This is a genomic window from Kangiella marina, assembly GCF_039541235.1.
GTDB lineage: Bacteria > Pseudomonadota > Gammaproteobacteria > Enterobacterales > Kangiellaceae > Kangiella > Kangiella marina.
Genome location: NZ_BAABFV010000001.1, coordinates 1,614,655 through 1,729,478 on the forward strand (window position 1 = coordinate 1,614,655; position 114,824 = coordinate 1,729,478).

Here is a 114,824-nt window from a genome sequence, read left to right on the forward strand (position 1 = left end):
GCTTCGGTTTGTCAAAGCTGCGATGGAGCGCTTTGGCGGAAGTGTGTCGGTTGAAAGTGTTCTTGGGGAAGGTTCCTGCTTTATTTTGTCATTTCCGCAGTCTGTGGTGGTCGATGATGACCCCAATGATATTAGCTAAACTAATCAAGCTGATGAAAAAAGATCGTTTTTCTAATCGCAAATAGCCCTCTAAAATAGCTGTTCACTTTATAAACACTTTAAGCGGAGGCAAGACATGTACCAAAACGTTCAGAAACATCTGGCCATGATTGGCTTAGTCTGTGCGATTGTCTTGTGGGCAGCATCATTTGTCGCAATGAAATATGCGATCGCGGAATTTGGGCCGATTTTAACGGTGTTCTTGCGCATGATTTTGGCGGCGGCGGTATTGATCTTTTTCTTACGTCCGATGGCCAAAAAGCAACAATACCAAAAGGGTGACTGGTGGTTACTCTTGTTGTTGGCGTTGTGTGAGCCCTGCCTCTACTTTATCTTTGAAAGCTATGCCCTGACTTACACTACTGCCTCAGAAGCCGGCATGATTACATCGTTGCAGCCTATTATGGTTGCAGTGGCTGCCTATTACTTACTAAAAGAAAAGCTTAACAGTCGATTGATTGTTGGTTGCTTAATGGCCGTTGCTGGTGTGGTGTGGTTAACCTTGAGTGGCGAAAGTAGTGAGCACGCTTCTAATCCTATGTTGGGTAATGCGTTAGAGTTTGGCGCAATTACCGCTGCTGCTGCTTACTGTTTGTTGGCGAGAAAGTTGTCACAACGTTATTCGCCGGTATTTTTAACGCTGCTACAGATGATCATGGGAACCTTATTCTTCCTACCATTTTTATTGGTACAAGATACTGTGATCCCGACGGATGTTTCGGCTGAGGGCGTGATTGCAATTTTATTCCTAGCATTTGGTGTCAATATCTTCGCATTTACCTGCTACAACTTTGCCTTTAAAACCATGCCCGCGAGTAAAGTCGGAAGCATGATGAATTTGTTACCGATAGGGACATTATTTTTTGGATGGCTTATATTGGATGAACAGCTGAACGGCACTCAATACTTGGCCGCAGGCTTGGTTTTACTGGGTGTGATTTGGTCGCAAACTAAACCAAGAAGCACCGTATTTGTCGAGCACTATGTGGTGCGTAAATCCATGCGTGAGAGGGCAAAGCAAAGACTATTAAGAGGGTTTGGCCTGGAAAAGGGTGAGTCCTCAGAGTATCAGCCCCAAGCAAAGGCCGAGCCGAAAGCAGAATCCTAGTCCTTTTGGCTGAGTCCCTCAGTCATTGAAAATAAAAAAAGCCCTGACTGTTCTGAGAGAAGAGTCAGGGCTTTTTTATGAGGGAGTCTAGACGTTAGAGGTTAAAAGCAGCTTTGATGCGCTGCTCAAATTGTTCAGCATTCTCGAAGCCTGTCGCTCGGAAGTTAGGCAGCTCATTACCTTCAAGATCGAAGAACATAATACTCGGCAAACCCAGGACATCGTAAGCCTGCATCAGCTCAATATCATTGGCGTTATTCTCGGTGACATCGGCTTGAAGTAAGATGGTGTTGCTTAGAGCTGAAATTACCTTGGGCTTGGTGAAGACTTGCTCTTCAAACTCGTAGCAAGCTGCGCACCACTCGGCAAAAAAGTCGAGCATGACGGTTTTACCTTGTGCATTCGCCTCGGCAACAGCAGTTTTTAGCTCGGCCAACGATTTCACACGCTGAAAGGTTAAGTGACCGGATTGTTGCTTTTGGTTGCTGGAGGCGACTTCGCTGACTTTGCTCATGTGGCCCAGTGGTTGAAGTAAGTTTTTCTGACCTTGCGCACCGCCAACAAACAGTAAGACGCCATACACCATGGCGGCTAACCCCAGTCCTTTAAAGAGTTTACTCCAGCCAGTTTGTGGCATCTGATTACTGAACAGGTAATAGCCCGGAACCATGGCCAAAATAGCCCAGCCATACATATAAAGATAGCCTGGCAGAAGGTGTTTAACCAAGTACAGCGCAACGCCGAGCATGGCCACGCCGAAAGCGGCTTTAATACCGTCCATCCAGCCGCCTGCTTTAGGCAGGAATTTACCACCGGTAACGCCGATAATGATTAAGGGAATACCCATACCGACGCCTAATCCATACAAGGATACTGCACCCAGCAGAATGTCACCGGATTGTGCAATGACCAGTAGGATGGCAATCAGTGGAACTGTCACGCAAGGCGATACGATCAATGCCGAGATTGCGCCCATGATAGCGGTACCGATATAGCTGCCTTTCTTTTGTTGATTGCTGCGCTTAGACAGTTTTTCCTGAAGCCCTGACGGCAGTTGTAACTCATAGAAGCCAAACATCGACAGTGACAAGATGACAAAAATGACCGCTGCGGTAATCACCACTGCCGGATCTTGAAAGTAACCGGAAATCGACTGGCCTGCTAGTGCGACCACGATACCGAGAATGGTGTAAACAATCGCCATCGCCTGTGTATAAGTCAGCGATAGACCAAAAGCTTTGCGCGTCGTAATGTCTTTACCTTGTCCGGCAATAATCCCCGAAATGATGGGCATCATTGGAAATACGCATGGCGTAAAGGCTAGACCAATCCCGAGCAGTAAGAAATAGAAAAAATTAGAGGCGAGACTTGATTGCAGTAAGTGGTCCGAATGCTGTTGCTGCTCGCTGACATAGCCACTGGCAGCCTGCCCAGAAGCGGAGCTTGGAGCTTGAGCAGCATTGCTGGCGTCTGTCGCCTTGCTTGAATTGGTTGGGTTCTTGCCACCGACCAAATGCGATAATTGCACTTCGGTGGTGGTTGGCGGATAACATAAGCGATCTTCGGCACAGCCTTGATAATCGACCGCTAAAGTAAACTCACCTTGCGCTTCTATGATCGGCGCGGAGGCTTCTAAAAAGGTGTAGTGAACCTGAGTTAAGCCGAGATAGGGATCGTCTTTTTCTTTGCCCTCAGGAATGTTGGCCGGGCCCAATTTAGCGTCAGGACTGGTGATATCAAGCCGCTCTGAGTACATATAGTAGCCTTCGGCAATATCGAACTTGACCAATACTTTGTCATCAACAATATCGACGCTAAGCTTAAAAGCTTCGTCAACTTTGAGTAATTCTTCTTGATCGCCGATGATCTCACTGAGATCAATGGTGTTGGTAGCTTGCGCGCCGACTGAAAAAAGGACAGTCAAAGCCGCGAATAGCTTCATCAGAGTCTTCATATATCGCTTTATCATCATTGGTTAAAAATCCATCGTTATGATACCAGCTTACGCGGCGAAATCTGAGGATTTACAATGACTTTACAAATCAGACAAGTCGTGTAAAGCCGTTTATAAGGCGCCATTGAGCCACTGCAGGTAAGCTGTTGCGGCCTGATCAATGTTGCAGCTGATCAGCTCAAACACTTCATAAGGGTGCTCCTGCTCTAGCAGCTCTTCAAGTTGTCCCATCAGTTCTTCATCGGTTTTTATCACCATCAAAACCTCGGGTTCTTTCTCAATGTCGCCTTGCCACTCGTAAACACTGGTTATTGCTGGAATGATATTGACGCACGCGGCCAGCTTTTGTTTCACCATTTTTTCAGCGAGTGACTCGGCGGTGTCAGAGTCGGGAGCGGTACAGAGTGCAACTTGGAAATTTCGTTCGGTCTGTTTTGCTTTGGAAAAGGCCATAGGAAAACCCGTTGTGAACTTGTGTTAGAGGGAATTGTCCCCATTATAACGGTATCTAAAGCTTTGATAAGCTTTCCATGCATATGACTTCAGCAGAGGCTGAGGGGAAATAACGAGTTTATGTGGTTTCGCAATTTTTTCTTACTATTTATAGCGTTAGCGGTTGCCGAGATTTATATCTTGCTCACTGTTGGCGGTTTAATTGGTGCTTTTCAAACCGTAGGTTTGATTCTGCTAACCGGCATTATTGGCGTTAGCATGCTAAAGCAACAAGGTTTTAGCGTTTTCGCCAGACTGCAAGAAAAGATGCGACAGGGCCAAGCGCCTGCCCAAGAAATGGTCGAAGGGGTTTTGTTGATTATTGCTGGAGCTTTCCTCGTCACGCCGGGCTTTGTCACGGATACTATTGGCTTCCTTTGGCTTATTCCAAAGACGCGAGAATATTTCGCTAACCTACTGATTAGTAAAGGTATATTTAAAGCACAAAGTATGCATGGAGCGGGTTTCAGCCATGGTGCTAACGATCCCTTCGGACAGCAACCACCCCATCAGGATGATAATACCGTCGACGGTGAGTACGAACGTACCGACGATAAAGACCACAAGCGCCTTGATCAGTGATTGCGTTTTAGTGCGTTGATTAACGAAAAAAGTGAAAAATTAGCACTTGATCCCCTTGAGTGCTAAAAAAATGTCCCCATATCTTTCCCAACTGATTTTTCATAGTAAGTAAAACACTTTCTATTAGGAGAAAAAACATGAGCTTACGTCCATTACATGACCGCGTTATTGTGCGTCGTTTAGAAGAAGAAACTACAACTGCTGGTGGCATCGTGATCCCAGACAACGCAAAAGAAAAGCCAAGCCGCGGCGAGATCATCGCTATCGGTAACGGCAAGCCGTTGGATTCTGGTGACGTGCGTGCGCTAGACGTCAAAGTTGGCGATAAAGTTTTATTCGGTAAATTTGCCGGTACAGAAGTCAAAGCCGATGGTGAAGAACTTCTAGTATTGCGCGAAGACGACATCATGGCCGTCATCGAAGGTTAATAAGAATACACTCAACGAATTTTAGAGGAATTTAATCATGGCAAAAGACGTACGTTTTGGAGATGAAGCACGTAAAGGCATGCTAAAAGGCGTAAACACGCTTGCAAATGCAGTTCGTGTCACACTAGGACCTAAAGGTCGTAACGTAGTTTTAGATAAATCATTTGGCGCGCCAACGATCACTAAAGATGGTGTTTCGGTAGCGAAAGAGATCGAGCTAGAAGATAAGTTCGAAAACATGGGCGCACAAATGGTTAAAGAAGTTGCATCACAAACCAACGACATCGCTGGTGACGGTACAACGACTGCAACCGTATTGGCTCAATCCATCGTTAACGAAGGTTTGAAATCAGTTGCGGCTGGCATGAACCCGATGGATCTGAAGCGCGGTATCGATAAAGCGGTTATCGCTGCGGTCGAAGAGCTGAAAAACATTGCGGTTCCATGTGAAGATCAAAAAGCGATTTCACAAGTTGGCACGATTTCGGCTAACTCTGATGAAAACGTGGGCAAAATCATTGCTGAAGCGATGGAAAAAGTGGGTAAAGAAGGCGTTATCACTGTTGAAGAAGGCTCAGGTCTTAACAACGAATTAGACGTTGTTGAAGGCATGCAGTTCGACCGTGGTTACCTTTCTCCATACTTCGTGACAGACACAGAAAGCATGGTTGCCGATCTTGAAAACCCATACTTGTTATTGGTGGATAAGAAAATCTCAAACATCCGTGAATTGCTTCCAACTTTAGAAGCTGTTGCTAAGTCGAGCCGTCCGCTACTAATCGTAGCTGAAGACGTTGAAGGCGAAGCTCTAGCGACTTTAGTCGTGAACAACATGCGTGGCATCGTTAAAGTAGCAGCAGTTAAAGCGCCAGGTTTCGGTGACCGTCGTAAAGCTATGCTAGAAGACATCGCGATTCTTACTGGTGCGACTGTAGTTTCAGAAGACTTAGGCATGAGCCTAGAAAACACTGAGCTAGCGCAACTGGGTGAAGCGAAGCGTGTTCAAATCAGCAAAGACAACACTACTGTGATTGATGGCGCTGGTGATAAAACGCAAATCGAAGGTCGCGTTAAGCAAATTCGTGCGCAAATCGAAGAAACGTCTTCTGATTACGACAAAGAGAAACTTCAAGAGCGTGTGGCTAAGCTAGCTGGCGGTGTTGCGGTCATCAAAGTTGGCGCAGCAACTGAAGTTGAAATGAAAGAGAAGAAAGACCGTGTTGACGATGCATTGCACGCAACTCGCGCAGCCGTCGAAGAAGGCGTTGTTGCGGGTGGTGGTACTGCATTAGTACGCGTACTTTCGCGCCTAGGCGAACTTCGCGGTGATAACGAAGAACAGAACGTTGGTATCAAAATTGCACTACGTGCGATGGAGTCACCATTACGTCAAATCGTTGCCAACGCAGGCGCAGAGCCAGCAGTGGTCGTCGCGAAAGTTAAAGAAGGCGAAGGTAACTTCGGCTATAACGCAGCGACAGGCGAGTTTGGTGATGTGATGGAAATGGGTATTCTTGACCCAGCAAAAGTAACGCGTAGCGCGCTACAAAATGCAGCATCTATCGCAGCATTGATGATCACTACCGAAGCAATGGTTACAGACCTACCGAAGAAAGATGAACCTGCTGCTCCAGATATGGGCGGTATGGGTGGTATGGGTGGCATGCCAGGTATGATGTAATTTAACTTGTTATTTTGCTTCGTAGCTTTGTTGTTGATTGTTCTGCGATGCTCATTTACTCATAGTAAACTGCGCTTCTCGAATCAACCAACGCCTCGCTACAAAGCAAACTAACGGCGTTAAATAATTATAAAAAGCCTCGCAATTGCGGGGCTTTTTTATAGATGAAAAAGCTGATGTTTAATTTTTAAAACCCTAAACTATACCACTTTTTATCGATAAAACAGGTCGGACCACTTGACTCTTTTATTAAATCTAGTTAATATCATAACTGTAGTTACGGTTTTAAAGAAGGTCTTTGAAGCTGAGTAGCTACATAACTCTCTATAAGGAGAATAAAAATGGCAACACAAATTGGCAGAGATGCCAGAACTGGACGTTATATTCCAGTAAGGGAGGCAAAACGACGAAAGTCTACTGCTATAGTTGAAACAATTAAACCAAAGGGAGGCAAAAAGAAGAAATGATAAAGCCGCCTATGTAACGGCTTTATCTAAGTATCGCTTAAGGTTACTAAGGCTTTTCCCTTAGGCACTCAAGGCTAATTGATACCTTTTTTCACACCTAAGGATCTTATCAGTTGGCTTTGAGTTAAGCAAATTTGGCCTTTTCACTGATTGAGCCCTGCTGACGAGCGGGGCTTTGTTTATTGTGGAAAAAAAATACACAGTGGTTAGAATACGGTGCAAAATAAGAGAGGGAATCCCATGAAAATCATTATTCTAATTATAGGAGCTTGTTTAACCACGGCGTGTGTTCAGCTAAAAGCGCCTGAGCGAATCATTTCGGATACTTACCGCACAGGCAAAGAGATCTACCATGATATTTCCAGTTCTGACGGAGAGAAGCATTTCGTGCATGAAATAGTGGTGGCGAAAGGTGCTGAGGTGGCGTTGGAGAAAGAGCGCTGCATTGATGAGTTAGTATCGAAAGCGCGTGAAAAGTATACGATTGATAGCTATGAAGTTAGAAAAATAGTGCACACTGAAGGCACGACCGACACCATCTACTGTGAAGTTAAAGCAACGATGCTACAGGAAAGTTAACCCTAGGCATTGCCTGCTTTGATGGTTGGGCTGAGTAGTTTTATGGTGCTTAGATTCGTGTAAATGATTTCTTAACAAAAGGTTCAAAGGATGAGTGTAAATAGTAAAATTGGTGTTGCCGCTTTGATTGGTGCTGTATTGGGCACTCTAGGGACTTGGTTGTTAGTTGATAAGCCACTTAAGGTGACTAAACCCACTTCCATGGTCGTAGCTGATACAGAGACGGTAAATGACGTTAAAAAAGCTGAAGCTCAATTTCCAGAGCAAGGAATAGACGGCGCCGAAAAACAGTCCCAACAAGATTTAGAGCAGCAAGTGGTTTTGCTAAAGCAACAGCTTCAACAAGTACAGCGAGAGTTAAAAACAGAAGAAGCCACGAAAAATGCTGCCATTAACAAGTTAAAAAGCTATACCGAGAGTGGGCAAGAAAGTAACGTCAAAGATGCTAGTGATCAGAACTCGGAGGCTGATGATTATCTAAAAGAGGTGCCTGACAGTCATCGCAGCTTGATTAGCCCGCCGAAGTCTAAAATCAAAACAACGTTTGACCGACATAAAGACTTTGTGGATGAAGGCGAGGATATTTCTTGGTCTTTAGAGAAAGAGCAACAAATAACCAGCTTTATTCAAAACCATAGACGCAGCTCTGAAATTGGGTTGGAGCTGGTTAAATGCAAGAAAACGATTTGTGAAGTATACGGCTCGACCTACAGTCAGGACGGAGAGGCGATAAGTGAGATTAATGACGGCATGCGCTCCCAGCCTTGGTGGGATTTTGCGGGCTCTAGCACCAGCTCCACCAACAGCGAGGACGGGCAATATGTATTTGTGATTATCTTACATTGATATAATGACAAGATATCGGAGTATGGGTCTAGCGAGTTGAACTGGTAAGCTCTATTGTAAGATAAACAATATGGTATGATAGAGACACGTTTAGAGGGTAATATAGAAAAACATGAGCGACGTAAAAAAACTACTTGAACAAAATCGACAGTGGGCGGCTGAAACTGCTGAGCAACAGCCGGGTTTTTTTGATGACTTGTCAGAGGGGCAGGCGCCAAAGTACTTATGGATTGGCTGCTCTGATAGCCGAGTTCCATCGACTCAGATCACAGGCTTAATGCCGGGTGAGATTTTTGTCCACCGAAATATTGCGAATCAATTTTCAGTCACTGACTTAAGTTGTATGTCGGTGCTGCAGTATGCGGTTGAAGTCTTAAAAGTAGAGCATGTGATTGTCTGCGGACATTACGGTTGTGGCGGTGTTAATGCAGCTATTAGCAACCAGCAGTTTGGTTTGATCGATAATTGGCTGACTAAAATCAAAGACGTTTACATTAAGAATGAAACTAAGTTTACGCCGATTACCAGTGAGCAAGAACGCTCCGACTTAATGTGTGAGCTTAATGTGATTGAGCAAGTGAACAATGTTTGTCAGTCGACGATTGTTCAAAATGCATGGAAAAGTGGCCAGAAACTGAGTGTGCATGGTTGGTGCTACAGTCTGAAGAGTGGGCACATTAAAGATTTGGAAGTAAGCTCCAGTGATGCATCGAATAACCATAGTGTGTATCAGTATCAGGGGTAAATAAAAGGTCAGCGAAAGCTGGCCTTTTTTGTAACAATAACAATTAAAAATTTGAATGTTCTGAAAGTGGGGGAGATATGACGAGTCTGCCAGAAGCTAACGCCAGACCATGGCACTATCGCTTGATGTCATCCATGGGCGTCTATCCGCGGCAAAGTATTGAGGTTGAAAGAGCAGCTTTATGGGTTAAAGATTCGGTCATTAGTCTCTACTTCGACCCTGAAATTCCACATCTCGATGTGTTCTTAAAGATGGCGATTTTAGTCTCCTCACATGAGGCGAGTAGTTCTATTAAGTTTTACCCTTTCCCCTATAGCCACACACTTTCAGAATCAATCGTTGAAGAAACCACTGAAAAAAGTAGCGTTGCCCACATTGTTAGCGATATTCAAGAGAAACATCAGTCTGGCTATACGTGTTCTGGAGAAACGATCCCTGAGTTTGACTGGTATGAGAATGCCAAAGGAGCTTCCTTGCCGCCAATTCTAGGTGGGGCGACTTATAACTTTGTGGATATTGAGATTGATGCTGAGATGGTGGCAGCGTTAGTGGATACGTTGACAAGAAATCCCTGTCCAAAATTAGTAGCCGCTGCTAGAGCTTTAGTCACTAGTAACCAGATCAGCTGTCATAGCCAGTTCAAGGCAGAGGCAGTGGGGCAGTTGCTTGATTGCGTCAGCTTATTACATGAGATAGAAGGACTGCATTTGGATAGCGCCCAACTATCGACTTTGTTGGGCCAGCTGGGCGATAGTACCGACGATTACATTATCTCGCGGCAGCAAATGGCGGATAAAGTCGGCCCAATAGACTTTCATCGGTTGTTTGTTCAAACCAGTTCTCAGCTAAGGAAGTTTCTATTGGGCCTAGGTTAGTGGATAGTTAGCGTCCGACCCAAACTTCCACGCGTTGATTTTTAGCTTTGCCGTTTGCGGTGGCGTTTGAAGCAATGGCGCCACGGCTACCATACCCCTGTGAATAAAATGGCGTTACCCCTTTTGCTTTGAGTTTATCGCTAATCTGGTTCGCTAAATCTTCCGAGAGCTGCTTGTCTTTTTTGAGATCACCACTTTCTGCGCTGAAACCAAATATAAACAAGTCTTGTAAGCGACGATTTTTCACATAATCCACCAGCCTATCAAGATCGCGTTTGCCTTTGTTGTCTAGCTCAAGATTCTGATCGAAGTGAAAAGTGATGGATAAGCGCTTGGACTCACGGATCATGTTTAAGTAGCGGGGAGGATAATTACGGTTAAAGCGCACCGTCGCATCATTGACCTTAAGTGAAATCAAATGATTATCCTCAACCACAGTCTGAGCCTGATTTTCTAGAACAAACTGCATGAAGTCTTTGGCGTGAGGGTTGGGATTGTTGCTTGGGTGATACAAATAGAGACGACGGCTGAGAACGTAATCTTCTGTGCTGACCGTGAATTTATTGGGTTTGAAAGAGAGTGCCACGCCCGCTTCAGCAACGGCGATAGCTTTGGCGTCATTGACGTAAGGTAACGCCACAAAGCCAATAGCGCCAAAGGTTGAGCTGACTTGCTGCGATAACTCGCCAGACGACTCATAGCGCTTGGCGTACTGAGAAAGTTTGACGTTATGTCGCTTTAAAACTAAGGATTTAAAGGTGTCATAAGTTCCTGAGTTATCATCGCGAGCAAATACGCGAATGGGCTGGTTGTCGCCGCCAAGCTGACGCCAGTTAGTGATCTCTCCAGAAAAAACTTGAGCCAGCTGCTGGGTATCGAGCTGTTTAATGCTCAGGCTTGGATGAATAATAACAGCGAGGCCATCCACCGCGATGGTGTATTCATTGTCCATTGTCCGTAAGTCACCATAATCGTCTAACAGTGATTGGCGCTCTTTATCTTTAACACGGCGTGAGGCCATGGCGATATCGGTATCTTTTTCAGCGAGCGCTTCGAATCCGGTTGAAGATCCATGGGCTTTGATATCAATTGCCTGTAAGCTGCCGTCAGCCATAGTCCCAATAACCGTTTTTTCGACCGCATGAGTTTGAATAATTGTGGTGTGATCGGCACCAAGAGTTTCCAGGTATTTTGCCGCTAGTGCTGGAGCGAGTTTTTCACCGATGGTATTCGATCCCTTCATGCTGAAAAGCACGTTAGCGTTTTGTAACTTGGTTAAGTCTTCATCACTAATCTCTATGGTGTTGGCGATGCTCGGTAGGGATATCAATAACAGTAAAGTCGCAAAAAGGCGACGTAAAATAGGTTGGATCATTGCGATAACCTCAGCAAGTTTTAAGGATCATTAATCATTTCTGTGGCAATTATAATGAGTGCTGAGGTGCCGAGTATGACATTTTGATGACAGCTGCCTGAAGCTATGATGATAGGGTAAAAGCTTGCTACAAAGTTCCTTGTAAAAAAGGTTTAATGGGCAACCAGCGCAAAGTTCGCTTGTAGCACAGCTTTTATGACACTGTCTTCAATGACGTTGACAGTGAGGCTAATCCGAGCGCGTTTCTTGCGCTTAAAAGAGCTTACAAAAGTGCTGAGCTTTTCATCATCTTCAACTCGGCACTGCGCCACAATGTCTCCATTGATCGGTTTCTTGTAATGAATTTCAGCTTTAGCCAATACCACAGCCCCGTCAAGTTGATGAGTCGTAGCCAAACTGCTCACTAACGACCAACCGGCAATCGTCGCTACCGTATAAATACTGCCAGCGAAGGCCGTGTTATGAATATTTTTATTGGCATCGAAAGGTGCCATCACTTGAATGCTGTTGGACGTTAATTCTTCGATGCGAATATCAAGAGCTTTGGTGATGGGGATTTCCTGGTGGACCAGTTGTTCGAGCTGCGTGTGATTCATGATTGGACGTGGAGTGAAAGTAGTTGTCGCCACTGTAGCAACTTTTTGAAAAAAGTTAACCCTTTTCAGGTATGACCACGTTTATAGAGGTATATCCAATGAAACTATACTCAGTAAGGAGTCGTCATGAACAGCAAAAAAAGGTTACAACAATTTAAGTACGGTTTAGTTGCAAGCCTCGTTATCGTGGGGTTAGGCGCTTGCCAAAGCTCGAAAGATCAAGAAAGTGATCGTGAGTTGAATGATGCAGTGGCAGCCAAGCAGGCTCAAGCCGAGCGCCAGCAAAATGTTATGCGTAAAGAGGAGCGCAAGACCACGCAGAGGGCCGAGGAAGCCGAAATGATCGTGGTGGCAGGCTCCCGCGTGAAACGGGCCGACATCGCTCGTGTCCATTCACCACAAACAGTAGTGGCGTCTGAAAAAGTAGTGATGCCCGCCCCGCGTTCACCGGATAGGGTGAACCGTGAGCAATACCAAGACATTGAGCCATCAGATGTATTTTCGACACTAGAGCAGCCTGTCTCTACGTTTAGTATTGATGTGGATACCGGCTCTTATTCGAATGTACGACGCATGTTGAATGATGGCTACTTCCCACCGAGCGATGCGGTGCGTTTAGAAGAGTTCGTGAATTACTTTAATTACGACTATCCAGCGCCAGAGACGAAAGAAATGCCATTTTCAGTGTCGACGGAGGTTATGAACGCGCCATGGAATGATAATGCTAAATTGGTGCAAATTGGCATCAAGGGTTATGAGGAAGTATCGAATGAGTTGCCACCATCAAATTTAGTGTTTTTGGTAGATGTCTCAGGTTCGATGCAAAGCGAAGATAAGCTGGGGCTGGTCAAGAAAGCGTTAAAATTGTTGGCTAAGGGCAGCCGTGAGCAAGATTCGATTTCGTTAGTCGTCTACGCTGGAGCATCGGGCGTTGTACTGGAACCAACGGCAGCCAATGATCGGAGCAAAATTGAGCAGGCACTGGACAGTTTAACCGCGGGCGGTTCGACAAACGGTGGTGCTGGAATTGAGTTGGCTTATAAGATGGCGGAGAAAGGATTCATCAAAGGCGGCATCAATCGTGTCATTTTGGCGACCGATGGCGACTTTAACGTGGGAACCGTGAACCGCGAGCAGCTGATTGATATGGTTGAACGCAAGCGCAAAACAGGAGTGAGTTTTAGCGCCTTAGGGTTTGGCAGCGGAAACTATAACGAACACTTGATGGAGCAACTGGCGAACAAGGGTAACGGTAACTACGGGTATATTGATAATTTACTGGAAGCCAAAAAGCTATTGGTTGATCAGCGAGCGGGTACTTTGATGACGATTGCGAAAGACGTCAAGATCCAAGTCGAGTTTAACCCAGCCGTCATTGCAGAATACCGTTTATTGGGTTATCAAAACCGCATGCTAGAGCGCGAAGACTTTAACAACGATAAGGTGGATGCCGGTGAAATTGGCGCTGGTCATACGGTGACAGCTTTGTATGAGGTTGTGTTGCAAGACTCCAATGGTAAACGCATGGAGCCTTTGCGTTATGGCAACTCCACCTTGGTCGAAGAAGCCAAGCTGCATGAGGCGGCGATGATTAGCTTACGTTACAAACACCCTGAGCAAGATAAAAGTACCTTGTATCGAGATTATCTAACGACCGCTCAGATCAAAGCGGCAAAGGGTGGTGACAATATTCGGTTTGCTGCCAGTGTGGCCGGTTTTGCTGAGTTGCTCCGGGGCGGAAAGTTCTTGGGCGACTGGGGCTGGGACGAGGCAAAAGCATTAGCGCAGCAGTCTAAAGGCGATGATAGCAATGGCTATCGCGGCGAACTGATCCAGTTGATCGGCATGGCGCAGTTACTGGATGATAAGTCTGCTGCAACGGGTCGATAAAGACTTGGGTTTCTTCGCTCAATGGCGTTAACAAAGATGCTTGCACAAACCGCAGTCAGCCGTCAGTATAAAGAGGTTAAAATAACCTATCACTATGATGTAAAGGCTGCGGTGTTGAAAGAAAGTGCGAGTTATATTGACTCGAATAAACAGCAAGACCAACCGGCAATCAGCGATGAAGCTTTGATGGCCGGTTTTGCTGCGGGCAATATGCAGGCTTTCGAGACCCTATACAAGCGTCATAAAAATCCACTGCTTCGCTTCTTTTTACGTCAGGTTAGCTCTCGAAGCGAGGCAGAGGAGCTGTTTCAAGACGTGTGGCAGCGTCTAATCAAGCACAGCAAGTCCTATAAAAGCTCTGCGAAGTTTACGACCTATCTTTACCACATTGCCCGAACACGTTTAATTGACCATTATCGTAAACTGGGGCGTCAGCATGAGTTTACTCAGGATCAGGACGGCTGGGAGGATAATACCGCGGAGCAGCATGGCGTGGCACCAGAGGAGCAGCTGGAGTATGAGCGATCGAAGCAGTTGTTAAAAGAGGCCGTCGAGAGGCTCCCAGCGCTTCAGCGAGAAGTGGTGGTGATGAAGCTTGAAACTGATATGACGGTGAATGAGATCGCTGAGATTGTGCAACAAAAGCCAGAAGCCGTAAAAAGTCGGCTGCGATACGGCATGGAAAAGTTACAGCATTACCTGCGTGACCTTGAATTGAGTGTTGAGGCCACCTTATGAGCAACGATATGAATAACGAGCATGATAAAACGTCTGGCCAAGAGCTTGAGCAAAAGCTAAACAAGGCCTATCAAGAGACCAGCGACGAAACGACGTCGTCTAAGCTGGACGCCTCGATATTGGCGATGGCTCAGCAAGAGGTGGATGCTCGTGATAACGCAGAACATAAGCGAAGTTGGTGGGATCGTTTAAAGTTGCCGGTATCTGTGACCGCAGCTTTTGTGGTGACGGTTGGTATTGCGCGCTTTATGGTTGAACTTGGATATTATGATCCAAACTCGATTTCAAATGATGAAAATATGACGCAACGCCTTGAATCTAATAGCACTATAGTCGTTTTAGCAGATGATACGTCCGCTGCAAAACCTGTGGCATCCGCCCCTGTTCCGTCCGAAGCAAGAGTCATGGCGCAAGAGCGCTTGGCGGCGAGACAAAAAGCAGAAAAGCAGGCTGAGTCAATGAACAAAGTGGTCGTGACAGGAGCTCGCATTAAGCGGGCAGAAGCTGAGCGAGCACGGCAACAAGACGTTAATGAGCTTATTGTGATGGAAGAAACCCAGGCCAGCGTGCAGTTTGCTGAGCCTGTAGCTCAGAGTCAGCCAGGCGCGGCTAAGGAAGCAAAAGCAGCGGTAGAGGCGGAGGCTGACAGCACCAACTCAGAGGTTGAGAAGATTGTGGTCACGGGCTCACGCGTGAGAGCTTCAGATAGAGAAGAGATTGGTGATGCTGTAGCAAAAGAGGCTGCTGAGCCACCGTATTTACCGGCAGAAGAATGGATTCTTCAGCTAGAAACCTTATTAGAGGCTCATAATCATGCTGAAGCTAAAGAACAGTGGCTTAAATTTAAGAAAATTTACCCCGGTTATGCCGTTGATAAGCCCTTGTATCAACGCTTAGAGAGCCTTTAGTCGCGACTTTTCTAAATTTAAGTGTTAGGAATTATTACAGATCACCTAGTTTTTCTATGTTTAGTCGAGTAAAATGGCGACCCTAAAATTTTGACCCAAGTCATTGCAAAGCTGTTTCGCGTCAGGGGAACGGGGCTTTTCAGTGTTTGGGACGTTTTGTTTGATAATAAGTTCCGCATTCGCGGGTAAACTGTAGTGGAGAGAAGAGCATGTCATTGTTCCGCAAAATGGCTCTGATTATCGCAGCTATCTCAGTGGTTATTCTGAGTGGTTGTAGTGGTCAAGAGTACAACATGCGTGAAGGTGTGACCGAGATTAGTAGAGAAGTCTACAGCTTGCATATGATCGCTATTTGGGTCTGTGTAGCTATCGGGATTATCACTTTTGGCGCGATGTTTTATTCGATGGTTGCCCATCGTAAAAGCAAACACCCTAACCCAGCTAAGTTTTCTCACAGTACCACTGTTGAGATCATTTGGACGGTTATTCCTTTTATCATCTTGATTGCGCTGTCAATTCCAGCGGTAAGCTTGTTGATCAAAATGGAAGACGCTAGTGATTCTGAGCTGTCGGTTATGGTTAAAGGTTATCAGTGGAAATGGGAATACAAGTACATTGATGGCGACGATAATTTAGGCAATGACGTTAGTTTCTTCTCGAACTTAGACCAAGCTTCTCGTGACCAAGCGAGTAATTCTGGTAAATGGTTCTCTGGAACAGAAATCACTGATGATAACTACCTATTAGAAGTGGACAATCCATTGGTTATTCCTGTGGACACAAAAGTGCGCTTCCTAGTTACGGCTGAAGACGTGATCCACTCGTTCTGGGTACCTGATTTCTCAGTGAAGAAAGACGCGATCCCAGGCTTCATTAACGAAGTGTGGACAAAAGTTGACGAGCCAGGTGTCTACCGTGGCGTCTGTGCGGAGCTTTGTGGTAAAGACCACGGCTTCATGCCAATCGTGGTAAAAGTACTTCCTAAAGAGGAATACAACGCTTGGTACGCAGAAAAAGTTGCTGAAGCGGAAGCTGGCCCAGACTTGAACGAGCGTACTATGAGCCAGTTAATGGCTGAAGGTGAAGTCGCCTATAACAAGTACTGTTCTTCATGTCACATGCCTAACGGTGAAGGTAATGGTCCATTCCCATCACTGGTTGGTACTGAGATGGTGACTGGAGAAGGCTCTATTGGCGAACACATCGACGTGGTATTGAACGGTGTTCCTGGTACTGCAATGCAGGCGTTCGGCAACCAGCTTACAGAAGCTGAGATTGCAGCCATTATCACTTATGAGCGTAATGCTTGGGATAACGACACCGGTGATAAAGTTCAGCCTCAAGAAATTCACGACATTAAAAATGGTGGAGGGGAGTAATCATGGCTGACCATAAACCAAAAGGTATTTCGCGTTGGTTGTTTACGACCAACCACAAGGACATTGGTACGATGTACCTAGTGTTCTCGTTCATCATGTTCTTGATTGGTGGCGCTATGGCAATGGTTATCCGTGCCGAGCTTTTCCAACCAGGTTTACAATTTGTTGAACCAAACTTCTTCAACCAGATGACAACGTTACACGGTCTGATCATGGTCTTTGGTGCCGTGATGCCAGCGACTGTAGGTTTGGCTAACTGGTTGATTCCAATGATGATTGGTGCGCCAGATATGGCTCTACCACGTATGAACAACTGGAGCTTCTGGATTCTTCCAGCAGCGTTCGGCTTGTTACTATCATCATTATTCATGGAAGGCGGTGCGCCTAACTTCGGTTGGACATTCTATGCGCCACTGTCGACAACCTATGGTCCTCCATCGACTGACTTCTTCATCTTTGGTGTCCACTTGATGGGTATCTCATCCATCATGGGTGCGATTAACGTTATCGTAACGGTGTTCAACATGCGTGCACCAGGTATGACGTTAATGAAGATGCCACTGTTCGTATGGACTTGGTTGATTACAGCATTCTTACTAGTGATGGTTATGCCAGTACTAGCCGGTGCGGTAACGATGATGTTGACTGACCGTCACTTCGGCACCTCGTTCTTCGATGCCGCTGGTGGTGGTGACCCAGTATTGTTCCAGCACGTATTCTGGTTCTTCGGTCACCCAGAAGTTTACATCATGATCTTACCAGCGTTCGGTATCGCTTCTGCGATTATCCCAACGTTCGCCCGTAAGAAATTGTTTGGTTATTCTTCAATGGTTTACGCAACTGCGTCAATCGCATTCCTATCGTTCATCGTATGGGCACACCACATGTTTACCGTGGGTATGCCAGTAAAAGGTGAGCTATTCTTTATGATTGCGACCATGCTGATTGCGGTACCGACAGGTGTGAAAGTCTTTAACTGGATTGCGACGATGTGGCAAGGTTCGATCACCTATGAAACACCAATGCTTTATGCTCTGGCATTTGTGATTCTATTTACGATCGGCGGTTTCTCTGGCGTTATGCTAGCGTTAACTCCAGTTGACTGGCAGTATCACGATACATACTTCGTGGTAGCACACTTCCACTACGTTCTATTCCCAGGTGCGATTTTCGGTACCATGGCGGCGGTTTACTACTGGTTGCCGAAGTGGACAGGTCGTATGTATGACGAGAAGTTGGCGAAATGGCACTTCTGGTTATCGATCGTATTCGTTAACTTGACGTTCTTCCCAATGCACTTCTCAGGTCTTGCGGGTATGCAGCGTCGTGTTCCTGACTACGCGATCATGTTCTCAGATTTCAACATGATGTCGAGTATTGGTGCTTTCGGTCTTGGTTTAATGCAATTACTTTTCGCTTGGATTCTAATTAAAGTTTGTATCCTTGAGAAAGGTGAAAAAGCAACTGACCAAGTTTGGGAAGGTGCAGAAGGTCTTGAGTTTACTCACCTACCTTCGCCAGCGCCGTATCACACGTTTGATACGCCACCTAAGGTCGATTAATAGACTTGTTTTAAGATAAAAGTTGCAAAGACGTAACCGAGGTTATAAGCGATGAGCCAAGAGCAAACACAGACTGAAAACAAGGTGATGACTAAAAAGTTATTCGTCGTTGTGATCATCATGGTTGCTTTTGGCTTTGCGATGGTGCCTTTGTACGATGTTTTTTGCCAGATCACCGGGCTTAACGGTAAAGTAACCGGTTTAGCGGTTTACGAAGAGCAGGAGCCGGATACCAGTCGTGAAATTAAGATTCAATTCATGACCATCAACAAGGCGAACATGCCTTGGGATTTCCGTCCAGTGAAAACTGAAGTGGTGGTGAACCCTGGTAAAGAATACGAAGTCCTTTTTGCAGTCAAAAATCGTACTGGAAAAAAAATGGTTGGTCAGGCAATTCCAAGCTTTTCGCCTAATTTAACGGCTCAGTATTTCAATAAAACGGAATGCTTCTGCTTTAATCAGCAGACCCTAGCCGCGGGTGAAAGTGAAGAAATGCCGATGCGCTTCTTTGTCGATAAGGACATTCCTGAGCGTTACGATACAATCACGTTGGCGTATACTTTGCATAACGTCACGCCAGACGACGAACAACTACAAGCCGCGAAATAGCTTAACCGCAAGTGGCGACGTCTTTAACGGAGACATAAACATGAGTGAACAACAAACTACAGAATACGAAAAGTATTATGTACCAGAGCAGAGCAAGCTGCCGTTTATCGGTTCAATTGGTCTGTTACTAACAGCATTCGGTGCTGGCCATATGGTACAAGGCAATTCAAGCTTGTCTTGGATCTTGTATTTAGGTTTAGCGGTATTGGTTTACATGCTATCGACGTGGTGGTCGAGCACCATCCGTGAATCGCACGACGGTCTTTACAGCGCGCAAATGAGCCGTTCATTCCGTCAAGGTATGATTTGGTTCATTACCTCAGAAGTGATGTTCTTCGCAGCCTTCTTCGGCGCATTATTCTATGGTCGTGTATTGGTCATGGAGTGGTTAGGCGGTAGCAGCAACAACGCTGCAACACACGACTTCTTGTACCCTGACTTTGTTCCTGCTTGGCCAATGACGTCAAATCCAGGCGAGTTAAATAATGGCGCTCCTACGACGTGGGAAGCGATGGGAGCATGGGGTTTACCTGCGATTAACACGGCAATCCTATTGTTCTCGTCATTCACTTTGACGATTGCACACCACGCGTTGATCGAAAAGAATCGCCAAACGTTAATTCTTTTCACGTCAATCACAGCATTGTTAGGTGTTATCTTCATGATGCTTCAGGTGGAAGAGTATATCCACGCATATCAAGAGATGGGCTTAACGTTAGGCAGTGGTTTCTACGGTTCGACTTTCTTCTTGCTAACCGGTTTCCACGGCTTACACGTAACGGTCGGTACGATTTTCTTAATCGTGATGGCTTTGCGTTGTGCAAAAGGTCATTTCACACCAAAAGATCACTTCGCGTATGAAGCGGGTGCTTGGTACTGGCACTTTGTTGACGTGGTCTGGGTATTCCTATTTATCTTTGTTTATATTCTATAAACGAAAGATTCATGTGATACTAAAAAAACCGCCTTCGGGCGGTTTTTTATTGGATAATTGAGAAGTTATTCTGCCCAGCGTCTGAGTAAGTTATTATAGCTTTTGCTTAAACGATCATACTGGTAGGTCTTGCCACGTTGTTCAAACTCTTCAGACATGGAGCACTTTAAATCAAACAAGAGCTCTCGCTGTTCAGCACTTCGTACATGACTTTGAACCCAGCCGACCATGGCTAGACGTTCACCAGTACGAACGGCATTGACGCGATGAAGGTAGTGACTTGGATAGACTAATAAGTCGCCTTTGCTAAGTTTCCAGCTGCGCTCGCCGGTTGTATCTTCGATAACCAGTTCGCCGCCCTGATAATCATCGATTGGGCTTAGTCCTAAAGTAAACGAAATGTCAGTTCTGACGTGACCCATCAGCGCATCATCAACGTGCAAACCGTACTCTTGATTGGTTTGATATTGATTGACCATGACGTTAACGAATCGTTTGGCGAAAGTTGCGCCAGAAAACAGAGGGTGCTTTTTGAGATGATTCAGGAGCATGAGCAATGCAGCAGGCTTGTCGTGTTGTAGACGAAGCTGTTTATTGTTTTTGACTTGCTTAGCCGCACGCCCTGCGGTTTCGCTGCCATCGGTGAAGTGCTCGTTGCGCAGTGACTCGATGATAGCCTCCAGCGTTCCCGGCTCTACAGCATTTTCAATATGTAAAATCATGGGGCATCAACTTTTGAATAGTATAGTATTGAGAATTATTCGCATTTATGAAATCATAGCCAGTATATCAACTCTAATGATCAAAGGTAACTCAATGTCTAAAAAACGTTTCGAGAAACGTAAAGTATGGGCTGGCGTGGGCACAGCTTTGTTAGCGACTAGCGCTGCAACTGCGACAGCAGAGCAAAGCGATACTGATGCTTTAACAGCATTATCAAGCTCTGTTGTCAGTTATTCTGCGATGTCTCTCGGTGAGGGAGGAGAAAGCGGCGGAGAAGGCGGCGGAGAAGGTGGCGGAGAAGGTGGCGGAGAAGGTGGCGAAGGCGAGGGTGAAGGTAGCTCAAGCGTTAATTTAGCTACTGACAATGCTGCTTATTTAGCACGTTTAGGCTTAATTCGAGGTCATCTCTGGGTAGGCTTAAAGCTGTATCGTGAAGGTCATATTGCGATGGCAAAGACGCACATGAAGCATCCTGAAGATGAGCTGTATGCCGGGCTACCGCCAGTCTTTAAAGCACGCGGCGTGAGCGGTTTTGCAGAAGAGTTGAGCGCCTTAGCGGATGCGGTCAATAACGAGCAAGGAGATGAAGCGGTTGAAACGGCTTACGAGCAGCTCCTAAAAGCTATCTCTAAGAGCGAAGGGATGTCATCGATGACTGCTAAAGAAACATTAATGAGTATCAGCCAAATGATTCGAACTGCGGCAGAAGAGTACGCCATTGGTGTTAAAAAAGGGGAAGTGGTTAATGTTCATGAGTATCAAGATGCTTACGGCTTTACTGAAATCGCGATTGAGCGTTTGGAGCGTCTAAGTGATGAGCAGAAACAACAAGCGGAAGCTGAAATTGCCCATACTAAAGCGTTGCTGCTTGAATTAAGGACTTTGTGGCCGACAGTGAATCCTCAGGGCGATGTTGAGGGTGATGCTTCACACTTATTTGGAGCTGCAGCACGAATAGAGTTATCCGCACTGAAGTAAGTAAAGATCAAGCTTGTTCATAAATAAAGCCACCTGCGGGTGGCTTTATTTGTAACTTTAAAAGTGCTTGGCTTGGTCGAGAATAAAGTCATCTAACCAGCTACGAAGTTGACGGTTTTTGATGTATCCGCAATGACCGCCATACTCGGTGAGATACTTAGTGATGCAGTCCTTGTTGGGTAATGAGTAAATATCTTGAAACTCAATGATAGGATCATCCTTGCTCATCAAAATCGTCGTGGGTGTGGCGATATTATTTAAGCGATCTCCGCAGATATTATAGCCATCAAAGTAGTCGTTGATAGATTGATAGTCACCATAATACTGAACCAGTTTTTCAGTGAGTTCTCTCATAGAGTCCGTTCGTAAGTCGTCGTCGAGATCATAAATATCCGGGAATAGTTCCTGCTTTTTGCGGATAGAGCGTTTCCATTTCAGCATAAAATACTTAATGTATAGCGAGAGACTGGTTTCAAGCTTGATTAAAATATCCGCGGGATCTAAAGCTGGGCAAATCGCAACAGTTTTATCCAACTTGATTCCAGCTTCAGGCGCTCTATTGGTGACGCGCAGAGCAAAATTACCGCCTAATGAGAAGCCGCAAAGGAGAGTTTTACTTGGTGTAAATTGCTGTTGAATGGCATAAACCGCCTGTACCACTTCATCAATACGATTGGAGTGAAACAGATCTTGGTTCAGATGGTGACTGGTGCCATGATCTCTCAAGTTGAGTCGAACGACATTAAATCCTTGCTCAAAAAGAACATGGGCGGTGGAAAGTTGATAGAGGGATTCATGACTCCCTTCCCAGCCATGAATAAGTATGGCTAGAGGGGGATCGTCTTGATGGCTAGCTCTAGAGACGAAGCTTTGTAATCGAACGCCATCTTCGCAATCAATAATCACTTCTTCGCTACTATTAATGAGCGCGGCAGCTCGTTTCTTTAAACCTTTTCGTCGCAACTTGACCGTGGCTAATAGCGATTGAACATGAGTGTTTTTGGCCCATCGTGGAATTGGGAAGCTTATTTGTTTTACGGTGTGCGCTGTCATGAGTGAAGAGGATGGTTGTAATGTGCTTACTGTAGGTCAAACAGCTTGCGATTACAAACAAAGTCACTAAGAGTTAGTAGTGTTAAGCTGCGCCTTTGATAGCTTGAATAAAGGACTCTAAGTCAAACTCGACTTCATTGTCTGCTAGTGTGTGTAAGATGCGTAATGGCTGTCCAGTGCCGTCTTTAGGTTTTTTCGATAGATCGACAGCTCTTGGTTTAATACGAGTTTTGTCAGATGCCGTAACAAGCTCAATAACAGGTTCTAGTTTGTTATTGACGTTGACCGATAAAACTACAGCAATTTGACCATTATTCAATTCGACCAAACTACCAACGGGATAAACGCCAACCATTTGTATGAATTGCTTAATAAGTTGATCATCATAAAGTTGTCCTTGGCCCTTATAAAGTTGAGCTAAAGCCTTAGATGGCGACATCCCTTTACGATAGCAGCGGTCACTAATCATGGCGTCATAACTGTCTACAATGGCAATTATGCGATCATAAGTGGAGAGTAATTCAGCAGAAACCTCACGAGGATAGCCATGACCATTCATGCGCTCATGATGATTGTAGGCTGCTGTACAGACCTGCTCATCAATACCACCGTGGTTTTTTAAAAAGACATAACCAAGCACAGTATGCTCTTTAACAATTTTATATTCGTCTTTAGTAAGTGGTCCTTCCTTATTCAGAATATGTTGTGGTACTTTCATTTTACCAACATCATGAAGCATGCCGCATAATCCAAGCAGTTCTAATTGATCGCGGGGCAGTTGCAAGTATTTGCCAAAAGCGATGGCGAGAATACCAACGCGAACACAATGTTCAGCGGTGTAGTCATCTTTGTTTTTAATCTTAGATAGCCAGAACATGGCCGTCTCATCACTCAAGATACTGTCAACACATTGAGCAACCAGTTCTTTTGAGCCCTCGATATCAATCTTACTGTCACGCTGAACATCACGCATAAGTGTGTTGATATGAGTATGGGACTTATCAAAGGTTTTTTTCGCTTTGGGTAACTCTTCGCGTAGGCTGACACTCGCTTGTTGTGGGCTGAGATTTGGTTTCTGGTAAATGGGTTTGCGCTTTTTATCAAGTAAATTTGACACATAAACGGTCATGTAAGAATGGTGATCAATAAAAACGTATTGGCAGTATTTTTGCAGCAGTTGAATTTCTTTGTCAGACTTGATGGTGACTTCTTGAAACATCACAGGCACATCTGTCCATGGGCGGTCTAACTCAACAACCGTCATGCCTTTGGTCAGTTTAGAGACGGGGATCTTTTTCTTTTCGACTTTATGAGAGGTAATAGGTTTAGAGGAAGCTTTTTTGGGCGCTTCTTTTTTGGGCTTAAAGCCAAGAAACTTCAAGAGAGAACTGAACATAATCCTTTTTTCTTTTACCTCCTTTACTAATCATAATCAATTCCATGATATTTGCAATATAAAGTGATCCTGTTCACAAAAATAGATTTAAGATAAAGATTACTAGGACTTAAATCCTGTAAATACATAAAACCTGATTGGGCGATGATTGAAGATGGTAAACATCACTAGCCAAAGTAAAAATCTACTGGTAAGGTATTCGTGGTAAATGCCTAAATATTATTGATTTATAACAAGTTAGGGCAAACACTTAGACCTATGATAGAACAATACGCACCCATTCTAGTCTTCATCCTGATAGGCTTACTATTTGGAGGAGGGTTACTGTTGGTTGGTTACTTTGCCAGCCCTACAAATCCTAATGAAGCTAAGAATAAACCTTTTGAGTGTGGCTTCGATGCTTTTGAAGACTCTCGAATGAAGTTTGATGTGCGTTTCTATCTAGTGGCTATTCTCTTCATTATATTTGATCTCGAAATTGCGTTTCTTTTCCCTTGGGCAGTAGTACTTGATGACATTGGTTGGTTTGGCTTAATTTCGATGAGCGTATTCTTACTGTTGTTATTGGTCGGTTTTGCCTATGAGTGGAAGAAAGGCGCTTTAGAGTGGGAGTAATGCATGGGGCTAGAGGAAAAGTTAAATAGCGATGGATTTGTAACCACTAGCATTCAAGATTTGTTGGATTGGGCTAGAACCGGCTCAATGTGGCCTGTGACATTCGGACTGGCTTGCTGTGCGGTAGAGATGATGCATGCCGGAGCTGCGCGTTATGACATGGATCGATTTGGTGTCATCTTCAGACCAAGCCCGCGTCAATCGGATGTGATGATTGTTGCTGGAACCTTAACCAACAAAATGGCACCAGCATTGCGTCGTGTTTACGAGCAAATGCCAGATCCAAAGTGGGTTATTTCGATGGGGTCTTGTGCCAATGGCGGAGGCTATTACCATTATTCATACTCCGTGGTCCGAGGCTGTGACCGTATTATCCCCGTCGATATTTATGTGCCAGGCTGTCCACCAACAGCCGAAGCCCTCCTGTACGGTATCATTCAGCTACAGAATAAAATTAAGCGTCAAACGGTGATCGCTCGACATGAGCGCCAGAGCAAAGATGATAAGACTTCTGAAGCAGACTCTAAAGAGCGAGCGACATCAAGCGAGGTGACGAGTGTCTGAAGCTTTAGTAAAGCAACTCGGAGAGATATTTGAAGATTCGCTGGTTGCTTGCGAAAAAGCACACGGCGAGGTCACCATCGAGGTTAGCAAAGATGATTTGCTGGAAATTTGCCGCACCTTACACAACCATGATGAGCTGGCTTTTGAGCAACTAATCGATGTCACCGTGGTCGACTACCTAACCTATGGTCAAGACGAGTGGGCGACCACTGAAGCTACGGGCGCAGGTTTTAGTCGGGGCCGCGAAGACTACCATCCGGTAAAACAAACATGGCAACGAGAGCGTTTTGCCGTGGTTTACCATTTGTTGTCGATTGCTCATAACCGACGTTTACGCGTGAAATGCTTCCTTAAAGAAAATCGCCCAACCTTGCCTTCAGTACTTGATATCTGGGCCAGTGCTAACTGGTATGAGCGTGAAGCCTTTGATTTATTCGGCATTTTATTTGCAGGTCACCCGGATTTACGTCGCATCATGACCGACTATGGTTTTGTGGGTCATCCATTCCGTAAAGATTTCCCATTGATAGGAAATGTTGAGCTTCGTTTTGATGCGAAACAAAACCGTTGCGTCTATGAGCCAGTGTCAATTGAGCCTAGGGTGTTGGTGCCTCGGGTGATTCGAAAGCACAAAGACGAGACGGTGTATGTCGCGGCTCCTGAGCAGGGAGGGCGCGATGGCTGAAATTCGTAACTACACGGTGAATTTTGGGCCGCAACACCCCGCGGCACATGGTGTTCTGCGCTTAATCTTAGAAATGGATGGTGAAACGGTGGTGCGAGCCGATCCGCATGTGGGGCTGCTGCATCGTGCGACGGAAAAGCTTGCCGAAAGCAAACCCTTTAATCAAAGCATTGGCTACATGGATCGCTTGGATTATGTCTCCATGATGTCCAACGAGCACGCCTATGTTATGGCGATTGAAAAGCTGATGGGGATAACGCCGCCGAAGCGTGCGCAATACATTCGCGTGATGTTTGCTGAAGTCACTCGAATTTTAAATCACTTAATGTGGTTAGGGGCGCATGGCTTGGATATCGGGGCCATGACCGTCTTTCTATATACCTTCCGAGAGCGTGAAACGCTGATGGATGCTTATGAAGCGGTCAGTGGTGCGCGAATGCATGCAACCTATTTTAGACCGGGCGGAGTTTATCGTGATTTGCCGGATAGTATGCCGCAATACAAAGAATCACCCTTCACCAACGCCAAGAAAGCAGAAGCGTTAAACCAGAACCGCCAAGGCAGCTTGCTCGATTATTTGTGGGATTTCACGGAGACTTTCCCGCAGTGTATTGATGATTATGAAAGCCTATTGACGGAAAACCGAATTTGGAAGCAACGTACGGTTGGCGTGGGTATTGTGCAGGCAGAGCGTGCCTTGCAGTTGGGCTTCAGTGGTCCAATGCTCCGTGGCTCGGGCGTTGAGTGGGACTTGCGTAAAAAGCAGCCCTATGAAGTGTACGATGAGTTGGAGTTTGATATTCCGGTGGGCAAGACTGGCGACTGTTATGACCGCTATTTGGTGCGGATGGAAGAAATGCGCCAATCGAATAAGATTGTCCGCCAATGCATCGAGTGGCTACAAAAGAATCCAGGCCCAGTGATGCTGGATAACCATAAGGTTACGCCTCCCAACCGCGAAACCATGAAGCATGATATGGAAGCCTTAATTCACCACTTTAAGTTATTTACCGAAGGTTATTGTGTGCCTGAGGGTGAGGTGTATTCGGCGATTGAACACCCTAAAGGTGAGTTTGGGGTTTACTTGGTGAGCGATGGTGCTAATAAACCGTATCGCGTGAAAATTCGTGCTGCAGGATTTGCCCATTTGTCAGCAATGAATGAGATGGTGAAAGGCCATATGTTAGCCGATGTGGTGGCCATTATCGGCACTCAAGACATTGTCTTTGGCGAAATTGATCGTTAGGTAGATAAGATGACTGACTCAAACTCAACACCCTTATCCGAATTGCTCAGCAGCGAACGTTTAGAGCAAGTCGAGGGTTGGGTCAAAAAATACCCTGAAGAACGAAAGCGAGCAGCGATTATTCCGATCATGAGCATCGTTCAAGAAGAGCATGGTCACCTTACTCAGGCGTTAATGGATGCTGTCGCGGATTATTTAAGCTGTCCTAAAATTGCAGCTTATGAGGTCGCCAGCTTTTACTCAATGTTCCGCTTAAAACCGGCGGGTAAATATGTTATCTCTTTATGTACCAACGTCTCCTGTATGTTGGCAGGTAGCGAAGATATTAAAAAGTGGTTTCGTGATGAGTTGGGAGTTGCCCCGGGCGAAACTACGGAAGATGGCGTTTTTACGCTGAAGGAAGTGGAATGCATGGCAGCTTGTGGTGGCGCGCCGATGCTCGAAGTTAACAAGCAATACCACGAAAATTTAAATATTGATAAGGTCGCGGATCTTATCAAGGAGCTGAAATAAACATGGCCAATGAAGTTTGCTTTAGAACATTAGAGCTAGACAAACCTTGGACTCTGGAGACTTACCAGTCAGCTGGAGGCTATGCCATGTGGCGCAAAATTTTAGCCGAGCAAACGCCACCGGAAGAGATTATTGAAGAGCTGAAGTTGTCAGCACTTCGTGGCCGTGGCGGCGCTGGTTTCCCTACGGGTTTAAAGTGGAGCTTCATGCCAAAACATGCGCCAGGACAAAAGTATGTGGTTTGTAATTCTGACGAAGGTGAGCCGGGCACGTTTAAAGATCGGGATATTTTGCGCTATAACCCGCATCAGTTGATAGAAGGGATGGCGATTGGCGCTTATGTCATGGGTGCTACTGTCGGCTATAACTATATGCGCGGTGAGTTTTATGAACCTATAGAGCGTTTTGAACAAGCTTTAAAAGAAGCTTATGACGCAGGGTTCCTTGGCAAAAATATTTTGCAGTCAGGTGTCGATTTCGATTTACACAGTCATATCGGTGCCGGTGCCTATATTTGCGGTGAAGAAACCGCCTTGTTGGAATCATTAGAGGGCAAAAAAGGTCAGCCGCGATTTAAGCCGCCTTTCCCTGCGAATTACGGTTTGTTTGGGCGTCCGACCAACGTCAACAATACGGAAAGTTATGCCTCTGTGCCTATTATTTTAGAGAAAGGCGGACAGTGGTTTTTAGATCTAGGCAAAGAAAATAATGGTGGCACAAAAGTTTTTTCGGTATCGGGCCATGTCAATAAACCCGGGAATTATGAAATAGGGTTGGGTACGCCGTTTAAAGAATTACTGGAAATGGCGGGCGGTATGAAGGATGGCAAAAAATTGAAAGCGGTCATTCCGGGTGGATCGAGTGCGCCGGTACTGCCTGCTGATGTCATGATGGACATTACCATGGATTATGATGCGCTGGGTAAAGCCGGTTCGATGCTGGGCTCAGGCGCAGTGATTATCATGGACGAAGATACCGATATGGTTGAAGTGCTGGGGCGTATCGCGCACTTTTATTATGAAGAATCATGCGGCCAGTGCACCCCTTGTCGCGAAGGAACTGGCTGGATGTCACGCATGATCCACCGTATATCACGCGGCGAAGGTCATGTGGATGATTTGAAGAAACTTGACGAGATTGCTGGCAATATCATGGGGCGGACAATTTGTGCGCTGGGTGATGCCGCGGCGATGCCGGTGCAAAGTTTTATTAAGTATTTTAAAGACGAGTTTGTGGCAAAAATTGAGCAAGCTCAAACACGCAAAGCAAGCTAGCTTTGTGATCAGTTTTGGAATAACGAGGACAGTATAAGCCAATGGTTTCAGTTGAAATTGATGGTAAAAAAATAGAAGCCGAACAAGGCTCTATGATTATTGAAGTGGCGGATGCTCATGGCATCACCATTCCTCGTTTTTGTTACCACAAAAAACTCTCCATCGCCGCCAACTGCCGGATGTGCTTGGTCGAAGTTGATGGGGTAAAAAAACCGCTTCCAGCATGTGCCACGCCGATTTCTGATGGCATGGTCGTTAAAACACAGTCCGAGTTTGCACAGCAGTCACAAAAGTCGGTGATGGAGTTTCTGTTGATTAACCATCCGCTGGACTGCCCCATTTGCGATCAAGGTGGCGAGTGTGAGTTGCAGGATGTGGCGCTAGAGTACGGCAATGATGTCTCACGCTTTAGCGAAAAGAAGCGAGCGGTGGTGGACGAAGATTTAGGGCCTTTGATCGAAACCGAGATGACGCGCTGTATTCACTGCACGCGCTGTGTGCGTTTTGGTCGTGAGGTTGCCGGGATTCGTGAGCTTGGCGCCGTTGGGCGCGGTGAGCATATGGAGATTAGTACCTTCATTGAGCAGTCCGTGGATTCCGAAGTGTCCGGTAATATCATTGATTTATGCCCAGTCGGTGCTTTAACGGCTAAACCATCGCGCTATCAGGCCCGTTCATGGGAAATGGCGCAGCGCGACTCGGTATCGCCACACGATTGTATCGGTGCCAATTTGCATGTGCATACTTTGCGTAATCGAGTGATTCGAGTGGTGCCTAAGGATAATGAAGCGGTCAACGAAGTCTGGTTGGCCGATCGTGATCGTTACTCTTACGAGGCATTGGAAAAAAGTGAGCGCCTACTCAAGCCAATGATGAAGTATAACGGCGAGTGGAAAGAGGTTGATTGGGAAACGGCTCTAGAGCGCACCGCAAGTAAACTGAATATGATGGTGCAGACCGATGGGGCCGATCAAATCGCTGCAATCGCACACCCCAGCTCAACCACGGAAGAAATGTATTTACTACAGAAAGTGATGCGTGGGCTCGGCTCTAACAACATTGATCACAGACTGCGCACCAGTGATTTTGCTTGGCAAAAATTCGAGCCGCTCCATCCTGAGCTTGGCGTTGAGCTATCCGAATTGGAAAATATCGATGCCTGCTTATTGATTGGGGCGAACCTGCGTAAAGAGCAACCGTTAGCATCATTAAGAGTTAGAAAGGCAACGCGTTACGGTAGCATTGCTTCGATTGGCTTGTACCCGGTGTACCATAACTTTGATATTCAGCATGAAATTATTACTGACCCTGAAACTTGGTTGGGACAATTAGCGGCGATTACAAAATACCTCTATCAGAATCAGGGTGACAGTGCGAAAGAGCAGTGGGCCGATGCCATGGACTTGGAAGGTTTGGAGCAACTGCTCGAACCGGTGAAGGTTCGCGATGAACATCGTGACATTGCAGAAATGCTGCTGCAGGGTGAAAAGTCGAGCGTTATTTTGGGGGCTAGCGCCTTGGAGTTCAGCTACGCAGGTCATATTCGATTGATGGCTAAGGCCGTTGCGAATCTGGCGGGTGCCAGCTACGGCTTCTTGCCGCATGGCGGTAATAGCGTCGGCGCTTACTTGGCTGGAGCGATACCTCATCGCGGCCCAGCAGGAGCGGATGTTGAGCAGGATGGTCAGCATATTAAAGATTTGTTTGAGCTCGGCAAGAAGGGGTATGTTTTATTGAAAACAGAGCCGGGTAAGGAATCCATAATTGCGGATAAAGCGAAAGAAAGTCTCGCGAATGCGGATTTTGTGGTGTCGATGACCTGTCATGCGGATGACGAGGCTTTTGAGTATGCGGATGTCATTTTACCTGTTGCCAGCTTTTTAGAAACGTCCGGTTCTTATGTCAATGTGAATGGCTTGTGGCAAGACTTCGCAGCGGCGGTAAACGCCCCAGCTGAAGCGAAGCCTGCTTGGAAAGTATTACGGGTTTTAGGTAACCTACTGAATTTAAAGAACTTTGATTATGTCTCTGCGGAAGATGTACGGAAAGAAGTCAAAGGGCGTTTAAGCGCGGTAGGGGATCGGATTAAGCCAAAGTGGCAGTGTCCTGAAAACTTGCCGAGGGATGGTTATTCGCCGCGCCCAGTGAATATGTATCAGATTGATGGGTGGTTAAGACGAGCGCCATCGTTACAAGATACTGCGCTGGCGCAAGGTCGAGAAATTTTGAAACGACCACGTTTAAGCCCATTCCACAATATTGTGGGGGGCGTCTGATGCTCGATATCATCATCGAATTTTTCATCATTGGTACAAAGATTGGCTTAATCTTACTGCCGCTCATTTTAGCGGTGGCCTACACCACTTACGCTGAACGTAAGATTATTGGTTACATGCAAATGCGGATTGGGCCTAACCGAGTCGGGCCTAAAGGTTGGTTACAGCCGATCGCCGATGTTATCAAGTTGTTGATGAAAGAGGTGGTGATACCTTCAGGTGCCAATAAAGGATTGTTTTTACTCGCGCCGATTCTATTTATCGCGCCGTCATTTGCCGCTTGGGCAGTTATTCCATTCGATGTTGAGTTAGTGCTAGCTAACAGCGACGTTGGCTTGTTGTATGTATTAGCGATGACCTCGATTGCGGTCTATGGTGTGATTATTGCGGGCTGGGCCTCTAATTCAAAGTACGCCTTGATCGGTTCATTGCGTTCGGCGTCGCAGATTATTTCTTACGAGATCGCAATGGGTTTTGCTTTAGTCGGGGTCTTGATGGCATCGGGTAGCATGAACCTCGGTCAAATCGTCCAAAGTCAAGAGGGTGGCTTTTGGCACTGGTATTGGATCCCACTGTTGCCGTTATTGGTAATTTACTGGATATCTGGCGTGGCTGAAACCAACCGTGCGCCGTTTGATTTACCGGAAGGGGAGTCTGAAATCGTTGCCGGTTTCCATATCGAGTACGCCGGGATTTCCTTCGCGTTATTTTTCCTAGCCGAATACGCCAACATGATTTTAATTTCCGTGTTAACGGCGTTGTTTTTCTTTGGCGGGTGGCTTAACCCTTTCCAAGGAATTCCGTTTATTGAAGCTGCTACCAACTGGGTGCCGGGGATTGCTTGGTTACTGCTGAAAGCCGGATTCTTTTTGTTCTTGATGATCTGGCTTAGGGCAACTTTTCCACGCTATCGCTATGACCAGATAATGCGCCTTGGTTGGAAAGTTTTTATTCCAGTGACCGTGGTTTGGTTGATGATTTTGACCTTTATGATTAAGGCTGGTGTAGGTCCTTGGTTTACCGGAAGAGGTGTTTTCTAATGATGAAACTTAAACACTTTTTCAGAAGTTACACCCTAAAAGATTTACTGACCGGTCTCCGAATTACGGGGAAGCATCTGTGGCGTCGCAAAGTCACGGTGCAGTTTCCTGAGGAGCAAACGCCACAATCGCCTCGCTTTCGTGGGCTTCATGCATTACGTCGCTATCCAAACGGTGAGGAACGTTGTATCGGCTGTAAATTATGTGAGGCGGTGTGTCCTGCGGCGGCGATTACGATCGATGCCGGGCCGCGACAAGACGACGGCACTCGCCGCACGACGCGCTATGAAATCGATATGTTTAAGTGTATTTACTGCGGCTTTTGTGAAGAGTCATGTCCCGTCGATTCGATTGTTGAAACGCGTGTCATGGATTATCACTTCGAGAAACGAGGTGACAACATTTTAACCAAGGCGCAACTATTAGCGATTGGTGATAAGTACGAAGAACAAATTGCTGAGGATCGAAAGCAAGATGCAAAATACCGATAGCAGGACTGACAGTATGAGTAAGGGAAGCCGATGACGGTTGAAGCCATTGTCTTTTATTTCTTTGCAGGACTGACGTTGCTCGGTGCTGTAGGGGTGATCACTATGCGCAATGCGGTGCAGGCCGTTTTATGCTTGGTGCTGACTTTCTTCTCAGCGGCTGTACTCTGGATGTTGCTTGAAGCTGAGTTTCTTGCGGTAACCCTAGTGTTGGTTTATGTCGGTGCCGTGATGGTGCTGTTCTTATTTGTAGTGATGATGCTGGACGTCGATTACGCGCAACTGAAGTCAGGGTTTACCAAGTACTTGCCGTTAGGCATTGTGATGGCATTAGCGTTATTTGGCGCCATCTACTGGGTTATTCGAAACGAAGCGCTCGGAGAGATACCAGAGCCAGCGAAGCATGGTGCTGATTACAGCAATGTCACCGTGCTCGGTAAGTTATTGTACACCGAGTATTTTTACGCCTTTGAGGTGGCTGGGGTGATCTTATTGGTCGCCATTATTGCTGCCATCAGTCTAACCTTTCGTGGACGTCGTGATCGACGTGGCCAGAGCGTACCAACGCAGCATCAAACCAGTCGTGAAGAACGGTTAAGAGTGGTGAGCATGGAGTCAGGCCCACGCCAAGATGCGCATTTGCAAAAAGACACTCAAGGCAAAAAGAAGCGCCGAAGGAAAACCAAGAAGAAAGGGGATGAGGCATGAGTTTAACCCATTACCTAATTGTTAGCGCCTTACTGTTTTCTATCAGTGTGGTCGGGATCATTATTAACCGCAAGAATGTGATTACTTTACTGATGTGCATTGAGTTAATGCTACTCGCAGTGAACACTAACTTTATTGCTTTTTCACGCTACTTGAATGATGAGGTCGGTCAGATTTTTGTGTTCTTTATTCTTACGGTAGCTGCTGCTGAGGCCGCTATTGGCCTTGCTATTTTGGTGGTTTTGTTCCGTACCAATAAGAAAATCGATGTGGCTGAGTTGAGGGAGTTAAAAGGCTAATGACGATTCAAGCTCAATTATTAATTGCGGTATTAGCGCCTTTAATCGGCGCTATATTGGCGGGATTATTGGGCAAAAAGTTAGGCAAGGTCATGACGCACCGCATCACTATTATAGGTGTGCTGATTGCTTTTCTCTTCTCAGTGAAATGGTTTTTCGGATTCTTATGGGGCGATGCTGTCGCGGTCGATGTCACCGTTTATGAGTGGGCTCGATTTGGTGAGGTATCGATTCAGATCGGTTTTCTGCTGGATAGTTTAACCTCCATCATGATGCTGGTTGTGACGTTTGTCAGCTTAATGGTGCATATTTATTCGATTGGGTATATGCATGATGACAAAGGGTATCAGCGCTTCTTCAGTTATATTTCACTATTTACTTTTTCAATGTTGATGCTGGTTATGTCGAATAACTTCTTACAGTTGTTTTTCGGCTGGGAAGCGGTTGGGGTTGTCTCCTATTTGTTAATCGGCTTCTGGTATCAAAAAGACAGTGCAATTTTTGCCAACATGAAAGCTTTCTTGGTTAACCGAGTGGGTGACTTTGGATTCTTGCTCGGAATTGGTGGCATATTCTTACTCTTCGGGACGTTTGACTATGCCCCGATTTTTAAAACCATGGGGCAGGCAGAAGAGTTGGTGTCTTTAGGTGGACAGCAACAAGTCAATGCTTTGGCGCTGGTTGGATTGGATCAGACTTTTCCAGTCTGGGGTGAGCTTGAGTGGTCAGCGATCAGCTTTATTTGTATTAGTTTGTTTATTGGTGCTATGGGTAAGTCCGCGCAAGTGCCATTGCACGTGTGGTTGCCCGATTCGATGGAAGGCCCGACGCCGATTTCAGCATTAATTCATGCCGCGACCATGGTGACTGCCGGTGTCTTTATGGTCGCTCGAATGTCGCCATTGTTTGAATTTTCCGATACAGCATTAGCCATGGTAACTTTAATTGGCGCCATGACGGCATTATTTATGGGGCTGGTCGCGATCGTGCAAAATGATATCAAGCGTATCATTGCTTACTCAACATTGTCACAGCTCGGCTACATGGTGGTGGCATTAGGCGTATCGGCCTACTCAGCCGCTATTTTCCACCTATTCACTCATGCGTTCTTTAAAGCATTACTGTTTTTGGGGGCTGGCTCGGTAATCGTGGCTTTGCATCATGAGCAGGATATTCGGAAGATGGGCGGTCTCTATAAAAAGCTACCGATAACTTACTGGTGCACGCTGATCGGAACCTTGGCGTTGATCGGCACGCCGCTATTCTCTGGCTTTTATTCCAAGGACACGATTATTTCAGCGGTTGCCGCTGCAGAGGGTGGCTTCAGTGGCTTCGCCTACTTCTCCGTGCTAGCTGGAGTTTTAGTGACAGCCATTTACAGCATTCGCTTACTGCTATTAGTCTTCCACGGTAAGCCTCGGATGAAACAAGAACAATTCGATCATTTAGCAGAGTCACCGCGAGTGATAACGTGGCCATTGATTGCGTTAGCGATTCCATCGTTATTGGCTGGTTTTGTCTTTGCCAAAGAGCTGTTATTTCGTTCGTTTTTCCGAGATTCGATTACAGTGCTCGAGCACCATGATGTGTTAAAAGCAGTTGAGCTACACTTTAGCGATGCTTTGAGTTTTGCTCTGCACGGTTTGATGAGCCCGGTATTCCTAATGCTAATATCGGGTGTGGTTATCGCGGTGGTGGTTTACGGCTGGGCGCCACGCTTTATAACGATGTGGGCAGTGTTCTTAAAGCCCTTTAAAAAGTTGTTAGAGAAAAAATTCTTTTTTGATGAGTTCAATCAAAAAGTTTTCGCGCAAGGCAGTCACTGGCTGGGTCAGGTTTTCTGGCGCTATGGTGATAAAGCCATCATCGATGAGGGAATTATTGATGGAGGGGCTAGTGCCCTAAAAAGCATTGCGCTGAAACTGCGTAAGTTACAAACCGGATATTTATTTCACTATGCTCTATTCATGCTAATAGGGTTAGTTGGTTTCTTGGCTTGGCTGCTATTTAGAGGTTAGGTACGGGGATGGATACTAAAAAACTATGTTAGAACAGCTACCCGTTTTAAGTCTATTAATTTGGATTCCACTGCTTAGTGGAATCATGGTGTTGTTGAGCCCAGGCGATAAGATGTTGGTTTGGAGCCAGCGCTTTGGTGTTGGGGTTTCGTTCGCCGTGCTTGTACTGAGTGTATGGTTACTAGTCGCTTTCGATCCTGCCACTGCTGAGTTTCAGTTTACTGAGCGAGCCGACTGGATCCCGTCCTTAAATATTGCCTATGAACTGGGTGTCGATGGCATTGCATTACCCCTAGTGGTGCTAACCAGTTTAATTAACCTGCTAGTGCTATTTGGCTCAACCAGTTCGATTCAGTTTCGTCAGACGCAGTTTGTCGCCGCCGTGTTGCTACTGACGGGGGCTATGAATGGGGTATTTCTGGCTCAGGACAGTATTTTATTTTACGTCTTTTGGGAGGCCATGCTGATCCCCATGTTTTTGATGATCGGTATTTGGGGCGGCCCTAACCGGATTTACGCGACCATTAAATTCTTCCTATACACCTTTTTCGGCTCGATTTTCATGCTCGTGGCGTTAATTTATATGGGACGTGATGCGGACGACTTTTCGATTGCTGCCATGCAGCAGATGCCATTAACCGGCACGGAGCAAAGCTGGATATTTTGGGCCTTTTTAATCGCCTTCGCAGTCAAGATTCCTATGGTTCCAGTGCATACTTGGCTACCCGATGCTCACGTTGAAGCACCGACCGGTGGCTCGGTGATCTTAGCGGCTATTATGCTGAAAATGGGGGGGTACGGTTTCCTTCGTTTTAGTTTGCCGATCACTCCAGACGCGACCGAAGCTTATGCCAATATTTTGATTGTGCTGTCGCTGTTGGCGATTGTTTATATTGGTTTCGTTGCTTTGGCGCAGAAAGACATGAAAAAGCTAATTGCCTATTCATCAATCGCGCACATGGGCTTTGTGACGTTGGGTACCTTCGTTGTTGTGCAGCTGACCAGCGCTGATACCCAATCTATGGCGGTGCAAGGCGCGATGGTGCAAATGATTTCTCATGGTTTAGTTTCTGGTGCCTTGTTTTTCTCCATTGGAGTGCTTTACGACCGGCTGCATACAAGGGAAATCAACGACTTTGGTGGGGTTGTAAATAGCATGCCAATCTTTGCGACCTTGCTAATGTTGTTTATTCTGGCCAATGCGGGACTGCCGGGAACTTCGGGTTTTGTCGGCGAGTTCTTTGTCATTATTTCATCATTCCAAGCAGACTGGCGCATTGCCATGTTTGCAGCTTTGACGCTTATTTTGGGAGCGGCCTATAGCTTATGGTTTTACAAGCGTGTCATCTTCGGCAAGGCCGCCAGTGAAAAGATTGAGAGGCTGGATGATATTAATATTCGTGAAAAAACCGTGTTGATTGTATTGGCTGTATTGATTATTGCGCTTGGTGTCTATCCGCAGTTTTTAATCAACATTATGCAGCCCAGTATTGAACAATTACTGCAACTCACCAGCAACAGTAAGTTAGGAGGCTAAGATGACTCACAACCTGATGCACTTATTGCCTGAAATTTTCTTACTAACGGCTGCTTGTATTATTTTGTTGATCGATGTGTTTTCCAAGGATTTGGATCGAAATCTAACGTATCGATTGTCACAGTTGGCACTGCTTGGAACGGCAATTATCTGCATGGTACAGTTCCCGGATGTGCAGTATCACCTGTACGACAGACACTTCATTCTTGATCCCATGGCCGGCATTATCAAAATCAGTGTGCTGTTGCTCGCTATGGTCGCACTGCTGTTTGCCCGTCCCTACATTTTGCCGAGACGAATATTAAGAGGGGAGTATTACTTACTGCACCTCTTTGCGGTGCTCGGAATGATGGTCATGGTCAGTGGCGGTAGTTTGTTGACGTTATATCTTGGATTAGAGCTGCTATCTTTATCACTCTATGCCTTGGTAGCCATGCACCGGCATGCTTACCAGTCGGCGGAAGCTGCGGTGAAATACTTTGTGATGGGCGCTATTGCCAGTGGATTTTTACTGTATGGTATGTCGCTGGTGTATGGCGTCACGCAAGAAATCCATTTGACGGACATTGCGGCCTTTATCGCTGACAATGACCCAAGCCTAACGTTGCGCTTCGGCCTGGTGTTCATTGTGGTTGCTATTGCTTTTAAGTTTGGGGCGGTGCCGTTCCAAATGTGGGTGCCGGATGTGTATGATGGCGCGCCAACGGCAACCACGGCATTTATATCCTCTGCACCAAAAGTCGCCGCCTTCGGTTTAGCGGTACGAATTTTTGGTTATGGTTTCATTGGCGTTATTGTTGATTGGCAAGGCTTATTGATAATTCTCGCCTGCTTATCGATGCTGGTCGGGAATATCGTGGCGTTAGCCCAAACCAATATTAAGCGCTTACTGGCTTATTCAGCGATAGCTCATATTGGGTATTTCTTGCTTGGGATCTTAACCGGCACAGCAGAAGGCTTCTCTTCTTCCTTCTTTTATATCTTGGCCTACGCCATTATGTCGCTTGGAGGCTTTGGCTGCTTAATCTATTTAGGTAAGGGCGTAGAAGATGTTAACACCATTGATGAGTTAAAAGGACTCGGCCGAAAGAACCCTTGGGGTGGACTTTTGATTAGCGTCCTATTCTTATCCATGGCTGGATTACCGCCTTTCGTCGGTTTCTGGGCAAAGTTGGAAGTGTTTTTAGCGGTGCTGAACGCTGGACTGGTTTGGTTGGCTGTGTTCGCTGCAGTAATGTCCATTATCGGATTGTTTTATTACCTTAAAGTGGTCAAAGTGATTTTCTTCGATGAGCCGGAGAGTGAGCAAAAAATTGTTGCTGTCCGAGGGTTACGTTTAGGCTTGGGGTTAACCAGTTTGACAGTTGTTGCCTTGGGGATTTTCCCGGGGAAATTGATGGAGTTATGTGAGCAAGCATTTCAGTATTTATAGTGAGTGAATTATTATTGAAATTATTATGTCAGACCACTTGTCAAAGTCATTTAAGTGAGTATAATGCCTCTCGTCGATGCGGGGTGGAGCAGCCTGGTAGCTCGTCGGGCTCATAACCCGAAGGTCGTCAGTTCAAATCTGGCCCCCGCTACCACATTTAAAAGTCAGCATTTTTAATACAGAATTGACTGGCTTTGTATTATGTTTATAATAATAAGGCCCCTTTATAGGGGCTTTATTGTTTGTAGTAAAAGTTAAACTACAAACGGCGTGGGTAAACGGGGTTAATTCCTTTGGATGATCCTAAGCCCATCATACAAACCTTTGAAAAATAAGGTTTATCAGATCAATGAATGATGGGGCCGTATGGGCCTTTTTTTGTATTTGGCTTTTGTTGAGCCTGAGTCGTAAACGTTTATAGAGAGTGCAATGAGTAAACAGTCACAACTGGAACAAATTATTCGTCCAGCCGTCGAAGCCGCGGGCTTCGAGTTTTGGGGCTTAGAGTATATATCGCAAGGTAAACACTCGATTTTAAGAGTGTTTATTGAGCATGAAGATGGTATCAGTGTGGATGATTGTGCTGAAGTAAGTCACCAGGTGAGTGGTGTGCTGGATGTGGAAGACCCTATTAATGGTTTTTACAATCTAGAAATCTCGTCACCCGGTATGGATAGACCTTTATTTACGGAGCAACACTTCGCTATGTATGTCGGTGAAGATGCCGAGTTACGGTTATCGTTCCCGATAAATGGTCGCCGTAAGTTTAAAGGTACGATTGAAAGTGTAAACAATGGCAAAATTAACCTGGTCGTTGATGGTGAAGTTCATGAAATCGATGTGCCTCAGGTTGAAAAAGCCCAATTGATCGCAAAGTATTAGTTTATAAAAGATTAGTCTCGAACGGATTAGTGAAATAATCACGAGTTTTATTGAAGGTTAACACGTATGAGCAATAAAGAAATTTTGTTAGTGGTTGAGGCCGTTTCCAATGAAAAGGACGTCAATCCAGAAGTGATTTTTGGAGCAATAGAAGCTGCGTTAGCTACGGCTACTAAGAAAAAGCATGGCGTTGATATTGATGTGCGTGTTGATATCGACCGAGAAACTGGTGAGTACGATACGTACCGTCGTTGGACGGTGGTTGATGATGAAGGTGTTGAAGATCCTTTAACGGAAACAACCTTGTCTGCGGCGCAGGTCGAAGAGCCAGAAATTGAGCTAGGCGACTATGTTGAAGAGCAAATTGATTCCATTGAATTTGGACGAATTGCCGCGCAAACAGCCAAACAAGTTATTGTGCAAAAAGTACGTGAAGCTGAGCGTGCTAAGACCGTAGAAGCGTTTCGTGATCGCGTTGGCGACTTAATCACTGGTGTGGTAAAGAAAATTACTCGTGATTTTATTTATTTAGATTTGGGTAATAACGCTGAAGCGGTGATTCAACGTGACGAAATGATGCCACGTGAAACCGTACGTGCAGGCGACCGTGTTCGTGGTTTGTTATACAACATTAACGATGAGAATCGTGGTCCACAATTATTCGTTAGCCGTACTCGTCCTGAAATGCTGGAAGAGTTATTCCGCATTGAAGTGCCTGAAATAGGTGAGCAAGTTATTGAAATTAAAGGTGCTGCACGTGATCCAGGTTCGCGCGCTAAAGTAGCCGTTAAAACGAATGATAAGCGCATTGACCCAGTTGGTGCTTGTGTTGGTATGCGTGGTGCACGTGTTCAAGCGGTTACTGGCGAGTTAAATGGTGAGCGTATTGACATCGTTTTGTATGATGATAATCCTGCACAGTTTGTGATTAACGCGATGGCGCCAGCAGAAGTTGTCTCTATCGTTGTTGACGAAGATTCTCGCAGCATGGATATCGCTGTGGATGAAGACCAGTTGGCACAAGCGATTGGTCGGAATGGTCAAAACATTCGTCTTGCTAGTGAGTTAACTGGCTGGGAATTAAATGTCATGACGGAAGAAGACTTTGCTCAGAAGAATCAGACAGAGTCAGAAGCAATTGTTCAGCTGTTTACTGATGAGCTTGGCGTGGATGAAGATTTAGCGGACATTTTAGTACAGGAAGGCTTCACCACACTTGAAGAAGTGGCGTACGTTCCTCAGTCTGAAATGCTTGAGATTGAAGGCTTTGATGAAGACTTGATTGACGCGCTGAAGGCGAGAGCAAAAGATTTGTTATTGACCAAAGCCATCGCCTCTGAAGAGCAGCTGGAGAAAAATGAGCCGGCAGAAGATTTATTAAATATGGACGGTATGGACCGCCACTTGGCATACGTTTTAGCAAGCCGTGGCGTGATTACTATGGAAGATTTAGCGGAACAGTCAGTGGATGATCTAACCGATATTGAAGAATTGGATGATGAGCGTGCTGCTCAATTAATTATGACCGCGCGTGCCCCTTGGTTTGAAGATCAAGAGTAACCTGGGAGCAAGAATAACTTTGAGCGGGGAGACTAAATGTCAGATACTACAGTAAAACAATTTGCCGATACTCTTAACACTCCAGTAGAAAAACTACTGGAGCAGTTGGATGCGGCTGGTTCAAAAATAAAAAGTGCCGATGACACCATAACTGAAGAGCAGAAAAAGTCTTTATTGGCTTATTTGCAAAAGTCGCATGGTGGCGATGAGTCTACTGGCCCGAGAAAAATCACCCTAAGCCGTACTAAGAAAAGTACCTTGAGCGTGACTTCGTCGGAAGGTAAGAAAAAATCCGTTCAAGTAGCGGTAAAGAAAAAGCGCACATACGTTAAGCGCTCTAGTGAAGAAATTAAGCAACTTGCTGAGGAAGAAGAAGCTAAAGCAAGAGAAGCTGAAGAAGCGAAGCGTCAGGCTGAAGAAGCTGAGCGTAAAGCGAAAGAAGAAGCTGAACGCAAGGCGAAAGAAGAAGCCGAGCGTAAAGAGAAAGAAGCTGCAGAAGCAAAACGTAAAGCTGAGGAAGAGGCGAAGCGTAATACTGAAGGCAAAGGCAAGGCTGAGAAAGTAGAGAAGCCTAAAGAAGCAAAGAGTAAGCCTAAGAAAGAAGAAAAATCTGCAGATAAAGTTCAGAAGAAAATCGAAAAGCAGCTCGAAGAGAAGCAAGAACCAGAAGAGAAAGTGGTTAAAGCGAATCCTGAGAAGCCTGCTAAGCCAATGTCTATCCGTGACTTTGAAGAGAAGTCGAGTCGCGGCAGAAAGAAGAAGAAGAAAGGCAAAAAGAAATCGTCCGATGCTGATTTAGTAGCTAATGCTTTTGATGATAAGTACAAGCGCGGACAAAACCAAAAGAAAAAAGTATATCAGGCTCCTGACAATATGAAAAAACACGGTTTTAAAAAGCCAACGGACACAATCGTTCACGATGTGGAAATTCCTGAAGCGATTACCGTGGGTGATCTCGCTAAAGCGATGGCGGTTAAAGCGCCAGAGTTAATGAAGGCGATGATGAAGGTAGGAGTTATGGCTACGGTAAATCAATCCATCGATCAAGAAACTGCAAGTTTGATCGTTGAGGAGATGGGCCATAAACCTGTACTGGTCAATGAAAATGCGATGGAAGAGGCGGCTCTTTCAGAAGCGATGACTGAAGATGGTGAAGGTAAGCCACGCGCGCCAGTAGTCACTATCATGGGTCACGTTGACCACGGTAAAACATCGTTACTGGACTATATCCGAGCAAGCCATGTTGCGACCGGCGAAGCTGGCGGTATCACGCAGCACATCGGTGCTTATCATGTTGAGACCGAGCGCGGGATGGTGACGTTCCTCGATACTCCAGGCCACGCAGCCTTTACGTCGATGCGTGCACGTGGTGCAGAAGTAACGGATATTGTTATTCTGATCGTCGCTGCGGACGATGGCGTTATGCCACAAACGGTTGAGGCCGTTCAGCACGCGAAGGCGGCTGGCGTACCTATGATCGTTGCAGTGAATAAAATTGATAAGCCAGAGGCTGATCCTGATCGCGTTAAAAACGAATTATCGCAGCACGATGTTATCCCTGAAGATTGGGGTGGTGATGTGCAGTTTGTACACGTCTCAGCGAAATCTGGTGAAGGTATTGATGACTTATTAGAGTCAATTCTTCTACAGTCTGAAGTACTTGAGTTAACAGCGGTTGACGAAGGTGCTGCCAAAGGTTTCGTGATTGAAGCGCGATTGGATAAAGGTCGAGGTGCAATTGCATCAGTCTTAGTCCAAAAAGGTCAGTTAAATCAAGGTGACATCCTGCTAGCAGGTACTCACTATGGCCGTGTACGTGCTTTATTGGATGAGAACGGACAAACAATTGACTCAGCAGGCCCATCTATTCCTGTGGAAGTTCTTGGTTTGTCGGGTGTTCCTGTTGCTGGTGATGAAGCAACCGTTGTTGCTGATGAGCGTACAGCTCGCGAAATTGCGGAGCGTCGTGGAACGAAGCAGCGCGAAGAATTCCAAGCACGCCAGCAAAAAGCCAAGCTTGAAAATATGTTTGCAAACATGGGCAGCAGTGATGAGTTGCAGCAGTTGAATGTGATTATCAAAGCTGACGTACAAGGCTCGGTAGAAGCATTAAGCAAATCATTAACGGACTTCGCGACTGAAGAAGTTGAAGTTAAAGTGATTTCGAGTGGTGTTGGCGGAATTAAAGAAACAGACGTGTCGTTAGCGGCTGCGTCGAATGCCATCATTATCGGCTTCAACGTGCGTGCTGACGCTACCGCTCGAAAAGTGGCTGAGCGCGACGCGGTAGAAATTCGTTACTACAGTGTCATCTACGAAGCGATTGAAGAAGTGAAGGCCGCATTGAGTGGTATGTTATCGCCTGAGTCGCGTCAAGAGATTATCGGCCTGGCAGAAGTTCGTGACGTCTTTAAATCACCAAAACTCGGCGCAATCGCTGGTTGTATGGTGACAGAAGGTGTTGTTAAGCGTAGTAACCCAATCCGTGTATTACGCGATAATGTGGTTATTTATGAAGGTGAACTTGAGTCACTGCGTCGTTTTAAAGATGACGTACAGGAAGTTCGAAAAGATATGGAATGTGGTATCGGCGTTAAGAATTACAACGATGTTAAACCTGGTGATCAGATCGAGGTGTTCCAAATCGTTGAAGTTAAACGTAGCCTTTAAACCATGATGTATCCACTAGTGGCGAGAGATTAAATGTCGCAAGCAAGAGCTAATCGAGTTGCCGATCAGATCCAGCGTGAGCTGGCTCTGGTCTTTCAACGCGAAATGAAAGATCCCCGTCTGGGGTTAGCGACCGTTTCGGCGGTTGAGGTTTCTAGCGATCTTCAGAATGCTAAAGTCTTTGTGACCTTTTTGGGCAAAGATGAGAAAGAAGAAGTCGAAGAAGCTTTAGAAGTCGTGCGTGGTGCAGCAGGCTTTTTGCGTTCAAAATTAGCAAAAGAAATGCGTATGCGTAGTGTACCTGCATTACGATTTTTCTTTGATAAATCAATTCAGGAAGGCCAACGGATGACTAGCCTGATTGAGAAAGCCCGGTCGGAAGATAAAAAAGCGGCTGGCAAGCAAGACACGTCTGATAAAGACGATCATTCCTAAGCTTTTCCTGTAGTTCCGGAGTAACCAATGGCAAGACGACGTAAGCGCGGTCGCGATATTACAGGTATTTTATTATTAGATAAACCCACCGATATGACGTCAAACAAGGCTTTGCAACAAGCAAAGTTTTTGTACTTCGCTCAGAAAGCTGGCCATACAGGTGCTTTGGATCCGATTGCTACGGGTGTTTTGCCGATTTGTTTTGGCGAAGCAACTAAGTTTTCTCACTTCTTGCTCAATGCCGATAAGAAATATCGAGTTATTGCTAAGTTAGGCCAAAAAACCACCACTGCCGATCGTGAAGGTGAAGTGGTTGAAGAAAAACCGGTAAATGTCACTGAAGAAGAACTTGTAAAGGTAGTGCAACAATTCAAAGGTACTATCAGCCAGGTTCCTTCGATGTATTCGGCCTTAAAGAAAGATGGCGTGCCTTTGTACAAGCTGGCACGCCAAGGTATCGAGGTTGAGAGGGAGGCACGCGAAGTGACTATTCACTCCATTGATATCTTACGTCTTGAAGGCGATGAGTTTGAGCTGGATGTGCATTGTTCCAAGGGAACTTATATCCGGAATCTGGTCGAAGATATGGGGGATGAGTTAGGTTGTGGTGCACATGTACAGGAATTACGCCGTACCGCCGTGAGCCATTTGCAGTTGGATGATTGCGTTAGCCTGACTCAGCTAGAAACGATGAAGCAAGCGGATGAAAAGCTTGCCATGGATGAATTATTAATGCCTTTAGAGAAGGCGCTGCACCACTTGCCAATTGTTGAATTAGATGCTGACCAAGCTTACTACATTAGGCTTGGACAGTCGGTACAGTTAAGTGGCGCACCACTAGAAGATGAGTTTATCCTTAGGGAATCTGAAGGCTTTCTAGGGATCGGTTTTGTGGACGATGATGGCAAGGTTGCTCCTCGTCGACTGATCAAACAAACAAGCTAGGAATCGTATGAACCCAGTTGTAAAACCTTTAGTAATATTTTCGCACGGCAAAGTATCGGGCCCGAAAGGAAATCGTATCCAAGCGTTGTCGAAAATATGTGAGAAAAACGGTTTTGACGTTGAGTCTCTAGACTACCGTCGATTACCCACAAACGAGCGCGTGACTAAGCTCAATAATTATTTATTAAACTTGTCTCGACCTTATATTTTAGTCGGTACCAGCATGGGCGGTTATGTGTCAGCAGTCGCTGGCTTAAATAATGAGCCAATGGGGCTCTTTTTGATTTCACCGGCAGTGTATATGGATGGTTATGCTGAGGCAGAGCTGGAGCAAATTGATTGTCCGGTTACCGTAGTACATGGCTGGCAGGATGACATTGTTCCTGTCGATAACGTCATTCGTTTTGCCAGTGCGGCAAAAGCCGATTTACACGTCTTCGAAGGCGGCCACCGTTTACGAGAAAAGTTGACTGAAACAGAAGCCTGTTTTCAGCAGTTTTTGGATAATTGCCGCGAGCAAAATCCACGACTTCGTCTACGATCGGTGGCGAATCAGTAAACCGAGTCATTTTTCGCGCAACACCCCCTAATTTCAAGCGTTTCAGCTGGATTTTACTTGCTGTTGGGGTTTGAATTGAGGTACAATCGCGCATTCATTGAACCGGCTGAATTAGTGATTGGCTGGTTCGTACGTAAACACCGAGTGAACTCACTCGAAATTGGAGACACAAAATATGTCACTAAGTGCAGAAAAGAAAGCAGAAATTGTTGAAGAGCATGGTCGCGGTGAAGGCGATACAGGTTCTCCAGAAGTTCAGGTTGCATTGCTATCAGCGCAAATCAACCACTTGCAAGACCACTTCAAAGCACACAAGCATGACCACCACTCACGTCGTGGTTTACTTCGCATGGTAAGCCAGCGTCGTAAATTGCTTGATTACTTGAAGCGTAAAGATCATAGCCGTTACTCAGGCTTGATTCAAAAGCTGGGTCTACGTCGCTAAGAAAATTAAGGGGCCTCCAAGGCCCCTTTTTTGTTTGCTTTCAGACGATGTGGGTTCTGAGGGCAAGAGGGTAAACAAGCCCAAGTAACTAAAATAGGAAAACATTGTGGATTATACAAAAAAATCTTTTCAATACGGTGGCCGTGAAGTCACTATCGAAACTGGTCGCGTTGCTCGTCAGGCATCTGGTGCAGTAATCGTTGACGTCGAAGGAACTACCGCGTTTGTATCGGTAGTCGGTAAGAAGGAAGCGAAAGAAGGACAGGGTTTCTTCCCGCTAACCGTAAACTACCAAGAGAAAACATACGCTGCGGGTAAAATCCCAGGCGGTTTCTTGAAGCGTGAAGGTCGTCCATCAGACGAAGAAACGCTAACGGCTCGTTTAATCGATCGCCCGTTGCGTCCGCTCTTCCCAGAAGGCTTTTTGAACGAAGTACAAGTTGTTATTACTATCGTTTCAATCAACCCAGAAGTTGATCCAGCAGTACCATCAATGATCGGTGCATCTGCGGCATTAGCAATTTCTGGCATTCCATTCGCTGGCCCGATTGGTGCAGCGCGTGTTGGTTATATTGATGGTGAGTATGCATTAAACCCATCGACGACTGATATGGAAAACTCAAAATTAGACTTGATGGTTGCCGGTACTGATAAAGCCGTATTGATGGTTGAGTCAGAAGCTGACGAACTACCTGAAAACGTCATGCTTGGTGCTGTTATGTTCGGTCACCAAGAATTACAGGTCGCGATTCAAGCGATTAAAGAATTACAAGCCGAAGCGGGTAAGCCTGCTTGGGATTGGACTGCTCCAGAGAAAAACACTGCTCTATATGATGCAGTAAAAGAGAAAATGCACGGTGCTATCGTCGAAGCGTATCAAATCGCGGACAAAGCGGAACGTTATGACAAAATTAACGAGCTTTCTGCTGAAGCTGTCGAAGCATTAGCGGGTGAAGAAGAAGGTCAGCCTGCTGCTGAAGACGTTAAAGAAGTTTTCCACGACATCGAAAAAGAAGTGGTTCGTACTCGAATCGTATCTGGTGAACCACGTATTGATGGCCGTGAACCTGACATGGTTCGTGCGTTGGATATTCGCACAGGCGTTCTTCCGCGTACTCACGGTTCTGCAATCTTTACTCGCGGTGAAACTCAGGCCTTAGTTGTTGCAACGTTAGGTACTGAGCGTGATGCACAGATTAAAGACAGCATTATGGGCGACGCAAAAGATCACTTCATGATGCACTATAACTTCCCTCCATACTGTGTGGGCGAAACGGGCTTCATGGGCTCACCAAAGCGTCGTGAAATCGGTCATGGCCGTTTAGCGAAGCGTGGTGTTCTTGCGATGGTTCCTACTATTGCTGAATTCCCATACACATTGCGGGTAGTGTCTGAGATCACTGAATCAAACGGCTCTAGCTCAATGGCGTCTGTCTGTGGTACTTCATTAGCGTTAATGGATGCTGGTGTACCAATGAAAGCGCCAGTTGCGGGTATCGCGATGGGCTTGGTTAAAGAAGGCGACAACTTTGTTGTTCTTTCTGACATCTTAGGCGATGAAGATCACTTAGGTGATATGGACTTTAAAGTAGCGGGTACTTCTGACGGTATTACTGCACTTCAAATGGACATTAAGATTGATGGCATTACTCAAGAAATTATGGAAAAAGCACTTCACCAAGCACAAGGTGGCCGCTTACATATCTTGAACGTCATGAACCAAGCAATTGATAAGCCGCGTGAAGATATTTCTGAGCATGCTCCACGTATCACTGCGATCAAGATCCCAGTCGATAAAATTTCAGAAGTTATTGGTAAAGGTGGTTCTACTATCCGCGCCTTGACTGAAGAAACTGGCGCTACGATTGAAATCGAAGACGACGGTACGGTAAAGGTTGCGTCAAGCGACTCAGAAGGTGCAGCAGAAGCTGTGCGTCGTATCGAAATGATTACTATGGAAATCACTGCGGGTATGGAGTTTGAAGGTAAGGTTGTTCGTTTAGCGGACTTCGGTGCATTCGTTCAAATTACTCCTGGAAAAGATGGTCTTGTTCACATTTCACAAATCGCTCATGAGCGCGTGAATAAGGTAACTGACTACTTGAAAGAAGGTGATATTGTTAAAGTTAAAGTACTAGAAGTTGACCGCCAAGGTCGTATTCGTCTTAGTATGAAAGCTTTGATTGACCCACCAGCGCAAGAAGAAGCGCCAGCTGGTCAAGAGTAATTCGTTACTCGTTAAGTTGTGAAAAGGGAGCTTCGGCTCCCTTTTTTGTTAAATGTGTAAAGGACTTAAACCTGTTATTGCTTGTTATATTGTGATGAGAATTTTAAAAATAGAATCACCACAAGCGGTAATAGTAGTGGGATAATGAGGTTGATAAATAGAGCGGACCAACCATCAATACTTTCAGTGGTAAGAGCAGGGTTAGTGAGTAATAGCTGTTCACCAACGGGGCCCTTAGAAAAAACTAAAATGTTAAAGATATTCCAGCCGAGATGGAGCCCAATCGGTAATATAATCGATCGAGTCTTTAAAAACGCGTAACTGAACATAAACCCTGGTATCGCCGTCAGGATAAACACATAACCCATGGCGACAGGGTTGCCGATAACTTCATAGGTGAACCAGTGATATACCCCGAATGCCACAGCAGAGACAATACAGGCTGCTTTAGGTCCCAGATAGTGAATTGCCTTATATAGAAGATATCCCCTGAATAATAACTCTTCGTAAAGAACTGAATTGAGAATCCAGCGAAGAGAGTCTAAGGCGGTGTTAAAGGAGTATTGGGGGTTAAGTTCCCAACTGAAATTTCCAGCTAAAGCTAACAACCCATTCTGAGCAAAACAAAATAATGCGGCAAGAATCAGACCGACGATAAACTCAATACTTCGTTGTGTTGGTTTATTTAGACCAATTTCATTAAGTCCTTTATGTTCAAGTCGTAACAGTAACCAAGTGATAGCGAGTAAAATTATTCCAATCATAGCTGTGTGAAGTTCCTTTTGTTTGATGTTTTATATCACAACTGTGTATCCCTTGGAAAAGACTATCGTACTCCCTGAAGAGAACTTGTGTTGTTAACTGAATCAACATATAAAGGGGGTACTAACTCACACAGGGAATACGATTATGCGTTATCTGATTGTTTTGATGTTACTAACGACAGGCCTACAAGCAAGTGAAATGGATAAGCAACCACCGTGTTCAGCTACTGAATACCGTCAATTTGATTTTTGGATTGGAGAGTGGGAAGTCTTTAGCCCAAAAGGGCAAAAGGTGGGTGAGAATACCATTGAGAAGATTTTAGGTGGTTGTAGCTTACAAGAGAGTTGGCGTGGGGCTAGTGGAAACATAGGACACAGTTATAATATTTATGATCAGACTAAGAGTCAGTGGCATCAAACTTGGGTCGATAACGGCGGGACTTTGCTAAAACTTAATGGTGGCATGGAAGGGGATTCGATGGTGATGTCTGGAGTGACGCAAGGAAAAAGTGGTGCCGTCATGAATAAAATTAGCTGGACTCCTGAAGAGGGGAATGTCAGGCAGGTATGGCAAGTATCGACCGATGAGGGCAAAACGTGGCAAACGGTTTTTGATGGGTTATATAAGAAAAAAGCGGGGGAGTCATAATGGGGAAGCAAATATTAGCGGTGATTGTGGGTGTGATTGTTGGGGGCTTAACCATTTATGGTATTGAGTCAATCAATATGATGCGTTTTCCATGGCCTGAAAATTTAAGCATGGACGATAAAAGTGCTTTCGAAGAATACGTTTCGTCGTTGCCAGTTGATGCGTTTATAACCGTTATTATTGCTCACCTGGTTGGTTCATTTATTGCAGGTTTTGTGTGCAGCAAAATAACCCCAGCTAGGAAATTATTACTTGGTACCTTTTGTGGCGTTTTCTTTCTTGCTGGCGGCATTATGAACCTCGTGATGATTCCGCACCCGCTATGGTTCATGGTTGTTGATCTTCTTGTCTTTGTACCATTTGCTTGGTTAGGCGCAAAGCTAGCAAAATAGACATTTGACTATAGTGTTTCAAGTAGGGTTATGAACATTTTGGCTGGAAGAGTTCTGTTCAGCCATAATAGATTCGGCAAGTTGCTCATCGCCATCTTCTTTGTCTACACCAGATTGATGGGGGGCTTTTTGCGGTTCAAGGCTGAGTTGAGTGTAAAGAGCAAAATGGTCTGAACCATAAGATGGCAACCGCGTAATGTTATCAAGCGTAAAGTGTTCACTATGGAACAAGTGATCAAGCGGCCAGCGCATACACCAAACTTTAGCATGGAAGGTATTGAACATGCCGCGGCCAATTCTAGGATCAAGTAAGCGACTGATTTTGCGGAATAATCGTGTGGTTCGAGACCAAGCTACGTCATTCATATCGCCTGTGACAATAATCGGCTGCTCATAACTACGGGTCTCCTCTATATTTTTTGCCACCATCACCAGTTCAGCATCTCTTTCCGTTGACTCTTCATTTTCCGTTGGGCTTGGTGGTGCTGGATGGAGGAAGTGAACGCGAACCGTGTCGCCGTTTTCAAGCACTGCTTTAGCGTGCATTGATGGTATGTCATCTTCTACTAGGAACTGTGTCATTGCATCTTCTAATGGTAGCCGAGAGTAAACATGCATCCCGTAGAGGTTATCCAGTGGGCACTTGATGGTGTGAGGATACTCATCTTCAAGTTTATCAAGATGAGACTGCCACCACTCATTGGTTTCCAAAGTCACTAAAATATCAGGGCTGTATTCACGAACAAGCCGTATTAACTCGCGTGCATTACGGTTAGTCATTAGAACGTTTGCCGTAACAATACTAATGGTCGAGTGCTGATTCTTGCTTGAAGGCTTAACTTCTGGCTTTGACAGCCTAGTATAGGGGTAAATCCACCACGATTGGTAAGTAAAGCAGGCCAGTGTGCAGAACAGAAGTAACCAGCTACTGGTAGCGCTAAAATCGAGAAAAATGAGCTCAAGAAAAAGCAGTGCCAAACTGAATATCGCCAACTGTAGACGCGGAAAGTCAAAGGCGCGGATCCACCACTTTGAATTGTAGGATAGTGGAACGATGGTGAATAACACCATAATCGAAACGCAGATGCTCAAAATAACGAACATGGTCTTGAGGAAGCCTTTTATAAGTAATCATTATTATGACTATGCTAAGGTATTCAGCTCAAATTTTCTGTAAAAAGTTATCAAAAAATTAGAATAAAAAAAGCGCACGTCCTTGTGCGCAACTACTGTGGAGCTTTGTGGAGTACTACTTTTTATTGTGGCGTTGCGGTTACAGAAAGAGTGACCCCAGACGCTGCATTGTAGCCTCTTAATCCGATGTGCCAGGTGCTAGACTGCGGCGCACTGATGGTGCAGGTTTCTTCGTTGCCCCATTTGTAAGGACGACAGTCGTAGCTAGACGTGGTTGGCTGAGAGCCGTGGCGAACATACAAGTCAGCGTCACCAGAGCCACCCGTGATAGTCACGGTCAACGAACTGTAATCGCCGTTTAAGTCTTGGCTATAACGTGCCCATGCACCTTGAGCAACGGAAATATTGCTATAGGTTTCATCGATAGGTGGCGTACCTGGGTCGGGTTCAGGTGCAGTCTCGTCGTCATAGCTACCGACTAGGGTTAGCCCAGAGAAGCTTGAGTAGGCTTTAACGCGCACATAGTAAGTGCCTTCACCACTGCCTGAGCAGCTTTCATTGTTACCATTTTTATACGGACGGCAGTCGTAGGTCGAGTCCGTTGGAGCCGCGCCTTTACGAACGTATAAGTCTGCGTCACCGGTTCCGCCGCTGATGTCGAAGCTGATGTCGCTTGCGCCCGCTGGAACTTCCATGGTGTACATAATGTCGTTGCCCTGAGAGGCTGATAGGCCTGTTTCAGCAACACCATTCTCTAGTGCGTTGTCACCTGGAGGGTCCGGATCAGGATCAGGGTTTGGGCCAGTGCCACCTTTTGCTAACTCAGCTAAATAAGTCACGGATAGTTTAGCGAAGTTCACGGAGTGACTGGCATCGAAATGATCATCCCGTGAGGTGTGAATATCACCATTGTGCTGCCCCATGTAGGCTTCGAATGGCATCGAGGCTGCGTAGCCTTGATTATGCCACGAAGCATGATCTGAGCAGCCGTAACCACATTGATCGTAATCGTAGTCGATACTCGGCAGGTAAGTATCAATCAGATCTGCCATAAACTGATTTTGACCTGAGTTGGTGTAGTCAGTCATGAACACAATATCTTTGTTACTTCCTCTGTAACCAGACATATCAAATTGAACCACGCCAATCACGTTGGCGTTATTACTTTTGTGCTGGCTAGCAATCTCGTTCGAGCCGCGCAGACCAACTTCTTCAGCAGCATAGCCAATCAGTTTAATGGTACGCTCGGGTTTGAAACCAGTCTCAACAATGGCGCGCAATGATTCGGTCGCCACAGCGATACCGGAAGCATTGTCGTCTGAGCCGGGAGCTCGTCCTGACGTATTTGAACTATTTATGGAGTCTAAATGGCCGCCAACGATAACAATTTCATCAGGGGTGGTTGTGCCTGTGATCGTTGCGATAACCGATGGTTGGCTCCAGTTGCTATGATTGTATTGCTGCACGTCAATATCATTACGCCCATTGGCAATTGACTGCCATTCGTCCTTAATCCAGTTAGCAGCATCAACACCAGTGCTGCTGGTGTAATAACGATTATTGTAATTACTTAAGGTATTAACAGTTGAGGTCAAATTACTGCTAGAGATTTGGCCTAGCAAAGCATTAACTGCGTCAGGGTTATCGATGGTGTAATTGACCGCTGCAAACTCTTGAGTTTGGTTAATGCTATGAGCATATTCTTGAGCCTCCTGCTGCGAGCTGTGGTAGAAAAAACCACCGCAACGTTTGTGCTCATCATGCATCATTTTGCTGAGCTCAATAATTTTTGACTCAGGAATCTGCGCAATAGCCACTTGGTCATTTTGCTTCTGCTCAATAACTCCAGACAGCTTCATTGGAATCGTAGACTGATATTTAGCTTGGATCGTTTCTACGGCATCGCCGCCAAGCGTGATCCATACGTCTTGTTCACTTGTTGATTGTTCGGTTACTGGCGCTGATGGTTTCTCAGCGGCTGCACTTTGTGCGAGGACAAGTGATCCAGCAACCACTCCTGATAGCAGGAGACCGGTTGATAGACATTTCATAATGTGTACCTACAAATTAGGAATTTAGGGAAGGAGGGACGATGGTCCCTCCTTTGGTTGGTAAGATTATTGAGGAGTTGCAGAGATGTTTAATGTAACACCTGAAGCTGCGCTATAGCCTCTTAATCCGATGTGCCAGGTGCCAGACTGCGGCGCACTGATGGTGCAGGTTTCTTCGTTGCCCCATTTGTAGGGACGGCAGTCGTAGCTAGACGTGGTTGGTTGAGAGCCGTGGCGAACATATAAGTCAGCGTCACCAGAGCCACCCGTGATAGTCACGGTCAACGAACTGTAATCGCCGTTTAAGTCTTGGCTATAACGCTCCCATGCACCTTGAGCCACTGAAACATTACTATAAGTTTCATCGATAGGCGGCGTACCTGGGTCTGTTCCATCGTTGTAGCTACCGACAAGGCTAACACCTGAGAAGCTTGAGTAGGCTTTAACGCGCACATAGTAAGTGCCTGCGCCATTACCTGAGCAGCTTTCGTTGTTGCCGTTTCGGTATGGGCGGCAGTCGTAGGTTGAGTCCGTTGGAGCCGCGCCTTTACGGACATACAAGTCTGCGTCACCGGTTCCGCCGCTGATGCTGAAGCTGATGTCGCTTGCACCAGTTGGCACTTCCATGGTGTAAACAATGTCTTCACCTTGTGAGGCAGACAGACCAGTTACAGGAACGCCGTTTTGTAGTTCGTTGCCTGGCTCTGGATCCGGACCGGGATCTTGTCCACAGTCGCGTCCTGGACTGACGTTACTGCTGATACCAACAGCTTGCAAGGTCGCATTGACATCATCAACGCTATAACCTAAGTCACATGCTGAATCTAAAACACCGTCACCAGCATCATCCCAGTTAGTTCGTGCTGTCCAATAGTTTTGGTTAGCGCGGGTGTAAACTTCAAAGGCTTTTTTCGTATCCCAGCCAGCAGTTGTTGCTAGTAGATAGAAGGCTTTATTGTAAACACCTGAACTGTGGTGAACGTCCATACCTGAGTAGTAATCGCTTTGGTGGCCAATAGAGTTACCGTCTTGAGTTGGGTCGTCCATGTAGCGAAGTGCGCCGTTACTCTTGAAGATTTGTTCACCGACTAAGAAGTCGTTTGAGCCATTCATGTAGAACTCAGCCGCTTCACCAGACATATCGGAGTAAGACTCGTTCAAGCCGCCTGATTTACCACTGTATACCAAACCTGAGTTTTGCTCAGTGAAACCGTGGCTTACTTCGTGTGCCATCACGTCTAGCGAGACTAGTGGGTAAAAACGGTTAGCACCGTCACCAAACGTCATTTGCTGACCATCCCAAAAAGCGTTCTCATAGTTGTTACCGTAGTGAACACGGACACGTAGCTTCTGCGTTAATGGCGCTGTGTTGAACCAATCGCCGAACATGTTGAATACAACACCGCCGAAGAAGTGGCCGTCGTTTAATGGCGAGTAAGCACCATTAATTTCTTTGACCGTATTCTCTGGGCACGTAAAGCTATGGATGCTGCCGCCACTTTGCGAGTTGTTCATGTTGATAGTATCAACATTGCTATTGCTCATAGTACAAGTGTTACCAGACTGGGCCACATTCATTGGATCGAAGTCTGTACCATAAACATAACGTCCGGTTTTTTGGTTACCACCAGGGCCAGTACCGTCAGCCGTTTGTAGATTCTCATAAGAATGTAAAACATCACCGGTTTTAGCGTCGACAAACATTTGTGGACGAGATGGCTTGTCGCCATGCGAAACGTAGCTTACCGAGTAAACGAGCTTTGCAACGCCATCGTTACTTTGCCAAATAACAAGATCTGACTGTTCGTTTTCGAAGTGAGTCGGCGCGCGGCTGGTTTTGCCTTGTGCGTTAAATTGCTGAGTGTTCTTAGCAATGGAAAGTGCTTCTGCCGATGTGATGCTTGGTTTGACGTTAGGAACATCTTGCTCGATGTCGCTTAGCACTGCGCCGTGCGCAAAGCTAAAAGCACCGCTAGCGCTGCGAGTAATAATAACATCGTCGCCAACCACTGGAATGCCTTTGTAGAATTGCTGATAACGCTTAGTCACATTACCGTTGTTGCTGTAGCTCTTGCGAACTTGTAGCGAGTCGCTGTTACCGCTTAAGCCAGCGATTTGCTTAGCATTCATGGATACTGAACCAGGTAACGCTTGTTGCTCAGCTATCAGGTTATTCACGGTAGGATTATCACGTAGCGACTGTCTCTCGGCTGCGTGACCAACGGCGGTCAACATGCACAGCGATACAGTGCTTAGCATGAACTTTGAACGAGTGTTCATAAACTTCTCCTTCTCATAGTGAGATAGACATATCTCTTATCAATTTTAGTGCTGAAGTCTTTTACCCATGCCTCCTTAGTTCTATGTCAATTAAGGCCTATCAGACAGTGATAAAAGTACCCCCTTCAGCTTTTTTGTGCTTTAGATTTACTTTAAATATTTCTTCAGCACGTCCAGTAACCTATCAGCGAAATTAGGGCTGTTCAATTATTAAACTGTATCGGATTGTATTGTTATGTACCTTTGTGACGCAGGCGTAAATAAGGTTGTGCGTCAATACCTCATTTAGTGTGAAGTCACGCTTGGAACGAAGCGTTGACGCATTATTTATCTCAAATATGACTTATTGAAAATAAAAAAATGGGCGCTAAGCGCCCAACATGTAGAGGAGGTTTTGTAATGAGTGTGACATCCTTGTCTTGGAGTCGTCCTATGCTCTGGGGGATATAGGCTGTTTCAGTTAGGACTAGTTTTGTGCAATGGCATTTTGCGTTAATTGCTCGCTAAAGCTGGAGTCTTCAGTTTGGTGGAAGCCAACCAGCAAGTTTGAGTTAAGTTCGTAGCGCACTGTATAGGTGATACTCTCACCATTGCTTAGTTCCAATTTTTGCGGGTCATTAAGCTGGTTGCCGACTTTATTAGAACTAATGTCATAATTAATCAAGGCACCAGGGTTCGGTAGCGGAATATGGTAATAACCTTCCACATCGTGACCGGTTTGGTTAGTAAAGGTTTGCGAGAGCGTTAAAACTGTCAACCCTTCAGAGCGTTGTTCAGTAATGCTGCTCGCGGTCGGCTGGATTGAGCGTAGCTGGCTGTCTTGCCCCAATGCATTAACCACACCAAAAAGTTTAATATTTTCTAGCGGTTCTGTCGGTTGATCGGCTTTTAAGTTAGCGCTAAGTCCGAGAGCGGCCATAGCGATGATTGCAAAAGTGGCTTGTTTAAATTTTGTTGATACGTTCATGTGTTGCTCCTTAAATTGCTGTGGCTGTGTGCCGTTAGCTATTTCGTTGTTCGATAGTGTTATTAAACCGAACCTTTATGGAGCAGGTATGTGGACAAAGTGATGGAAACTTTATGGAATCGGGCAGAAAAATGGCGGCCCATAAAAGCCGCCATATGCAGTAGGTTAGCTTAGTTAGCTATTCAGTCATTACTTTTTAGGCGTCAATGAGATTGAAAAGGTCACTGGAACCTCATCACTAATACTTTGTAAGCCAGCAATCTCTTGAAGCTTGTTAATGCCTTCGCTTATGCCTAACGCTTTAACGGACAGGGCAATGGGTTGCTTGGTGCTAACGGTTAATCCTTGCTTGCTTGGCGTAACGTCAACCGTTGCCGTGAACTCGGTGATCTTACCCGCCATAGAAAGGGTTCCGTTGATGGTTTGAGTGGCTGCTTTCTTGGTCGTTAGTAATTCAGGATCGATATCGGCTTTAACGACTGCTGTTTGTTTCGCTGTGGAATTAAAGACATGCTTCTGCATTCGTTCATCGCGAATCTCGATATTGGTGTTAACACTATTAAGATCGATGGCAATGCGCGCTTCACCGTTCGCTTTGACTGTGCCCGATAATGATTCAAAACTGTGTGTTTCAGTAATGTCACCATTTTTGGTGCTACTGAAGTTGAGCTCTGATTGAGCAGACTCAATACTCCAGTCGGTGGTTTTTTGATTAGTGGACTCACTACTACAAGCGGCGAGCACCAGCGGTAGGGCTGCGACGGACAGTACTTTTAGCAATGTGATTCTGAACATTGTTAACTCCTATTAATTGATTGAGTCGAGTGTAACAAATCTAACGTGAAAAAAAATCTGGTGTTTTGGCGAAAAAAGGATTAATTTTCGCTTTTTAAACTGCTTGGAATCGCTTTTGATGAATGCTGTGGTTCTGGGGGTTACCCTCTTTGTAATTGCTCAGCTGATGGTTGGGCTTTGGGCGTCTCGCAAACCAAAAAGTGAGACAGACTTTTTACTGGCTGGGCGTCAGCTGAAACCGAGTTTGGCGGTGTTTACCATTTTCGCCACCTGGTTTGGTGCCGAAACCTGTATTGGCGCGGCGTCCTCGATTTATGACAATGGCCTTTCCGGCGGCACGGCTGATCCGTTCGGCTTTGCACTCTGCTTGTTTGTCATGGGCTTTGTTTTCGCCATGCCGTTGTGGAAGCGCAAGTTTGTGACCTTTGCTGATTTGTTCCGCCAACGTTACTCACCCAGCATTGAGAAGTTAGTGGTGCTTATATTAGTGCCTGCGTCAATGCTTTGGGCGGCTGCTCAAATTCGTGCGTTCGGCCAGGTGTTGTCGTCACTGACGGGCTTGCAGGTTGAGATGACCATCACTATCGCTGCGGCGGTGGTGATTATCTACACCATGCTTGGCGGCTTATTGGCGGTGGCGGTAACGGACGTTATTCAGGCCAGCTTTTTAATTTTAGGTTTGGTCTTACTGGGTATTTTTGTCTTTACCAGCGGCGATCCTAATGCCAGCTTGAGTTCCGTTGATGCGGCGCGCTTTAGTTTTGTTTCGGAAGACTCAACCTTGCTCCAGAAATTTGAAGCTTGGGCTATTCCGATCTTCGGCTCGGTTCTGACACAGGAGTTGATCACCCGTGTCTTGGCTTGTCGCAGCGCTGAAGAAGCGAGACGTTCGACCCTTCGAGGGGCAAGCCTTTACCTCGTGATTGGCCTGATACCCGTTTATCTGGGTTTAGTGGGGCTAAACTTAATGCCTAACTTGGCTGACTCAGAGCAATTATTGCCGCAGTTGGCGAAAGAGTACCTACCGACGTTCTTGTACATTTTATTTGCTGGGGCTTTGGTCTCAGCGATTTTATCGACTGTGGATTCCGTGTTGTTAGCGGCCAGCTCCTTGATTTCGCACAATATCGTAGTGCCTTTTAGAAAGAAGCAACAAACTGTGTCGGAGCGACAAAAGGTCTTGTTCGCGCGGGTAGGAATTGTCGTCTTGGGTTCTATCGCCTATTACTTAGCGTTACATGCCAAAGGGGTTTATGACTTAGTTGTTACTGCATCTGCTTTCGGGAGTGCTGGTGTTTTTGTGGTTGGTACCTTCGGCCTATTTACGCGTTTCGGAGGCCAGTACACAGCGGCCATCACATTAATTACCGCAGCAACTATCTGGTTGCTGGGTGAGTTTGTGTTTGCATGGTCAACCCCTTTCTTTATCTCGTTGATCACCGCCTTGGGCGTTTACCTTGTGGTCGGCTGGATTGAGGGGAGGTTTACTGGGCCATTAACAGCAGAAAAACCTTTGTAGGTCTGCTTAAAAAATAGCCAATGAAGGCTGGCTTAGGGTAGGGTGCTGATGGTATAATTCGCGCCCTTTTTTGAACAAATCGGCTAATTTTAGCTAAATTGTGAAGCGTCAGGAGCAAGTAAGGTCACATGAGCAAGAAATTATTTATCAAAACCTGGGGTTGTCAGATGAATGAATACGATTCGTCTCGTATGTCAGATCTGTTGAACAAAACTCATGGTTTAGAAGCGGCGGCATCGGCGGAAGAGGCTGATGTGGTGCTGCTGAACACTTGCTCGATCCGCGAAAAAGCTCAAGAAAAAGTGTTTTCGCAACTGGGTCAGTGGAAGAACTTAAAAAAAGACAATCCTGATTTAATTATTGGGGTTGGTGGTTGCGTGGCGTCGCAAGAAGGCGAAGCAATTCGTCAGCGTGCGCCGTATGTGGACGTGATTTTTGGTCCACAAACGCTACACCGCTTGCCTGAAATGATTAAAGAGGCCAGTGGCGAAGGTACCACCAAAAAAGCGGTGGTTGATATTACGTTTCCTGAAATCGAGAAGTTTGACCGCTTGCCAGAACCGCGTGCTGAAGGCCCGACGGCCTTTGTGTCGATTATGGAAGGGTGCTCGAAATACTGCTCTTTCTGTGTCGTGCCTTATACCCGCGGTGAAGAAGTCAGCCGTCCGTTTGATGATGTGCTTGCTGAGTGTGCACAGTTGGCAGCGCAAGGTGTCCGTGAAATTAATTTGTTGGGGCAGAACGTGAATGCGTACCGTGGCCCTACCCACGAAGGTCACACCGCTGATTTGGCGGAACTGATTACTTATGTCGCCGCTGTTGATGGCATCGATCGCATTCGTTTTACGACATCACACCCAGTGGAATTCTCCGATCGCTTGATTGAGGTGTATGAAGACGTGCCTGAGCTAGTCAGTCACTTACACTTGCCGGTGCAAAGCGGTTCCGATCGTGTGTTAGCACTAATGAAGCGCGGTCATACCGCTCTTGAGTACAAGTCGAAAATTCGCCGCCTACGCAAAATTCGCCCAAACATGTCAATGTCGTCGGACTTTATCATTGGCTTCCCTGGCGAAAGCGAAGCGGATTTTGAAGATACCATGAAGCTGATTGGCGAGATTGGTTATGATCATTCGTTTAGCTTTATTTACAGCGCGCGCCCGGGCACGCCAGCATCAGATATCGTTGATGACACTCCGATGGAAGTGAAAAAGCAACGCTTGTCGATTTTACAGCAGCGTATCAACCAGCAGGCATTTTCAATCAGCCGTAATATGGTTGGCAACAAAGAGAAAATCTTGGTTGAAGGGCCGTCTAAGAAAGATCCAATGGAGCTTCGTGGTCGTACTGAAAACAATCGCATCGTGAACTTTGTAGGGCCGCACAGTTTGATCGGCAAGTTCGCGGAAGTGACGATCACCGATGCTTTCCCAAATTCATTGCGTGGTGAGTTTGAGCCTGATGGCTTGGTTCACTAAGTTAATTATTGTCATAGGATAATTCTTGTCTCAATTATCAAACGAAACCTTTGAACTGCTTCCGGCTGATAATAATCGTTTATCAGCTTTGTGTGGCTACCTTGATGAACATTTAAAACATATCGAGCGACGTTTGGGCGTTGAAGTCAATGTTCGTGGAAACTCGGTGAGCTTGATCGGCGAAGGTATCAATATCGCCGCCGCGCGTCAGGTGGTTGAAGGCTTATACGCCGATACCGCTAAGAAGAAAGTGTTAGATAGCGCCGATGTGCATTTAGCGATCCAAGAAATTTCTACGGAGTTAGAGTCGGCAAAACCTAAAGGTCATGTTGACGATAACGTGACCTTAGTGACAAAGCGTGGCCTGATTAAGCCGCGTAGCCCTAACCAGAAACAATATCTGCAAAATATTATTCACCATGACATCAGTTTTGGTATTGGCCCTGCGGGTACGGGTAAAACCTACCTTGCCGTGGCGAATGCCGTTGATGCGTGGGAAAAGCAGCAGGTTCGCCGTATCTTGCTAACGCGCCCAGCGGTCGAGGCGGGCGAGCGACTGGGTTTCTTGCCTGGCGATTTAGCACAGAAAGTCGATCCCTACTTACGTCCTTTATATGATGCCTTGTATGAAATGTTTGGCTTTGAAAAAGTGGCTAAACTGATGGAACGTAATGTGATTGAGGTTGCGCCGTTGGCTTATATGCGTGGTCGAACCCTCAATGATGCTTTTATTATTCTGGACGAAAGTCAAAATACCACGGTTGAACAAATGAAAATGTTCTTAACCCGTATTGGCTTTAGTTCAAAAGCAGTGGTCACTGGTGACATTACACAGGTCGATTTACCGCGTGGCCAAAAATCTGGTTTGCGTCACGTCATCGATGTTTTGAAAGATGTTGACGGCATCAGCTTTACCTTCTTTCAGTCGAAAGATGTGGTGCGCCATCCAGTGGTACAGCGTATCGTCCAGGCTTATGAAGATGCCGATGTGGCAGAGGCGAGGCGTGCGGCCGATACGGCTAATGATGCGGCAAAAAAATTGTAATGAGTATCATTGATCTCGCATTAGAAGTCGCTGTCGCTAACCCGAAAATTCCTGAACAAAAACAGTTTCTCGCTTGGGCGCAGGTCGCTGTCTCTATAGTTTTGGATAGTGAACAACCAGCATCTTTGTCGATCCGAGTGGTTTCCAGTGAAGAGAGCCAGCAGCTCAACTTCCAATATCGTGGAAAAGACCGTCCGACCAATGTCTTATCATTCCCTTTTGAGTTACCGCCAGGTTTGCCGCAGGACTTACTTCCTGAAGAGCAAATTTTAGGCGATCTAGCGATTTGTGCGGACATTGTTGAGCTGGAAGCAAAAGAGCAGCAGAAACAAATCGAGCATCACTGGGCGCACATGGTCGTGCACGGGTGCTTGCATTTGTTAGGCTACGATCATATAAAAGATGAAGAGGCTGAAATCATGGAGGCGCTAGAAGCTGAGGTTTTGGCTGGACTTGGCATAGGAAATCCCTATGTCATTGAAGAATAACGTGTTTATACTAGTGTGTTTGGCAATTAGAGGACAAGATAAAGCGCCATGAGCGATGACAAACCTCCGTCGAGGAGCTTCCTTCAACGAATTTTCGATATATTCCATTCTGAACCCCAAGACCGCCAGCAGCTGGTGGAAGTTCTGCGGGTGGCAAAAGACGATAAACTGATCAAAACCGATTCCTTGGCGATGATGGAAGGTGTTTTGCAGGTTGCAGAAATGCAGGTGCGAGACATTATGATTCCACGGTCGCAAATGAATGTGATTCATGAAAACGCGACGCTGCAAGAGATTCTACCGATTGTCAGCGAAACAAGACACTCGCGCTATCCCGTGGTCGGTGAAAATCGTGATGATATCGAAGGCATCATGTTGGCCAAAGAGTTGTTGAGCTATGCTTTTGACGAAGATGGGCGCGAAAACTTTGATATTAAAGATGTTTTACGTCCAGCCTACATTATTCCAGAGAGTAAACGCCTAGATATCTTGCTGACCGAATTCCGCTCAAAGCGTAATCACATGGCGATTGTGGTCGATGAATATGGTTGTGTTTCAGGTCTGGTCACGATTGAGGATGTGTTGGAGCAGATTGTCGGTGATATTGAAGATGAGTTTGATATTGATGAAGAAGAAAGCAATATTAAGTTGCACTCCAATGGCGAATACATCATTAAAGCCCAAACCGATATTGAAGACTTCAATGAGCGCTTAGGCTCGGACTTCTCGGATCAAGAGTTTGATACCATTGGCGGTTTGTTGGTCAATAAGTTCGGACACATGCCTGAGCGTGAAGAAACCATTAAGATGGGTGACTTCAAGTTTACCGTGTTAAATGCCGATCAGCGTCGGGTTCACTTATTACGAGTAAAACCGTTGGTGCAAGAGCAGAGCTCATAGCTTTCTTGGCTGGAACCCTAGCAATGTGATTCCTGCGAAGGTGACCGAAGAAAAAGTGTGTGGTGCGGGTATCATGTAATGTATGTTTTAAATGTTCATTTTCTTTGCTTGTCCAAAGAAAACGAACCAAAAGAAAAGACACCCCAAAAGTTAGGCCTAAAGGGCAACCCTCAGGGTTAAAAATTATTAACGCGCCGCAAAACGAAACATCCTTGTTTCGTTTTTGCTAAATTGGGCTTTCCTTGCCCAATTTGCCCTAAAATTTTGAATCCTGAGGCTAACTTTTAAGGGGGAGTAGGCGCTAACTGTTAGATTCCTGCTTAAGAATAACGTATGCAGTTAATCGTTTTATTTAATGTTTTATGAGTTTGGAATTAACTGCCTGATTTCAATATAAATGTAATTAATCAAAATAGTTTAGAGAGTCAACGATGACAGAAAAATTTGCCAGTCCAAACGGCTGGCTGGCATTTTTTATTGCCCTTATTTCAGGAGCCGTCTATCCCTTAGCGTTTGCCCCTTTGAATTGGTGGCCATTAGCGCTCGTTTCGATTGCGGCCTTGTGGTGGTTGCTTACTGATAAAACGGCGAAACAAGCTTTCCGACTCGGTTGGGGTTATGGTTTTGGTGTATTCCTGGCTGGTGTGTCGTGGGTTTATGTTTCCATTAATACCTTTGGCAACGCCTCGTCACCGCTTGCGGTTATTCTGACCATTCTGTTCGCAGCTATTCTCGCTCTGTTTTATGGGCTTTTAGGTTGGCTGATGCAAAAGTACTTTAGTCGGTACTCACTGGTTTCAAGAGTTATTCTGTTTAGTATTATTTGGGTCGGGCTTAACATCGCCCAAGGTTCTTGGTTCGTCAGCTTTCCATGGCTATACGCAGGTTACAGTCAAACCGAAGCTTTGATGCAGGGGCTCGCTGGGTTTTTAGGCGTACACGGTGTTACGCTATTTGTCGTTATCTTGAGTTGTTTACTGTCAGAGGTGGTGTCGACGAAAGGTTACGCCCAGCAACGACGATTTATTGTCCCAATTTTAATGGTTGTAGTGATTCCGTTTATCGCGACACTGCACATGTATTCAAAGTCACCGAGTAAAGAGCAAACCTTAACGGTAGCTTTGGTGCAACCGAATATCGATCAGCACATCAAGTGGGACCCTCAGTATTTCAACGCGATTATGTCTGGTCTTTTCGAGCAGACTGAGCCTTACTGGGGCGCGGATCTGGTGGTGTGGCCAGAGGGCGGTATTCCATCATTTGAGAATCGTGTGCCAGGATTGATGGCCGAACTGGAGCAAAAAGCTCAAGACAGTGGTACTCAATTCATTACCGGCATCCCGATGTATGAGCCTGAGAATCGTAAGATTTACTATTCGGGCATTCGCATGTTGGGTAACCATAATCAGGCCTATCACAAGCAGCAGCTGGTCCCTTTTGGCGAATACATACCTTTTACTGAACTTTTGCGCGGCGCAATCGACTTTTTTGATTTACCCATGTCGAGCTTCACGCCAGGCGATGCAGCTCAAGAACCGTTGCGAACTGAGAAAGCAGCACTGGTCCCTGCAATTTGCTATGAAATTGCCTTTTCAGGTTTGATTCAAGGCCTCGGAAAGCAATCACAAGATCAATTCACCGCGATTTTAACCATCAGCAACGATACTTGGTTTGGCGACAGCTGGGGGCCATTGCAACACTTCCAGATCGCTCAAATGCGTGCCATCGAAACCGGGTTACCCGTGATTCGTGGCACTAATAATGGCCTAACAGCCGTCATCGCCTCAAACGGCCGCGTGATGGAACAAATCCCACGCTTTGAACGCAAAGTTCTTGCCGGCGCTTATCTTCTTGATAACAAACCTACTTGGTTCTTACAGTATGGGTACTGGACGTTATTGGTGTTAGTGATTGGTTTGTTGGGCGTAGCGTTTGGCTTGAGAAAATACACTTAACCATATAGGTTGGGATAGTCGTTAGACGTAACCCAACAAGCTTTTCGATGGGTTGCGCAGGCTAACCATCCTATTTGAGGTGTTCGGTTTATATTATTTAGAGGAGTATATGAGGGAATATGATTTATGGTTAAGTTATTAGGCTTTACATTGCTACTAGCCGTTTCAATAACTAGTTTAGAGGCTGCTGAAAAAAATGTCCCTATTGAAGTTGTCGATCAACAGTTTAAAACATTAATTATAGAGTCTTTAAAAAATAACAATATTGACCATGATGTGTATGGCGATCATATCTGGATAAAAAACTCTGACTTAAATGCATTTGATAAAATAAGTTCAGACATTGAGCATGAGTACGCTCCTCCGTCGGAGCGTACTGTTAGTATTCATTCTATATACTTGCAGCGGTTTAAAGAACGACTGCAGGAGTCGGATATTAAATATACGATAGTTGAGTGGAATGGCTCTAACAATATTGTTTTAGAGAATAAGGAAGACATTTCTGAGGTTAGAGTTATAAAGTTCGAAGTGATGAACGAAACTAGGTCTAACCTTCGGGAAGACTTAGAGAAGAAAAGTTTGCCTATATTTCGATAGTTATGTAAGTTGAAATAGTATTTATATGCAAGCCAAAACTCAAGGCTAACACCAATCCCCCCTTTAAAAGTTAGCCTCTTCATTTGAAATTATAGGGCAAATTGGGCAGGACAGCCCAATTTAGCAAAGACGAAACAAGGCAAGCAGTGCTCCCGGCATTGCAACCGCATTCCCCACGTCCCTGTGGGTCAGAGTTTCGTTTTGTGGCACGTCAATAATTTTGAATGATAAGAGAAGCCGTTAGGCCTAACTTTTGGGGCGAGTTTTTTTTGTTCGTTTTCCCTAAAGGGACTTCCTTTGGTCGTTTGCTCGATCAAAAAATGAACTACTTTGTGTTAAGTTTAGTGATTAAGCATAAGTACATTTCCCCTATCTAAAGATCCCCGCCTTCGCGGGGATGACGTCGAATGATGAAAGTTATAACTTTAGTTAGGCCACAAACCCTGAAAACCCTAACAATTAACCTTGTTGCTCTCCCCCCTGTCAGGTAACATTAACGGTTTGTAGTTTGAGGCTGTGCGGGGCTTTTAGCCTGTTTCCTCTTTATCCTATTTTATAAACAAAGATTTTCAGACAATGCAACTAACTGAGCACTACCAACCTTCTGAAATTGAAGGGAAAATTCAAGAAAAGTGGCAAAAAAATCAAACCTTTAAGGCGGTCGAGGATGCTTCGAAAGAGAAGTTTTACTGCCTGAGCATGTTCCCGTATCCGAGTGGTCGATTACACATGGGCCACGTTCGTAACTATACGATCGGTGATGTGGTGTCGCGTTTCCAGCGTATGCAGGGTAAAAATGTGATGCAGCCGTTTGGTTGGGATGCGTTTGGTTTGCCTGCTGAAAATGCGGCGGTGAAGAATAATGCGTCGCCTGCACCTTGGACTTACGAAAATATCGAATACATGAAAGGTCAGTTGCAGACGTTAGGTTTTGCTTTTGACTGGGACCGTGAGTTTGCGACCTGCCAGCCTGAATATTACCGCTGGGAGCAGTGGTTCTTCACTAAGTTGTACGAAAAAGGCTTAGTCTATAAAAAGACTTCATCGGTTAACTGGTGCCCGAATGACCAAACGGTATTGGCTAACGAGCAAGTTATCGATGGCACTTGCTGGCGCTGTGATACACCAGTTGAGCAGAAAGAAATTCCGCAGTGGTTTATTAAAATCACGGACTATGCGGAAGAGCTGTTAGACGATATCGAGAAGCTCGAAGGTTGGCCTGACATGGTGAAAACCATGCAGAAGAACTGGATTGGCCGCTCAGAGGGCGTTGAAGTTGAATTCGATTTTTCTGAAGGTGATAACCTTCGCGTTTATACCACACGCCCAGATACATTGTATGGCGTTACTTATCTTGCGGTTGCGGCGGGACATCCAATTGCGGCGATGGCAGCTGAGAAGAATGATGAGCTTGCTGATTTCGTACACGAATGCAAAAACAGTAAGGTGTCGGAAGCCGACATGGCGACCATGGAAAAGAAAGGTATGGCGACCGGCTTGTACGCCAAGCATCCGCTAACCGGCAAAGACGTACCGATTTGGGTGGCGAACTTTGTCTTGATGGATTATGGCACGGGCGCGGTAATGGCGGTTCCTGCTCATGATCAGCGTGATTATGAATTTGCAACAAAGTACGGCATTGATAAAGCCGAGGTGGTGAAGCCCGCTGATGGCTCTGAGCTAGATATTAGTGAAGCGGCTTATACCGAAAAAGGTATCGTGATTAATTCGGGCGAATTTTCGGAAATGCCTTTCGATAAAGCCTTTGATGCGATTGCAGAAAAATTAGAATCGATTGGTAAGGGTAATAAAACAGTAAATTATCGTCTGCGTGACTGGGGCGTGTCGCGCCAGCGTTATTGGGGAGCACCAATCCCGATGGTGAATATGCCAGACGGCTCAGTGGTTCCTGCACCAGAAGACCAGTTACCAGTGCGCCTACCAGAAGATGTAAAGATGGACGGCGTGACCAGTCCGCTCAACACGGACGACGAGTGGAAAAAAGCGGTGATTGATGGTGTTGAGGGTATTCGAGAAACCGACACTTTTGATACCTTTATGGAGTCGAGCTGGTACTACGCGCGTTTTACTTGCCCGAATTATGAAGACGGTATGCTCGACCCTGAGAAAGCGAATCATTGGCTTCCAGTCGATCAGTATATTGGCGGTATTGAACATGCCACCATGCACTTGTTGTATTTCCGCTTCTTCCACAAGCTATTGCGTGACATGGGCTTAGTCAATTCTGACGAGCCTGCGAAAAAACTATTGTGTCAGGGCATGGTTTTGGCTGACGCTTACTACTATGTGGATGACAAAGGTGCGCGTCATTGGGTGTCGCCGCTAGAAGTCGAAGTGGTCGAGCGTGATGATAAAGGTCATATTGTTAATGCCGTCGATAAAGACGGTAATTCAGTGACTCATGCTGGTATGACCAAAATGTCGAAGTCGAAAAATAACGGTATCGATCCGCAGTCGATGGTCGAACAGTATGGCGCAGACACCATGCGTTTATACACTATGTTCGCGTCGCCGCCGGATCAGTCATTGGAGTGGCAAGACTCTGCGGTAGAAGGTTCGCTGCGTTTCTTACGCCGTTTGTGGAAGATGGTGCAGTCGCATCAGCAAAAAGGCGCGGTCAGTGAGCTAGACGTATCGAACTTGAATAGCGATCAAAAAGCTTTGCGTCGCAAAACACATGAAACTATCGCTAAAGTCACGGACGATTATGATCGTCGCTTTACCTTTAATACAGCGATTGCAGCGGTGATGGAGTTGTTGAATCATGCTGCGAAAGCCGAGGAAATGTCAGAGCAAGATCGAGCGGTGCTGCATGAAGCATTAGAGACAGCGGTTCTGTTATTAGCGCCAATCGTGCCGCACGTGTGTTCTGAGTTGTGGACGGCGTTGGGTGAGTTGGTTAATGATAGTGACCGTGTTGATGTGGTTGATGCCCAGTGGCCGACAGCCGATAAATCTGCCATGGTGCAAGATGAAAAGCTGATCGTGGTTCAGGTCAACGGCAAGGTTCGTGCCAAAATTACTGTGTCAGCCAGTGCGTCGAAAGAAGAAATTGAAGCTTTGGCAATTGAGGATGAACATGTGGTGAAGTTCACTGAAGGTAATACCATTCGCAAAGTGATTGTGGTTCCGGGTAAACTGGTCAATATCGTTGCTAATTAATGGTAACTGTACTAATGGTAACTATAGAAAGTTAAACGCGAATATTAGGATGTTAATGAAAACACGTTTATTACTGATAGTGATTGTCTTGAGTGGTTTGTTAACGGCTTGCGGCTTTCACCTGCGTGGCGCTGGAACCGATCTGGATGGAGCCAATGTTTGGTTATTGAGTAAAACGCCTAATGCGGATTTTGAGCGAACGTTGAAACAACGCTTGGCCTATCAAGGGGCTAACCTGGTGGAGGCTGCTGAAGATTCACAGATGCAGTTGGCGATTGTGGGTTACAGTACTGAGAAACGTACCGTTGCTCGTGATAGTTTTGGGCGCGCCAGTGAGTTGGAATTGATTTTTACGCTGCAATATCAACTGCTAACACCACACATGGTGACAGAGGGGGAGCCGGAAACGCAAACTCTTAACAGTCGTCGTGAATTTGCTTATCAGAGAACGCTGGAGTCAGGGCAAGTGAATGAGCAGCAACGCTTAATCGACGATATGCATCAAGGTGTGATCAATCGCCTGTTATTACAGATGGCAACAACGCATCACCTTACGCCAAATTAACGAGATCATTTGTGAAGGTTTATCCTGAAAAATTACAGCAAACATTAAATCAACAGGGGCTTGATAAAAGAGTCTCAGTGTACTTGGTTGCTGGTGATGAGCCTTGGCAGCAAATGGAAGCGGCGGATCAGATCCGAGGCCATTGCAAAAAACAGGGTGTACTGGAACGCCAAATCATTGAAGATTCTAACGCGGCTAACCCACTGACGGATCAGGCTGGAACCATGTCTCTGTTCGCCGAGAGTCGTTTGCTTGAGTGGCGATTTGATAAGTCCATAAAAAAAGCTCAAGGCGAAGCGATTCAAAGCTTTATCAATAGTCAGCCAAGTGATGTTTTATTAATTACGGCGCCAAAGCTCTCCAACGAAAAGCGTACCTCATGGTTTAAAACGCTAGAGCAAGCGGGCATCGTGGTCGAGGTATGGCCGATCCCTGCGGAGCGGTTAGGCGGTTGGTTACGTCAGCGTGCGACGAATCTGAATGTGCAGCTCGATAACGACGCTGTACAAGTCTTAATCGAGCGCTGTGAGGGGAATCTACTAGCGGCGCATCAAGACTTGCAGATGTTATCGTTGCTAGCTGAAGGTAACGTGATCACTGGCGACAATATTCGCCAGTATGTCGGCGAAAACGCGCGCTACTCGACGTTTGAGCTGGGCGATGCCTGTTTAGCGGGCCAAGCCGATCGTGCCTTGCGTATGCTGGCCAGTATTGAAGCCGAAGGAACTTATCCTTTGCCCATCGTTAACCAGTTATTGCGCGAATGCCAAAGTCTTGCCAAATGGTCAGAAGACATTGCAGCAGGCAGTTCGATTCCAGAGATTTTCAAGGCTAACCGTGTCTGGCCCAAAAAACAGAAAGTGTTACAGGTGGCTCTAAGCAAGGGCAGCGTCAAAAAATGGTATGCGATGATTCAGCGCTTAACCATGATCGATAAAGGGGTTAAAGGCCAAGCGGATATTGATGTGTGGCAAGAATTATCTTATGTGGTTTGCTTAATTGCTGGCGTTAATCCTTTCCGAGCCACAGTAAAGCCCTCTAAACAAAAGCCTTCGCAGGCGGCTACTGAAGGTTTGAGCGATCTTAAAAAAGCCTTTGGTATGTCGTGAGTCGTGACAGATGAGTAAGTCCACCTCTATAGATAAGCCAATCCATATCATCCTCGGTGGAACCTTTGATCCTGTGCATTTTGGGCATCTGCGCATGACACAGGAAATGTTGAACCGCTTCCCAACGGCAAAAGTCTCATTAATGCCCGCCGCCTATCCGCCGCATCGTCCACAGCCTGGGGCGACGCCACAGCAGCGTATTGAAATGCTGCAGTTGGTGCTCGGAAAATATCCCCAGCTATCGGTTGATACGCGCGAACTAGAGCGCGATGAGCCGAGTTACAGCGTGGTGACTTTGCGCAATATTCGGCAGGAGGTGGGTGATGCTTGTTTGGTCTTTTTGATGGGGACGGATGCCTTTGAAAAGCTCAACGAGTGGTATGAGTGGAAGGCGTTGATGAAGTTGACTAACATTTTGGTCGTGGGTCGCCCGAGCAGTCAGTTACCAACTACTGGAGAGGTCGCTGATTTTTATCATGAACATTCGATTGAGTCGCTGGATGAGCTTCCGCAGCACCGCTTTGGCAAAGTTGGTTTTTGCCAAATGCCACAGCTGGATATTTCGTCGACCTACATTCGAGAGCAAATAAATCAAGGCTTTTCACCCCGATTCCTATTACCTGATGGTATACTAGACTACATGAATCAGCATGGCCTATATGGCTTAAACCCTAAGAGTTAAGGTAATCAATGCAAGTCGAGCAATTAAAGAACGTTGTTGTTGAACAGTTAGAAGATTTAAAAGCTAAAGAAATCAGCGTGTTAGACGTGACCGGCCTGAGTACAGTAACCGATTATATGGTTGTTGCCAGCGGTACATCGAATCGTCATGTTAAATCAGTCGCGCACAATTTAGTGAGCGAAATGAAGGATCAGGGCGTACAACCACTGGGTGTCGAAGGCGATGATGTTGCTGAATGGGTACTGGTGGATTTAGGCGATGTGGTGGTTCACATCATGCTAGCTCAAACCCGAGACTTTTATCAGTTAGAAAAGCTGTGGGATCCCAACTGGAAAGAAGCTCGTTCACAGTAATCTCGTTGGTGTGACGCCATGCAGCTACGCTTAATCACCGTCGGTCAAAAAATGCCAAGCTGGGTTGAACAAGGCTACGACGAATATGCCCGACGATTCCCCAGAGATTTTCAGTTGGAACTGATCGAAGTTCCGGCGGTCAAACGCGGAAAGAATGCGGATATCGCACGCTTGACCGACAAAGAGGGCGAGGCCATGTTGTCCCATGTTTCGAGTGGAGACTGGGTTATCGCTTTGGATGTAAAAGGTAAGCAACTGTCGACACCACAACTTGCGCAGCAAATTGAACACTGGCAACAGCATCATCCCAATGTCGTCTTATTTGTCGGTGGCCCGGAAGGTCTAGCGCCAGCTTGTTTAGATAGAGCAAACCAAAAAATCTCTTTATCGAATTTAACGTTTCCGCATCCTCTGGTTCGGATCATTGTTGCGGAGTCCTTATATCGAGCCTGGTCGGTGACGGTGAATCATCCATATCATCGAGAATAATGTTCAATTACAGATGTGAAACAGAAACCTCAGCAATGGTTTAATCATCCTCTATGTTAAAACAACGCGAAGCCATTAAAGACGTCGGTCGAGAAACTTCAATGTTTTTCGTGCGTTGTGTGATCGCTCTGATCATCGTTTTTGGGTTGATGATTTTTCTCTTAGTTCGTGAGTTTAAGCTACAAGTCATTGAACACAATAAGTTCCAAACTCAATCTGAAAACAACCGTATTCGAGTTCAACCTGTCGCCCCTGTTCGCGGTCTCATATACGACCAGTCGGGCAAGCTTCTGGCGCAAAACCGCTCAATTTTTGCGTTGGAAATCGTTCCCGAGCAAGTTAATGATATGCAGGATACGATTGCTCGACTGCGCGAGATGTTTGATATTTCCGATGAGCAAGTTGCGAAATTTTTAGAGCAGGTCAAGTTCCGCCCTAAATTTAACTCTTACGCCATAAAAACCAATCTTGACGAAAGAGAGGTCGCTGTATTTTCGACCAGTCAGCACTTTTTCCCCGGGGTTAGTGTCGAAGCAAGGTTAGAGCGCTATTACCCTTATGCCGCCAGTCTTGTCCATGTTTTAGGAAGAATGGGCGCTATCACTCAAGACGATCTGATCAGGATGGATGAAAAGGATGTGCAACAAAGCAAGGAAATCGGCACGACCCGTCAGCGGTATGCTGCGACCAGTAAAATGGGTAAGTTAGGGCTGGAACGATATTATGAGAATGAGTTGCACGGAGAAGTAGGCAGCGAGAAAGTGGAAACCGATGTTCGTGGTCGGGTGGTTCGCGTCTTGGAGCGGGAAGAGCCGAAAGCGGGTAAAGATATCCACCTTTATTTGCACTTAGGCTTGCAGCGGAAAATAACCCAGTTGATGAAAGAAAAGGGCGTACGGGGTGCAGTGGTTGCAGTCGAGCCTTCTACTGGTGGGGTGTTAGCCATGGTTAGTCAGCCAGCTTATGACCCCAATATGTTTACTGGGGGAATTTCCAGCAAAGAATATGCCAAGTTATTAACACCAGAGCGTCCGCTCTACAATCGAGCAGTACAAGGAACTTACCCACCAGCATCAACCATTAAGCCACACTTGGCATTCTTGGGCCTCAAGGATGGTGTTATTACACCCAATACACGTGTCGCTGATCCCGGCTGGTTTTCTTTACCCAATAATGATCATCGATACCGTGACTGGAAGGCCTGGGGCCATGGTGCGACAGTCGGTGTGATGCAGGCCATCGTCGAGTCGTGTGATACCTTTTTCTATGATCTTTCAGTACGCCTCGGGATTAACAATATCCATGAAGGCATGACGCAGTTTGGGTTTGGCCAGAAAACAGGCATTGATATTGTCGAAGAAAAGGTCGGTATCATGCCGTCGCGGGAGTGGAAAAAATCAGCGCGTGGCGAACCGTGGTATAACGGCGATACGGTAAATATTGGTATCGGGCAGGGCTTCTGGACGGTTACTCCCCTTCAATTGGCTAATGCAACGGCGGTACTGGCGAATGATGGTATTCGCTATAACCTTCAGTTGGCGAAAGAGTTTGCTCAAGACAATGTTTATGAGGCCAACACGCCTGTGATGGCTTATCATCAGATTGATACCAGCGATGGTAGCTGGCTCGATCTGGTTAAAGATAGCATGAAGCGAGTGACCGAGCCCCCAAAAGGTACAGCGAAGACGGCGTTTGCTGATGCAGAATATGTTGCTGCGGGTAAAACCGGGACGGCACAAGTGCGAAGTATTGCTCAAGACGAGGAATACGATGCCACAAAAATAGCAGAAAAATTCCATGATAATGCCCTATTTATCGGTTACGCTCCTTTTGAGCAGCCAAAAATAGCGCTTGCCGTAATGATGGAAAATGCTGGCGGTGGTGGCTCGAATGCAGCACCAATAGCGCGCGAAATTTTAGATTATTATTTGTTAGAAGTGTTAACCATCAACCAAGCTGAGACCGCTGAGAATCAAGAGGAGACCGCCAATGGCGCTGCGAACTAGTGCGGCCAATACTCATAAAGCGCGCCGAAGTTTACTGTGGCGGTTGCATATCGACGTGCCGCTTTTAGTCGGTTTATTGGCATTGATGGTGTTTAGTTTGTTGGTGGTTTACAGCGCAGGTGGTGAAAGTTTGGCCTTGGTTAAACGCCAGCTCATTCGATTTGGTGCTGGCTTAACCGTCATGCTGTTATTGGCCCAAGTGGCACCGAGAACATTGAAAGAGTGGGCGCCCTTGTTTTTTGTTGTCGGGATTGGGTTCTTGTTGGCCGTGCTGTTTTTTGGTGAATCGAGCAAAGGGGCGCAACGTTGGATTGACATTGGAGTAAGATTCCAGCCCTCAGAAATTATGAAGTTAGCGGTGCCGATTATGGTGGCGGCTTACCTTGCTGATAAAGCTTTACCACCAACTTTTAAGCACTTATTAGTGAGTTTGGTGTTGGTGATTATGCCGACAGTGTTGATTATGATTCAGCCTGATCTTGGGACGTCACTGTTGATCGCAGCCTCGGGTTTCTTTGTCATCTTCTTTGCTGGATTACGTTGGCGCTACATTTTAGGAGCGCTGGGTGTTGGTCTGATATTGGCGCCGATTATGTGGTACTTCACGATGGAAGAGTATCAAAAAGGGCGAGTACTGACCTTTTTGAATCCAGAAAGCGATCCATTGGGCTCGGGCTATCATATTATTCAATCGCAGATTGCGATTGGTTCCGGTGGTATTTATGGAAAGGGTTGGCTTAATGGCACACAGTCGCAGCTGGAGTTTTTGCCAGAACGTCACACCGACTTCATCTTTGCGGTACTCGGCGAAGAGTTCGGTTTAATTGGAATTATTATTTTGTTGGCGCTGTACTTTTTTGTGATATGGCGTGGACTTTATATCAGCTTACAGGGTCAAGATAGTTTCAGCCGGTTACTGGGTGCGGCCTTAACCTTAACCTTTTTTGTTTACTTGTTCGTAAATATTGGCATGGTCAGTGGTTTGCTGCCAGTGGTCGGGTTACCATTACCGTTAATTAGTTACGGTGGGACCTCGATTGTGACTTTGATGGCGAGTTTTGGAATATTAATGTCGATCCAGACTCATCGAAGACTGCATTCGGCATAAAGTCTCGCCAATTGTAATTGTGACTGGCATGATTTCAGTCTACATATTTGTTGTTTTGGCTCTGCATTGTAGGAGAACTTAATGAAAAAAATACTAGCGACAATGTTACTAGCTTCGGGTTTTGGAGTGTTTGGTACAGCAAATGCTGGCGAAGCACCGACTGAACCAAAAGCGTTTGCTCAGTATATGCAGGATGAACATGGTTTTACCGCAGACTATATTACGACGATGCTAGCGAAAGCAGAAAAGCGTCAAAGTATTTTGGATGCGATTAGTCGTCCCGCAGAGGGCAAAGATTGGCATGAGTATCGTCCCATCTTTATTGAGCAGAGCCGCATTAAACAAGGCGTGGCGTTTTTAGAAGAAAACAAAGCGCTACTTGAAAAAGCGGAAAAGGAATTTCAAGTGCCTGCGGAAATCATCACCGCAATTATCGGTGTTGAAACCAAGTATGGTCGAATCCAAGGCAGTTATCCGGTGCTGGATGCCATCAGCACGCTGGCTTTCCATTATCCTAAACGTGGTAAGTTCTTCGCCGGAGAGCTGGCGCAATATTTTGTCCTCGCTCGTGAGCAAGGCTGGACGTTAGAAGAGCCAAAAGGCTCTTATGCTGGCGCCATGGGCATGGGCCAGTTTATCCCGACTTCTTACCGTCATTACACGGTGGATTTTGATGGCGATGGCAAGATTAATTTATTCGATAATAAAGCCGATGCGATAGGCAGTGTCGCCAACTACTTTAAGGTTCATGGCTGGCGTTTAGGTGAGCCAGTGGCTGAATTTGTTGATGTCGATGAGTCGATGGCGAACCAGTTTAAAAACGATCAACTCAAGCCTCAATTTACCGTCGCAGCCCTAAAGCAGGCAGGGCTGGATTACACTGGACAGGCAAAGGATCAAGATATCGCCGGCATTTATCATTATAAACAGCCAAACCGTTATGATTATTGGCTGGGATTTCACAACTTTTACGTGATTACCCGTTATAATCGTAGCCCGATGTATGCGATGGCGGTTCATCAACTGAGCCAAGAGATAAAAGCTGAGTATGATGTCAAACAACAAAAAGCCGCTGCCGCCAAGCATGCGGCCAATAACAGCGAATCTTAATTCATTGAGAAAAAGCAGTTTGAGTACATAAGAATGGTTTTAAAACAAACAACACAATTCGTTAGCGCATTGATTTTGATAGGGTTTTTAAGTGCCTGTACCACCACAAGTGGTGTGCGCAGTGATGACGAGGCGCCCGAGTATGGTAGCGCCGCCGATCGAAAGATCCCCGACTATGCACCAGATGGTACCGCTAGTTCATTCCAAAATGGGCCGGTATCTGAGCCAACACCGCGGGTGGAAGAAAAAAGTCCTTTTGGGAATCCTCCGTATTATGAGGTTGACGGTGTGGTTTATCACGTTTTGGCCAGCGGTCATGGGTATCGAGAAGAAGGGACTGCCAGTTGGTACGGACAAAAGTTTCATGGCCGACGCACGTCTTCTGGTGAGGTTTATGACATGTACCAGTTCACGGCTGCGCATAAGACGTTGCCATTACCCAGTTACGCCAGGGTGACGAATATTGATACCGGGGATTCTGTTGTCGTTAAAATTAATGATCGCGGTCCTTTTCTTAAGAATCGCCTGATTGATCTCTCTTATGCTGCGGCAAAAAAATTGGGCTATGAAAACCGTGGCACTGCGCGAGTGGAAGTGACCGTTCTAGCATCTCCAGGTGGTCGACAGACAGCTGCAAACACCGGTGGTGAGCTGGAAATTCCACCGATGGAGCAACAGCACGATAACGCGGAGTTGTATGTTCAAGTGGGCGCATTTTCTGACGAGATGCGTGCGGATACTTTAGCTGCAAGGCTTCGTGAGTTTTTTCGCCAGCCCATCAGCTTAACGCCAATTGATGTTAATGGGCAGCGTTTGCATCGAGTGAGAATTGGTCCCTTAGAGGATGCGCGCGCGGCAGAAGCGATCTTGTCGCAATTAAAGCAATACAGCTTTGGTTCACCACGCGTGGTGACCGATTAGTTACCTATTTATTAGCGCAGCAGCGAGTAAACTGTTGCGATGATTTTAAATTCGATTAAGTAGATAGTATTAAAATGATGAAGCATAAATTTTTAAGTGTCATGATTATTGGTGTTGTGCTGTTCTTAGCCACGGCTTCTGTGCAGGCTATCCAGCCAGCAAAACCGAGTGTTGATGCAAGCTCATGGTTGTTAATGGATTATGAAACCGGTCAGATTATTTTGGAGCAAAATGCGGATGAGCAGTTGCCGCCAGCGAGCTTAACCAAAATGATGACCAGCTATATCATCGCCGATCAGTTACACCGAGGTAATATCAAAAGCGACGATAAAGTGCTTATCAGTGAGAATGCTTGGGCACAAAATCCGAAGCTAAAAGGCAGCTCGTTGATGTTTGTCGAAGTAAACAAATACGTTACGGTCGAAGACTTGCATCGTGGCATTGTGATTCAGTCGGGTAACGATGCCAGTATCGCCATGGCGGAGCATATTGCGGGCAGCGAAGAAGCTTTTGCGGATCTGATGAATCAGTACGCCAAGCGTTTAGGCATGAACAGCACCTTCTTCATGAATAGTACTGGTTTGCCTCATGAGCAGCATCAAACCACGGCTCGTGATCTAGCGAAGCTGGCTCGTGCGTTGATTAAAGATTTCCCGGAAGATTACAGCATGTATGCCGAGCGCGAATTCACCTATAACGGCATTACTCAACAAAACCGTAATGAATTGTTGGGTGATACCACATTAGGCGTTGATGGCATTAAAACAGGGCATACTGAAGCTGCGGGTTATTGTTTGGTGTCATCGGCTGAGAAACAAGGCATGCGCTTAATCTCTGTGGTCATGGGGACAGACAGCATGGGTGCGCGTGCTGGCGAAAGTCGCAAGCTACTGAATTATGGCTTCCGTTTTTACACCAATGTTGAAGCTTTTGCTGCTGGAAAAGCACTAAAGCAGGCGCAAGTGTGGAAAGGCGAAGAAGAGCAGGTTGGGGTTGGTCTAGCGCAAAGCGCCGTGCTAACGGTACTTAAAAGCGAAAAAGATCAGTTGAAAGCCAACTACAAGTTAAATGGCAAACTGATCGCACCGATAAAAAAAGGCCAAGTGGTCGGTGAGGTGTACTTTCACATGGGTGATACGGTTGTGAAACGTATGCCAATGGTGGCATTAGACGCTGTTGAAGAAGCAGGATTCTTTGGTCGTATGTGGGATTCGATGGCGCTTTGGTTTGAAGATTAGTGGTAAACATTACTCTTAATATTAGAACACTATAAGTGATAACCGATTGATATAAGATGGAAAATGTCAGTAGCCTATTTAAACGGTGAATTCCTCACCTTAGAACACGCCACAGTCCCGGTCCTTGATCGGGGCTTTTTGTTTGGTGATGGGGTCTATGAAGTGATACCAGTTTATGCCGGTAAAACATTCCGTTTTTCCAGTCATATCAGTCGGTTGCATAAGAGTTTGTCAGCTATTTTGATGAACTTCGAACTGCCAGAATCGGATTGGTTAGCGCTGTGCGAAGGGTTGATTGAGCGTAACGAGTTTGAGAATGCTTCGATATACCTGCAAGTGACTCGTGGCAGCTATATTGATCGCCATCATGACATCCCAACTCTTGGTGAGCCTACGGTTTTCGCCATGATTTCGCCGTTACCGCCTGTGCAAAAAGATTGGCAAGCTTCTGATATTAAAAGCTATTCAGTGATTACTGAGGACGATATTCGGTGGCAGCGTTGTGACATCAAAGCGATCACTTTGCTGGCAAACTGTATGCTCAAGCAAAAAGCGCTTGAATCTGGCGCTGATGACACCATATTAGTCCGCAACGGTGAGGCCAGTGAAGCCACCTCTAGCAACCTGTTTATCGTGCGCGACGGTGTTATTATTACGCCGCCATTAAGCGAACACCTACTGGCTGGGGTGACCCGAGAGTTTATCTTAACCTTGGCGCAGCGCCATGGCATACCGTTTGAAGAGCGGGCGATCCCGGAGCATGAATTAGAGTTGGCCGATGAGATTTGGCTGACCAGCTCAACCAAGGAAATCCGCCCAGTGATCAAAGTAAATGATGTTACAATAGGAGATGGCGTCGCAGGCCCTGTATGGCGTCAAATGTATCAATATTACCAAGAGTTGAAAGAGCAACTATACTTGGGTGAAATTAGTGGTGGAGCAGTTTAGTGGTGGAACAATATTATGACACAATATGATCGTGATAAAGTTTGGGAATTTCCTTGCGAAATATGCTTCAAAGTCATGGCTGTTCACCGTGAAGGCATTGATATGGAAGTGGCGGAAGTGGTTAATCGCCATGCGCCTAACGATTATTCGCCTTCTTCAAAATTAAGTCGCGACGGTAATTATGTGTCCTTGTCATTCATGGTAACGGTAGAGAACCGCGAGCAAGTAGATGCCATGTATAAAGACGTATTCACCGTTGATGGCGTTAAAATGACCCTGTAACAGGATAATTCATAGCCAATCGCTTGGCCCAAATTTTATGAGCAACGACAATACCATTATAATCCGCGAACTGGGGCATGAAAGTTATGTCCCCGTATGGAAGCGGATGCAGCGCTTTACCGATGAACGTGACGACGATACGACGGACGAAATTTGGTTAGTGGAGCATGATCCTGTATTTACCCAGGGTCAGGCTGGTAAACCCGAACATTTATTGTTTCCCGGCGATATTCCTGTGGTACAGGTGGATCGTGGCGGCCAAGTCACTTATCATGGCCCCGGCCAGCTGGTTGCTTACTTTATGATCGATTTGCGTCGAAAAAGTATGGGGCCCCGAGATCTGGTCTCAGCAATTGAAGATGCTGTTGTGGATACGATGGCGATGTATGGCATTGAAGCTTATCCGCGCCCAGACGCGCCAGGCGTATACACCGAGGAAGCGAAAATCTGTTCACTCGGATTACGAATCAGAAAGGGCAAGTCGTTTCATGGCTTGGCCTTGAATGTTAATATGGATCTTGAGCCATTTGCTCGGATCAACCCTTGTGGTTATCAAGGGATGGCGATGACGCACATCGCCGAGCGAGCTGGTCCCGAAACTCTGGAGCGAGTTCAGCCAGATTTAGTGGATCATTTATGCAGCAAATTAGGCTATAATAGCCGTCTTGAAATGAAGGGCCTACCTGAGTAATTGGGTAAGGTTTGAGTGCTTTTTATGTCAAAACCTGAGTCTGTTGCACAGGCTACTCCTCGTAAGAAAAAAGTTACGGGGAAAGTCGTACCGGGTCATAAAATGCGTGCTGAAGAGAAAATGGCGCGCATTCCAGTGAAAATTATGCCAACGGAAGAAATGCCGCGTAAACCGGATTGGATCCGCGTGCGCCTACCGAATGGCAATCAGATCACTAAAATTAAAGACATGTTGCGTGACAATAAGCTGCACACAGTGTGTGAAGAAGCTTCATGCCCGAATTTACCGGAGTGTTTCGGTCACGGTACTGCGACCTTCATGATTATGGGTGATATTTGTACACGTCGCTGCCCATTCTGCGATGTGGCGCATGGTCGTCCGTTAGCGCTTGATCCAGAAGAACCGCAGAACTTAGCCGATTCGGTTAAATCGATGGGGCTGAATTATGTGGTGATCACCTCGGTTGACCGTGATGACTTGCGTGATGGCGGTTCTGAGCATATCAGTGACTGCGTTCGAGTTGCCCGTGAACAAAATCCCGGCTTAAAGATTGAGGTTTTAGTGCCTGATTTCCGTGGTCGTATGGAAGTGGCGCTGGATAAGATGGAAGCGGGTTTGCCAGACGTCTTTAACCATAACCTAGAGACAGTGCCACGTTTATACAAACAGGCGCGTCCAGGTGCGGACTATCAATGGTCGCTGGATCTGCTGAAGCAATTTAAAGAGCGCTATCCTGGTATTCCAACTAAGTCAGGCTTAATGATTGGCTTAGGCGAGACCAACGAAGAAATTATTGAAGTGCTGAAAGATTTGCGTGCGCATGGTGTCGATATGTTAACCATGGGACAGTACTTGCAGCCAAGTAAATACCACCATCCGGTCATGCGTTTTATGCCGCCGAAAGAATTTGATGAGTTAGGTAAAATTGCCGAAGACTTAGGCTTTACGAACGTTGCGAGTGGGCCGATGGTGAGATCGTCGTATCATGCGGATCAGCAAGCAGCTGGTAAAAAAGTTAGCTAAAAGCGGCCTTTTTGCTCAATAACTGCGTTACTTGTGATAAAAACTGGGTTGTGTGTTTGATATACACGCCCTTGCTTTTTATCAAAAAGCCTTGTTCTTGAGTAAAAATATCAGCTTTTTTAGTTTTGTATGGAGATGGGCTTATTAAGTTCGGTCATGTATTTATATATACACTCCCTCACTTCTAAACCCAAAAGCCTTGCCGTAGAACAAAAATCTAACTTCTTGGTGTGCTGCAGTTGCGAAAATGCCGCGAAAAATTCGGGCTTTTGAGCTTTATGGTCCTTATAGTAAATATTTAGCTTCTGACCAAGTTGTCCGGGATAAACCCAAAGGGTTGTTCTGATTTGGTCCTTGATTGAAAATTGAATGTAAACATGGGGGTTGTAATTAACGTTACCACCCCCATGTTTATTTCTAGTGATAAACGAGTCAAAATTTGATTGCTCTGCTGAAGAGCTACTCTGCTTAAGAGTTTCCCTGTAGATCTCCCCCTTCATATTCTTTTATTTCCCAGAGTTTTGTATTTGACGAGAATTGTATTTCGTACCCAGCATGATGTCTGGGTAAAATTTTTATAGATAGAAAGTGAGTTGATTATGCAAATTGAAGAAAACAAAGTCGTATTGATTGAATACACAGTGAAAACAGAAGAGGGTGTATTGGTTGATACATCTGAGGGTAATGAGCCATTGGCCTATTTGCATGGTCATAAAAACATTATCCCTGGTTTGGAAAATGCACTCGTGGGTAAGGCTGTTGAAGATGAGCTTTCAGTTACAGTCAAGCCTGAAGAAGCTTATGGTGAGCGCCACGAGCAGTTAATCAAAGAAGTGCCTATGCAAGCATTCCAAGGCGTGGAAAAAGTTGAGCCAGGCATGCAGTTTAACGCTGAGTCGCCACAAGGCCCACAATTAATCACTGTAACAAAAGTTGACGGTGATACGGTAACTGTTGATGGTAACCATCCATTAGCCGGTGTTACGCTTAACTTTGACGTAAAAGTCGTTGAAGTTCGTGAGCCAAGTGAAGAAGAGTTATCACATGGTCACGTCCACGGCGCTGGTGGTCACGAACACTAAAACATGGAAAGGGCTTTCTTCGGAAAGCCTTTTTTTTGCATGCTTTAAAAGCAAAATGGATTGTTGCTTTTCGGACAAATCCGTTTTACATTAGCCTTAGATACTAACTTAAAGTTGTGGATATGACTTCTTTAGAACAACCAATATTAATAAGCTTTAAGCTATGCCCTTTTGTACAAAGAGCTGTCATTACCTTATTGCACAAGAAGATTGATTTCACCATCGAGTATATAAACCTGCAAAAAAAACCAGACTGGTTTTTAGAAATTTCTCCCCTTGGCAAAGTGCCATTGCTGCGTGTCAAAGACCGCGTACTGTTTGAGTCGGCGGTGATCAATGAGTATCTTGATGAAACTCATGGTGAGCCAATGTTACCCAAAGATCCATTGGAGAAAGCAGAGCATCGTGCTTGGATTGAATTTAGCAGTAGCTTATTTAACGCCCAGCACCAATTGACTCAAGCTCGACGTGAAGAAACTTATCTTAAGATTGAAGAAGACCTGACAAAGAAATTAGCACCTTTAGAACGTAAGATTGGTAATGAAGGGTTCTTCGAAGGAAAGTCTTTTAGTCTTGTTGACAGTGCTTTTGCACCCTTTCTGATGCGCTCACAGATCGTTGCTGACAATATTGGCATCGACCCAGTGAGTGACTACAAGAAGATTGTGAAGTGGCGTGAAAATTTACTATCACTTCCCGAAGTGAAAAAGTCGGTAGTGAAAGATTTTGAAGATTTGTATATGGAAGGTATTTTCGAGCGCGGTGGCTATTTAGCCGATCAGTAAGCGTTCTCGCTAAGAGTAAACGGCTCACTACTGAGAATACCGTTGGAAAGCAAAGCTTAAGATAAAGAAAAAGCGGACATTCAGTCCGCTTTTTTTATGCCCTTCAAAAAAATAGCTGAGATCTAGCTACAGGTGGCAGTTTGGTCGCTTACCTTGAGCTTTGGCTTGCTGGTAAAGTTTCAAAGCTTGGTCCATCTGCGCTTGTAAATCTCGAATACGGGTATCCGTGGCTGGGTGCGTCGATAAAAACTCGGGAGTACCGCCGCCACCTTGTTTGGCCATATTCTTCCACAGTGCAACGCTTTCTCTGGGATCGAACCCAGCTCTGGCCATTAATGTTAAGCCAATTTCATCAGCTTCGCTCTCATGAGTGCGGCTAAACTTTAAGGCTCCGACTTGCGTGCCGACACCCAGCAGGCCGAGAAGTTGCTGTTTTTCAGCGGTTGGTTCACCCGACAATATGGCCGCGAGTTGAAGTCCAGCTGTGCCAATGTATTGGTGTGATACCCGCTCATTACCGTGTCTTGCCCAAACATGGCCCATTTCGTGCCCAAGCACCGCCGCCAGTTGGCTAGCATTACCGGCAACGTTGAACATACCGGTATGAACACCAATTTTGCCACCCGGTAACGCAAAAGCATTGGCGCTATCGTCGATGAAAACCTTGGTTTCCCAACGTGTCGAGTTCATATCAGGAGCCACTGTATTGAGTTCAGGAACAAGGGCATTGACCACGCAAGTCACATAACGATTTTGGTTCCTGTCGCTAGAGACCTTTTCGCTTTGCTGCATAGAAGTAAAGGCTGCAGAGCCCATTTGCGACATTTGTGATTCTGGGAACAGCGTCACCTGATTACGCCCTGTTGGCGACGTTGCGCACGCGGTGACTAAGGCGATAGATGCTAAGGTAAACAATATTTTTCTCATGGTGCGACTCCATTGCTTAGAATAATCAATATCTTAGAAGCAGAATCATTGGATAGCAATAATGAACTGTTACATTTAACAAAGCTTTGTAATTTGCATCACAACTAAAACTGTAGTACTTTTTTAATGTGCTGGTGGAATCTATGGAGTGAATACAGTATGCGCAATAAAACTGAACGTAGTGATAGTGTGCGGTATTCAGAGATGGACGACATGGAAGTGATTGTTTCTGTGACTGGAAGTGATAATGATTTAATTATTGTCACACTCTCTGAAATTATTAATCGTTTTAACGGGAATCTACAGGCTTCACGTTTTAATCGAATCGATAAAACATTTAATGGGTTATTTTATATTTCCCTTAATATGGCCTACTTTGGGCGCTTCCGCGCTTGCCTTGAAAGTTTAAACTCTGACAAACTTCAATTCGAATTTTCTCCTGCCAATTCGTCGAGTAATTCATTTACAGACGATAAAACTCGCTTTGAAATTGAGTTGTATGGTTTGAAAGAAAAAGCCGTTGACGTTGAGTTACTTCGAGCATTAGCTCAAAATCAGCTAGTAGTTGATGAGTTGTCTCGCAAGAGTTATATCTGCAACGAAGGGAAAAAGGCTTACAAGGTTAGATTTCAGGTTTCAACGGAGTATGTTTTTGATATTGATGAACTTGAGAAAGAGTTACAGTTTTTAGCTGAAAAACTAGACTTGCACTTAGTGGTCAATTTCGATGACGAATTGCAGGAAGCTATTTAGTTAGTTCCCTGCATTAAATTCTTTATTTATTCTTCGGTTTCTTCGCCGTCGATGACGAAGCCGATGCGTCTTTCTGGCTCTTCTTCTGGTACCTTTTGGACATAACATAACAACTCAACGTTGTTTTGGTGAGAAAGCACCATGCATGGGTTTCCCCCTGCCGTCCCTTCAATGCGTATACCGTGGAACGATTCTTGGACTAAGCGCGAGACTTGAACTTGAAGCCCGCCGTTTAGCATAGCCACAATCGTAGGCTCAGCGTCTTTTGGCATGTGTTTACGCCATCTTTTTATGGTTCTAGCTAAGCTGCGGATCAACTCGCCCGATGAACGATAATCGTTAATTTTCTGATGCTCAGTGTAAATATCCTCTAAATCGGTTTGCGGCGGCTTCACATCAGGGTGAACATTATGGAAAATCTCAATATCCTGCGGCTGTCGCTGTTGAATAATTGTTTTGTACTCATCGTTCATGGAATTATAGTTCCTACTCGGCAGACAATAGATAGGCAAACGATAAACGAGCCTTAATCAATTAGCAAGCTTGGCACATCGATCGGACGATCCTTCCTTAAGATAAACATCGGCTTACAAAAATAGATCGACTTTTGGCTTAACTTTATTCATCATTAGCTCCCATGGAAGAGATTGTAAATAACATCATCGACTGGATCCGCGCTAATCCGCATTGGGCAGGAATTGCAGTCTTCATGATCGCCTTTTTAGAGTCACTCGCAATCGTTGGTCTGGCGATGCCTGGCTGGTTGTTACTGGTTGGAGTTGGCAGCCTGATCGGTGCGGGCACTTTAGGCTTTTGGCCGATTGCATTCTTTTGTTTTGCCGGTGCAACGCTCGGTCAGGCGGTATCCTATCTGGTTGGTGTCGCATTTAAGGACCGAGTGCATCACTGGCCCTGGGTGGAGCGTCATCAGAACTTGCTTCACCGCTCAGAGACATTTTTCAGAAAGCATGGCTTTGCTGGGATATTAATTGGTCAGTTCATAGGACCTATTCGAGCTGTCATCTCGCTGATAGCGGGTATTTTAGACATGCCTGCGAAAAAATTCTTAACAGCTGTCGTTATCGCGACTTTGATTTGGGCGCCGGTATACCTGATGCCAGGTGTTGTCCTTGGTGCCGCTTTGACGTTCCAAAAGCAGGAAGTCGTCATATTAATAGCATGCCTGGTGGCGATGGCGGTGTGTTTATGGTTGCTGGGTGGTTACCTTCGACAGTGGCTTGTCTATAATCAATCGAAAAAGGGTAGCGAAATAGTACATCTCAGCAACCACTTTTCATTGAAGGCAGCTTCCTGTGCGGTTATTTTTCTAGCTGTGGTTAGCTTTTTGGCGCTAAGTTCGTATGGTGCACTAATGATCGAATTATCAAAGAAAATACTCGAAGTTATAGGGTAAGAGTTTGCAGGATCTACTACAAAACATTGCGGAATACTGGCAACAGTTTTTATTGATAGCATCGGCGCATTTATTGGCTGTGATGAGTCCTGGCCCTGACTTTGCTATTGTTATGCGACAGTCGCTGGTATTTGGTAAGCGTTTTGCGATCATAACCAGTCTTGGTATTGGCTTGGCAATCTTTGTTCATGTTGCTTATGCTGTGCTCGGGGTTGGACTTTTGATTCAAAGTACTGACTGGCTATTTAAACTGATTCAGCTAGCTGGTGCTGCGTACTTAATTTACATCGGTTATGGCGCTATCCAGTCACAAGCGAGTAACTCTAGCGCCAGCAAAGTGGGGCAGTCTGAGCCTCTAGTGAGCACGAAAAAATTAATGACTGATGGTAAAGCGTTCCGCTTAGGCTTTATCACAAACGTGTTAAACCCGAAAGCAACACTCTTTTTCTTGTCTCTATTCACAACGCTTGTTGATGCGACAACGCCATTGGCCGTACAAAGTTTTTATGGCGTGTGGATGGCAGTCATAACGGCGCTATGGTTTGTATTCTTGTCTTATATTCTAGCCAGCAATAAGGTCCGTGGGTTCTTTAGTCAGTTTGGTCACTGGATTGATAGAGTGCTTGGTGGATTCTTAGTGGCTTTAGCGCTATTTCTTCTGTGGAGTATCTTTAACTAGACTTAACGTTCTTGCGTAAAGTCATGGTTACGACCAATCCGCCGTCCGCGACATTGTCTGCTTGAATGGTTCCACCATTAACTTCGACTCCGCGCTTAGCAATAGTTAGTCCAAGCCCTGTGCCGCCAGAGCTGCGTTCACGCGCTTCGGTTGGTCTGTAGAAGGGCTCAAAGATTTTGTCGAGATGAGCCTCATCAATACCATGACCTTGATCGCTAATAACAATGCTAAATTTCGGGCCAAGGTCTTTAACGATGACCGAGACTTGAGTGTTATCCGGCGTGTGTCTGATGGCATTTCGAATAACATTTTCCACAGAGCGAGCTAGCAGGTTGTAGTAACCTCTAAAGCTAATGATCGGACTGTCGTGCAGTACCACCTCTTTGTTATTGGCTGAGGCTTCAAATTGAGCGTCACTGATAATGACGTCTAATAAATCGTTAATCACAAAAGTATCAACTTGCTGATGTTGTTGTCCACGCTCTAGCGCTGCCACTTGTAGTAATTCACCAATGAGCTCATCCAACCGTTCAACTTCGACTTCAATGCGCTCAATGTGGTTAGAACACTCTTTTTGACTATGCTTCTGCGCCAAGCTGGCTGCAATTTGCATTCGCGTAAGCGGTGAGCGTAGCTCGTGTGAAACGTCACTTAATAGCCGCTTTTGGGACATAATGATACGGTTGATGCGGTCTGCCATTAAGTCAAAATCTTCCGCCAGATCGTGGAATTCATCGGAGCGCTTGCCAATGAAATCTTTTGCTCGAGCTTGCAAGTCTCCTTTAGCAATGGCTTTTGTCGCTTTTTGCAGCTGGTGGATTGGGCGCGTCAAATACCAAGCTAAGGCAAAACAGACGAAAAAGCTAATCCCTAAAACGGCGAGAATTTGCCAGATGCTGATCGAATGAAAAAACTCCGTGACCAAGGTGCTAAAGTGTTGCTGGCTTTTTTGTTTGATGAACAACAAATAATATTGGCCGCGACTGAAAACAATCTCTGGGCCAGAGTAAGAATAGTTGTTGATGGTGACGGTAGCGGGGCGGTTACGTTGTTTATAGTAGGCACTGAGCTGATAAATGACTTCAGGGACTTCTTTATCGGAAATTTCATAACCTTGGTTATTGATAATAAAAGTGTTGGCCAGTTCTTTGTTGGTACCGCTGGGTTGGATCGGAAGCCCGTTTTGGTACTCCTCGATCACATGTTTTAACTGAATGGTAATGGCGGTTTGGCGAAGGAGTTCAGATTCTTTGGCTTCAATCGGCACCAGTCTGGTATCTTGTGACGTCAGACTATAAAGAAAAATCACACTGATAAGGGTGAGCAGGGTTGCCAACCAAAACCATAAAAAGATTTTCCAAAAAAGATTGGGTTTAAGAAGCTTACGTATCGTGTGTAACATATTGATAGCCGACACCACGGACGGTTTTAATGCGTTCTTCGCCTTTAATGTCTGTGCCTAACTTTCGACGCAGGTTACTGATGTGCATATCAATACTTCGGTCGTAAGCTTCCAACGAGCGGCCTAAACATTTTTCAGACAGATCATCCCGCTTAACGAGCTCACCTGCTTGATTGGTCAATAAGTACAGAATATCGAATTCGGTGGCAGTTAATTTTACTGCTTCATTATTCACCAATGCTTCGCGCGAGCCAGGGTTGATGTATAGATCGTCAATATGAATGGAGCGAAGTTTTTTCTTTTTGCGGCTGTAGTCTGTTTCAGTACGACGTAAAATGGATCGAATGCGAGCGGTTAATTCTCTTGGATTGCATGGTTTACCAATATAATCATCAGCGCCCAATTCAAGACCAACGATGCGATCAATTTCATCGCCTCGTGCGGTCAACATAAGAATAGGAATTTGTGATTCTTTTCTAACTTCCTTTAGGACATCAAAGCCATTAAGATTAGGTAGCATGACGTCAAGTACCATCAGATCGAAGGTATCGTTTAAAATCAGCTTTGCCGCAGACTCCCCGTCGTGGGCTAGAGTGATATCGAAGCCCTCTTGCGACAGATACTCCTGTAGCAATTGACAAAGTTCGGTGTCGTCATCGGCAATTAATAATTTGACCATATCCTTCCTATTGTAATGACCGGACTATTGAATTGATGTGAAACAATTAGTTATTTGAATATTACCACGAGGTCATGGCGACAAATGTAAAGAATGGTCAGTAGCCTTTACATATCTTTTCTTAGTTTTTACTTATACCCACAATATTCTAACACTATTTTCAGGTATAGTTTTAAGTAAGCGCTGGTAATCAGTAACTACCCCTTAGTGATTCTAGCCTTTGTATGAATTCTCTCCTTGAACAGACTACCCCTGTGAAATTCATACCTCTAGTGAGCAGGGCCAGTTATGATGCTGGCCCTGTTTTTTTATGGGCTGCTGCAAACTCCAACTTTTCTGCTATGATGGCCATACCTGAAGGATGCTTTCTTGAATGAGTCAATGAATCGCTATAACAATGATTTAGATTGGATGCTACATTCGCCAGAGCTACTGGCCTTAACCCACCACATGAGTACGGATGAGTTGATGAGCCGTATGCGGGTTTCTGACGACTTTATTTATGAAGATACGCACCGTCTGGGGGTTTATTTTGAACAGTTATGGCAGCATTTAACGCGTCATTGCGACAGCTTAGAAGTGATTCATCACAACCTTCAAGTGATCATTAATAAGCACACTTTTGGCGAGTTTGACTCTTTACTGCACGACAAGGTACTCAACAGTAATCTGCATTGTGAGCTGGCTGTTAAGTTTTATTTGCAAATTGGAACTGGTGATCAATTGAGTCACTGGGTTGGGCCTAACTTGCGAGACCGTTTCGATCACAAACATCAGCGTTTATTCGAGCATCAGCTGGCTCTATCCAAAGACGCGACCATAAAGCAGTGGCTAAGAGATCAAGAAATCACGGTCGATAGCGTCAAGGTGTTGACCCGTGGTCGCTTATTTTATCCATTGGATAGTTTCATGCAGGAAGATTTTAAATTTCCGCGTGAGATCAACCCCGAACACCTCAAAGGTTTTTGGACGACCTGGGAAGAGTTTGCTCACTTACAACTCAGTTCGAGTATCGACTGGTTTCTATTACCTAAGAAATACTGGCTTGCGGCTGTTAATGAAGAAGAGGCTGCTGAGTTGACTCCTTTGGATGAGAAAGCGATTTTAGTGCATGGCCATAACGAGCGTTACGAGTTTCAGCGCGTCCAACAAGTGGTTGGTGTGCGCCAAGGAGAAGAAATTATGCGCGGCTTTGTCGTGACTACCGATTGGTTAAAGAAAGCTAAAGCCCGAGTGCTACGAGCGTCAGACTAAAGCTTTCTCTATCATAGGGAGAGCGTTATAGCTTTTCTTTGATCAGTTTTTCGACCACTGCAGGCTCTGCTAAGGTCGATGTGTCGCCAATGTTTTCGATATCGTCTTCAGCAATTTTCCGTAAAATTCGACGCATGATCTTGCCAGAGCGTGTTTTTGGCAAATCATCAGCGAACTGCAACTTATCTGGTTTGGCGATGGGGCCGATTTCTTTAGCGACATGAGCAATCAGTTCTTTTTGGAGTTCGTCAGACGCTGTTCTGCCTTTCATCAGGTTGACGTAAACGTAGATACCTTGCCCTTTAATATCATGCGGGTAACCGACGACCGCTGCTTCTGCAACATCAGGATGAAGCACTAAAGCGCTTTCTATTTCGGCAGTGCCCATTCGGTGCCCGGAAACATTAAGTACGTCATCCATGCGCCCAGTAATCCAGTAAAAACCATCACCATCACGTTGCGCGCCATCTCCAGAGAAATAGTATCCTGGGAACTGTGAAAAATAGGTGTCATAAAAGCGCTGATGATCACCCCACACCGAGCGCATTTGTCCCGGCCACGAATGTTTCATAACCAAACTGCCACTAGCCGCACCGTCTTGCTCGTTGGCGTCGGTATCGAGTAATGCTGGCTGGATTCCGAAGAATGGTCGCGTCGCTGAGCCTGGTTTGAGCGCTGTTGCGCCGGGTAATGGCGAAATCATGATTCCGCCGGTTTCCGTTTGCCACCAGGTATCTACGATTGGGCAGCGTTTTTCGCCAACAACATTGTAGTACCATTCCCAAGCTTCTGGGTTAATCGGCTCACCAACCGTACCCAGAATGCGCAACGATTGACGTGAAGTTTTAGTCACTGCCTCGTCACCGCCCGCCATCAATGCACGAATTGCGGTTGGTGCGGTGTAGAAAATACTGACTTTATGTTTATCAACAATGTCCCAAAAACGCGAAGCATTAGGGTAGTTGGGCACGCCTTCAAACATTACAGTGGTGGCGCCATTGGCTAATGGGCCATAAAAAATATAAGAGTGGCCGGTGATCCAGCCTGCATCGGCAGTACACCAATAAATATCACCATCATGGTAATCAAAAATGTATTGATGGGTCATGGCGGTGTAAAGCAGGTAGCCCCCCGTGGTGTGCATCACACCTTTGGGCTGGCCGGTAGAGCCTGAGGTATAAAGAATAAACAGCGGATCTTCAGCGTCCATCACTTCCGGTGAGCACTCTGTTTCCATATCCTTTTTGAATTCGTTGTAATCGACGTCACGCTCATTATCCCACGCGGTTTCATTGCCCTGACTTTTAACCACCATTACCGTGTGAACATTCGGGCAACCGGCCAGTGCCTCGTCGGCATTGGCTTTGAGAGGCACTTGCTTGCCCCCTCTAACGCCAGCATCAGCCGTGACCAGTACCTGACAGTCGCTATCGAGTATTCGGCTTTTTAGGGCTTCCGGCGAAAAACCACCGAAGACAACTGAATGGATCGCACCAATTCTGGCGCAAGCTAACATGGCATAACCCACCTCAGGAATCATCGGCATGTAAATGCAGACCCGGTCGCCTTTTTTGACGCCGCGAGCTTTTAGAGCGTTTGCAAAACGGCACACCTCATCGTGCAGTTCTTGGAAGCTTATGTAGCGTTGTTGGTTCGGCTCGTCCCCTTCCCAAATAATGGCCGTGTGATCAGCTTTATCCTTGAGGTGGCGGTCAATGCAATTATAAGACGCATTTAATTTGCCACCTTCGAACCAGTTAATGTCAGCTTTATGATAATCGACACGACTCACGGTATCCCATGGCTCAAACCAGTCAATAAACTGATGTGCCATGCGTGACCAAAATTTATCAGGATCTTGAACCGACTGTTGATACATGCGGTGATAAGTATCCTCATCAACATGGGGGGGATGCTGAGGATTTTTGATAATGGGATAGGTTTTCGCCTCTGACATTGCTGACTCCTTCGGACCAATCTTTTTTATACTTTTGGCGTAAATCAAAGTCTCAGCATAAACCAAATTAGGAGAGATTGAAATTGTAACTATCGGTTGTATTCGTTAGGGTCCCATGCTTTTATTGGATAGCCTTTAGTGCATAACCTTTCGTTTAAAAGCTTGTATTTTGTTGAGTAATACACTTGAATCGCGTTGTTGTTGCTAATTGAATGAAGCTCATCGCAGTAGTTACGCAGTTTTTTTAGCTCTCTACATAGTTTTACGGCAGTAATAATTAGCTTAATGGTTTTATCTTTTAAAAGCTCTTGAAGCTTAAGTTCTTGTTCATTGGCAAAGCTATCAAGCTTAGAATAGTCAGGTATTATATACTGCCATGCTGGTAATGGATCAGAGATTAAAACTTCAGAAAGGTTGGACTCATCACCATTGATTGTAATTTGTATGTTGTTCAAAATAATTTGAATATCAGAGTCTATTTTTTCTAGTGACTGTATTAGCGAAGATTGGCTGATTTGATTTTTTAAGTTTTGTAATTGTGTATTAGTTTGATTATTCGATGCTCTTATTTGCCAAATAGCAAGCAGTATGGCTATGGGTGATAAGACACCAGCGGCATAAGAGTTATAAGTAGATAGAAAGCTTAGTTCAATAAAGAAAGGTAGACAAAGCAAAGCTAATATTATTAGTACTACGATAATTATTGATTTAAGATTCATAATTGGACTGTTAAGTTGTCGATGAGGCGAACCTTGCCTAAAAACGCTGCCGCTAAGATCACCAGATCGGTATCGCTGGTTTCTGCGACTTTGAGGCTGTCAGCTTGGCTGATGTTGAAGTAGTCAACACGAAAGCCTTGGTCGGTTAATTGCTGCGCGGCGTTTTGTTCGACTAAGTCAAAGCTTAAAGCGTGCTCTTCCAGTTGTTTTTTGGCCCATTGCAAAGTGCGGTAAATGGCGGCGGCTTGATCCTTTTCTTCTTGAGATAAGTAACCATTGCGCGAGCTCATGGCCAGGCCGTTATCTTCGCGCAAAATAGGTGCACCGATGATCTCTACGGGAATGTTTAGATCTTTCACCATGCGGCGAATAATCGCTAGCTGTTGGAAGTCCTTTTGACCAAAGACTGCAACGTCGGGGCGTACCATATTGAACAGTTTACTGACGATAGTGGTGACGCCGTCAAAGTGGCCGGGTCTGGATGCGCCGCAATGATTTTTGCCAAGCTCATCGACGTGAACTCGGGTTAGATTGGGTCGCGCTTTGTTTTGTGCAAAGCCGGGATAAACCTCTTCGACGTTCGGCGCGAAAACGATGTCGGCTTGTTGGCTTTTTAATTGCTCGCAGTCGTTGTCAAAAGTTCTCGGGTAGGAGTCAAAATCTTCATTAGGCCCAAACTGGGTGGGATTGACGAAAATACTGACCACGATCACGTCGGATAGCGTTTTGGCTTTTTCGACCAGACTCAAGTGCCCTTGATGGAGATTGCCCATAGTCGGGACGAAACCAATGCGATTCCCGCTTTTGCGGTGTGCTATAAGCGCCTTTTGTAGCTCGTCAATGGTGTTAACGATAATCATGATAGGAGATTCACTTAATCAAAAGAGTGCTCTGCGGCTGGGAATGTTTTCGACTTAACGTCATCATGGTACAGCTGGATCGCTGCTTTGATGTCACCCTTAGCATCAGCCATAAAATTGCGCACAAATTTGGCTTGAAACGGTGAAATCCCCAACATGTCGTGCAGAACCAAGACTTGGCCATCAACATCAACGCCTGCGCCGATACCCATCACTGGAATAGACAGCGCTTCAGTAATCTGTTTGGCCAAATCGCTCGGGACACATTCCAGCACCAGCATTCGAGCCCCTGCGGCTTCAAGACTTTTGGCGTCATCGAGCATGGCTTGTGCAGTCGCGTCATCACGGCCTTGTACCTTAAAGCCGCCTAGCGCATCGACCGATTGTGGCGTTAGCCCTAAGTGAGTACAGACTGGAATACCTCGCTCAGTCAGGCCGCGAATCGTATCCAGTAACCAAGCACCGCCTTCGAGTTTGACCATCTGCGCGCCAGCTTGCATGATGCGGCGAGCCGTGTCGTAGGCTTCCTCTGGTGTGCTATAAGTCATGTAAGGCATGTCACCAATGATCAGGCAGTTCTTATTGCCGCGTGATACGCATTCGATATGGTATTCCATTTGCTCCAGCGTCACTGGGACGGTGGTTTGCTGACCTTGAATGACATTGCCGAGTGAATCGCCAACCAAAATGGTATCAATACCAACCTCCGACATAACGCTGGCAAAAGTCGCGTCGTAAGCCGTTAAGCAGGTGAATTTTTCGCCGGCGGCTTTGAGCTTTTCAATGTGACTAATACTCGTGAATTTCATCAGAATTCTCTGTTATTTCTTCAATTAAACTGCTGGATGAGGGTTAAAATAATTTCGCCCAGAGTCTGTCGTGTGGATCTGCTCCAACAGCATTTCAAAATCTTTTTCGTTTTCCACTAAATCAATGCCTGAAGCATTCACGATCAGCAGTGGTGATTCGTGATAATAGTAGAAAAAATCCGTATACGCATCGCAAATGGTTTGCAGATACTCTTGGCTTATCGGTGCTTCTTCTCGACGCCCACGCTTTTTGATGCGATCTGAAAGTACTGATACTGGAGCTTGTAAGTAAATGACCAGATCCGGTTTCGGCGCATCAATCGTGAGATTGTCGTAGACCTGCTCATACAAGCGGAGTTCTTCTTCATCCAGTGTCGAGCGAGCAAATAAACGGTCTTTATCCATCAAATAGTCTGCCACACGAAGCGGTGTGAACATATCCGACTGGCGCACTTCTTGCAGTTGGCGTGCGCGCTGAAATAAAAAGTACAGCTGAGTCGGTAGCGCTCCCGCTTTGGGATCTTGATAAAAACGCTCTAAAAAGGGATTTTCTTCAGCTTCTTCAAGAATGAGTTCACTGCCAAGCACTTCGGATAACTTACGAGCTAGAGTGGTTTTTCCAACCCCGATAGGCCCTTCAACCGCAATAAAGTTATGTGGAATCTTGATGTTCATACTGACTCAGGGTCTCCTAGTCTTTTATCGTTATCTTTTCTAACTGGTAATGCTCACACTGCTGCAGTGCTTTGTCGATGTGTTCGCCATCGGGAAAGGTCAGCTCAGGGCTGATTTCAGCCAATGGCAGCAACACAAAGTCGCGTTGTTTGGCGCCATAGTGTGGCAGAGTTAATCGCTCTGTCTGCATGATTGTATGATCGTAGAGCACAATATCCAAATCAATTGTGCGCGCCCCCCAGTGTTCATGTCGAACTCGACCTTGTTGTTTTTCAATAGCTTGTAGCCTATCCAGAAGCTCAAGAGGCTCAAGATGGGTATGTACTTTGCAGACCGCGTTAACGAAGGATGGTTGATCTTGTGGCCCCATAGGAGCGCTTTGGTAAAAGCTGGAATAGGCCAGAAGGTAGCTCAGAGGGAGTTGATCAATCGCTAACAAGGCCGCTTTAATTTGTTCAAGCGGTTGATGTAAATTACTGCCCAGAGCGATATAGCTAACGACTGGCTGCTGCATTTTAAATCCTAGTTATTACCTTTAGGCTTGCGTCGACGCTTCGATTTACGGCGTTTATTTTTGGGTAACATGGCACGCTGAGTGTCTTTATCGGCGTCTTGGAATTCGGTCCACCAGTCCGCCACTTCTCGCAGCGATGGGTCGGATTCAGCGCGGAGTAACAAGAAGTCATAGCCCGCACGAAAACGTGGATGGTTTAATACTGACCATACTTTTTTACCATGGCGCTGAGGAAGGCGAGCTTGAAGTGCCCATATATCCCGAATCACTAAACTGTAGCGTTTTGGAATGGAGATATGCTGACTTTGTTCACCCAACATATGCCCCATGCTTTTAAAGAAGGCATCGTTAAAATTCATGCCTTTCGTTTCGAGTTGGTGAGCGCGCTCTAGCAGAGGCTGCCATAAAAATACAGCGATCAAAAATGCAGGGTTTACTGTGTTGTCACTGGCGATGCGTTTGTCGGTGTTCTCCAGTGCGGCGTGAATAAAGACATCAAAATCTTGATGCTCTGCCAATAAAGTATCGGTCGCCGGAAAGAGTTTTTGCAGTAAGTCGTGTGCTTGTAACGCCTTAAAGGTGGCTTCACCCTTCCCAGAAAGAAACATTTTCCGGTATTCTTCAAATAAACGAGCCGCTGGGACCTGCTCTAATAATGGTGCTAATTCTGAAATTGGAGCCAAACTTTTGGGCTCAATCGTTAAGTCTAACTTAACTGCTAATCGTACGGCTCGAAGCATGCGAACCGGGTCTTCACGATAACGTGTTTCAGGATCGCCGATCATGCGCAGTTGACGCTTTCGTAAATCGGTCAGTCCATTGCAATAATCGTGAACACTAAAGTCTTTGACGCTGTAATACAGTGCGTTAACCGTGAAATCCCGGCGCTCAGCGTCTTCTTCGATGGTGCCATAAACGTTATCACGCAGAATCATGCCATCTTTGGCTTGCTGAATATTGCTGTCACAGTGCGCGCGAAAGGTGGCTACTTCGATAATGTCGCGGCCAAACATGATATGAACCAACTTAAAGCGACGGCCAATGATGCGGCTGTTGCGGAACAAGCTGCGAATTTGTTCGGGGGTGGCGTTGGTGGTGATATCAAAGTCTTTGGGCTGTAATCCCAATAAGATGTCACGAACTCCACCGCCGACTAAATAAGCGTCATAGCCTGCTTTATTTAAGCGATAGAGTACTTTCAGCGCGTTGTCACTGATGTTTTTACGTGAAACGGTATGTTGGTCACGAGGAATGATGTGGCTTGGTTGAGTCATGTTAGTGCTTGAGTTGCTTTGTTGCTTGTTGTTGGCACCAGAGAACCACCGTTTTAATGTTGAGATCAATGCGCTTCATTAGTTATGGGTTACTTTCAATGCTGCAATAATAGCATAGACCCTAATCAAAATAAGGTATTTGTTGTTGGCGCGGGATGCTTTCTAGTGAAAAGTGCTCAATCGCCCAGTCGATAATAATTTCCGGAGGTTCTTGTCGAAGTGAGACCGGCGGCTTTTGTCCCAAAAATGCAATGGCTTGGTGCAGCTGATGACTGGCGCGAGAGGCTTCAATAGGCTCCGCATGGTTTTGTTTTGACAGCTTGTTACCGTCTTCATTAATGGCGAGTGGCAGGTGATACCAAAGCGGTGCGGGCTTATCTAATACCTCATACAGGCGTAACTGACGTGGCGTTGAGTCGAGTAAATCAATGCCGCGAACGACATGATCAATACCTGAATCGATATCATCGACCACCACTGCAAGCTGATACGCAATCAGGCCATCTTTGCGTTTAACCGTGAAGTCTTCATGATACAGACTGTTGTCGAATTGGCAGTGACCTTGGATCTGATCAAAAAAATCATACTCTCGCTGTCCATGACGTAACTTCCAAGCTACCTCACCGTCAAAGCTCAACCGTTTGTCCTGGCAAATATTCGGATAACGACCATCGTCGCTTAATTGGTTGACTTTTTTACGAGTGCAGTCGCAGGCATACAATAAGTCAGCCTGCTTCAACTCTTCTAAAATGTCGTTGAAACGAGGGATATTATCGCTTTGATAAATGATGGGGCCGTCCCAGTGCAGACCAAAAGATTCAAGTTGTCGCAGAATGGTATCGGCGGCACCTTCAATTTCACGAGGAGGGTCAATGTCTTCAATCCGTACTTGCCACTCGGCACCATAATGTCTGGCGACTAAGTAACTGCCCACCGCAGCAACTAATGAGCCGAAGTGTAAAGGGCCAGAAGGTGAGGGCGCGAAACGGCCTCGTAGCGATGGCTTAGTAGCGGTTGCAGAAGATAGACCGAACTCACTGTTATCATGAGTTCGGGAATTCTTTGAATCTTTCGGTGTTGCAGGCATTAACTGCCGTATTGACGCTCTTTAATTTCGTCGAGAGTTTTGCAGTCAATACAAAGCTCAGCCGTTGGGCGAGCCTCTAAACGACGAATACCAATTTCGATACCGCATGACTCGCAGTAACCGTATTCATCATCATCAATTTTACCGATAGACTGAATAATTTTCTTTAGAAGCTTACGCTCACGGTCGCGAGTACGAAGCTCTAGTGAAAACTCTTCTTCTTGGGATGCGCGATCAACAGGATCAGGGAAGTTTGCCGCTTCGTCTTGCATGTGATGCACAGTGCGATCAACTTCTTCCATCAACTGACGCTTCCATTCATTTAGGATATGACGGAAATGCTCATACTGAGCATCGTTCATGTATTCTTCGCCTTTCTTCTCGTTGTAAGGCTTAATTCCTAATTTTTCTAAGGTTGTGTTTGTAGCTGTTTTTTTACGTGGCATCTAATTCAATGCTCCATTTACTTTATGGTAACTTCCGACTCAAGGTCAGCCCACTTTTCATTTGTGCATTGACAAACTTTTAAAAAAGTGAAAGAGGGATATTAGCCCTCAAAGTACCAATTGAAAAGCCAAATTTGCCAAAATTGGGCAAATTTTTCACAGTTTTCAGCTAACCAGTTGATATTGCTATAAAATTACTGGTAAGGCCTGTCGCAGTTTAATCTCTGCGGCACTGATATGGGTATTGTATGCATAAATTTCAACCCCTTTTTGAGCCGCAGCGCTCAATAATTCAGCATATTTTGGGTCGATATGGGCGGCGGGGCTCACGGTTTGGATACCGGTGTGTTGAACGAGGAACAACAAAACGGCGCGATGGCCTTGTTCAACCATGGTGACGAGTTCGCGAATATGCTTTTGACCGCGAGTACTGACTGCGTCTGGGAAGAAGCCGGAGCCTGGCTTAAACGCCTCGCCAGACTTTTCATTAACCCCTGACTCAAGCAACGTTACGGTCTTAATTTCAACATAACAGTGAGGTTTATTCGGATCGGTTAACAGCAAATCAATGCGACTATTCTCTTCACCGTACTTCACTTCTTGTTGCAGTGAGTCATAGTCCTGGAGTTCTTCTAAAATACCGTTCTCGATACCTTCGCTGACCACTTGATTGGCTAAGTGGGTGTTAATACAAATCCAATCGCCTTGCAGGTTTTGGTTTAACACCCAGGTGTATAAATACTTTCTTTTGGGATTTTTTGAGTCCAGCAGCCATGCGGTATCACCTTCCTGCCAGCAGTTTTTCATCGAACCTGTGTTCGGACAATGCGCCGTAAATTCACCATGCTCATTGCTCACTACGTCCGCCAAAAAGCGTTTGTAGCGTTTGAGTAAAGTGGTTTTTATTAACGGTGGAGAGAATTTCAAATGGGAGTCTTAATGATTATTCCGCGTAAAACACTTTGCCGTTTTCAATCTCTAGCTTTACTTCGCCAAGGTGGGCTCCAGCGCAGGGGCCTGCGACGCAACGGCCGGTGTCGGGTTCGAATAGGGCACCATGCGTAAAGCACATCAAATATTGCTCGTCATCGGTCATGAACTCGTCTTCCTGCCAGTTGAGATTGGTTCCGGCGTGTGGGCAACGGTTGACGTAGCCATAAACATTCAGTCCGCGACGAACAATAATGAGGTCGCGGTCTTCGCTTGGTGAAGGGTGTGGAAATGCTTTGGCTTGACCGTCTTTGATGTCCGTGACTAAGCATAAATGTGACATTGTAAGCCCCATCAATTAAGTAGTTCTATTCAGGTTTATGGCAGACTGGATTAAAAAATATTAGCCTGCTTACTTTTACTAACTTGATGTTAGAATGTATGAATTCTAACAGTATCAATAATAGACGCAATATTAAGCTATATGCAAATCCTTATCTGGGGCCTTATTACCATCGTCGGTGCGTATGTTTTGTACGTGTTGTTTTTTTATTTGCTGCAACGACGAATGCTGTTTCCGGTCCATGAATTACCGACTCACAATGCAGAGCTCATCACCCAAGCTGGTGGCGAGATCATTCGATTGCCCTTTTCCCAAGGGGAGTTTGAACTGGCTTATCTGCCGCCTCTTAGTGAGGCTTACGGTGATAAGTCGCCAGTTATTATGTTGGCCCATGGTAATGGCAATATTATTGATGATTGGGCGCCTAGGCTTGATTTCGTCCGTCAGCAAGGCTTTAGTGTGATTCTGGCGGAGTATCCTGGCTATGGCCGTTCGGATGGTAAGCCGAGCTACCGAACGATTAAAGAGTGTATGCTTAAAGCTTATGACTGGATCGAGCAGCAGCCTCAGTTTGACCATGAGCATATTTCTTTACTGGGGCGTTCGATGGGGGGCGGTGCTGTGCTAAGTATCTTGTCACAGAAAAAACCGTACGCTGTGATTTTGATGTCGACTTACTCCAGTGTGATGGATTTAGCCAAACAGCGCTGGGTTCCTCATTTTCTGGTTAGAGACCCGTTTGATAATGTTTCAGCGTTAAAAAACTATGAAGGACGTGCTTATTTGGTGCATGGTGAGGCTGATAAAACCGTTCCTATCAATGCGTTGAGTAAATTATTAGCTGCAAAACAGGATGCCGAGCATCAAATTTATTCCACCGGTCATGCCGACACGCCTGATGACTGGGATGACTTTTGGGTCAAGGTCGCGGAGATTATTAAACCGAAAACAGCCGTCTAGCTTTTGCTTTCAGATACAGACTGTCGATTAGTTGACACATCGTGTAAAATGGACGCGTTTCCAAAATGAGTGGTAATACTGACCGAATGAACCAGCAAGATAGCCTACAGGCCAAACTCCCGACTCCTTGGGGAGATTTTGTGATCCACGCGCTCGAAACCGATGATGGCAAAGAGCATATTGCCATGACTTATGGCGAGTGGGATAAAGAGCAGGCCGTATTGGCGAGAATTCACTCTGAGTGCTTAACCGGTGACGCGCTGTTTAGCTTGCGTTGTGATTGCGGTTTTCAGTTAAGAGCTGCATTAGAAAAAATCACCGAAGAGGGTGCTGGAGTACTCTTGTATTTGCGACAAGAGGGACGCGGTATTGGCTTAACCAATAAAATCCGTGCTTATTCGCTACAAGATCAGGGGATGGACACGGTTCAAGCCAATGAACATTTGGGCTTTGGCGCCGACGAGCGTGACTTTAAAGTAGCCTCGGATGCCTTGGATATTTTAGGGGTATCAAAAATTCGTTTGATGACCAATAACCCGCGAAAGGTCAGTTCCATGAAGGGTGCAGGTATTGATGTGGTTGAGCGTGTGCCCTTGAAATTTGGGCAAAACCCCCACAATGCTATGTATCTATCAACCAAACAATCAAAGCTCGGGCATTTGTTTTAGACGCGTGTCTTAGAAACAGGTTCGCCCGGCCAAATACCGTATAAGGAATTGTATGACTTTAAAGATATTTCTTTCCAGCAGTAGTGCGCCTGAGCAATGGGGCGAAAGTGCTTTATTGAGCTTTAAAGACGATAGCGTCACGATTCACGCCGACGATCCAGAAATAATCCAAGTCGCAGCCCGACGTTTATTAACTCAGGGGCTATCATTTTTTGCTTTAGAAGGTGAATGGGCACTGGAACAACAGTGGGCATTTTTCCAAGGGGCTTACGAGCCGAAAGTGGATGTGCAAATTGACTTTGCTGATTTGAGTGAAGCTGATTCGCAAGAATTGGATGCTCGAATTCAAGTCAGCCGCTGGATGCGCTCGATGGTTAACGAAACGCCAGAAGTGTTGGCCCCAGAAGTGTTGGCGCAAGAAGCGGCACAGTTTATCCAAGGCCTAGCGCCGGATCATGTGAGTTACGATATTATCGCGGGTGAAGATCTTGAGAAACAAGGTCATATTGGTACGTGGGAAGTTGGCCGAGGTTCAACGCGTCCACCAGCGCTATTGAAGCTGAAGTTTGATCCGAAGGGCGACAATGCGGCACCGGTTGCGGCGCTTGTGGGTAAAGGGATTACCTTTGATAGTGGTGGTTACAGCATTAAGGCGAGTGCTGGTATGTTGCACATGAAAGCGGATATGGGCGGTGCGGCTACGGTAACCGGTGGTTTAGCGTTAGCCATTTTGCGTGGTTTGGATAAACCGGTGAACCTGTATTTGTGTTGTGCCGAAAACCTTATTAGCGGTCATGCCTACAAGCTGGGCGATATTCTGACTTACCCGAATGGCGTCACGGTGGAAATTCAAAATACTGACGCTGAAGGCCGTGTGGTCATGGCGGATGGTTTATTGCTTGCCGGTCAGTCTGGCGCGAAAACCATTATTGACGCAGCGACTTTGACAGGCGCGGCTGTGACGGCGGTTGGTGGTGATTACAATGCGGTTTTTGCCTTGGATAATGACGCCAGCGAAGAGTTTTTAGCCATTTCAAAAGAAGAACATGAGCGTCATTGGCCATTGCCGCTAGAAGCGTTCCACGCACACCGCTGTCCATCGCATTTTGCCGACACTGCGAATAGCCGTGCGGTAAAAGGTGGCGGCCCTGGTGGTGCCAGCAACGCTGCTGGGTTCTTATCGCGCTTTGTGCCAAATAACGGTCAAGGCTGGGTTCATGTGGATCTGGCTGCGGCTTACAACGATAGTCCAACACCAAAATGGTCTGCGGGCGGTACTGGTCTAGGCTTTAGAAGTATTGCTGCTAAGTTGTTGAAAAGCTGAAGTTTCACTCTGCCATTCTGCGGTTAAGCCGCAGAATGGCAAGTATTCTTGCGGCGCAATCAGTCTTTAATCCCAAAAAACTGTTCCTTGATGCTGGGCTGATACACCGGCCATTCTTCTATCACTTCGTAATAAACGCCTTTCTCATTTTGCACCGACTCTATCAAGCAAAAGCGTTCGACTTGAAACTCCAAGCTCAGTAGCTGCTGTATATCGCCTACTGGCTGGCACTCTCGAAACAGAGTGATGTGGGGGCGAAAGCCATGTTTATCCTTGGGAAAGCGAAATCCCCCGCTCGCTAAAGCGCGACTGATGTGGGACTTTAGGTTTTTGAGTTGTGCCTTGCCCTGATTGATTTCAACACAACCTATTTCAGTATTGGGGTAGTAGGCATAGTGGTTAGCGCTTATTTCAAACGGCTTGATGCTCGGCACATCAATGGATTCGGCGATATCATGGAGCTGTTGGCGGTCAACGGCACCTAAAAATTGCAGGGTCAGGTGGAAATTATGAGGGCTGACGGCTCGACCAGTAAATACGGGGTTGCCATGCTGCAACAGTTCCAGCTGGTTTTTTGTGGCCTGATCCAGCTCAACGGCAAAAAACAGTCTTGCCTTATTTTTAACAGAATTTGCTATAGATGGCATATAATCTTTGACGATTTATTTGTTAAGATGATGTTAATAACATTAACTGTAATCATAGTATGTCAAAAAAGCCTAAAAAGAAAACCAGCAAAACTGCTAGTCAGAAAACAAGCAAAAAAAATAGCACTAAACAATCATTCTGGAAGCGGTGGCGTTCGGTATTTTGGAAGCTGGCGCTGGTCTTTGTTGTGCTGTTCGCGGGTTTTACCCTTTACCTTGACTCTTTGATCCAAAGCAAGTTCAAGGAGAATCGTTGGCAGCTTCCAGCTAGAGTGTATGCCCAGTCATTGGAGTTGGCTAATGGTAAACCGATGACGGCGACCCGTTTAAGACAAGAGCTTGAGCTGCTGGGCTATCGTAAAGTGGTTAAAGCCACTCGCCAAGGTGATTATGAAAATTATAAAGGCTCCTTCTTTATCCACATCCGTGAGTTTCAGTTTTGGGATGGTGAGCAAGAATCCTTGCCAGTGTCTTTCAATATTCAGTCCGGGCGAATTGCTGAGTTAAAAAATCGAGATAGCGGTGAAACGTTACAGATGGCTCGACTCGATCCTTTATTAATTGGGCAGTTCCATCCTAATCGATTAGAAGACCGTATTTTAGTGCACTTGGATGATGTTCCTGAGCACTTTAAACAAGCGCTGTTAACTGTCGAAGACCGTGACTTTTATGAGCATAGTGGCGTCTCACCAAAAGCTATCATGCGCGCGCTGTGGCATAACATCACGAGCGATAGGCGCTCGCAGGGTGGCAGTACTATCACGCAGCAGTTGGTGAAAAATTATTTTCTAACTAACGACAGAACGCTATGGCGAAAATTTAAAGAAGCCATCATGTCGGTCATTCTTGAAATTCGGTATGAAAAAGATGACATTCTTCAAGCGTATTATAATGAGGTCTACTTTGGTCAGGATGGTGGGCGTGCGATCCATGGCGTCGGTTTGGCGAGCCAGTATTTCTTTGACAAGAGAGTGAGGGATTTAACGCCAGCGCAATCCGCTTTGTTGGTGGGCATGTTAAAAAGTCCTAGTGGTTATAATCCGCGCCGCAAGAAAGAAGCGGCTTTGAAGCGACGTAACCAAGTGTTGAAGCTGATGCATGATCAGAAATTCTTAACCAAACAAGAGTATGAGCAGCAGCGTGAAACCACTTTATCGGTAGTGAATAAGCCAGAACTCAAACTCTCAAGAGTTCCAGCTTTTATGGATCTGGTACGTCGCCGTTTACAAGATTCTTACTCTGAAGAAGAGTTAAAGTCGGAAGGCCTGCAAATCTTTACCACGCTCGATCCAGTGATGCAGCGTTACACTGAGGAAAAGGTCGCATCGACATTAACGCGTATCGAAAAGTCGAAAGGCATTGAAGATGACTCGTTACAAACAGCGGTGATTATTACATCGAGTCAAACCGGAAACATTCTAGCGCTTGTGGGTGATCGCTATTCTGATAAAGCTGGCTTTAACCGCGCGATTGATGCCAAGCGTCAAATCGGCTCGGTGATCAAGCCTTATGTTGTGCTCGCTGCCTTAGAGAAAAGTAAACAGTATGACTTAGCCACCATTATTAGTGATGAGCCATTATCATTAAAGCAGCGTGACGGCACCTTGTGGGAGCCGCGTAATTATGATCGCGAGTACCATGGGCAAGTGCCCTTGTTTGTCGCTTTGATGGAGTCTTACAATATTGCTATGGCACGTCTTGGGCAGCAAGTGGGTATTGATACAGTGGCTGACTTTATTGAACAGGCAGGCGTTGAAGGTGAGGTCCGAGCGCTCGATGCTTTGCCGTTGGGAGTCCTTGAGTTAACGCCGATTGAGTTAGCCGGACTTTACCAGTCCTTGGCCAGCGGTGGGTTAAAAATCAAGCCTGCTGCGATTACCGCAGTAACGGATAATCAGGGCGAGTTGCTGGAACGATATCCGATTGATTCAGTACGAATTGCCTCAGAACTGAATACTTATCTGGTGAAAGCGGGCATGCAATTGGTGGTGGAAAAAGGGACGGCACGTTACTTGCATAATCAAAACCCATTCACACGATTTGCGGGCAAGACCGGTACTACCAATGATTTGAAAGACTCGTGGTTCGCGGGGTTTTCTGGAGAGCACTTGGCTGTCGTATGGGTCGGGCGTGATGATAGTCAGGAAGCGAACATTACAGGCTCATCAGCGGCGCTTCCAGTCTTTACGGACATCTTTAATGGTATTCCTACAGAAACTTTACAGTTAGGTTATGAGGAAGACATTGAATGGAAGTTAATCGATCAAGACAGTGGATTGTTGTCGAACGATTACTGTGAAGAGTCGATAGAAATTCCCTTTATTCGTGGCACAGCTCCGACCGAGGAAGCTCCGTGTCAGCCAGAAGAAGAGGAGTCATTCTTTGGACTTTAAGCTACACCCAGTCTTGGAAAAAGACTGCGTACCCTTGGGGCAGTTCGAACTGTGCTTAGTGCTGCTGATGAACGATGAGCATTATCCCTGGTTGATTTTAGTGCCGCGGGTTAATGCGATTCGTGAGGCATTTGAATTATCCCAAGAGCAGCAAGTGCTACTGATGAGTGAGTCGAATTTCGTATCGAAAATGATGAGCGAAGCATTTCAAGCCGACAAAATGAATCAGGCAGCGTTAGGAAACATGGTGCCACAACTGCATATTCATCATATTGCTCGATATGAAAAGGATGCGGCTTGGCCTGCACCGGTGTGGGGAAAAGTTCCAGCCAAAGCGTATTCAGAAAAGTCTTTAGAGGTGATGGTTACTAAGCTTAATAATGCACTCAGTAACCATCCGAGTTATCGAGCTTACTGAGGGCGGGTAAATTCAAACTGAGAGTTGTCCAACCACTCGATGCTCGTGTCGCTAGACATGCCCTGAAACGCTTTGCCTAACGCTTCTGCTAGCGATACTAGGTTTGGGATATTGATGATCGAGGCATCATCATGAGGTTGATGATAATGGCCTTGTCCGCGCCACACAGAAATGGCGTGCATCGGAATGCCTGTGACCTTAGCCTTTTCTTTGTTTTGAAAAACATTTCTGAGCGTATCGTCATCAGCATCAAGCAGGGCAAATGGCGCATTGTCCGAGCGGAAAAATAACCCCATCTTTGGATCCAGAACCGGATCGAGTGCCCAGCCTTGTTTCTCGAGTTCGGCTTTCAGTAATGGGTAAAGCGTGGAGTATTTGTCACCGGTCATCCAAGCGCTGTTTAACTTGTCTTCTAGCGGAACACCAACTAGTTCAAACATAAACCCACTTTCTATTTTATTCAGCGGGATCCATGGGTTCTGAGCAAAGTATTTTGAACCCTGCAAGCCCATTTCCTCGGCATCCCAAGCTGCGATGATAAGGTTAAACGGCAGCTGCTCATACTGAGCTAAAGTTTTCGCGAAGATCATTGACGCTACAACACCACTCGCATCATCGTCTGCGCCGTTAAATATTTGATCGCCTTCGAGTTTGGTATTCACACCCACATGATCATAATGTGCGCCAACAATAAAGTAACGATCTGACTCGCAGGAGCACGGAAGGTAGCCGATAACATTGGCCGCCTGTAAAGGCTCACCTTGACGGCTGTGGGCAGTAAACTTCTGAAGGTAGGAGTCTTGCCCTGGAACTGTTTGCAACCCGATATCTTTAAAGCGTTGAATTATCCATTGCTGGACTTGTAAGTTATCGGAGCTGCCAGTCTTACGACCTTGTCGTTCATCGGCGGCGAGATAATTCATCCACGCATCAGCCAGTTCTACATTGTCGCTAACGTCGGATTCTGAACTTCCTGCTAAGGCAGTATTTGTCGCAAGGAGCAAAGTGAATGATGCGATGAAGGTATGTAAGGTTTTCAATGTAAAAACTCCTTAGAGATGGGCTCCAAGCGTTGCTCAACTAAGTGTGCTGCTTGTTGCCAATTAATGTCATCAATGCTGTCTTTATCGAGCGCTAACTGGCTCAAAATGTCCGCCTGTACTTTGCCTCGGCGATAAGCTTCGGCATAAGGAATATGATGGAACATGACCATTGAGTAGCGAGGAATAAACTGAGTTGGGAATTGCTGCTCGAGTTTGAATGCGATCGATTTTTTGAGTTGAAACTGCGGGTCTCTTACTGAGTCGCGCATTTCAATATAATTCTCAAGCGCCATGTCGGCAATCGCATCGGCGTTATCACGACGCACCGAAGTAAATTCAGCAATCACTTTTGTCCAATTATCGGCATGCTTATTAAGCAAACGGTACAATTCTGAGCAGTCTTCAAAGCCACAGTTCATACCTTGCCCATGAAATGGAACAATGGCATGTGAAGCATCGCCAAACAGCAAAATCTCGCCGTGCGACCAGTTTTGTGCACGAACCGTTCCTAAAATTCCTGTGGGGTTGGTAAAGTAGTGATCGGCTAAGTCAGGGATTAACTCAAGCACATCACTGAACTTGTCTTTAAAAAACTGTTCAACTTGGTTTTTAGTTTTAAATTCTTCAAAGCTAACCGGCCCCTTGTTCGGCATAAACAACGTGACGGTAAATGAACCATCGAGGTTGGGCAGGGCGATGAGCATATAGCCGCCTCGTGGCCAAATATGCAAGGCTTCTTTCTCAATTTGGAACGGTTGGATGTCGCCAGCAGGAATGGTCAATTCTTTATACGAGTGTTCTAATAGGTCGGAACTAAACCCTTCCATCCCGAGGCTTTCAAGCGTTCGTCGGGTTTTAGAACCCGCACCGTCAGTGCCTAATAAGATGGAATAATCCTTGGTTGTGACTTCATCGGTTTGTTCGTTTTTAAAATCGACAGACTTTTTGTCGGGGTCAATATTAACTAGCTTGGTTTCAAAGTGGAAAGTGACGTTGTTAGTCGCTTCGGCTTCGTCGCGAAGTAAACTGACCAAACCTGCACGAGAAACGGAGTAGATGACTTCTTCCGGCTTTTGGCCATAAGGCTGTAGCGTTAACTTTCCTTCGACATCATGCAGCATGCGTCCTTTCATTGGAATTAAAAGCTTCTCAACCTTGTCCATAACGCCAACTTGCTGCAAGGCGCGAATGCCGCGATTGGCTAACGCTAAATTGATTGAGCGGCCCGCTGGAATGGTCGATTTGCGGATATCAGGAAGCTTATCGTAAACATCGACTTTATAGCCGCGCTGCCCCAGATAAATGCTCATTAAAGAACCGACAAGGCCAGCGCCGATCATCGTAATGTGTTGACTCATGAGGCTGCTCCTGCAATAGCTTCTTTAAGAATATTAACGAAACGGTAGCAGTCGACAAAAGAGTTGTACTGAGGAACGGGAGCGACACGAATAACGTTAGGGTAACGGAAATCGCAGGTCACACCTGCGGCTTCGATGGCATCAAATATTTGTTTGCCATCGGCACCATGCAAGTTAACGGTTAAGGATAACTGAGCGCCGGAGGCTTTGCTCTCGCGAGGTGTTAGAATATTGATTTCTTCTGCCAGCTCTTGCTCTAACAGTTGGCGTAAATATCCCGTAAGGGTTAATGATTTTTGGCGAAGCTTATGTATACCACCAGCTTTTTTAACAGTGTCCAATGAGCCACGAATGGCAGCCAACGATAAAATAGGTGGGTTCGACAGTTGCCATGCTTCTGCACTTTCCATTGGAGTAAAGTGGTTTTGCATTTTAAAGCGCGAGTCTTTGTCGTGTCCCCACCAACCAGCGAATCGTGGCAAGTCTTTATTGGTGTGATGACGTTCGTGAACGAAGCATCCGGCCACCGATCCTGGTCCAGAGTTTAAGTATTTATAGGTGCACCAAGCAGCAAAATCGACGTTCCAGTCATGCAACTGCATGGTGATGTTTCCAGCAGCATGAGCTAAATCAAAACCAACGTTACAGCCTTTCGCATGACCTGCTTTAGTAATGGCTTCCATGTCCAAGACTTGTCCAGTGTAATATTGAACACCGGGTAGCATGATGAGTGCCGTGCTGTCTCCATGTTCTTCAATGGCTTCAAGAATATCTTCGTCACGTAAGGTTTCTTCGCCTTCGCGTGGTTTTAATAAAATCATGCTGTCGTCTGGATTAAAACCATGGTATTTAATCTGCGATTCGACAGCGTAATGATCCGAAGGGAAAGCATGATCTTCAATAATGATTTTGTGGCGCTCTGCCGTTGGACGATAAAAGCTGACCATCATAAAATGAAGGTTGGCAGTCAAGGTGTTCATGCTGACCACTTCCTTAACTTTGGCGCCAACCAAATCAGCAAAACCTTCGCTTAAAAACTCATGATAAGGCATCCACGGGAAGTCACCCGAAAAGTGACCCTTAACGCCAAGTTTGCGCCACTGCGATAATTCGTCATTAACATACTCAGCGGCCAATTTGGGTTGTAAGCCTAGCGAGTTACCACAAAGATAAATTTCTTCGTCGCCATTGTCTTGGCGAGGAATATGGAACTCATTACGAATGTGGTTTAATGGATCTTGTGCATCAAGTTTTTGTGCATGTTCTAATGAAAATAATGTACTCATGTTAATTCCAACTTACTCGTCACTGTCAAAATCAGTAACGTCAGATAAAGGGTAAAGTATTGGGCGGCTTGGAGCAGCATCTAATTGAAAATGAGGCAGCTGAAGGTTGAGCCAATACAAACCATCGGTGATATCGTCATTGATGAAAATCATTTCGGTGATGGTTCGGTGGACTAGCGTGGTGTCCGTAAGTGTATGACTGCCTGCGGGAACGTTCCAAAAAATATGATGATTGTGCAACTGACCTTGATCGTACATTTTATCAATAGAAGGGAAGTCGACCAAAAGGTGGTGAATGTTGGACTGACTCAACCACTCTATCGCTTCGGTGGTGAAAAAAGGTGGCTGCATATCGTCGCCGTAGACTAACGAGGTTTTAGTCTCATCATTAGGCAAGGTCCGAATCGCTATCGCACCCATTAAGTCCAAATCAGCCGTAGAAAGTTGTGCCTCTAGAGCTTGTTTGGTGATGACCTTGTCACTAGCTTCAAGATTCGGCTGATAGGTTTCATCGCTGCTGTCAGCAGTTTCTGGCGTTACGGATAACACATAACAACTGGCTAAAGAGCTAGATAGAGAGTCGCCAACGGGAGCGGGCTCATCGACAATGTGTTGCACGGTTTCAGTATGAGTGCCATTACAGTGCGGCACCATGGAAATCGACCGCACGTTGCAGCTACCGCCACGACGGGTATCGCCAACAAAACCACCGGCTTCTAGCGCTGATGAAGTGGCTTTATCAGCACCGAAATGATTAGGCTGGTGCGCATCAAAAGTCAGAGGAATGGCGATAGAGCAGGCTTGAGATAACTCAAGTTGATAAGTATCGCCGTCGAACTCGACAAAAGGATTCATGACACAAAGTCCTGCTTATTCAACTTGAGCCACTCAAGTGCGGTGCCGTGTAATAAACGATCTTCGACTTTGGAATCATAGTCCATCGACGCGATTAACTTTCCAGGCTCTAGCTCACCGAGTGGGAACGGATAGTCGGTACCCAGCGCTAACTTTTCTGGCCCCATTAGGTTAACGATGTAATCCAGCATGCCTTTATCATGAACCAGCGTGTCCAAATAAATCTGGTCTAAATATTTGCGAGGATTGTGCGGGTTATCGACCGTCATCAGGTCAGGACGCACATTGTACGCATGCTCGATTCGACCGATGGTGGCTGGAAAGCTGCCGCCGCCATGGGCAAACGCAACTCGTAACTTAGGGTGACGCTCTAGCACGCCGCCAAAGATCATGGAGTTAATCGCTAGCGAAGTTTCCGCAGGCATGCCGACTAACCATGGCATCCAGTATTTTTGCATTTTCTCTTTGCCAACCATGTCCCAAGGGTGGACAAAAATTGCCGCGTCTAACTCTTCTGCCGCTGCAAAAAACTCAGCAAGTTCTGGTGCATTTAAGTTCCAATCATTAATGTGCGAACCTATTTGAACACCAGCCAATCCAATCTCTTTGACGCAGCGCTCTAACTCTTTGATCGCCAAGTCGGGAGCTTGCATGGGTAATGTGCCAAGGCCAATAAAACGCTTTGGGTATTGCTTCACAATCCCCGCAATGTGATCGTTTAAGTAACGTGAAAGATCATGGGTATCTTCCGGTTTGGCCCAGTAGTTGAACATCACTGGAACGGTTGAAAGCACCTGTACATGAACGCCGTGCTGATCGCATTCTTTCATGCGAACTTCTGGTGACCAGCAGTTTTCTTCGATCTCACGGAAAAACTTTCCATCAACCATCATTCGCGCACAGCCACATTTATGGTGGTCAAGTTGCACAAAACCGCCGTAACCGTAACGTTCTTTTAGATCAGGCCAGTTCTCTGGAAGTATGTGCGTGTGTATATCAATTTTGAGTTGGTTCATAAATTACAGATCCAATTTATTGTCTTTGGGCATTACGTCACCGCAGTTTTCGCAGGTGCGATGCTCTTCGCTTTCTAAAAAGCGCTCGAATACCGGTAAGAAGTCTTTTTCAACATTGGTTAGCTGAAAGTACTCTTCATACAACTTGTGGTCACAGCTCTCACAGAACCACATCAACCCATCTTTTTCATGAGCAAGTCTTTTTCGTTCGACCACTAAACCAATCGAGTTCTCAAACCGGACTGGCGAGTGGGGCACCTTAGGAGGCAGTAAAAAGATTTCTCCAGCTTTGATAGGGTAATCGACACGCTTACCGTCTTGAATGGTGCGTAACTCCATTTCGCCTTCTAGCTGATAGAAAAACTCAGGGCCTTCATCATAGTGAAAGTCACGACGACCGTTCGGACCACCGACAACCATGACGATAAAGTCATCTTGTTCAAAAACTTGTTTATTACAAACCGGTGGCTGCAATAGGTGACGGTGTTCATCAATCCACTTCTGAAAATTAAAAGGCTGAACCGGTTTACTGATTGGGTCGCTCATGGTTATGACTCCTATGACTCATCGATGGTGGCAATACACTTCAACTCAATCGCAATCGGCGTTGGTAGAGAACTGATTTCGATAGTCGTACGGCAAGGCTGGTTGTCCGCGAAATATTCCGCGTAGATTTTATTGTAGGTTTTAAAATCATCTTTCATGTTAGTCAGGAACACTTGAACATCCACCAACTGTTCCCAGCTAGAGCCAGACTCCTCTAGAATCCAACGAATATTGTCGAATACACTACGACACTGAGTTTCGATGCAGTAATCTACAATAACACCATTGTCGTCTAAAGTGACGCCCGGAATATCTTTACTGCCTTTCTGGCGAGGCCCAACGCCGGATAAAAAGAGGAGATTACCCACACGGCGGGCATGAGGATATAAGCCAACCGGCTCTGGAGCTTTACTGGATACGATTTTTTCTGACATAAGTTCCTCAAGTCTTTGATTTCTTTGACCAGCAACGACTACAAGATGTGTTTTAACGTCTGATCAATGATGGTCTGCTGCAATAGCAATCTATAAAAAATACTAGGTATTTCAGGCGTGTGCAAACGCCCAACAAATAAAGAGGGGAGTGTTACTTATCTAAGATCCACTTGCATCCGCCCTGATGAGCGAAGATGAATCCCGATGTTTTTTGATGTGGAAAATATTGCATGACGCTATTTATATCAAATAAAGGGTGTATCAGGCAAGAAAGCGGTCTTTCCTGCCCGATGTCTTAATCTCTAAAATTATTAAACTGGAACGGTTGTCCTAATTCGGCTTGGCGTACAACTCCCATTGCCGCTTGTAAGTCGTCGCGCTTTTTACCGGTGACACGGACTTGTTCGCCCTGAATAGATGCTTGAACTTTTAGCTTTGACTCTTTAATGAGTTTAGTGATTTTCTTGGCGATGTCTTTGTCGATACCTTGCTTGAAGGTCACGGTTTTGTAGAACGTCTTGCCAGAATGAGTCGCTTCATCAGAGATGTCGAGCGCATTGACATCGATACTGCGCTTAGTGCAGCAGCGGTAGAAAATGTCGATCATTTGGTCAACCTGAAAGTCGGCTTCGGCTGTGACTTTAACACTATCACCCGTTTGCTCGAAGCTGGCGTCTACGCCGCGAAAATCAAAACGTGTCGTGAGTTCTCGGTTGGCGTTATCAACGGTGTTGGTGATTTCATGCTTATCGACTTCGGAAACTATATCAAAAGAGGGCATGGTTAATTCCTATTGATTCAATTGAGGCTAATAGTAGCCGTATTAATACTTTATACAAACATTTTTTGTTTCGGTGAAGAAGCGTAATGCTTCTAAACCACCTTCGCGGCCGACCCCAGAGCTTTTAACGCCACCGAAAGGTGTTCGCAAATCTCTCAGTAACCAGCAGTTAACCCAGACAATACCAGCTTCTATCTGCTTGGCAACGCGGTGAGCGCGTTTTAAATCACTGGTCCAGATACTGGAAGCGAGCCCGTACTCTGAGGCATTGGCGAGTGTGACGGCTTCTTCGTCGCTATCAAACGGCATAATGGTACAGACTGGGCCAAAAATTTCTTCTTGGTTGGTTCGACAGCTATTATCCAGTCCTTCAATCACGGTAGGCTCGACAAAGAAACCGTTTTGGCAGCGACCATCAAGAGACACTCTTTTACCGCCAGTTAAAACCGTACCACCTTCTTCTTGAGCTAACTCGATATAAGACAGTACTTTTTCCATATGTGGTTTAGAGACCAGTGCGCCATGTTGCGTATCTGCATCAAGTGGATCGCCGATTTTAAGTTCGCGAACTTTTTCGATGAAGGCTGCCTTAAACTTGTCATAAATGGGTCGTTCAATATAGATTCTTGAGCCACACAAACAAATTTGGCCTTGGTTAGAAAATGCCGCTCTCACTACATTATCAACCGTGTCTTCAAAGTCGCAGTCCGCAAATACCAAGGTCGGGTTCTTTCCGCCCAGCTCTAGTGACAGTTTTTTAAACATACCAGCCGTTACTCTGCTGATGTGAGCACCAGTCGATGTGCCTCCGGTGAAACTGATGGCTTTGACTTTGGGGTGCGTCGTCAACGGGTTGCCAATCGAAGGGCCTGTGCCATGTAAAATATTGAGCACGCCCTTAGGCAAACCTGCCTCAATACAAATCTTAGAAAATAAGTAAGCCGTCATCGGTGTTATTTCCGAAGGCTTGGCAATGACCGCATTGCCTGCGGCTAATGCTGGTGCGATTTTCCAAGTGAACAAATACAGCGGCAGGTTCCACGGCGATATACAGCCAACAATACCGATCGGATCGCGTAGGGTATAGTTAATGGCATCGTTGCCAGTGGCATGGCTTTCGCTGGAAAACTGGGTGATGGCTTGGGCAAAAAAACGAATATTCGCGGACGAACGGTAGATATCGACATTTTTAGCCAGCATAAAGGGTTTGCCATTATCAATTGCTTCAGCTTTCGCCAGCTCGTTGGAGTGGTCATCGATTGTATCTGCGACTCGAGTCAGTATCGCTGCTCGTTGCTCTAGTGATAAA

The 114,824-nt window shown here is 45.8% G+C and carries 112 protein-coding genes and 1 tRNA gene (2 of these 113 only partly in view); 75 read left to right on the forward strand and 38 right to left on the reverse strand.

Translation table 11 applies throughout. From position 1 onward, the window contains the following. Positions 1 to 139, forward strand: the 3' portion of a protein-coding gene (locus ABD943_RS07320; protein WP_345292531.1) for a CHASE2 domain-containing protein. The gene continues 2,408 nt to the left of window position 1, outside the view; only the last 139 of its 2,547 coding nucleotides appear in the window; its start codon lies off the left edge, out of view; it ends in the stop codon at positions 137 to 139. Positions 140 to 235: 96 nt separating this feature from the next. Continuing rightward, positions 236 to 1,267, forward strand: coding sequence for a DMT family transporter (locus ABD943_RS07325; protein ID WP_345292532.1), 1,032 nt, complete (start codon positions 236 to 238; stop codon positions 1,265 to 1,267). Between the two features lie 94 nt (positions 1,268 to 1,361). Here the strand turns inward: ABD943_RS07325 and ABD943_RS07330 are convergent, their stop codons facing one another. Both ABD943_RS07330 and cutA read right to left on the reverse strand, forming a co-directional pair. Beyond that, on the reverse strand, positions 1,362 to 3,221 hold the full coding sequence (locus ABD943_RS07330; RefSeq protein WP_345292533.1) for a protein-disulfide reductase DsbD: 1,860 nt from the start codon (positions 3,219 to 3,221) through the stop codon (positions 1,362 to 1,364). A 111-nt stretch (positions 3,222 to 3,332) separates the two neighbouring features. Then, positions 3,333 to 3,674 (reverse strand): divalent-cation tolerance protein CutA, encoded by a 342-nt coding sequence (gene cutA / locus ABD943_RS07335; protein WP_345292534.1) that lies wholly within the window; start codon positions 3,672 to 3,674, stop codon positions 3,333 to 3,335. A 120-nt stretch (positions 3,675 to 3,794) separates the two neighbouring features. On the opposite strand from cutA, the gene ABD943_RS07340 reads away from it, so the two are divergent. The 7 genes from ABD943_RS07340 (at position 3,795) to ABD943_RS07370 (ending at position 9,916) form a co-directional block, all read left to right on the forward strand. Continuing rightward, on the forward strand, positions 3,795 to 4,295 hold the full coding sequence (locus ABD943_RS07340) for an FxsA family protein (protein ID WP_345292535.1): 501 nt from the start codon (positions 3,795 to 3,797) through the stop codon (positions 4,293 to 4,295). Positions 4,296 to 4,432: 137 nt separating this feature from the next. After that, positions 4,433 to 4,723, forward strand: a complete 291-nt coding sequence (groES, locus tag ABD943_RS07345) for a co-chaperone GroES (protein ID WP_345292536.1) — start codon at positions 4,433 to 4,435, stop codon at positions 4,721 to 4,723. A 34-nt stretch (positions 4,724 to 4,757) separates the two neighbouring features. Then, the gene (gene groL / locus ABD943_RS07350; RefSeq protein ID WP_345292694.1) at positions 4,758 to 6,404 is read left to right on the forward strand and encodes a chaperonin GroEL; all 1,647 of its coding nucleotides are present in this window, start codon (positions 4,758 to 4,760) and stop codon (positions 6,402 to 6,404) included. A 707-nt stretch (positions 6,405 to 7,111) separates the two neighbouring features. Beyond that, the gene (locus tag ABD943_RS07355; RefSeq protein WP_345292537.1) at positions 7,112 to 7,450 is read left to right on the forward strand and encodes a hypothetical protein; all 339 of its coding nucleotides are present in this window, start codon (positions 7,112 to 7,114) and stop codon (positions 7,448 to 7,450) included. A 90-nt stretch (positions 7,451 to 7,540) separates the two neighbouring features. Continuing rightward, positions 7,541 to 8,296, forward strand: coding sequence for a hypothetical protein (locus ABD943_RS07360; protein WP_345292538.1), 756 nt, complete (start codon positions 7,541 to 7,543; stop codon positions 8,294 to 8,296). A 112-nt stretch (positions 8,297 to 8,408) separates the two neighbouring features. Beyond that, positions 8,409 to 9,041, forward strand: a complete 633-nt coding sequence (gene can, locus ABD943_RS07365) for a carbonate dehydratase (protein ID WP_345292539.1) — start codon at positions 8,409 to 8,411, stop codon at positions 9,039 to 9,041. Between the two features lie 77 nt (positions 9,042 to 9,118). Then, complete coding sequence (locus ABD943_RS07370) at positions 9,119 to 9,916, forward strand: hypothetical protein (RefSeq protein ID WP_345292540.1); 798 nt, start codon at positions 9,119 to 9,121, stop codon at positions 9,914 to 9,916. A gap of 7 nt (positions 9,917 to 9,923) precedes the next feature. On the opposite strand, the gene ABD943_RS07375 is transcribed toward ABD943_RS07370, so the two are convergent. Next, positions 9,924 to 11,291 (reverse strand): substrate-binding domain-containing protein, encoded by a 1,368-nt coding sequence (locus ABD943_RS07375; RefSeq protein ID WP_345292541.1) that lies wholly within the window; start codon positions 11,289 to 11,291, stop codon positions 9,924 to 9,926. 152 nt (positions 11,292 to 11,443) lie between these two features. Further along, positions 11,444 to 11,920: a YiiD C-terminal domain-containing protein gene (locus ABD943_RS07380; RefSeq protein WP_345292542.1), complete on the reverse strand. Its 477-nt coding sequence runs from the start codon at positions 11,918 to 11,920 to the stop codon at positions 11,444 to 11,446. A 93-nt stretch (positions 11,921 to 12,013) separates the two neighbouring features. Between ABD943_RS07380 and ABD943_RS07385 the strand changes: the two genes are divergently transcribed. The 7 genes from ABD943_RS07385 (at position 12,014) to ABD943_RS07415 (ending at position 19,907) form a co-directional block, all read left to right on the forward strand. After that, the gene (locus ABD943_RS07385; RefSeq protein ID WP_345292543.1) at positions 12,014 to 13,777 is read left to right on the forward strand and encodes a vWA domain-containing protein; all 1,764 of its coding nucleotides are present in this window, start codon (positions 12,014 to 12,016) and stop codon (positions 13,775 to 13,777) included. 21 nt (positions 13,778 to 13,798) lie between these two features. After that, entirely contained in the window at positions 13,799 to 14,515 is a 717-nt protein-coding gene (locus ABD943_RS07390; RefSeq protein WP_345292544.1) for a sigma-70 family RNA polymerase sigma factor, read from the forward strand. Further along, positions 14,512 to 15,423 carry a hypothetical protein gene (locus ABD943_RS07395; protein WP_345292545.1) on the forward strand — a complete coding sequence of 304 codons (912 nt, stop codon included), beginning with the start codon at positions 14,512 to 14,514 and terminating at the stop codon, positions 15,421 to 15,423. The genes ABD943_RS07390 and ABD943_RS07395 overlap by 4 nt, the downstream gene beginning before the upstream one ends. A 209-nt stretch (positions 15,424 to 15,632) precedes the next feature. Further along, on the forward strand, positions 15,633 to 16,802 hold the full coding sequence (gene coxB, locus ABD943_RS07400) for a cytochrome c oxidase subunit II (RefSeq protein WP_345292546.1): 1,170 nt from the start codon (positions 15,633 to 15,635) through the stop codon (positions 16,800 to 16,802). 2 nt (positions 16,803 to 16,804) lie between these two features. Further along, complete coding sequence (gene ctaD / locus ABD943_RS07405) at positions 16,805 to 18,364, forward strand: cytochrome c oxidase subunit I (protein WP_345292547.1); 1,560 nt, start codon at positions 16,805 to 16,807, stop codon at positions 18,362 to 18,364. A gap of 51 nt (positions 18,365 to 18,415) precedes the next feature. Continuing rightward, positions 18,416 to 18,973 carry a cytochrome c oxidase assembly protein gene (locus ABD943_RS07410; RefSeq protein ID WP_345292548.1) on the forward strand — a complete coding sequence of 186 codons (558 nt, stop codon included), beginning with the start codon at positions 18,416 to 18,418 and terminating at the stop codon, positions 18,971 to 18,973. A 40-nt stretch (positions 18,974 to 19,013) separates the two neighbouring features. Beyond that, positions 19,014 to 19,907, forward strand: a complete 894-nt coding sequence (locus ABD943_RS07415; protein ID WP_345292549.1) for a cytochrome c oxidase subunit 3 — start codon at positions 19,014 to 19,016, stop codon at positions 19,905 to 19,907. A 65-nt stretch (positions 19,908 to 19,972) separates the two neighbouring features. Here the strand turns inward: ABD943_RS07415 and ABD943_RS07420 are convergent, their stop codons facing one another. Then, positions 19,973 to 20,629, reverse strand: coding sequence for a Fe2+-dependent dioxygenase (locus ABD943_RS07420; protein WP_345292550.1), 657 nt, complete (start codon positions 20,627 to 20,629; stop codon positions 19,973 to 19,975). Positions 20,630 to 20,723: 94 nt separating this feature from the next. Between ABD943_RS07420 and ABD943_RS07425 the strand changes: the two genes are divergently transcribed. Then, a complete protein-coding gene (locus tag ABD943_RS07425; protein ID WP_345292551.1) occupies positions 20,724 to 21,608 on the forward strand; it encodes a hypothetical protein in 885 nt (294 codons plus the stop codon). A gap of 57 nt (positions 21,609 to 21,665) precedes the next feature. Here ABD943_RS07425 and ABD943_RS07430 read toward each other — a convergent pair whose 3' ends face one another. Beyond that, positions 21,666 to 22,661, reverse strand: a complete 996-nt coding sequence (locus tag ABD943_RS07430) for a YheT family hydrolase (protein ID WP_345292552.1) — start codon at positions 22,659 to 22,661, stop codon at positions 21,666 to 21,668. A gap of 82 nt (positions 22,662 to 22,743) precedes the next feature. After that, entirely contained in the window at positions 22,744 to 24,057 is a 1,314-nt protein-coding gene (locus ABD943_RS07435; RefSeq protein ID WP_345292553.1) for a cyclic di-GMP phosphodiesterase, read from the reverse strand. Positions 24,058 to 24,315: 258 nt separating this feature from the next. On the opposite strand from ABD943_RS07435, the gene ndhC reads away from it, so the two are divergent. The 23 genes from ndhC (at position 24,316) to pnp (ending at position 48,475) form a co-directional block, all read left to right on the forward strand. Beyond that, positions 24,316 to 24,672, forward strand: a complete 357-nt coding sequence (ndhC, locus tag ABD943_RS07440; RefSeq protein ID WP_345292554.1) for an NADH-quinone oxidoreductase subunit A — start codon at positions 24,316 to 24,318, stop codon at positions 24,670 to 24,672. Positions 24,673 to 24,675: 3 nt separating this feature from the next. Beyond that, the gene (locus ABD943_RS07445; protein ID WP_345292555.1) at positions 24,676 to 25,236 is read left to right on the forward strand and encodes a NuoB/complex I 20 kDa subunit family protein; all 561 of its coding nucleotides are present in this window, start codon (positions 24,676 to 24,678) and stop codon (positions 25,234 to 25,236) included. Then, positions 25,229 to 25,921 (forward strand): NADH-quinone oxidoreductase subunit C, encoded by a 693-nt coding sequence (locus ABD943_RS07450; RefSeq protein WP_345292556.1) that lies wholly within the window; start codon positions 25,229 to 25,231, stop codon positions 25,919 to 25,921. Before ABD943_RS07445 ends, ABD943_RS07450 begins: the two co-directional genes overlap by 8 nt. Then, positions 25,914 to 27,167, forward strand: coding sequence for an NADH-quinone oxidoreductase subunit D (locus tag ABD943_RS07455; protein ID WP_345292557.1), 1,254 nt, complete (start codon positions 25,914 to 25,916; stop codon positions 27,165 to 27,167). Before ABD943_RS07450 ends, ABD943_RS07455 begins: the two co-directional genes overlap by 8 nt. A gap of 9 nt (positions 27,168 to 27,176) precedes the next feature. Then, the gene (locus ABD943_RS07460) at positions 27,177 to 27,680 is read left to right on the forward strand and encodes an NADH-quinone oxidoreductase subunit NuoE family protein (protein WP_345292558.1); all 504 of its coding nucleotides are present in this window, start codon (positions 27,177 to 27,179) and stop codon (positions 27,678 to 27,680) included. 2 nt (positions 27,681 to 27,682) lie between these two features. Next, the gene (gene nuoF / locus ABD943_RS07465) at positions 27,683 to 28,954 is read left to right on the forward strand and encodes an NADH-quinone oxidoreductase subunit NuoF (RefSeq protein WP_345292559.1); all 1,272 of its coding nucleotides are present in this window, start codon (positions 27,683 to 27,685) and stop codon (positions 28,952 to 28,954) included. A 41-nt stretch (positions 28,955 to 28,995) separates the two neighbouring features. Further along, positions 28,996 to 31,230, forward strand: a complete 2,235-nt coding sequence (gene nuoG, locus ABD943_RS07470; protein WP_345292560.1) for an NADH-quinone oxidoreductase subunit NuoG — start codon at positions 28,996 to 28,998, stop codon at positions 31,228 to 31,230. Then, positions 31,230 to 32,270, forward strand: a complete 1,041-nt coding sequence (nuoH, locus tag ABD943_RS07475) for an NADH-quinone oxidoreductase subunit NuoH (protein WP_345292561.1) — start codon at positions 31,230 to 31,232, stop codon at positions 32,268 to 32,270. The genes nuoG and nuoH overlap by 1 nt, the downstream gene beginning before the upstream one ends. Next, positions 32,270 to 32,761: an NADH-quinone oxidoreductase subunit NuoI gene (gene nuoI / locus ABD943_RS07480; protein WP_345292562.1), complete on the forward strand. Its 492-nt coding sequence runs from the start codon at positions 32,270 to 32,272 to the stop codon at positions 32,759 to 32,761. Before nuoH ends, nuoI begins: the two co-directional genes overlap by 1 nt. A gap of 30 nt (positions 32,762 to 32,791) precedes the next feature. Beyond that, a complete protein-coding gene (locus tag ABD943_RS07485) occupies positions 32,792 to 33,466 on the forward strand; it encodes an NADH-quinone oxidoreductase subunit J (RefSeq protein WP_345292563.1) in 675 nt (224 codons plus the stop codon). After that, complete coding sequence (gene nuoK / locus ABD943_RS07490) at positions 33,463 to 33,765, forward strand: NADH-quinone oxidoreductase subunit NuoK (RefSeq protein ID WP_345292564.1); 303 nt, start codon at positions 33,463 to 33,465, stop codon at positions 33,763 to 33,765. The genes ABD943_RS07485 and nuoK overlap by 4 nt, the downstream gene beginning before the upstream one ends. Further along, positions 33,765 to 35,783, forward strand: coding sequence for an NADH-quinone oxidoreductase subunit L (gene nuoL / locus ABD943_RS07495; protein ID WP_345292565.1), 2,019 nt, complete (start codon positions 33,765 to 33,767; stop codon positions 35,781 to 35,783). The genes nuoK and nuoL overlap by 1 nt, the downstream gene beginning before the upstream one ends. Positions 35,784 to 35,808: 25 nt before the next feature. After that, positions 35,809 to 37,320 (forward strand): NADH-quinone oxidoreductase subunit M, encoded by a 1,512-nt coding sequence (locus tag ABD943_RS07500; RefSeq protein ID WP_345292566.1) that lies wholly within the window; start codon positions 35,809 to 35,811, stop codon positions 37,318 to 37,320. Between the two features lies 1 nt (position 37,321). Further along, complete coding sequence (nuoN, locus tag ABD943_RS07505) at positions 37,322 to 38,752, forward strand: NADH-quinone oxidoreductase subunit NuoN (protein ID WP_345292567.1); 1,431 nt, start codon at positions 37,322 to 37,324, stop codon at positions 38,750 to 38,752. A 77-nt stretch (positions 38,753 to 38,829) separates the two neighbouring features. Further along, positions 38,830 to 38,906: transfer RNA gene (locus ABD943_RS07510), tRNA-Met, on the forward strand. Positions 38,907 to 39,181: 275 nt separating this feature from the next. Further along, entirely contained in the window at positions 39,182 to 39,634 is a 453-nt protein-coding gene (gene rimP / locus ABD943_RS07515) for a ribosome maturation factor RimP (protein ID WP_345292568.1), read from the forward strand. A gap of 66 nt (positions 39,635 to 39,700) precedes the next feature. Beyond that, positions 39,701 to 41,194 carry a transcription termination factor NusA gene (nusA, locus tag ABD943_RS07520; RefSeq protein WP_345292569.1) on the forward strand — a complete coding sequence of 498 codons (1,494 nt, stop codon included), beginning with the start codon at positions 39,701 to 39,703 and terminating at the stop codon, positions 41,192 to 41,194. Positions 41,195 to 41,230: 36 nt separating this feature from the next. Further along, entirely contained in the window at positions 41,231 to 43,864 is a 2,634-nt protein-coding gene (gene infB / locus ABD943_RS07525; RefSeq protein WP_345292570.1) for a translation initiation factor IF-2, read from the forward strand. Positions 43,865 to 43,897: 33 nt separating this feature from the next. Further along, positions 43,898 to 44,299, forward strand: coding sequence for a 30S ribosome-binding factor RbfA (gene rbfA / locus ABD943_RS07530; protein ID WP_345292571.1), 402 nt, complete (start codon positions 43,898 to 43,900; stop codon positions 44,297 to 44,299). Between the two features lie 27 nt (positions 44,300 to 44,326). Further along, complete coding sequence (gene truB / locus ABD943_RS07535) at positions 44,327 to 45,244, forward strand: tRNA pseudouridine(55) synthase TruB (protein WP_345292572.1); 918 nt, start codon at positions 44,327 to 44,329, stop codon at positions 45,242 to 45,244. 7 nt (positions 45,245 to 45,251) lie between these two features. Then, positions 45,252 to 45,803 carry an alpha/beta hydrolase gene (locus ABD943_RS07540; RefSeq protein WP_345292573.1) on the forward strand — a complete coding sequence of 184 codons (552 nt, stop codon included), beginning with the start codon at positions 45,252 to 45,254 and terminating at the stop codon, positions 45,801 to 45,803. A 175-nt stretch (positions 45,804 to 45,978) separates the two neighbouring features. Then, positions 45,979 to 46,248, forward strand: coding sequence for a 30S ribosomal protein S15 (rpsO, locus tag ABD943_RS07545; protein ID WP_345292574.1), 270 nt, complete (start codon positions 45,979 to 45,981; stop codon positions 46,246 to 46,248). A gap of 106 nt (positions 46,249 to 46,354) precedes the next feature. Then, positions 46,355 to 48,475: a polyribonucleotide nucleotidyltransferase gene (gene pnp / locus ABD943_RS07550; RefSeq protein ID WP_345292575.1), complete on the forward strand. Its 2,121-nt coding sequence runs from the start codon at positions 46,355 to 46,357 to the stop codon at positions 48,473 to 48,475. A gap of 74 nt (positions 48,476 to 48,549) precedes the next feature. Here pnp and ABD943_RS07555 read toward each other — a convergent pair whose 3' ends face one another. Beyond that, on the reverse strand, positions 48,550 to 49,239 hold the full coding sequence (locus tag ABD943_RS07555) for a CPBP family intramembrane glutamic endopeptidase (RefSeq protein WP_345292576.1): 690 nt from the start codon (positions 49,237 to 49,239) through the stop codon (positions 48,550 to 48,552). Positions 49,240 to 49,384: 145 nt separating this feature from the next. Here ABD943_RS07555 and ABD943_RS07560 point away from each other — a divergent pair, with 145 nt between their 5' ends. After that, a complete protein-coding gene (locus ABD943_RS07560) occupies positions 49,385 to 49,888 on the forward strand; it encodes a hypothetical protein (protein WP_345292577.1) in 504 nt (167 codons plus the stop codon). After that, positions 49,888 to 50,280, forward strand: coding sequence for a hypothetical protein (locus ABD943_RS07565; protein ID WP_345292578.1), 393 nt, complete (start codon positions 49,888 to 49,890; stop codon positions 50,278 to 50,280). The genes ABD943_RS07560 and ABD943_RS07565 overlap by 1 nt, the downstream gene beginning before the upstream one ends. An 18-nt stretch (positions 50,281 to 50,298) precedes the next feature. Here ABD943_RS07565 and ABD943_RS07570 read toward each other — a convergent pair whose 3' ends face one another. The 5 genes from ABD943_RS07570 to ABD943_RS07590 form a co-directional block, all read right to left on the reverse strand. Further along, on the reverse strand, positions 50,299 to 51,384 hold the full coding sequence (locus tag ABD943_RS07570; protein WP_345292579.1) for an endonuclease/exonuclease/phosphatase family protein: 1,086 nt from the start codon (positions 51,382 to 51,384) through the stop codon (positions 50,299 to 50,301). Positions 51,385 to 51,536: 152 nt separating this feature from the next. Next, positions 51,537 to 53,465 carry a M20/M25/M40 family metallo-hydrolase gene (locus tag ABD943_RS07575; protein WP_345292580.1) on the reverse strand — a complete coding sequence of 643 codons (1,929 nt, stop codon included), beginning with the start codon at positions 53,463 to 53,465 and terminating at the stop codon, positions 51,537 to 51,539. 66 nt (positions 53,466 to 53,531) lie between these two features. Further along, positions 53,532 to 55,745, reverse strand: coding sequence for a M4 family metallopeptidase (locus tag ABD943_RS07580; RefSeq protein ID WP_345292581.1), 2,214 nt, complete (start codon positions 55,743 to 55,745; stop codon positions 53,532 to 53,534). 466 nt (positions 55,746 to 56,211) lie between these two features. Further along, positions 56,212 to 56,712 (reverse strand): hypothetical protein, encoded by a 501-nt coding sequence (locus ABD943_RS07585; RefSeq protein WP_345292582.1) that lies wholly within the window; start codon positions 56,710 to 56,712, stop codon positions 56,212 to 56,214. Between the two features lie 189 nt (positions 56,713 to 56,901). Continuing rightward, positions 56,902 to 57,507: a YceI family protein gene (locus ABD943_RS07590; protein ID WP_345292583.1), complete on the reverse strand. Its 606-nt coding sequence runs from the start codon at positions 57,505 to 57,507 to the stop codon at positions 56,902 to 56,904. Between the two features lie 118 nt (positions 57,508 to 57,625). On the opposite strand from ABD943_RS07590, the gene ABD943_RS07595 reads away from it, so the two are divergent. The 24 genes from ABD943_RS07595 (at position 57,626) to ABD943_RS07710 (ending at position 83,064) form a co-directional block, all read left to right on the forward strand. Continuing rightward, on the forward strand, positions 57,626 to 59,026 hold the full coding sequence (locus tag ABD943_RS07595) for a high affinity choline transporter 1 (protein WP_345292695.1): 1,401 nt from the start codon (positions 57,626 to 57,628) through the stop codon (positions 59,024 to 59,026). Positions 59,027 to 59,154: 128 nt separating this feature from the next. Then, positions 59,155 to 60,504, forward strand: a complete 1,350-nt coding sequence (miaB, locus tag ABD943_RS07600) for a tRNA (N6-isopentenyl adenosine(37)-C2)-methylthiotransferase MiaB (protein WP_345292584.1) — start codon at positions 59,155 to 59,157, stop codon at positions 60,502 to 60,504. Positions 60,505 to 60,529: 25 nt separating this feature from the next. Further along, positions 60,530 to 61,549 (forward strand): PhoH family protein, encoded by a 1,020-nt coding sequence (locus tag ABD943_RS07605; RefSeq protein WP_345292585.1) that lies wholly within the window; start codon positions 60,530 to 60,532, stop codon positions 61,547 to 61,549. Then, positions 61,549 to 62,037 (forward strand): rRNA maturation RNase YbeY, encoded by a 489-nt coding sequence (ybeY, locus tag ABD943_RS07610; RefSeq protein ID WP_345292586.1) that lies wholly within the window; start codon positions 61,549 to 61,551, stop codon positions 62,035 to 62,037. The genes ABD943_RS07605 and ybeY overlap by 1 nt, the downstream gene beginning before the upstream one ends. 48 nt (positions 62,038 to 62,085) lie before the next feature. Next, positions 62,086 to 62,937 carry a CorC family transporter gene (locus ABD943_RS07615; protein WP_345292587.1) on the forward strand — a complete coding sequence of 284 codons (852 nt, stop codon included), beginning with the start codon at positions 62,086 to 62,088 and terminating at the stop codon, positions 62,935 to 62,937. 431 nt (positions 62,938 to 63,368) lie between these two features. Next, positions 63,369 to 64,892 (forward strand): apolipoprotein N-acyltransferase, encoded by a 1,524-nt coding sequence (gene lnt / locus ABD943_RS07620; RefSeq protein ID WP_345292588.1) that lies wholly within the window; start codon positions 63,369 to 63,371, stop codon positions 64,890 to 64,892. 126 nt (positions 64,893 to 65,018) lie between these two features. Further along, positions 65,019 to 65,489, forward strand: coding sequence for a hypothetical protein (locus tag ABD943_RS07625; protein WP_345292589.1), 471 nt, complete (start codon positions 65,019 to 65,021; stop codon positions 65,487 to 65,489). A gap of 576 nt (positions 65,490 to 66,065) precedes the next feature. Beyond that, positions 66,066 to 68,672, forward strand: coding sequence for a leucine--tRNA ligase (gene leuS, locus ABD943_RS07630; protein ID WP_345292590.1), 2,607 nt, complete (start codon positions 66,066 to 66,068; stop codon positions 68,670 to 68,672). 55 nt (positions 68,673 to 68,727) lie between these two features. Next, on the forward strand, positions 68,728 to 69,237 hold the full coding sequence (locus ABD943_RS07635) for an LPS-assembly lipoprotein LptE (RefSeq protein WP_345292591.1): 510 nt from the start codon (positions 68,728 to 68,730) through the stop codon (positions 69,235 to 69,237). A gap of 11 nt (positions 69,238 to 69,248) precedes the next feature. Then, complete coding sequence (gene holA, locus ABD943_RS07640; RefSeq protein ID WP_345292592.1) at positions 69,249 to 70,346, forward strand: DNA polymerase III subunit delta; 1,098 nt, start codon at positions 69,249 to 69,251, stop codon at positions 70,344 to 70,346. Between the two features lie 10 nt (positions 70,347 to 70,356). Continuing rightward, positions 70,357 to 71,028 carry a nicotinate-nucleotide adenylyltransferase gene (gene nadD / locus ABD943_RS07645; RefSeq protein WP_345292593.1) on the forward strand — a complete coding sequence of 224 codons (672 nt, stop codon included), beginning with the start codon at positions 70,357 to 70,359 and terminating at the stop codon, positions 71,026 to 71,028. An 8-nt stretch (positions 71,029 to 71,036) separates the two neighbouring features. Next, positions 71,037 to 71,381 (forward strand): ribosome silencing factor, encoded by a 345-nt coding sequence (gene rsfS, locus ABD943_RS07650; protein WP_345292594.1) that lies wholly within the window; start codon positions 71,037 to 71,039, stop codon positions 71,379 to 71,381. 18 nt (positions 71,382 to 71,399) lie between these two features. Then, entirely contained in the window at positions 71,400 to 71,870 is a 471-nt protein-coding gene (gene rlmH / locus ABD943_RS07655) for a 23S rRNA (pseudouridine(1915)-N(3))-methyltransferase RlmH (RefSeq protein ID WP_345292595.1), read from the forward strand. Between the two features lie 53 nt (positions 71,871 to 71,923). Continuing rightward, the gene (mrdA, locus tag ABD943_RS07660) at positions 71,924 to 73,876 is read left to right on the forward strand and encodes a penicillin-binding protein 2 (RefSeq protein WP_345292596.1); all 1,953 of its coding nucleotides are present in this window, start codon (positions 71,924 to 71,926) and stop codon (positions 73,874 to 73,876) included. Further along, a complete protein-coding gene (gene rodA, locus ABD943_RS07665) occupies positions 73,860 to 74,984 on the forward strand; it encodes a rod shape-determining protein RodA (RefSeq protein ID WP_345292597.1) in 1,125 nt (374 codons plus the stop codon). Before mrdA ends, rodA begins: the two co-directional genes overlap by 17 nt. An 81-nt stretch (positions 74,985 to 75,065) precedes the next feature. Next, positions 75,066 to 76,094, forward strand: coding sequence for a lytic murein transglycosylase B (gene mltB, locus ABD943_RS07670; protein ID WP_345292598.1), 1,029 nt, complete (start codon positions 75,066 to 75,068; stop codon positions 76,092 to 76,094). A 33-nt stretch (positions 76,095 to 76,127) separates the two neighbouring features. Beyond that, positions 76,128 to 77,015 carry a septal ring lytic transglycosylase RlpA family protein gene (locus ABD943_RS07675; protein ID WP_345292599.1) on the forward strand — a complete coding sequence of 296 codons (888 nt, stop codon included), beginning with the start codon at positions 76,128 to 76,130 and terminating at the stop codon, positions 77,013 to 77,015. Between the two features lie 74 nt (positions 77,016 to 77,089). Beyond that, on the forward strand, positions 77,090 to 78,253 hold the full coding sequence (locus ABD943_RS07680) for a D-alanyl-D-alanine carboxypeptidase family protein (protein WP_425559457.1): 1,164 nt from the start codon (positions 77,090 to 77,092) through the stop codon (positions 78,251 to 78,253). A 63-nt stretch (positions 78,254 to 78,316) separates the two neighbouring features. Next, a complete protein-coding gene (locus ABD943_RS07685; RefSeq protein ID WP_345292600.1) occupies positions 78,317 to 79,201 on the forward strand; it encodes an aminotransferase class IV in 885 nt (294 codons plus the stop codon). A gap of 15 nt (positions 79,202 to 79,216) precedes the next feature. After that, complete coding sequence (locus ABD943_RS07690; RefSeq protein ID WP_345292601.1) at positions 79,217 to 79,483, forward strand: YbeD family protein; 267 nt, start codon at positions 79,217 to 79,219, stop codon at positions 79,481 to 79,483. 37 nt (positions 79,484 to 79,520) lie between these two features. Next, complete coding sequence (lipB, locus tag ABD943_RS07695; protein ID WP_345292602.1) at positions 79,521 to 80,174, forward strand: lipoyl(octanoyl) transferase LipB; 654 nt, start codon at positions 79,521 to 79,523, stop codon at positions 80,172 to 80,174. A gap of 102 nt (positions 80,175 to 80,276) precedes the next feature. Further along, positions 80,277 to 81,197, forward strand: a complete 921-nt coding sequence (gene lipA, locus ABD943_RS07700) for a lipoyl synthase (protein WP_345292697.1) — start codon at positions 80,277 to 80,279, stop codon at positions 81,195 to 81,197. Between the two features lie 599 nt (positions 81,198 to 81,796). Then, positions 81,797 to 82,279 carry an FKBP-type peptidyl-prolyl cis-trans isomerase gene (locus tag ABD943_RS07705; protein ID WP_345292603.1) on the forward strand — a complete coding sequence of 161 codons (483 nt, stop codon included), beginning with the start codon at positions 81,797 to 81,799 and terminating at the stop codon, positions 82,277 to 82,279. A gap of 122 nt (positions 82,280 to 82,401) precedes the next feature. After that, positions 82,402 to 83,064: a glutathione S-transferase family protein gene (locus tag ABD943_RS07710; protein WP_345292604.1), complete on the forward strand. Its 663-nt coding sequence runs from the start codon at positions 82,402 to 82,404 to the stop codon at positions 83,062 to 83,064. A 126-nt stretch (positions 83,065 to 83,190) separates the two neighbouring features. Here the strand turns inward: ABD943_RS07710 and ABD943_RS07715 are convergent, their stop codons facing one another. After that, complete coding sequence (locus tag ABD943_RS07715; protein WP_345292605.1) at positions 83,191 to 83,991, reverse strand: M48 family metallopeptidase; 801 nt, start codon at positions 83,989 to 83,991, stop codon at positions 83,191 to 83,193. A gap of 159 nt (positions 83,992 to 84,150) precedes the next feature. Between ABD943_RS07715 and ABD943_RS07720 the strand changes: the two genes are divergently transcribed. After that, positions 84,151 to 84,744, forward strand: a complete 594-nt coding sequence (locus ABD943_RS07720) for an ACT domain-containing protein (protein ID WP_345292606.1) — start codon at positions 84,151 to 84,153, stop codon at positions 84,742 to 84,744. A 26-nt stretch (positions 84,745 to 84,770) separates the two neighbouring features. On the opposite strand, the gene ABD943_RS07725 is transcribed toward ABD943_RS07720, so the two are convergent. Then, on the reverse strand, positions 84,771 to 85,217 hold the full coding sequence (locus tag ABD943_RS07725; protein WP_345292607.1) for a hypothetical protein: 447 nt from the start codon (positions 85,215 to 85,217) through the stop codon (positions 84,771 to 84,773). A 164-nt stretch (positions 85,218 to 85,381) separates the two neighbouring features. Between ABD943_RS07725 and ABD943_RS07730 the strand changes: the two genes are divergently transcribed. Together ABD943_RS07730 and ABD943_RS07735 are read left to right on the forward strand one after the other, a co-directional pair. Continuing rightward, complete coding sequence (locus ABD943_RS07730; RefSeq protein WP_345292608.1) at positions 85,382 to 86,158, forward strand: DedA family protein; 777 nt, start codon at positions 85,382 to 85,384, stop codon at positions 86,156 to 86,158. An 82-nt stretch (positions 86,159 to 86,240) separates the two neighbouring features. Beyond that, on the forward strand, positions 86,241 to 86,837 hold the full coding sequence (locus ABD943_RS07735) for a LysE family transporter (protein ID WP_425559467.1): 597 nt from the start codon (positions 86,241 to 86,243) through the stop codon (positions 86,835 to 86,837). On the opposite strand, the gene ABD943_RS07740 is transcribed toward ABD943_RS07735, so the two are convergent. After that, positions 86,830 to 88,239, reverse strand: coding sequence for an ATP-binding protein (locus ABD943_RS07740; RefSeq protein ID WP_345292610.1), 1,410 nt, complete (start codon positions 88,237 to 88,239; stop codon positions 86,830 to 86,832). The genes ABD943_RS07735 and ABD943_RS07740 overlap by 8 nt on opposite strands. Next, positions 88,220 to 88,918, reverse strand: a complete 699-nt coding sequence (locus tag ABD943_RS07745) for a response regulator (RefSeq protein WP_345292611.1) — start codon at positions 88,916 to 88,918, stop codon at positions 88,220 to 88,222. Before ABD943_RS07745 ends, ABD943_RS07740 begins: the two co-directional genes overlap by 20 nt. 369 nt (positions 88,919 to 89,287) lie before the next feature. Between ABD943_RS07745 and ABD943_RS07750 the strand changes: the two genes are divergently transcribed. Next, complete coding sequence (locus ABD943_RS07750) at positions 89,288 to 90,172, forward strand: DUF1853 family protein (protein ID WP_345292612.1); 885 nt, start codon at positions 89,288 to 89,290, stop codon at positions 90,170 to 90,172. Between the two features lie 25 nt (positions 90,173 to 90,197). Here the strand turns inward: ABD943_RS07750 and acs are convergent, their stop codons facing one another. From acs to ABD943_RS07805, 11 genes are all read right to left on the reverse strand, one after another. Further along, complete coding sequence (acs, locus tag ABD943_RS07755) at positions 90,198 to 92,129, reverse strand: acetate--CoA ligase (RefSeq protein ID WP_345292613.1); 1,932 nt, start codon at positions 92,127 to 92,129, stop codon at positions 90,198 to 90,200. A gap of 89 nt (positions 92,130 to 92,218) precedes the next feature. Next, positions 92,219 to 92,848: a hypothetical protein gene (locus tag ABD943_RS07760; RefSeq protein ID WP_345292614.1), complete on the reverse strand. Its 630-nt coding sequence runs from the start codon at positions 92,846 to 92,848 to the stop codon at positions 92,219 to 92,221. Beyond that, the gene (gene panC, locus ABD943_RS07765) at positions 92,845 to 93,708 is read right to left on the reverse strand and encodes a pantoate--beta-alanine ligase (RefSeq protein WP_345292615.1); all 864 of its coding nucleotides are present in this window, start codon (positions 93,706 to 93,708) and stop codon (positions 92,845 to 92,847) included. The genes ABD943_RS07760 and panC overlap by 4 nt, the downstream gene beginning before the upstream one ends. A 14-nt stretch (positions 93,709 to 93,722) precedes the next feature. Next, entirely contained in the window at positions 93,723 to 94,517 is a 795-nt protein-coding gene (panB, locus tag ABD943_RS07770; protein WP_345292616.1) for a 3-methyl-2-oxobutanoate hydroxymethyltransferase, read from the reverse strand. Positions 94,518 to 94,541: 24 nt separating this feature from the next. Beyond that, positions 94,542 to 95,192 carry a deoxynucleoside kinase gene (locus ABD943_RS07775; protein ID WP_345292617.1) on the reverse strand — a complete coding sequence of 217 codons (651 nt, stop codon included), beginning with the start codon at positions 95,190 to 95,192 and terminating at the stop codon, positions 94,542 to 94,544. Positions 95,193 to 95,208: 16 nt separating this feature from the next. Continuing rightward, a complete protein-coding gene (folK, locus tag ABD943_RS07780; RefSeq protein WP_345292618.1) occupies positions 95,209 to 95,706 on the reverse strand; it encodes a 2-amino-4-hydroxy-6-hydroxymethyldihydropteridine diphosphokinase in 498 nt (165 codons plus the stop codon). A gap of 8 nt (positions 95,707 to 95,714) precedes the next feature. Further along, positions 95,715 to 96,980, reverse strand: a complete 1,266-nt coding sequence (pcnB, locus tag ABD943_RS07785; RefSeq protein ID WP_345292619.1) for a polynucleotide adenylyltransferase PcnB — start codon at positions 96,978 to 96,980, stop codon at positions 95,715 to 95,717. 121 nt (positions 96,981 to 97,101) lie between these two features. Then, positions 97,102 to 98,067 (reverse strand): tRNA glutamyl-Q(34) synthetase GluQRS, encoded by a 966-nt coding sequence (gene gluQRS, locus ABD943_RS07790; RefSeq protein WP_345292620.1) that lies wholly within the window; start codon positions 98,065 to 98,067, stop codon positions 97,102 to 97,104. After that, a complete protein-coding gene (dksA, locus tag ABD943_RS07795) occupies positions 98,067 to 98,513 on the reverse strand; it encodes an RNA polymerase-binding protein DksA (RefSeq protein ID WP_345292621.1) in 447 nt (148 codons plus the stop codon). The genes gluQRS and dksA overlap by 1 nt, the downstream gene beginning before the upstream one ends. 186 nt (positions 98,514 to 98,699) lie before the next feature. Continuing rightward, positions 98,700 to 99,440: a DNA/RNA nuclease SfsA gene (gene sfsA / locus ABD943_RS07800; protein WP_345292622.1), complete on the reverse strand. Its 741-nt coding sequence runs from the start codon at positions 99,438 to 99,440 to the stop codon at positions 98,700 to 98,702. 16 nt (positions 99,441 to 99,456) lie between these two features. Beyond that, positions 99,457 to 99,786: a Rieske (2Fe-2S) protein gene (locus tag ABD943_RS07805; RefSeq protein ID WP_345292623.1), complete on the reverse strand. Its 330-nt coding sequence runs from the start codon at positions 99,784 to 99,786 to the stop codon at positions 99,457 to 99,459. 141 nt (positions 99,787 to 99,927) lie between these two features. Here ABD943_RS07805 and ABD943_RS07810 point away from each other — a divergent pair, with 141 nt between their 5' ends. The 3 genes from ABD943_RS07810 to pepB all read left to right on the forward strand — a co-directional run bounded on the left by ABD943_RS07810 (position 99,928) and on the right by pepB (position 102,738). Further along, on the forward strand, positions 99,928 to 100,746 hold the full coding sequence (locus ABD943_RS07810) for an alpha/beta hydrolase (protein WP_345292624.1): 819 nt from the start codon (positions 99,928 to 99,930) through the stop codon (positions 100,744 to 100,746). 86 nt (positions 100,747 to 100,832) lie between these two features. Next, positions 100,833 to 101,414 (forward strand): GTP cyclohydrolase II, encoded by a 582-nt coding sequence (gene ribA, locus ABD943_RS07815; protein ID WP_345292698.1) that lies wholly within the window; start codon positions 100,833 to 100,835, stop codon positions 101,412 to 101,414. Between the two features lie 52 nt (positions 101,415 to 101,466). Continuing rightward, positions 101,467 to 102,738, forward strand: a complete 1,272-nt coding sequence (gene pepB, locus ABD943_RS07820) for an aminopeptidase PepB (protein ID WP_345292625.1) — start codon at positions 101,467 to 101,469, stop codon at positions 102,736 to 102,738. Between the two features lie 59 nt (positions 102,739 to 102,797). Here the strand turns inward: pepB and thpR are convergent, their stop codons facing one another. Beyond that, complete coding sequence (gene thpR, locus ABD943_RS07825; RefSeq protein WP_345292626.1) at positions 102,798 to 103,385, reverse strand: RNA 2',3'-cyclic phosphodiesterase; 588 nt, start codon at positions 103,383 to 103,385, stop codon at positions 102,798 to 102,800. Between the two features lie 59 nt (positions 103,386 to 103,444). Here thpR and mrcB point away from each other — a divergent pair, with 59 nt between their 5' ends. Continuing rightward, a complete protein-coding gene (mrcB, locus tag ABD943_RS07830; RefSeq protein ID WP_345292627.1) occupies positions 103,445 to 105,778 on the forward strand; it encodes a penicillin-binding protein 1B in 2,334 nt (777 codons plus the stop codon). Beyond that, positions 105,768 to 106,196: an HIT domain-containing protein gene (locus ABD943_RS07835; RefSeq protein ID WP_345292628.1), complete on the forward strand. Its 429-nt coding sequence runs from the start codon at positions 105,768 to 105,770 to the stop codon at positions 106,194 to 106,196. The genes mrcB and ABD943_RS07835 overlap by 11 nt, the downstream gene beginning before the upstream one ends. Here the strand turns inward: ABD943_RS07835 and ABD943_RS07840 are convergent. The 9 genes from ABD943_RS07840 to ABD943_RS07880 all read right to left on the reverse strand — a co-directional run. After that, on the reverse strand, positions 106,190 to 107,236 hold the full coding sequence (locus ABD943_RS07840) for a M28 family peptidase (protein ID WP_345292629.1): 1,047 nt from the start codon (positions 107,234 to 107,236) through the stop codon (positions 106,190 to 106,192). The two genes, ABD943_RS07835 and ABD943_RS07840, sit on opposite strands and share 7 nt — an antisense overlap. Further along, positions 107,233 to 108,597 carry an FAD-dependent oxidoreductase gene (locus ABD943_RS07845; protein ID WP_345292630.1) on the reverse strand — a complete coding sequence of 455 codons (1,365 nt, stop codon included), beginning with the start codon at positions 108,595 to 108,597 and terminating at the stop codon, positions 107,233 to 107,235. The genes ABD943_RS07840 and ABD943_RS07845 overlap by 4 nt, the downstream gene beginning before the upstream one ends. Beyond that, positions 108,594 to 109,883 (reverse strand): kynureninase, encoded by a 1,290-nt coding sequence (gene kynU, locus ABD943_RS07850; protein WP_345292631.1) that lies wholly within the window; start codon positions 109,881 to 109,883, stop codon positions 108,594 to 108,596. The genes ABD943_RS07845 and kynU overlap by 4 nt, the downstream gene beginning before the upstream one ends. Positions 109,884 to 109,895: 12 nt before the next feature. Continuing rightward, complete coding sequence (locus tag ABD943_RS07855; RefSeq protein WP_345292632.1) at positions 109,896 to 110,738, reverse strand: cyclase family protein; 843 nt, start codon at positions 110,736 to 110,738, stop codon at positions 109,896 to 109,898. Further along, entirely contained in the window at positions 110,735 to 111,754 is a 1,020-nt protein-coding gene (locus ABD943_RS07860; RefSeq protein WP_345292633.1) for an amidohydrolase family protein, read from the reverse strand. The genes ABD943_RS07855 and ABD943_RS07860 overlap by 4 nt, the downstream gene beginning before the upstream one ends. Positions 111,755 to 111,757: 3 nt before the next feature. Next, positions 111,758 to 112,300 carry a 3-hydroxyanthranilate 3,4-dioxygenase gene (locus ABD943_RS07865; protein WP_345292634.1) on the reverse strand — a complete coding sequence of 181 codons (543 nt, stop codon included), beginning with the start codon at positions 112,298 to 112,300 and terminating at the stop codon, positions 111,758 to 111,760. Positions 112,301 to 112,311: 11 nt separating this feature from the next. Next, complete coding sequence (locus ABD943_RS07870) at positions 112,312 to 112,734, reverse strand: RidA family protein (RefSeq protein WP_345292635.1); 423 nt, start codon at positions 112,732 to 112,734, stop codon at positions 112,312 to 112,314. A 295-nt stretch (positions 112,735 to 113,029) separates the two neighbouring features. Then, on the reverse strand, positions 113,030 to 113,515 hold the full coding sequence (locus ABD943_RS07875; protein WP_345292636.1) for a YajQ family cyclic di-GMP-binding protein: 486 nt from the start codon (positions 113,513 to 113,515) through the stop codon (positions 113,030 to 113,032). 42 nt (positions 113,516 to 113,557) lie between these two features. Next, positions 113,558 to 114,824, reverse strand: the 3' portion of a protein-coding gene (locus tag ABD943_RS07880) for an aldehyde dehydrogenase (RefSeq protein ID WP_345292637.1). It continues 176 nt past the right edge of the window; 1,267 of the gene's 1,443 nt are visible here — the last part of the coding sequence; its start codon lies beyond the right edge, outside the window; the stop codon is at positions 113,558 to 113,560.

Excerpts from the sequence above, each read along its gene's own strand:
- ABD943_RS07325 (WP_345292532.1), top strand. The coding sequence starts at position 236 with ATGTACCAAAACGTTCAGAAACATCTGGCCATGATTGGCTTAGTCTGT.
- ABD943_RS07330 (WP_345292533.1), bottom strand. The coding sequence starts at position 3,221 with ATGAAGACTCTGATGAAGCTATTCGCGGCTTTGACTGTCCTTTTTTCA.
- cutA (WP_345292534.1), bottom strand. The coding sequence starts at position 3,674 with ATGGCCTTTTCCAAAGCAAAACAGACCGAACGAAATTTCCAAGTTGCA.
- ABD943_RS07340 (WP_345292535.1), top strand. The coding sequence starts at position 3,795 with ATGTGGTTTCGCAATTTTTTCTTACTATTTATAGCGTTAGCGGTTGCC.
- groES (WP_345292536.1), top strand. The coding sequence starts at position 4,433 with ATGAGCTTACGTCCATTACATGACCGCGTTATTGTGCGTCGTTTAGAA.
- ABD943_RS07355 (WP_345292537.1), top strand. The coding sequence starts at position 7,112 with ATGAAAATCATTATTCTAATTATAGGAGCTTGTTTAACCACGGCGTGT.
- ABD943_RS07360 (WP_345292538.1), top strand. The coding sequence starts at position 7,541 with ATGAGTGTAAATAGTAAAATTGGTGTTGCCGCTTTGATTGGTGCTGTA.
- can (WP_345292539.1), top strand. The coding sequence starts at position 8,409 with ATGAGCGACGTAAAAAAACTACTTGAACAAAATCGACAGTGGGCGGCT.
- ABD943_RS07370 (WP_345292540.1), top strand. The coding sequence starts at position 9,119 with ATGACGAGTCTGCCAGAAGCTAACGCCAGACCATGGCACTATCGCTTG.
- ABD943_RS07375 (WP_345292541.1), bottom strand. The coding sequence starts at position 11,291 with ATGATCCAACCTATTTTACGTCGCCTTTTTGCGACTTTACTGTTATTG.
- ABD943_RS07385 (WP_345292543.1), top strand. The coding sequence starts at position 12,014 with ATGAACAGCAAAAAAAGGTTACAACAATTTAAGTACGGTTTAGTTGCA.
- ABD943_RS07390 (WP_345292544.1), top strand. The coding sequence starts at position 13,799 with ATGGCGTTAACAAAGATGCTTGCACAAACCGCAGTCAGCCGTCAGTAT.
- ABD943_RS07395 (WP_345292545.1), top strand. The coding sequence starts at position 14,512 with ATGAGCAACGATATGAATAACGAGCATGATAAAACGTCTGGCCAAGAG.
- coxB (WP_345292546.1), top strand. The coding sequence starts at position 15,633 with ATGTCATTGTTCCGCAAAATGGCTCTGATTATCGCAGCTATCTCAGTG.
- ctaD (WP_345292547.1), top strand. The coding sequence starts at position 16,805 with ATGGCTGACCATAAACCAAAAGGTATTTCGCGTTGGTTGTTTACGACC.
- ABD943_RS07410 (WP_345292548.1), top strand. The coding sequence starts at position 18,416 with ATGAGCCAAGAGCAAACACAGACTGAAAACAAGGTGATGACTAAAAAG.
- ABD943_RS07415 (WP_345292549.1), top strand. The coding sequence starts at position 19,014 with ATGAGTGAACAACAAACTACAGAATACGAAAAGTATTATGTACCAGAG.
- ABD943_RS07420 (WP_345292550.1), bottom strand. The coding sequence starts at position 20,629 with ATGATTTTACATATTGAAAATGCTGTAGAGCCGGGAACGCTGGAGGCT.
- ABD943_RS07425 (WP_345292551.1), top strand. The coding sequence starts at position 20,724 with ATGTCTAAAAAACGTTTCGAGAAACGTAAAGTATGGGCTGGCGTGGGC.
- ABD943_RS07430 (WP_345292552.1), bottom strand. The coding sequence starts at position 22,661 with ATGACAGCGCACACCGTAAAACAAATAAGCTTCCCAATTCCACGATGG.
- ABD943_RS07435 (WP_345292553.1), bottom strand. The coding sequence starts at position 24,057 with ATGTTCAGTTCTCTCTTGAAGTTTCTTGGCTTTAAGCCCAAAAAAGAA.
- ndhC (WP_345292554.1), top strand. The coding sequence starts at position 24,316 with ATGATAGAACAATACGCACCCATTCTAGTCTTCATCCTGATAGGCTTA.
- ABD943_RS07445 (WP_345292555.1), top strand. The coding sequence starts at position 24,676 with ATGGGGCTAGAGGAAAAGTTAAATAGCGATGGATTTGTAACCACTAGC.
- ABD943_RS07455 (WP_345292557.1), top strand. The coding sequence starts at position 25,914 with ATGGCTGAAATTCGTAACTACACGGTGAATTTTGGGCCGCAACACCCC.
- ABD943_RS07460 (WP_345292558.1), top strand. The coding sequence starts at position 27,177 with ATGACTGACTCAAACTCAACACCCTTATCCGAATTGCTCAGCAGCGAA.
- nuoF (WP_345292559.1), top strand. The coding sequence starts at position 27,683 with ATGGCCAATGAAGTTTGCTTTAGAACATTAGAGCTAGACAAACCTTGG.
- nuoG (WP_345292560.1), top strand. The coding sequence starts at position 28,996 with ATGGTTTCAGTTGAAATTGATGGTAAAAAAATAGAAGCCGAACAAGGC.
- nuoH (WP_345292561.1), top strand. The coding sequence starts at position 31,230 with ATGCTCGATATCATCATCGAATTTTTCATCATTGGTACAAAGATTGGC.
- nuoI (WP_345292562.1), top strand. The coding sequence starts at position 32,270 with ATGATGAAACTTAAACACTTTTTCAGAAGTTACACCCTAAAAGATTTA.
- ABD943_RS07485 (WP_345292563.1), top strand. The coding sequence starts at position 32,792 with ATGACGGTTGAAGCCATTGTCTTTTATTTCTTTGCAGGACTGACGTTG.
- nuoK (WP_345292564.1), top strand. The coding sequence starts at position 33,463 with ATGAGTTTAACCCATTACCTAATTGTTAGCGCCTTACTGTTTTCTATC.
- nuoL (WP_345292565.1), top strand. The coding sequence starts at position 33,765 with ATGACGATTCAAGCTCAATTATTAATTGCGGTATTAGCGCCTTTAATC.
- ABD943_RS07500 (WP_345292566.1), top strand. The coding sequence starts at position 35,809 with ATGTTAGAACAGCTACCCGTTTTAAGTCTATTAATTTGGATTCCACTG.
- nuoN (WP_345292567.1), top strand. The coding sequence starts at position 37,322 with ATGACTCACAACCTGATGCACTTATTGCCTGAAATTTTCTTACTAACG.
- rimP (WP_345292568.1), top strand. The coding sequence starts at position 39,182 with ATGAGTAAACAGTCACAACTGGAACAAATTATTCGTCCAGCCGTCGAA.
- nusA (WP_345292569.1), top strand. The coding sequence starts at position 39,701 with ATGAGCAATAAAGAAATTTTGTTAGTGGTTGAGGCCGTTTCCAATGAA.
- infB (WP_345292570.1), top strand. The coding sequence starts at position 41,231 with ATGTCAGATACTACAGTAAAACAATTTGCCGATACTCTTAACACTCCA.
- rbfA (WP_345292571.1), top strand. The coding sequence starts at position 43,898 with ATGTCGCAAGCAAGAGCTAATCGAGTTGCCGATCAGATCCAGCGTGAG.
- truB (WP_345292572.1), top strand. The coding sequence starts at position 44,327 with ATGGCAAGACGACGTAAGCGCGGTCGCGATATTACAGGTATTTTATTA.
- ABD943_RS07540 (WP_345292573.1), top strand. The coding sequence starts at position 45,252 with ATGAACCCAGTTGTAAAACCTTTAGTAATATTTTCGCACGGCAAAGTA.
- rpsO (WP_345292574.1), top strand. The coding sequence starts at position 45,979 with ATGTCACTAAGTGCAGAAAAGAAAGCAGAAATTGTTGAAGAGCATGGT.
- ABD943_RS07555 (WP_345292576.1), bottom strand. The coding sequence starts at position 49,239 with ATGATTGGAATAATTTTACTCGCTATCACTTGGTTACTGTTACGACTT.
- ABD943_RS07560 (WP_345292577.1), top strand. The coding sequence starts at position 49,385 with ATGCGTTATCTGATTGTTTTGATGTTACTAACGACAGGCCTACAAGCA.
- ABD943_RS07565 (WP_345292578.1), top strand. The coding sequence starts at position 49,888 with ATGGGGAAGCAAATATTAGCGGTGATTGTGGGTGTGATTGTTGGGGGC.
- ABD943_RS07570 (WP_345292579.1), bottom strand. The coding sequence starts at position 51,384 with ATGTTCGTTATTTTGAGCATCTGCGTTTCGATTATGGTGTTATTCACC.
- ABD943_RS07575 (WP_345292580.1), bottom strand. The coding sequence starts at position 53,465 with ATGAAATGTCTATCAACCGGTCTCCTGCTATCAGGAGTGGTTGCTGGA.
- ABD943_RS07580 (WP_345292581.1), bottom strand. The coding sequence starts at position 55,745 with ATGAACACTCGTTCAAAGTTCATGCTAAGCACTGTATCGCTGTGCATG.
- ABD943_RS07585 (WP_345292582.1), bottom strand. The coding sequence starts at position 56,712 with ATGAACGTATCAACAAAATTTAAACAAGCCACTTTTGCAATCATCGCT.
- ABD943_RS07590 (WP_345292583.1), bottom strand. The coding sequence starts at position 57,507 with ATGTTCAGAATCACATTGCTAAAAGTACTGTCCGTCGCAGCCCTACCG.
- ABD943_RS07595 (WP_345292695.1), top strand. The coding sequence starts at position 57,626 with ATGAATGCTGTGGTTCTGGGGGTTACCCTCTTTGTAATTGCTCAGCTG.
- miaB (WP_345292584.1), top strand. The coding sequence starts at position 59,155 with ATGAGCAAGAAATTATTTATCAAAACCTGGGGTTGTCAGATGAATGAA.
- ybeY (WP_345292586.1), top strand. The coding sequence starts at position 61,549 with ATGAGTATCATTGATCTCGCATTAGAAGTCGCTGTCGCTAACCCGAAA.
- ABD943_RS07615 (WP_345292587.1), top strand. The coding sequence starts at position 62,086 with ATGAGCGATGACAAACCTCCGTCGAGGAGCTTCCTTCAACGAATTTTC.
- lnt (WP_345292588.1), top strand. The coding sequence starts at position 63,369 with ATGACAGAAAAATTTGCCAGTCCAAACGGCTGGCTGGCATTTTTTATT.
- ABD943_RS07625 (WP_345292589.1), top strand. The coding sequence starts at position 65,019 with ATGGTTAAGTTATTAGGCTTTACATTGCTACTAGCCGTTTCAATAACT.
- leuS (WP_345292590.1), top strand. The coding sequence starts at position 66,066 with ATGCAACTAACTGAGCACTACCAACCTTCTGAAATTGAAGGGAAAATT.
- ABD943_RS07635 (WP_345292591.1), top strand. The coding sequence starts at position 68,728 with ATGAAAACACGTTTATTACTGATAGTGATTGTCTTGAGTGGTTTGTTA.
- nadD (WP_345292593.1), top strand. The coding sequence starts at position 70,357 with ATGAGTAAGTCCACCTCTATAGATAAGCCAATCCATATCATCCTCGGT.
- rsfS (WP_345292594.1), top strand. The coding sequence starts at position 71,037 with ATGCAAGTCGAGCAATTAAAGAACGTTGTTGTTGAACAGTTAGAAGAT.
- rlmH (WP_345292595.1), top strand. The coding sequence starts at position 71,400 with ATGCAGCTACGCTTAATCACCGTCGGTCAAAAAATGCCAAGCTGGGTT.
- mrdA (WP_345292596.1), top strand. The coding sequence starts at position 71,924 with ATGTTAAAACAACGCGAAGCCATTAAAGACGTCGGTCGAGAAACTTCA.
- rodA (WP_345292597.1), top strand. The coding sequence starts at position 73,860 with ATGGCGCTGCGAACTAGTGCGGCCAATACTCATAAAGCGCGCCGAAGT.
- mltB (WP_345292598.1), top strand. The coding sequence starts at position 75,066 with ATGAAAAAAATACTAGCGACAATGTTACTAGCTTCGGGTTTTGGAGTG.
- ABD943_RS07675 (WP_345292599.1), top strand. The coding sequence starts at position 76,128 with ATGGTTTTAAAACAAACAACACAATTCGTTAGCGCATTGATTTTGATA.
- ABD943_RS07680 (WP_425559457.1), top strand. The coding sequence starts at position 77,090 with ATGATGAAGCATAAATTTTTAAGTGTCATGATTATTGGTGTTGTGCTG.
- ABD943_RS07685 (WP_345292600.1), top strand. The coding sequence starts at position 78,317 with ATGTCAGTAGCCTATTTAAACGGTGAATTCCTCACCTTAGAACACGCC.
- ABD943_RS07690 (WP_345292601.1), top strand. The coding sequence starts at position 79,217 with ATGACACAATATGATCGTGATAAAGTTTGGGAATTTCCTTGCGAAATA.
- lipB (WP_345292602.1), top strand. The coding sequence starts at position 79,521 with ATGAGCAACGACAATACCATTATAATCCGCGAACTGGGGCATGAAAGT.
- lipA (WP_345292697.1), top strand. The coding sequence starts at position 80,277 with ATGCGTGCTGAAGAGAAAATGGCGCGCATTCCAGTGAAAATTATGCCA.
- ABD943_RS07705 (WP_345292603.1), top strand. The coding sequence starts at position 81,797 with ATGCAAATTGAAGAAAACAAAGTCGTATTGATTGAATACACAGTGAAA.
- ABD943_RS07710 (WP_345292604.1), top strand. The coding sequence starts at position 82,402 with ATGACTTCTTTAGAACAACCAATATTAATAAGCTTTAAGCTATGCCCT.
- ABD943_RS07715 (WP_345292605.1), bottom strand. The coding sequence starts at position 83,991 with ATGAGAAAAATATTGTTTACCTTAGCATCTATCGCCTTAGTCACCGCG.
- ABD943_RS07720 (WP_345292606.1), top strand. The coding sequence starts at position 84,151 with ATGCGCAATAAAACTGAACGTAGTGATAGTGTGCGGTATTCAGAGATG.
- ABD943_RS07725 (WP_345292607.1), bottom strand. The coding sequence starts at position 85,217 with ATGAACGATGAGTACAAAACAATTATTCAACAGCGACAGCCGCAGGAT.
- ABD943_RS07730 (WP_345292608.1), top strand. The coding sequence starts at position 85,382 with ATGGAAGAGATTGTAAATAACATCATCGACTGGATCCGCGCTAATCCG.
- ABD943_RS07735 (WP_425559467.1), top strand. The coding sequence starts at position 86,241 with ATGAGTCCTGGCCCTGACTTTGCTATTGTTATGCGACAGTCGCTGGTA.
- ABD943_RS07740 (WP_345292610.1), bottom strand. The coding sequence starts at position 88,239 with ATGTTACACACGATACGTAAGCTTCTTAAACCCAATCTTTTTTGGAAA.
- ABD943_RS07745 (WP_345292611.1), bottom strand. The coding sequence starts at position 88,918 with ATGGTCAAATTATTAATTGCCGATGACGACACCGAACTTTGTCAATTG.
- acs (WP_345292613.1), bottom strand. The coding sequence starts at position 92,129 with ATGTCAGAGGCGAAAACCTATCCCATTATCAAAAATCCTCAGCATCCC.
- ABD943_RS07760 (WP_345292614.1), bottom strand. The coding sequence starts at position 92,848 with ATGAATCTTAAATCAATAATTATCGTAGTACTAATAATATTAGCTTTG.
- panC (WP_345292615.1), bottom strand. The coding sequence starts at position 93,708 with ATGATTATCGTTAACACCATTGACGAGCTACAAAAGGCGCTTATAGCA.
- panB (WP_345292616.1), bottom strand. The coding sequence starts at position 94,517 with ATGAAATTCACGAGTATTAGTCACATTGAAAAGCTCAAAGCCGCCGGC.
- ABD943_RS07775 (WP_345292617.1), bottom strand. The coding sequence starts at position 95,192 with ATGAACATCAAGATTCCACATAACTTTATTGCGGTTGAAGGGCCTATC.
- folK (WP_345292618.1), bottom strand. The coding sequence starts at position 95,706 with ATGCAGCAGCCAGTCGTTAGCTATATCGCTCTGGGCAGTAATTTACAT.
- pcnB (WP_345292619.1), bottom strand. The coding sequence starts at position 96,980 with ATGACTCAACCAAGCCACATCATTCCTCGTGACCAACATACCGTTTCA.
- gluQRS (WP_345292620.1), bottom strand. The coding sequence starts at position 98,067 with ATGCCTGCAACACCGAAAGATTCAAAGAATTCCCGAACTCATGATAAC.
- dksA (WP_345292621.1), bottom strand. The coding sequence starts at position 98,513 with ATGCCACGTAAAAAAACAGCTACAAACACAACCTTAGAAAAATTAGGA.
- ABD943_RS07805 (WP_345292623.1), bottom strand. The coding sequence starts at position 99,786 with ATGTCACATTTATGCTTAGTCACGGACATCAAAGACGGTCAAGCCAAA.
- ABD943_RS07810 (WP_345292624.1), top strand. The coding sequence starts at position 99,928 with ATGCAAATCCTTATCTGGGGCCTTATTACCATCGTCGGTGCGTATGTT.
- ribA (WP_345292698.1), top strand. The coding sequence starts at position 100,833 with ATGAACCAGCAAGATAGCCTACAGGCCAAACTCCCGACTCCTTGGGGA.
- pepB (WP_345292625.1), top strand. The coding sequence starts at position 101,467 with ATGACTTTAAAGATATTTCTTTCCAGCAGTAGTGCGCCTGAGCAATGG.
- thpR (WP_345292626.1), bottom strand. The coding sequence starts at position 103,385 with ATGCCATCTATAGCAAATTCTGTTAAAAATAAGGCAAGACTGTTTTTT.
- mrcB (WP_345292627.1), top strand. The coding sequence starts at position 103,445 with ATGTCAAAAAAGCCTAAAAAGAAAACCAGCAAAACTGCTAGTCAGAAA.
- ABD943_RS07845 (WP_345292630.1), bottom strand. The coding sequence starts at position 108,597 with ATGAGTCAACACATTACGATGATCGGCGCTGGCCTTGTCGGTTCTTTA.
- kynU (WP_345292631.1), bottom strand. The coding sequence starts at position 109,883 with ATGAGTACATTATTTTCATTAGAACATGCACAAAAACTTGATGCACAA.
- ABD943_RS07855 (WP_345292632.1), bottom strand. The coding sequence starts at position 110,738 with ATGAATCCTTTTGTCGAGTTCGACGGCGATACTTATCAACTTGAGTTA.
- ABD943_RS07860 (WP_345292633.1), bottom strand. The coding sequence starts at position 111,754 with ATGAACCAACTCAAAATTGATATACACACGCACATACTTCCAGAGAAC.
- ABD943_RS07865 (WP_345292634.1), bottom strand. The coding sequence starts at position 112,300 with ATGAGCGACCCAATCAGTAAACCGGTTCAGCCTTTTAATTTTCAGAAG.
- ABD943_RS07870 (WP_345292635.1), bottom strand. The coding sequence starts at position 112,734 with ATGTCAGAAAAAATCGTATCCAGTAAAGCTCCAGAGCCGGTTGGCTTA.
- ABD943_RS07875 (WP_345292636.1), bottom strand. The coding sequence starts at position 113,515 with ATGCCCTCTTTTGATATAGTTTCCGAAGTCGATAAGCATGAAATCACC.